Below are 115,343 nucleotides of genomic sequence, written 5' to 3' on the forward strand. Positions count from 1 at the left end.
ATCGCCGCGGGCCCCGCAGTGGAGCAGCCTCCCACACGTTCGCATACATGGGGCGATCCACCAACATCAACACATCGCATGCAGTCTCTGTTCACGAAAAATCCGCAAGTCGGGTGATGTCGGGGCGTGTTCATGGCGTGACACCCGGTCAGACGGACCGAAAGGAGGAAGGATCGGGAAAAGCGCACATCCTGAGGAATTCTGACAGATACTCACAACCATCTCGTAACCGGATATGTGGCGTGCTGTCATCCGGAAACAGGTGCTCCCCGTGTATCCCGGACCGGGCCGGTCTTCAGGGGATCCCCGGCCGTTGACTGCGTCCGGCGCCTTACTACACTGACCCCGCCATGGGGCTGCGGGTTGCTCCTCCTCCCCACCATCCACTGCAGGCAGATCCGTACGAATTCTCCTGCCCGAAACTCCCGGGAGAGGGCCATGACGAAAGCGGTGCGGCCTCCCGCGCCCATTTCATCCGAGCGGGCCACTGGACAGGGGTTCGCCGGCCGCGGCAACGAAAACGGCGAGCCCGACTTCGCCGCGATCCAGCAGAGCCTGGAATTCGACCGGCTTCGCAAGAGGCTGCGCCGGTTCGTCTTCCCCATGAGCGCGCTCTTCTTCTGCTGGTACATGACCTTCGCGCTCTTTTCGGCGTATGGTCATGGCTTCATGAGCCGTAAGGTGTTCGGCTCGGTCAATATGGGGACTCTCTTCGGTCTGCTGCAGTTCGTGTCGACGATCACGATCGTCCTGCTGTACCGGAGTTTCGCCGACAGGAAAATCGACCCGCAGGTGGACAAGGTGCGCGAGTTGGCGGGGGCCGACAAGGAATGACATTGCAGATCGCGGGTGAGGCGACCGGTAGCCCGGTCATCAACGTCAGCGTATTCGTCGTCTTCGTCCTGATTACGCTGTTCATCGTCTACAAGGCCACCACCAGGAACCAGACGGCCTCCGACTACTACGCCGCGGGAAGCGCCTTCACCGGCGTCCAGAACGGCATCGCCCTCTCCGGCGACTTCCTCTCGGCGGCGTCCTTCCTCGGGATCTCCGGGGCCATCGCCGTCCACGGCTACGACGGCTTCCTGTACTCCGTGGGATGGCTCGTCGCCTGGCTGGTCGCCCTCCTGCTCGTCGGCGAACGGCTGCGCAACACCGGCCGGTTCACCGTGGGCGACGTGATGGCCTACCGGATGAAGCAGCGCCCGGTGCGCGCGGCGGCGGCCAACGCCACCTTGGTGATCACGTTCTTCTACATGCTCGCCCAGATGGCCGGCGCCGGCGGACTGATCGCCCTCCTGCTGAACGTGCACAGCAAGGGCGGGCAGGCCCTCGTCATCACGGCCGTCGGACTCGTGATGGTCTTCTACGTCCTGGTGGGCGGCATGAAGGGCACCACCTGGGTGCAGATCATCAAGGCCGGTCTGCTCCTGACCTGCGTGACCTTCATCAGCGTGTTCATCATCGGCAAGTTCGGCTTCAGCTTCTCGGCGCTCCTCGACCAGGCGGCGGCACGCAGCCCGCTGGGGCAGAGCCTGCTCGAACCGGGCGGCTGGTACGGCGACGGGGCGATGGACAAGCTCGACTTCGTCTCGCTGTCCCTGGCGCTGGTCCTCGGCATCTCCAGCCTGCCGCACGTGCTGATGCGCTTCTACACCGTGCCGAACGCCAAGGAGGCACGCCGGTCGGTGGTGTGGTGCTCCTGGACGATGTTCGTGTTCTACCTGGGCATCCTGGTCGTGGGCTACGGCGCCACCGCGCTGGTCGGCCCGGACACGATCCTGGCGGCCCCCGGCGGGGAGAACTCGGCGGCGCCGCTGCTCGCGTTCAAGATCGGCGGCGCGGTGCTCCTCGGCATCGTCTCCGCGGTGGCCTTCGCCACGATCCTCGCGGTGGTGGCCGGTCTGACCCTGACCGCGTCGGCCTCGTTCGCCCATGACGTGTACGCCAACGTCGTGAAGGAGGGGAAGGCCGACGCGGAGTCCGAGATCCGGGTCGCCCGGCTGACGGCCCTCGCGGTCGGCGTCCTGGCCATCGTCGGCGGCATCGTCACCAACGGCCAGAACGTCGCCTTCCTGGTGTCGCTGGCCCTGGCGCTCGCCGCGTCCGCCAACCTGTCGACCATCCTCTACACCCTGTACTGGAAGCGGTTCAACACGATGGGCACGCTGTGGAGCATCTACGGCGGCCTGGGGTCGGGGCTCATCCTCATCATCTTCTCCCCGGCCATCTCGGGCGCCTCGACGTCCATCTTCAAGGGCGTCGACTTCCACTGGTTCCCCCTCACCAACCCCGGCATCGTGTCGATCCCGTTCTCCTTCCTCTGCGGGTTCCTCGGCACGCTCCTCAGCAGGGAGCCCGCGGACCCCGCCAAGCAGGCGGAGATGGAAGTGCGGTCGCTGACCGGAATCGGCAGCAAGGTGTAGCCGACGGGCGTGAGTCGCCACCGCGGCCGGTACGGGGAGCAGACGTCTCCCCGTACCGGCCGCGCCCGTTGTGCCGCGAGCGCGGCTACCGCGAAGGCGGCGGCGCGGTGCTGTGGCGCACCACGAGCCGGGTGGGGACGAGCGTGGTGCCACGGCGCGGGGCGCTCGGCCGCATCTGGCGCAGGACGCCCTCGACGCAGCGCCGTCCGACCTCGGCGAAGTCCTGGTGCACGGTGGTCAGCGGGGGCAGGAACGACCCGGCCTCGGGGATGTCGTCGAAGCCGATGACGCTGACGTCGTCCGGCACCGTCCGGCCCTTCTCGTGCAGCGCCCGCAGCAGGCCGAGCGCCATCTGGTCGTTGGCGGCGAACACCGCCGTGCAGTCCTCCTCGGCGGCGAGGGCCAGCCCGGCCCGGTAGCCGGACTCGGCCGACCAGTCGCCCCGTACGAGCGGCGGCGGGACGCGCCCGGCCTCGGTGAGCGCCGTCCGCCAGGCGTCGGCGCGGCGCTGTGCCGCGAAGGAACCCTCGGGCCCGGCGAGATGCCACACGGTCCGATGGCCGAGGCCGAGCAGATGGTCCACCGCGTCGCGGGTGCCGCCCGCCTGGTCGGTGTCGACCACCGTATAGCGGTCCCCGGCGTCGGAGTCGGCCACGACGACCTGGACGTGGGGCGGCAGGGAGAGCGCCGCCGCGTCGAGGAGGTGGACCTCCATGATGACGATGACGGCGTCGACGGCGAGTTCGCCCAGCCGGGAGAAGGCTCCGCGCACCTCGTCCTGGGTGGGGACGGCGACGGGGAGCAGGGTGACGGCGTAGCCCTCGTGTGCCGCGGAGGTGGCGATCGCTTCGAGCGTGCGCACATTGCCCGTGGTGGAGAGGGTGAAGGTGATGACGCCGATGGTGCGGAACTCGCCGCGTTTGAGCGCCCGCGCCGCGCTGTTGGGCCGGTAGCCGAGCTGCTTCATGGCGGCCAGCACCTCCCGCCGCGTCTCCTCGGTGACCCCGGTGTAGCCGTTGGAGACCCGGGAGACGGTCTGCGCGGAGACACCGGCGAGCCGGGCCACGTCCGCCATCGACGCGCGCTGCGCCCGCCCGGGGGTCCGCGTCCGGGTGCCGCCGCCTGCCGGGGGGCCGTCCGCCGAGGGGGTGTCCGCTGCTTCCACTTTCTCCCTCGCCATGTCGCGTCCCGGTTTTGCCAGATGGCTCTTGACCACCTTCATTGGGGCAGTGTAGACATTCCGCCATCAGATGTTTACGTAAACATAACATCTCCACGCTCCCTTGAGCACCGAAATGTTTACGCAAACATCGCGACGGCGCATGGCGCCGGTTCCGAGATGGACGAGCGAGGAACGACATGACGACGCTGCAACCCCCCGCCGCCGTGAAACGGCGCCCGGCCCGGCCTCCGGCGAAGGGGGACCGCCGCTCCTGGACGGGGTGGGGGTTCATCGGGCCCTTTGTGGTGGTCTTCGCCTTCGTCTTCCTGGCCCCCATCGCCTACTCGGTCTACCTCAGCCTCTTCCGCGACCAGCTCATCGGCGGCACCACCTTCGTCGGCCTGGACAACTACCAGCAGGCCCTGCAGGACGACCGGTTCTGGACGTCCCTGACCCGGGTGTCGCTGTTCCTGCTCGTGCAGGTGCCGATCATGCTGGGCATCGCCCTGCTCGTGGCCCTCGCCCTGGACAGCGGGCGGCTCTACGGGCGGGACTTCTTCCGGATCTCGATCTTCCTGCCGTACGCGGTGCCCGCCGTGGTCGCCACCCTCATGTGGGGGTTCATGTACGGCACCCGCTTCGGGCTGGTGAGCGACATCAACGACGCCCTCGGGGTGTCGCTGCCGAACCCGCTGTCGCCCGATCTGGTGCTGACGTCCATCGGCAACATCGTCACCTGGGAGTTCGTCGGCTACAACATGCTGATCTTCTACTCCGCGCTCCGCGTCATCCCGCACTCCCTGTACGAGGCCGCTCAGATCGACGGCGCCGGGCAGATCCGCGTCATCACCGCCATCAAGCTCCCCGCGATCCGCGGCGCCCTGGTCATCGCCACCATCTTCTCGATCATCGGCACGTTCCAGCTGTTCAACGAGCCGAACATCCTGCAGAAGCTGGCACCGAACTCCATCACCACCGACTACACCCCGAACTTCTACACGTACTCGCTGTCCTTCTCGGGCCAGCAGCACAACTACTCCGCGACGGTCGCCATCATCATGGGGCTCATCACCATGGTCATCGCCTATGTCGTCCAGCTGCGCGGCATGCGCAAGGGAGCGTGAAGCGATGTCCACCCCCGCCACCCCCGCCTCCCGGCCCGCCCCCGCCACGGCCGGCTCCTCCGGCTCCGCGCCCCGGCTGCGCGCGCCCCGGAAGCGCACCGCGCAGCGCCGCCCGCGCCGCAGCGTGCTGCTGACCGTCATCACCGGGCTGGTCCTGCTGTACTCGCTGGTGCCGCTCGCCTGGCTGGTCATCAGCGCCACCAAGACCCAGGAGGGGCTGGCCCGGTCGTTCGGGCTGTGGTTCAGCGGCGACTTCGCCCTGTGGGACAACATCCGCGAGACGTTCACCTACAACGACGGCGTCTTCACCCGCTGGCTGCTGAACACCCTGCTGTACGTGGTGGTCGGGGCCGGTGGTGCCACCCTGCTGGCGGTCCTGGGCGGCTACGCCCTGGCCAAGTTCGCCTTCCCCGGCAAGCGCGCCGTCTTCGCCGTCGTCATCGGCGCCGTCGCGGTGCCCGGCACCGCGCTGGCCGTGCCCACCTTCCTGATGTTCAGCAAGATGGGGCTGACCGACACCCCCTGGGCGGTGATCATCCCATCCCTCATCTCGCCGTTCGGTCTGTACCTGATGTGGGTCTTCGCCACCGAGGCCGTGCCCACCGAACTGCTGGAGGCCGCCCGCATCGACGGCGCCGGTGAGGTGCGTACGTTCTTCAAGGTGGTGCTGCCGCTGCTCACCCCCGGCATCGTGACCGTCCTGCTGTTCACGATGGTCGCCACCTGGAACAACTACTTCCTGCCGCTGATCATGCTCAAGGACCCGGACTGGTATCCGCTGACCCTGGGCCTCAACAGCTGGAACGCCCAGGCCGCCACCGCGGGTGGCGAGGCTGTCTTCAACCTCGTCATCACCGGCTCCCTGATCACCATCCTGCCGCTGATCGCCGTGTTCCTCCTGCTCCAGAAGTACTGGCAGTCCGGGCTCGCCGCCGGAAGCGTCAAGGAGTAGCCCCGCAGCCCCGCCCCCTCCGCACCGCACCCGAAGAAGTGGAAAGCACGCCCATGCGCAAGAACACCCGCCGCCTGCTGCGCGGCATAGCCCTGGTCTCCGCCCTCACCCTGGGGGCCACCGCCTGCGGCGGCTCCGACGACAGCGCCGCCGAGAGCAAGCCGGTGTCCGCCAAGGACATCGACGCGGCCCTGAAGAAGGGCGGCACCCTGACGGTGTGGGCCTGGGAGCCCACGCTCACGAAGGTCGCCGAGGACTTCGAGAAGGAACACCCCAAGGTCAAGGTCAACCTCGTCAACGCGGGCACCAACAAGGACCAGTACAAGGCCCTGCAGAACGCCATCGCCGCGAAGAAGGGCGTCCCCGACGTCGCGCAGATCGAGTACTACGCGCTCGGCGAGTACGCGCTGACCAAGGCCCTCGACAAGCTGGGCCCGTACGGCGCCGACAAGCTCGCCGACACGTACTCCCCGGGCCCGTGGCACTCCGTGCAGTCCGGCAAGGACGTCTACGCCCTGCCCATGGACTCCGGGCCCATGGCGATGTTCTACAACAAGAAGGTCTTCGACAAGTACAAGCTCACGGTGCCGACCACCTGGGACGAGTACGTCAAGACCGCCCGCGCCCTGCACAAGACCGACCCCAAGGCGTACATCACCGCCGACACGGGTGAGGGCGGCACCGCCACCAGCATGCTGTGGCAGGCCGGTTCCCGCCCGTACAAGGTCGACGGCACCAAGGTGAAGATCGACTTCTCCGACACGGGCGCCAAGAAGTACACCGACACCTGGCAGAAGCTGCTCGACGACAAGCTGGTCGCGCCCATCACCGGCTGGACCGACGACTGGTACAAGGGCCTCGGCGACGGCACCATCGCCACCCTGACCGCCGGTGCCTGGATGCCCGCCAACTTCGCCTCCGGCGTGAAGGACGCCTCCGGCGACTGGCGCGTGGCACCGATGCCGCAGTGGAAGGCGGGCGACAAGACCACCGCGGAGAACGGCGGCAGCTCGCTGGCCCTGCCCACCCTGGGCAAGCACAAGGAACTCGCCTACGCCTTCACCGAGTACGCAGCCGCCGGAAAGGGCGTGCAGACCCGGATCAAGGAGGGCGCCTTCCCGGCGACCACCGCGGACCTGGAGTCCAAGGCGTTCCAGGACACCGCGTTCCCGTACTTCGGCGGCCAGAAGGCCAACAAGATCTTCGCCGAGTCGGCCGCGAATGTCGGCCGCGGCTGGTCCTACCTGCCCTACCAGGTCTACGCCAACAACATCTTCAACGACACCGTCGGCAAGGCCTACGTCTCGAACACCAAGCTGGCCGCCGGTCTGAAGGCCTGGCAGGACGCCTCCGTCAAGTACGGAGAAGAGCAGGGCTTCACCGTCCAGAAGTAACCAGCCCCGCGCCGCCCCGTACGGTTCACCGGAAGGACCACCATGATCTCCACCCTCCAGTCCCAGCCTCCGCACGGGACGGACGGTGACCCCACCCCACGCCTCGGCTACGGCGCGGACTACAACCCCGAGCAGTGGCCCCGCGAGGTGTGGGAGGACGACATCCGGCTGATGCGCGAGGCCGGTGTCACCATCGTCTCCGTGGGGATCTTCTCCTGGGCCCGCATCCAGCCGGCCGAGGACGAGTGGGACTTCGGCTGGCTCGACGAGATCATGGACCTGCTGCACACCGGTGGCATCGGGGTCGACCTGGCCACCGCCACCGCGTCCCCGCCACCCTGGCTCACCACGGCGCACCCGGAGATCCTCCCGGTGACCGCCTCCGGTGAGACGGTGTGGCCGGGGGCGCGGCAGCACTGGCGCCCCACCTCGCCCGTCTTCCGCACCCACGCGCTGCGCCTGGTCGGCAAGATGGCCGAGCGGTACGCGGGCCATCCCGCCCTGGTGGCCTGGCACGTCTCCAACGAGCTGGGCTGCCACAACATCTACGACTACTCCGACGACGCCGCCCGCGCCTTCCGCGACTGGCTGCGCGTCCGCTACACCACCCTCGACGCCCTCAACCACGCCTGGGGCACCGCGTTCTGGTCGCAGCGGTACAGCGACTGGGAGCAGATCCTGCCGCCCCGGCTGGCCGCCTCCCACCCGAACCCCACCCAGCAGCTGGACTTCAAGCGCTTCTCCTCCGACGCGCTGAAGGAGTACCTGCGCGCGGAGCGGGACATCCTGCGCGAGCTGACCCCCGGTATCCCCGTCACCACCAACTTCATGGTGATGGGCGAGACCAAGGGCATGAACTACGCCGACTGGGCCGGCGAGATCGACTTCGTCTCCAACGACCACTACGTCCGGCCCGGCCCGCAGGACCGCGACGAGCTGTCCTTCTCCGCGAACCTCGTCAGCGGCATCTCCGGCGGCCGCCCCTGGTTCCTGATGGAGCACTCCACCAGCGCCGTGAACTGGCAGCCGGTCAACGTGGCCAAGCGGCCGGGCGAGCTGGCACGTGACGCGCTGCTGCACGTCGCGCACGGCGCCGACGCCGTGTGCTTCTTCCAGTGGCGGCAGTCGGCGGCCGGAGCCGAGAAGTACCACTCGGCGATGGTGCCGCACGCCGGACCCGACAGCGAGGTGTTCCGCGCGGTGGCCGCGCTCGGCCGGACCCTGGAGACCCTGGCCCCGGTGGCGGGCACGACACGCGAACCGGCCCGGGTCGGGATCGTCTTCGACTGGGAGTCGTGGTGGGCGAGCGAACAGGACTCCCACCCGACCTCCCGACTCGACTACCGCCAGGAGGCGCTGGACTGGTACTCCGCCCTCCTCGCCCTCGGCATCCGGGCCGACGTCGTCACCGCGCAGACCGGCCTCGACCGCTACGAGGTGCTGATCGCGCCCGTGCTGCACATGGTCCCCGCGGCGCTCGCCAAGGACCTCACCCGGTACGCCGAGCAGGGCGGCCACCTCATCGCCACCTACTTCTCCGGCATCGTGGACGAGAACGACCACATCTGGCTCGGCGGCTACCCGGGGGCCCTGAGCGAGCTGCTCGGCATCCGCATCGAGGAGTTCGGCCCGCTGCTCGACGGCGAGACGGCTCTGATCGAGGCCCGGTCCGTATCCGACGGCACGGCCACCGGCACCCTGTGGGCCGACCGGATCACCGTCACCGACCCCGAGGTGGAGGTCCTGGCCCACTACCGCAGCGGGACGTACACGGGCCGCCCCGCCGTCACCCGCCGCGCCGTGGGCGGGGGATCGGCCGCGTACGTGTCCACCCGGCTGGGCCCGGACGGGCTCACCGGGCTGCTGCCGGGGCTGCTCGCGCCCGCCGGTGTGGGCAGCGAACTGCCGGACGCCGCGCGGGGAAGCGTCGAGCTGGCCGTGCGCCACGGCGGCGGCAGCCGCTATCTGTTCCTGGTCAACCGCACCGACGCCACGGTGCCGCTGACCGGGCTCGCCGGGGAACCCCTGATCGGCGGCGGCGCGGACGACGGCGCGCTCATCCTGGCCCCCAGGGGTGTCGCCGTGCTGCGGCAGCCCGCGGCCTGACGGCGGGACCGCCACGTCCGTCACCGCCTCCCCAAGCCTCCTGGCCTCCTGAAAACTCCGTCGTCGCCCGCGCGGGCACGGCGGCCGGTCCACCGAAGCGTCCGCACACGAGTTGGGAGCACACGTTGGCACGCCGTACCCGCACACGACGACTCCTGGGAACCCTCTCAGTCACCGCCCTGGCCACCGGGGCCGCCCTGATCACCGCCCCGCCGGTGACCGCGCAGGCCCCGGCACCGGCGGCCGGCGCCGTCACCGTCTCACCCGATCCCTCGTACAAGGCGGAGAGCTTCGAGGGCTGGGGCACCAGCCTGGTCTGGTTCGCCAACGCCACCGGCGACTACCCCGAGGAGATCCGCGAGAAGCTGGCCAAGCTGCTCTTCGGGGACGACGGACTCGCCCTCAACATCGCCCGCTACAACATCGGCGGCGGCAACGCCCCCGACGTCAAGGACTACCTCCGCGCCGGGGGAGCGGTCGAGGGCTGGTGGAAGGCCCCGGCGGGCACCACGCGCGAGGACACCGACTGGTGGAACGCGGACGACAAGGCCGACTGGAACCCCGATGCCGACGCCACCCAGCGCTGGTGGGTCGACCGCATCAGAGGCGACATCGACCACTGGGAGACGTTCAGCAACTCGCCGCCCTGGTTCATGACGAAGAGCGGCTATGTCTCCGGCGGCTTCAACGCCACCGACGACCAGCTGAGGCCGGACTCCGTCGACGACTTCGCCGCCTATCTGGCGGGCGCCACCAAGCGGCTGGAGAAGGCGCACGGCATCAAGGTCGACACCCTCGACCCGTTCAACGAACCCAACACCACCTACTGGAGCACCCGTCTGGGCGCCGACGGCGAACCGGTCGGCGGACGGCAGGAGGGGGCCCACATCGGCCCCGAACTCCAGCAGAAGGTGATCAAGGCCCTGGCCCCCGCGCTGAAGAAGGCGCGGACCGGCACCAAGATCTCCGCGATGGACGAGACCAACCCCACCATCTTCACGCAGAACTGGAACACCTACCCGCAAGCGGTGCGCGATCTCGTCGGCCAGATGAACGTCCACACCTATGGCACCGGCGGCCGCACCAGCGTGCGCGACCTGGCCAAGGCGGCGGACAAGCCGCTGTGGATGAGCGAGGTCGAGGGCGACTGGGGCGACGGCCAGAGCTTCACGGACATGCGGCCCGGCCTCGGACTGGCCCAGCAGATGGTCGACGACCTGCGCGAACTGGAGCCCCGCGGCTGGGTGTTCTGGCAGCCCGTCGAGGACTACGACAACATGAAGCCCGGCGGGGAGTCGGCCAAGGGCGGGAACTGGGGCAGCATCCAGCTCCCGTTCAGCTGCACCTCCAAGGACACGCTCGACACCTGCCCCATCCGGACGAACACCAAGTTCGACACGGCCCGCAACTTCACCCACTACATCAAGCCCGGCGACCGGCTCATCAAGACCGACGACACCTCCAGCGCCGCCGCCGTCTCCCGGAAGGGCGACGCGGCCACCGTCGTCCACGTCAACAGCGGCGCGGGGGAGCGCGACGTCACCCTCGACCTGTCCAAGTTCGGCACGATCAGCCGCCACGCGACCGTCACCCCCGTGGTGACCAGCGCCGACGGCAAGCTGGAGCGCCAGGACACCATCAAGGTGACCGACCGGAAGGCCACCTTCACCGCGCCCGCCCAGTCCGTGACGACCTTCCTCGTCAAGGGCGTGTACGGGGTGGCCGAGGACGCCGCGCCGCTGCGCAAGGGCCACACGTACGAGCTGACCGGTGTCCAGAGCGGCAAGGCGCTCACCGTCGCGGACGACGGCACCAAGCTCGTCATCAAGGACGCCGAGGCGGCCACCCCCGGCCAGCGGTGGCAGCCGCGCCGGATCGGCGGCGACACCGGCAACCGGCAGCGGTATGTGTTCACCAACCCCGTGGCCGGCAAGCGGCTGGCCGTCCGCGACGGCGCCCCGGTGCTGGAGGCGGACCACGGGAAGCGGGACAAGGCCACCCAGTGGATCATGTCGACCACCGGTGACGGCACCTGGACCCTGGTCAACGCGGCCACCGGACGGCTGCTGGAGGTCGGCGGCCAGGCCACCCACGACGGCGCCGCCGTCGACACCTGGACCCCGAATTCCGGAGCGAACCAGCGCTGGAAGGTCTCCGAGGTGAGCTGACCCCTCACCGAGTCCCGGCTACCTCGATTGAGGTAGCCGGGACTCGGTCGATGTGCGGAGACAGATTTCGGCTAAGCGTACGAAGCCGCAGGTCAGGCCGTCTTCCTAGGCTCTGGGGCATGGCTGTACACGTCGCACGACACCCGCGCGTGCTGGGCGCGGCCGTCGCCGCGAGCCTGGCGCTCGGCGCCCTGGCCGCCCCCGCCGCCAAAGCCGCGGACCACCGGGCCCGGCCGGCCGCCGAGAAGCCCGGCCCCACGGCCCGCACCGGCTCGCCGGTGCGGGTGAACCAGGTCGGCTATCCGACGTACGGCCCCAAGAAGGGCACCGTCGTCACCAGCGCCACCAGGCCCCTGACGTGGACGCTACGGACCGCCGACGGCACGAAGCGGGCCGGCGGCGTCACCACCCCCGCGGGCATCGACCCCAGCTCCCGCCGGCGCGTCCAGACCTTCGACTTCAGCAAGGTCACCGACGGGGGCGAGGGCTACACCGTCACCATCGGCGGGAAGAGGAGCGAGCCGTTCACCATCGGTGACCACGTCTACGACACACTGCGCACCGACTCGCTGGCGTACTTCTACCACAACCGCAGCGGCATCAAGATCGACAAGAACCTGGTCGGGGCCCGGTACGCCCGCCCCGCGGGCCACGACAGGTCCGCCCCGCACCGTGGCGACACCGACGTCCGGTTCCGATGGCATGGGTCCGACTACCGGCGCAATGTCTCCGGCGGCTGGTACGACGCCGGTGACCAGGGCAAATACGTCGTCAACGGCGGCATCTCCGTGGCCCAGCTGATGTCCGCGTACGAGCGCGCCCGCACCACTGCGGGGGTAAGCGGCGACGCGCTGGGTGACGGCAAACTGCGGGTGCCCGAGCGCGGCAACGGCGTCCCCGACATCCTCGACGAGGCGCGCTGGGAGATGGACTTCCTGCTGCGCATGCAGGTGCCCCGGGGCAAGCCGTACGCCGGTATGGCCTTCCATAAGGTGCACGACAAGCACTGGACCGGTTTGCCGACCCGGCCGGACCAGGACCAGCAGCCACGGGTGCTGCGCCCGCCGTCCACCGCGGCCACCCTCAACCTCGCCGCCACCGCGGCGCAGTGCGCCCGCCTCTTCAAGCCCTACGATCCGCACTTCGCCGCCCGGTGCCTGCACACGGCCCGGACCGCCTGGGCCGCGGCCGAGAAGCATCCGAGGATGTTCGCCGGCGACAAGGACTCCATCGGGGGCGGCGCGTACGGCGACCGGCACGTCGGCGACGAGTTCTACTGGGCCGCCGCCGAGCTGTTCCTCACCACCGGTGAGAACACCTACCGCACGGCCGTCCTCGGCTCACCGCTGCACGGCGACACAGGCGCGCTCTTCCCGCGCGGCGGCGCCCTGTCCTGGTCGGCGACCGCGGGCCTGGGCGCGCTGGACCTGGCCACAGTGCCGAGCAAACTCACCCACCAGCAGCGCGCCGCCGTGCGCGCGACGGTGATCAAGGCCGCCGACCGCTACGCCTCGGACTCCGCGAAGTCCGCGTACGGCGTCCCGTACGCACCCAAGGGCGGCAGATACGAGTGGGGCTCCAACAGCCAGGTGCTGAACAACATGGTCGTGCTCGCCACCGCGCACGAGCTGACCGGGAAGACCCGCTACCGCGACGCGGTGCTGCGCGGCATGGACTATCTGCTGGGCGGCAATCCGCTCGACCAGTCCTATGTCACGGGCTACGGCGAACGGAACTCCCACCACCAGCACCACCGCTTCTGGGCGCACCAGCTCGACCCCGGGCTGCCGGGCCCGGCGCGCGGTTCCCTGGCCGGTGGCCCGAACTCCGGACTGCAGGACCCGGTGGCGAAGAAGCGGCTGAAGGGCTGCGCCCCGGCGATGTGCTACGTGGACGACATCATGGCGTTCTCCACCAACGAGATCACCATCAACTGGAACGCGCCGCTGGCGTGGGTGGCCTCCTACCTCGGCGACGTTGAGCATATGTCTGACCAGCGGCGCTGACCGTGTGGCCGCCGACTGGGCGACGTCTAGGGCGGGCTTCCCGCCGTCCCCGGTGTCCGGCGCCAGCTCCAGCGTGGCACCGCCGGGCCACGACGAGACCGCGCCGCGCCCGTACGCCACCGGGCGTCGCGAGTCGCAGGGTGCCGCCGTCCACCCGGACGTCTCCCGCGCCCAGGGCTTCCGGCGACCCCGCGACCAGGGTGCCCGCCTCGACACGGGTGCCGCCGGTGTAGCGGTTGCGGCCGGTGATGTCGTTGCGCCAGGCGTCGGCCGCGCCGAAGCCGCCGTCGTGCGCGTCCATCTCGACGCGTACGTCGCGGTGCCTCTGGGCAGGATGCAGGTCAGCCGTGCGGTGATCGCGAGCGCGTTGGCGGCGCGATCGGCGTACGGATCGGTGTCCGTGCCCGCCGAGTGGGCGTAGGCCCAGAGGGTGTCGGCGGTGGTGCCGGTCCGGGAGCGGAGGTAGTCGGCGGTCTTGAGCCCGGCGTTGGCCGGGTGGAGCGCGTTGGTGTGACCGCTCGGGAAACCGCCGTCCCCGGCCGGGGTGCCGCCGCGCTGACGCAGCAGCTGAGGGGTGACGGCCACCTCGGACGCGTAGACGGGGAAGCCGAAGGGGGTCCGTGGCGCCGGTGTCCACGAGCTCGCTGTGCTCCGTCATCCGCCACGGCCGGGGGGGGGGGGGGGGGGGGTACTGGTAGCCGTACTTGGCGGGGTTGCTCGACGCGTACGGTCCGCGCAGCGTCTGCACGAGCCGGACGACCTCGCCGAGGTCGGAGTCGGTGGCCCCGGCCCCGATGGCGGAACCGGCGGGCGCGCACGGCGGTACGGCGTCGCCGACCGTGCCGGCCGGGGTGGTGTCCCGGCCGAGGCCGGCGGTGGCCGCGTAACTCTGGTCCTGCCGGTCGTAGAGGAAGGATCCCCGGGCCTGCGCGTCGGTGCGCCGCCCGGTGAGGGGGTGTCGCACACCGCTCAGGATGCGCGGGGCCGTGTTGGTCTCGGGGGTGAGGTTGGCGGTGGTGTTGGCCCGGTAGTCGTCGACGAAGGAGGCGAGGGTCCGCCCGGCCGTTTCCTCCGCCGCCCGGGCCGGAGGGCCGGACAGAATGGCCGATGCCGTCGCACGGGGGCGCCGGGAGGCGGCAGTTGCCAGGAGGGCGTACGACGCGGGGTCAGGTGCCGGGGGTGCGGATGGCGGCGATGTCGAACTGCAGGCGGACCTTCTCGCTCACCATGGCGCCGCCCTGGGCCAGTTTGGCGCTGTAGGTCAGGCCCCACTCGGAACGGTTGATGGTGGTGGTGCCGTCGAAGCCGACCCGCTCGTCGCCGAAGGGATCGGTGACGTGCCCGATGTAGGTCAGCTCCAGAACCACCGGACGGGTGGTGTCCCGCAGGGTGAGGTCACCGGACATGCGGTACACGTCCTGACCGGCGAGCCGCACCTCGGTGCTGCGGAAGCTGATGCGCGGGTAGGTCCGGGCGTCCAGGAAGTCACGGCTCATCAGATGGGCGTCGCGCTGCTCGACACCGGTGTCGACGCTGCCGCTGGCCAGCACGATCTCGGCCCGGGAGCGGGACGGATCGTGGCCGTCGAAGTAGAGACGGCTCTCATATTCGGTGAAGGCGCCGCGCACCGTGGTCACCATGGCGTGCCGGACGGAGAAACCGATCCTGCTGTGCGCCGCGTCGATAATCCATTCCCCGGTGAGGGCCGAAAGCCCGGGACCCTGCCGGATGTCGCGACCGGAAGAGGCCGGGGCGTCCTGGGTCACCGCGGAGCGGGGCGAAAAGTTGCGAGTGAAAAGTTTCATGGGGCATCTGGTTACTGCAAGAGTGAGGAGCACTGCAAGTGCTGTTCTGGGCCGGCCCGGGACTGCGACGTCACCCTACCGCCCGGTCTGCGGTTTCCCTCGCGAGTCCGGTCCCGTTGCCGTGGGACCGGCACCGGGTCTTCACATGTAAACGGCGGGCGCAGACTGCCGGATGACGGACAATCGGCGGACGAAACGCTCTTTGGGCGCCGGGCCTCGTGTCACGTTCGGACGCCGGTGCTTTAATTTTGACCTACCTGTCGTCACCTTCTCTTTTATTTCTTCAAGGAATCTCCACGATCAGGTGCGGCTGTGGTGGATCGTGTGGCCCCCGCTCGGCGGGGCGAGTCGTCGCCGTGCTCCTCGCGGGCGGCGGCGGCCTCGGCGACAAGGAACGCTTATGCCCGCCCGCCCAGCCCCGACCGGGTCACGGCGCGCAGGACGTCGACGAGGGCCACCACGGTGGGCCTGCGCTCCGCGGCGCAGCGGAACACCACGACGATGTGCCGCTCGATCGTCTCGCGCAGCCGCACCACATCGAAGCGGGAGGGCCGCAGCCGCAGCATCAGATCCGTCACCGTGCTCACCCCCACCCCCGCCTCGATCAGCGCCAGGGTCGCCGCGGTGTCCGTCACCTCGTGCAGCACCTCGGGCTCGACGCCCGCCCGGCGGAAGGCGGTGCGCACGGCGCGCCCGTAGTAGCTCTCGGGGGACGGCAGGATCCACTTCAGGTTCCGGGTCTGCGCCATGGAGACGGTCTCCCGGCTGCCCAACGAACCGGTCGGCACCGCGAGCGAGAAGCGCTCCCGGTGCAGCCGGGTCACCCGCAGTGCCGGGTCGCGCGGGATCGGCACGTCCGGGTAGTCGAGGCCGATCGCGAGGTCCACGGCCCCGGAGGCCACCGCGTCGTACACCTCGTCCACGTCCATGTCGCGGCTGTGGACCGCAAGCCCCGGATGGTCCTCGCGCGCCTTGCGCAGCGCGGGCGGCAGGATCTCGGCGGCGGCCGTGGTGAACAGGCCGACCAGCAGCGTGCCCGAGGCGTCGTTGCGGGTGCGCTCCAGTGCCTCCACCGCCTCGGCCTCGGTGGTCAGGATCCGCTCGGCGTGCCGGGCCAGCGTCATCCCCGCGTCGGTCAGCTCCACCCTGCGTCCGGTCCGCCGCAGCAGCTCCATGCCGGTGGCCTTCTCCAGCGCGGCGATCTGCTGCGAGACTCCGCCGGGGGTGTACCCCAGCGACTCCGCCACCGCGGTGATGGTGCCGCGCCGGGTCAGTTCGACGAGGGAACGCAGCTGGGCACTCGTCCAGTCCATATAGAGACCCTAATAGATAACGAGCAATAACTGTTCATGGACGTCAACGGTTCGGGTGCTGCACGATGACCGGCAGACAGCTGATCGGCATCATCCCGCACCGCGACAGCCGTGCCGCGCCCGGGGCCGGAGATCGTTCCGGCCCCGGGCGCCCGCCCCGGGAAGGGATCGGCCACTTGTCCTCCTCGCCCTCCTCACCCGCTGCGTCTCCCTCGTCCTCCTCCTTCCGCACCGTTCCGCCGGCCGCCGACGTCGTGATCATCGGTGGTGGCGTCATGGGCACCAGCACCGCCTTCCACCTGGCCGAGGCCGGAGTGGCGAACATCGTCGTCGTCGAGCGCGGAGAGCTGGGCTGCGGCAGTTCGGGCAAGCCCATCGGCGGCGTCCGGGCCCAGTTCTCCGACCCGCTGAACATCCAGCTGGGCAGCCGCAGCCTGCGCGCGTACCAGGACTTCCCGCGACGTCCCGGCGCCGGCATCCGGCTCGACAGCGTCGGCTACCTCTTCCTGCTCACCGGCGAGCAGCAGGCCACGGACTTCGAGGTCTGCGTGCGCACCCAGAACGGCCTCGGCGTGCCCAGCCGCATGATCGGCCCGCGGGAGGCACAGCGTTTGTGCCCCTACGTCAGCACCGACGGGCTCGTGGCCGCCGTGCATTCGCCCACCGACGGCCACGCCCGCCCCGGGCTGGTCATCCAGGGCTACGCGCGCGCCGCCGCCCGGGCCGGCGCCACGTTCGCCACGCACACCGCCGTCACCGCCATCGACACCGCCGGGGACCGGGTCACCACCGTGCACACCGACCACGGGCCGATCTCCTGCGCCACCGTCATCTGCACCGCGGGCGCCTGGTCGGCGCGGATCGGGGACATGCTCGGCATCGACCTCCCGGTGCGCCCGGTGCGCCGTCAGGTGGCATTCACCGCCCCGCTCGGCCCGCCCGCCCCGCGCATCCCCTTCACCATCGACTTCTCCTCCACGGCCTACTTCCACAACAGCGACGACGGGCTGCTGTTCGGCCTCGCCGACCCCGGCCAGGCCGACGGCTACGACACCACCTGGACCCCGGAGTGGCTGGAGCTGTTCCGCGCCGCCGCACGCCGTCGGGCCCCGGCCCTGGCCGACATGGAGACGGTCGGCGGCTGGGCCGGGCTCTACGAGATCACACCCGACCACAACGCGCTGATCGGCCGCTCCGGCGAATGGGGCAACGTGCTTTACGCGACCGGGTTTTCCGGGCATGGCTTCCTGCAGGCCCCGGCGGTCGGCGAGATCGTCCGGGACCTGTATCTGGACCGCACACCGTTCCTCGACGTCACGCCGTTCAGCGCCGACCGCTTCACCACCGGAGCGGAGGCCCGCCCCGAAGCCCATGTGGTGTGAACCGCCCATGTGGTGTGAACCGCCAACCGAAAGGCAGCACTTACGATGACCAGCCGGACACATCGCCAGTGGCAGCTGCGCGCCGCGTTCGCCGCCCGGCTCTCGGACATGTACGGGCGGGAGGTCCCCGCCTACACCACCCTTGTGGACGTCTCCCGCGAGGTCAACGACGAGGTGCTGCGCGCCCGGGGAGCCGACGCCGAGCGGCTGGGCTCCATCAGCCGGGTCACCGCGGAGCGCCACGGCGCGATCCGGGTCGGCACCCCGCAGGAGATGAGCCAGGTGGCGCGCGTCTTCGGCGCCCTCGGCATGCACCCGACCGGCTTCTACGACCTGCGCGAGGCCGCCGCCAGCGCGGTGCCCGTCGTCTCCACCGCCTTCCGCCCCACCGACGGCGAGGAGCTGGCGCGCAACCCGTTCCGCGTCTTCACCTCCCTGCTCACCCCCGCCGACCCGCGCTTCTTCGACGACGAACTGCGCGCCCGGCTGGAAACCTTCCTCGCCACCCGCGCGTTGTTCCCGCCGGAACTGCTCGCCCTCGCCGACCGGGCCGAGGCGACGGGCGAACTGCCCGAAGCGGAGGCGGAACGCTTCCTCCAACTGGCCGTGCGGGCATTCGAGTTGTCGACCGAGCCGATCGACCAGGGCTGGTACGCGACCCTGGAGCGGGTCTCCGCCGTCGCCGCGGACATCGGCGGCGTCCGCTCCACCCACATCAACCACCTCACCCCGCGCGTCCTGGACATCGACGAGCTGTACCGGCGCATGACCGACCGCGGCATCGAAATGATCGACACCATCCAGGGTCCCCCGCGCTGGGACGGCCCCGATCTGCTGCTGCGCCAGACCTCCTTCCGGGCCCTCGCCGAACCCCGCGCCATGCGCACCGCCGACGGCGGCGTGACCAGCGGGGCGCTGCGGGTGCGGTTCGGCGAGGTCGAGGCGCGCGGCATCGCCCTCACCCGCGAGGGCCGCGCCCTCTACGACCGGCTGCTGACCCGTATCGACGAGGAGGCCGCCGCCCGCCCCGAGGCGGACCGCGGCGACATCGCCCGCGCGCTGTGGGCCGCGCACGTCCCCGCCACCGAACAGCAGCTCGCCGACCGGAAACTGGGCTACTTCACCTACCACGCCGTGCCCGACCGGCCACGGGACGGCAGCCGCCCGCCCGCCGACCTCGGCGACCTGGTGGCCCAGGGCTGGCTGCGCGCCGAACCCATCGTCTACGAGGACTTCCTGCCCCGCTCCGCCGCCGGGATCTTCCAGTCCAACCTCACCGGCGAAGGCGCCCGCAACAACGACCACGCGGGCACCGCCTACGACAGCGCCTGGCTGTCCGGCGCCATCGGCCGCGACGTCCTCGACCCCTTCGCCCTCTACGAGCAGCAGCAGAACCGCTCCATCGCCGAGGCCGCCCGAGCGCTGGACCTCGACGGCGCGCTCGGCTGACACCGCGACGCACCCCGCCCACCCCCGACCTCCCCAGGGAGCGCCCATGACCAGCACCGCCCTTCCCACCACCGAGGACCTGCGCGGCCGGGCCCGCACCGCCCTGGAGCGCGTCGGCGTCGGCGTCCCGGAGGGCAGTGGCCTCACCGCCCGCACCCCGATCACCGGCGAGGACCTGTTCGGCCTGGCCGCCGCGACCCCGGCCGGAACCGAGGAGGCCATCGCCGCCTCCCGTGCGGCCTTCCTCACCTGGCGCACCACCCCCGCGCCCCGGCGCGGCGAACTACCGCGCCGCCTGGGCGAGTTGCTGCGCGCCCACAAGGGCGAGCTGGCCGACCTCATCACCATCGAGGCGGGCAAGATCCGCTCCGAGGCGCTGGGCGAGGTCCAGGAAATGATCGACATCTGTGACTTCGCCGTCGGTCTGTCCCGCCAGCTCTACGGACGCACCATCGCCTCCGAACGCCCCGGCCACCGGCTCGCCGAGACCTGGCATCCGCTCGGCGTCGTCGGCGTCATCTCCGCGTTCAACTTCCCCGCCGCCGTCTGGTCCTGGAACACCGCCGTCGCCCTGGCCTGCGGCGACACCGTGATCTGGAAGCCGTCCGACCTCACCCCGCTGATCTCCCTGGCCTGCGACCGGCTTCTCGCCCGGGCCGCCGAGGACGTCGGCGCGCCCCGCGACGTCCACCGGCTGCTGCTCGGCGACCGTGCCATCGGCGAGAAGCTCGTGGACGACCCCCGGGTCGCCCTCGTCAGCGCCACCGGCTCCACCCGCATGGGCCGTGAGGTCGGCCCCCGCGTCGCCGCCCGCTTCGGCCGCAGCCTGCTCGAACTCGGCGGCAACAACGCCGCCATCGTCGCCCCCTCCGCCGACCTCGACCTCGCCGTCCAGGGCATCGTGTTCGCCGCGGCCGGCACCGCCGGGCAGCGCTGCACGACGCTGCGCCGCCTCATCGTCCACCGGGACATCGCCGACACCCTCATCGCGCGGCTGACCGCCGCCTACACCAAACTCCCCATCGGCAACCCCTTCGACGAGGACACCCTCGTCGGCCCGCTCATCTCCACCACCGCCCTCGACGGCATGCGACACGCCCTCACCCGGGTCCAGGCCGAGGGCGGCACGATCCTGGCGGGCGGCAACCGCCGCCTGGCCGAGGCGCTGCCGCTGGCCGCCTACGCCGAACCCGTCATCGTCCGCGTGGACGAACAGAGCGAGGTCGTACGGGAGGAGACCTTCGCCCCGATCCTGTACGTCATGACCTACGACACCCTCCAGGAGGCCATCGCCCTGCACAACGACGTGCCGCAGGGCCTGTCCTCCAGCATCTTCACCCGCGACCAGCAGGAAGCCGAACTCTTCCTCTCCGCCGAGGGCTCCGACTGCGGCATCGCCAACGTCAACATCGGCACCTCCGGCGCCGAGATCGGCGGCGCCTTCGGGGGCGAGAAGGAAACCGGTGGCGGCCGCGAGTCCGGCTCCGACTCCTGGCGCGCCTACATGCGCCCGGCCACCAACACCATCAACTACTCCAGCCAACTCGCCCTCGCTCAGAACGTCAGCTTTCTGTGACGTCAGTTTCGTTCGGCGGCTGGTGTGAAGAAGTTGACGAGATTGCCGTCCGGGTCACGGAACAGCAGCGACCGGTTGCCCCAGGGCATCGTGGTGGGCTCCTTGACGACGTCCTCCACGAAGCCGGTCAGGTTCCGGTACACCTCGTCCACGTCGTCCACCCGGAACTCCAGGATGACGCTGCGGTTGCCGGCCGGGCGGGACGAGCCGGGCGCGAACAGCGGGACGGTGCGGGTGCTGCCGATCGCCAGGGTGGCCGAGGCGGTCCTCAGCTCGGCGAAGTCCTCGGTGGACCAGTGCGCCCGCACACCGGTGGCGCGTTCGTAGAAGCCGACGAGACGGGTGATGTCGCCCGTGATGACGCGGATCGAGACGAAGTCCATGGGTGCTCTCCTGGCATGGGTTCCGGTGCTTCGGAGCGCACGCTACGGCGGATACCGGGCAGAACCCGCCCGGTATCCGCGGCACACTTGACCGTATGCCGCGCCCCATCGCCCGTGTGCTCACCCTGCTGGAGCTTCTGCAGTCGGGCGGCCTCCGCACCGTCGCCGAACTCGCCGACCGGCTCGGCGTGGACGAGCGCACGGTGCGGAGGTACGCCGACCACCTCATCGACCTCGACGTGCCCGTCGAGTCGGTGCGCGGCCGCTACGGCGGCTACCGGCTCGCCCCCGGATACCGCCTGCCCCCGCTCATGCTGACCGACGACGAGGCGCTCGCCGTGCTGCTCGGCCTGGCCGCCGGCCGGCGCGGCGGCCTGACGGCGGCCACGGACACCGCGGCCGAGACCGCGGCGGCCAAGATCCGGCGCGTGCTGCCCGAACGGCTCCGCCGCCGGCTCGACGCCGTGCTCGGCTCCCTCGCCTTCACGGCCCCGCCGCCCGGTGCGCCGGCCGCCCCGCGGGCCCCGGTCCTGCTGGCGATCGCCGACGCGGTGCGCCATCACCGGCCGGTGTGGATCCGGTACACCGCCGCCGACGGCCGCGGCGGCGACCGCACGCTGCACCCGTACGGGCTCGTCGCCCACGCGGGCAAGTGGTACGTGACCGGCGTGGACCCCGCGATCGGCGAGGACCGTATGTTCCGGCTGGACCGCGTCGCCGAGGCGCGGACCCTGCCCGGCTCCTTCGAACCGCCCGCCGGGGCCGACCCGGTGCGGCGCGTCCTGGAAGGGCTCGCCACCGCGCCGTACCGGCACCGGGTGACCCTGCGGATCCAGGGGACGGCCGAACAGATCCACACCCGGCTGCCGGCCGACGTCGCGATCGTGACGGAGATCCCGTCCCGGCCCCCGTCCCCGCCCTGGTCCCGCGTCGAACTGCGCGTGGAACGGCTCGGCTGGCTGCCCGGTGTGCTCGCGTCGCTGGACCTGCCGTTCGTCATCGAACGCCCCGATGAGCTGCGCGATCTCGTCGCGGCGCTCGCCGACCGGCTCGCCCGCGCGGCCCGCGCATGAGGCGTTTCAGGTCGCCGATGCGGCCCGGGCCGCCGCGAGTGCCCGCTCGGCGTAGCCGCGTCCGAACAGCACCGCGTGCACCAGCAGCGGGAAGAGCTGGTGCAGCCCGATGCGGTCCGGCCAGCCCTCGGAGAGCGGCGCCGCCTCCTGGTAGCCCTCCAGCACCCGGTCCAGATGCGGGCAGCCGAACAGGTGCAGCATCGCCAGATCGGTTTCCCGGTGGCCGCCGTGCGCGGCCGGATCGATCAGCCAGGCCTGCCCGTCGGCGTCCCACAGCACATTGCCGTTCCACAGATCGCCGTGCAGCCGGGCGGGCGGCTCGGCGGGGCCCGCCAGATCCGGCAGACGCTCGCAGACACGCTCGATCGCGGGCGCCTCGGAGGCCCGCACCGTGCCGTCGTCCACGGCGCGGCGCAGATAGGGCAGCACCCGGTGCTCGGCGTACCAGCGCGGCCAGTCCTCGCCGGTGACGTTGCGCATCGGGGCCGCCCCGATGTACGCGTCCTTCGGACCGCCCGGCGGCGGGGCGCCGAACGCGGGCGCGCCGGAGGCGTGCAGCGCGGCCAGCTCGCGCCCGAACCGGACCGCCGCCCCGGCACCCGGCCGACCGGACGGCACCCGGTCCGTCACCAGCCAGCGCGGGTCGAAGCCGTGTACGGCCGGAACGCGGACCGTGCCGCTGTCGGCCAGCCAGCGCAGCCCGGCCGCCTCGGCCTCCACCGCGCCGGGGTCGTCACCGCGCTTGACCATCACCACCTGCCCGCCGTCGAGGGTGACTTCGGCGAGCGCCCCGGACATCGCGCGCTCACCGGTCACCGGGCGGCCGGTGAGACGGCCTGCCGCCGCTCCCGGGCCTTCGCCGGTCATGCGCCCACGCGCTCGCGCGCCCAGGCGAGCAGGCGGGGTGTCGCGGCTTCGATCATGTCCAGCACCGTGTCGAATCCCTCCGGGCCGCCGTAGTACGGATCGGGCACATCCAGGTCGCCCGTCGCGTCCGGGTCGAAGGACCGCAGCATCCGGACCCGGGACGGATCGTCGACCAGCCGGCGCAGCGCCCGCGCGTGGCCGCCGTCCATCGCCACGAACAGATCGGCGCCCAGATGCTCGGCGCCGACCTGGGCCGCGACGTGCCCGACCGGATAGCCCCGCCGGGCCAGCACCTCACCGGCCCGCTCGTCGACGGCCTCGCCGACGTGCCAGGGGCCGATACCGGCACTGGTGACCCGTACCGCACCGTCGAGTCCCGCGCGGCGCAGATGCTCGGCGAAGACCAGCGCGGCGGACGGCGAGCGGCAGATGTTCCCGCTGCAGACAAAGCAGATGTGCACGGCCCCCAGCGTACGGCCGCCCGCGGTGCCCGGACGGCACCGGGAGCGCCCGGACCCGCGGCCTGCGCCACGCGGCCATGTCCACGCCCGCCGCCGGGCGGCAGCGTCGCGATCACGCATCCGTTACGCAACGGCCCCACCGACCAGGCCCCGGCCGATGCCGTGGCAGGCGCCCATGGCGCCGCCGCCCGCCGGGGCGGGCCAGGTCAGCTCGTACAGGTGGGCGCGGCCGCCCCGGCCACCTGGGCTTCGGCCGGCCGCAGCGAGGGCATGGGGAACAGCCAGTCGGACTGGACCCGTTCGTGGAGTTCGGCGGGCGAGGCCTCGGGGAAGGCGGCGCGGTAGGACCGTTCGCCGTCCGGCCCCGGCCCGAACGCGCGCAGGGCCGCCGCCGCTTCCTCCTCACCGGCCTGGCCGAGCTGCCCGCCGAGGGCGAGGAACAGCCGGTACTCGTCCCGGTTGTGCCCGGCGATCAGCTCCACGTCGCGTGCCGTGCCGGTCGCCGGCGCCTGCCACGGAGTGGTGGGCAGCACCTCGCCGTCCACGACGGGCGCGAAGGGGGTCAGGGTGGCGTGGAGGGCGGAAGAGGAAGATAGTGGAGGTGGAGCACTCCCCGCGAGAATGGAGGACTTGCCATGATTGTCCTCGGGGTCATTCTCCTCATCATCGGTCTGCTGACCGGTATCGCCATTCTGTGGACCATCGGAATCGTCCTCCTCGTCATCGGGGCGGTCCTGTGGGGCCTGGGCGCCGCCGGACACGCGGTCGCCGGGCGCCGGCACTTCTACTAGGAGACCGGATGGTCACCCCGTGCGGTACAGCGCGGTGATCAGCTCGATCACCGCCTGCCCCGCGGGATGCGGATCGTCGCGCCACCAGCCCAGCCGCACCGCGATCGGCTCGGCGTCGCGCACCGGCCGGTAGACGACGCCGGGCCGCGGATACTGGTGTGCGGTGGACTCGGCCGTCATCCCCACACAGCGGCCCGTGGAGATCAGGTTGAGCCAGTCCTCGATGTCCTGGGTCTCCTCGGTGGCCGGGCGGGAGCCGGGTGGCCACAGCTCGGGCGTGGTGGTGCCGGTGCGCCGGTCGACCAGCAGCGTGCGGTCGCCGATGTCGGCGAGCCTGAGGGAGCGGCGCGAGGCCAGCGGGTCGTCCGCCGCCATCGCGCACAGCCGCCGTTCGAGACCCACGATGGCGGAGTCGAAGCGGCGGTCCTCCAGGGGCCTGCGCAGCACGGCCAGATCGCAGGCGCCTTCCGCCAGACCGGCCGTGGTGGCGTTGACCCGCACCAGGTGCAGATCGGTCTCCGGATGCGCGGCGGCCCAGCGGCGCTGGAAGGCGGGGGTGTGGCTGCCCAGCGCCGACCAGGCGTAGCCGATCCGCAGCCGGGTGTGGCCCGACCTGGCCTCCCGCACCAGACCGTCCACCTCCCCGAGCACCCGCCGGGCGTGCGCCACCACCCGCAGTCCGGTGGCGGTCGGGGCCACGGTCCGGGAGGTCCGCCGCAACAGCCGCACCCCGAGGGCGCGTTCGAGCGAGGCCAGGGTGCGGGACACGGCCGCCTGGGAGACCCCGAGCGCGATCGCGGCATCGGTGAACGTGCCCTCGTCCACGATCGCGACGAGACAGCGCAACTGCCGCAGCTCCACATCCATAACTCAAGCGTATAGGTGCGTCGTCCGACGCATTTTGCGCAACGGTCCCGCGACCGCACGATCGGGGTATGGACGCAGCCCACGCCCCCGTCTCCGCCCCCGCCCAGCGGATCGCCTCCTCACACCACACCGCCCCGGACGTACCGCACCCAGCGGGCCGGAAACCGGTCGAACGGCCGCTGGCCGGTGTGCTCACCATGGCCGGCAGCGGCCTGTCCAACCAGACCGGCGCCGCGATCGGCTCCCTCGCCTTCCCCGTGCTCGGAGCCACCGGCGTCGTCGCGGTGCGCCAGTACGTCGCCGCCATCGTCCTGCTGGCCGTCGGCCGCCCCCGCTGGCGGACCTTCACCAAGGAACAGTGGGGCCCGGTGCTGCTGCTGGCCCTGGTCTTCGGCGCCATGAACCTGTCCCTGTACAGCGCCATCGACCGCATCGGCCTCGGGCTGGCGGTGACCTTGGAATTCCTCGGCCCGCTCACCATCGCCCTGTCCGCCTCCCACCGCCGCACGGACGCGTGCTGTGCGCTGGTCGCCCTGGCGGGCGTCGTCACCCTGATGCGCCCCCGGCCCTCCACCGACTACCTGGGCCTGGGTCTCGGGCTGCTGGCCGCCGCCTGCTGGGCGTCGTACATCCTGCTCAACCGCACCGTCGGCCGCCGCGTCCCCGGAGCGCAGGGGTCGGCGGCCGCCGCCGCGCTCTCCGCCCTGCTGTTCCTGCCCGTCGGAATCGTCATCGCCGTGCGGCACCCGCCGACCCCGGGGGCGGCCGGGTACGCCATCGTCGCCGGTGTCCTCTCCTCCGCCGTGCCCTACCTCGCCGACCTGTTCACCCTGCGCCGCGTGCCCGCCCAGACCTTCGGGCTCTTCATGAGCGTCAACCCGGTCCTCGCCGCCGTCGTAGGATGGATGCTCCTCGGCCAGAACCTGGGCTGGACGGAGTGGGCGAGCATCGGTGCCATCGTCGCGGCCAACGCGCTCAGCATCCTCACCTCGCGCGCCTGACGGCCCCGGCGCGGCCACGCGGCCGGGGCGCCCGTCCGGGTGACTGTGCGGGGGCGGGCCCCGTAGGGCGGCCGCGGGAGGGGAACCCGCATGGTGGCGCCCCGGACGGTCCGGCCGCGCCGCACCGGGAAGGCGGTACCGCTATGGGTCTGCCCCATGGCCACGCACACGGCACCGTGACGCAGCGGCTGATCGGCGACCACCTCGTGTCCGGCCGCATGGTGCCGGGTGAGGAGATCGCGCTGCGCGTGGACCAGACGCTCACCCAGGACGCCACCGGCACCCTGGTGATGCAGGAACTGGAGGCGCTGGCGCTGGACCGGGTCCGGACACAGGTCAGCGTCCAGTACGTCGACCACAACATCCTGCAGGCCGATGAGCGCAACGCCGAGGACCATGAGTTCCTGCGCTCGGCCGCCCGCCGCTTCGGCCTGTGGTTCTCCAAACCCGGCAACGGGGTCTCCCACCCCACCCATATGCAGCACTTCGGCGCTCCCGGCAGAACACTCGCCGGGTCCGACTCGCACACCTGCGCGGGCGGCTCCCTGGGCATGCTGGCGATCGGCACCGGCGGCCTGGAAGTCGCCCTCGCCATGGCCGGACGGCCGCTCCACCTCACCATGCCGAAGATCTGGGGCATCCGGCTGACCGGGGAACTGCCGCCATGGGTCAGCGCCAAGGACGTGATCCTGGAGCTGCTGCGCCGTCACGGGGTGCAGGGCGGCGTCCACCGCGTGCTGGAATACCACGGGCCGGGGCTGGCCTCCCTCACCGCCATGGACCGGCACGTCATCGCGAACATGGGGGCGGAACTCGGCGCCACCACCACCGTCTTCCCCTCCGACGACGCGGTGCGCCGCTTCCTGGAGGGGGTGGGGCGCGGCGAGGACTTCGTCCCGATCACCGCCGACGAGGACGCCTCGTACGACCTCGACGAGGAGATCGACCTGTCGTCCCTGGAGCCCCTGATCGCCCGGCCCACCTCCCCGGGAAACATCGTGCCGGTCCGGGAGGCCGCCGGGGAGCCCATCGGGCAGGCGGTCATCGGCTCCTCCGCCAACCCCGGGTTCCGGGACTTCGCCGTACCGGCGGCCATGGTGGCGGGGCGGCAGACGGCGCCGGGGGTGAGTCTGGACATCAACCCGACGTCCCGCGAGATGCTTCAGGACCTGACACGTTCGGGCGCCACGTTCGATCTGATCGCCGCCGGTGGCCGCATCCACCAGTCGGGCTGTCTCGGCTGCATCGGCATGGGCCAGGCGCCCGCGGCGGGGCGCAATTCGCTGCGGACCTTCCCGCGCAACTTCCCCGGCCGCTCGGGCACCGAGGACGACGCGGTGTGGCTGTGTTCACCGGAGACCGCCACCGCCTCCGCGCTGACCGGCGTCATCACCGATCCGCGCGACTGGGCCGACCGGCTGTCGGCGGCCCCTCCCACCCCGCACGCCCCCGAACCGCCATCGGTCAACGACGCCATGCTGGAGCCACCGCTGCCGCCGGACGAGGCCCGCCGCGTCCGGCTGCGGCGCGGCCCCAACATCTCCGCCCTGCCCGACCTCGATCCGCTGCCGGACACGATCGAAGGCCCGGTCCTGCTGAAGGCCGGTGACGATGTCTCGACCGACGAGATCTCCCCGGCCGGGGCGAAGGCCCTGCCCTACCGGTCCAACATCCCGAAGCTGGCCGAGTTCACCCTCACCCGGCTGGACCCCGACTACCCCCGGCGCGCCGCGTCGGTCCGGGACGACACCGGGCACCTCATCGTGGCCGGGGAGAACTACGGCCAGGGTTCGTCGCGCGAACACGCCGCCATCACCCCGCGCTACCTCGGGCTACGAGCGGTCATCGCCAAGTCGTACGCCCGCATCCACTGGCAGAACCTCGCCAACTTCGGCGTCCTCGCCCTCGAATTCGACGCCCCCGGCGACTACGAGCGCGTCGAGGCCGGCGACCGGCTGCGGCTGTCCGGTCTGCACGAGGCCCTGGCCCGGCCGGACGACCCCACGCTCCGCGTACGCAACACCACCCGGGACGAGGAATACCCGCTGCGCCACCGGCTCTCGCCCCGGCAGTGCGAGGCGGTCCTCGCGGGCGGGACCATCGCGGCGCTCGCCCGCTGACCGGCACACGAGCCGACCGGCACACGAGCCGACCGGCACACGAGCCGACCGGCACACGAGCCGACCGGCACACCGGCCGACAGGGCCGCCCGCCGACCGGCCATCATCCGGCCCGGCGCGCGTGCATACCGGGCCGGGCGTCGGGTACCCGCGCGCCACGCCGTCGGCTGATCCCCCGGGGGAACGCGATGGCCAGGCTCTTCCGGTCCAGAATGCGGGCCGGTGGAGCCGCCCCTCGGCGGCTCGGCGGTCAGTCGAGACCGCCGCTCTCACAGATCTGCCGGGCGATGTCCCGCAGCTTGATGTTGCGCTCCTGGGACACGCGCCGCAGCACGCTGAAGGCATCGTCCTCACCGATCTTGAGGCGTTCCATGAGGATGCCCATGGCCTCACCGATGGTGTGCCGGGTGGAGAGTGCCTGCTGGAGCTGGTCGGCGGTGCGGGCGCTGGAGAACGCGACCGCGGCGTGCGAGGCCAGCAGCCAGCCGGCGGTCTCGCTGCCCTTGGTGAAGGTGCCCGTGCTCCGTGAATACAGGTTCAGCGAACCCAGTTCCTCTTCCCTCGTGTAGAGCAGGAATCCCATCATGCTGCCGATGCCCAGTTCGTGGGCCCGGCGCCCGTACTCGGGCCACTTCTCCTGCGGCTCGGCGAGGTCCTTGATCCGGTAGACGGGCTCGCTGCGGAGCGCGGCGTCGAAGCACGGCCCCTCGCCGGTCTTCTCCTGCAACTGATCGGAGCGGACCACCAGACCGTCGGTGGGGGCCAGGGTCTCCACCCGTCGGCCGTGGAGGATCAGGATCCCGGCCGCGTCGCACCCTTCGACGATCTCCACGGCGCATTCGGTGATCCGGTCCAGCGTCGAGTCCACCGACTCCTGCGCCAGCAGGTCCCGCGCCATCACGGCCATCTGCTCCGCGAAGCTCTCCCAGTCCATGTGCACCGTCTCTCTCGCCAACATCCCCGCACGACCATCATGGGCCCTGGAGGGAGCGGCGGACCACGTACGCCAGGATGCCGGGCCTTTGGCCGCCCAGCCGCGGCTGGAGCCGGCGCCGTCGTCGCGGCCCGCGTCGATGACCAGGGCGCAACCCGCGTCGCGGTAGGCGGGCTGCTGCCGACCGCCTGACCGCGTTCCGTCGATGTCCCCCGCGTCTCACAAGGGGTCGGCCGGGTTCGGCCGAGGCGGTTGACACTCCCGCGGGGCTCGCTGACCACGCGCAAGGTAGGGGCGCTCCCAACTCCCGGCTCCCGCCGTCCTGTCCCTGCCCCGGCCGGCCACGCGCCCGGCGCGGCGGCGGCGCCGAACCGGAGGAGAGCGCGGTGACCGTGTACCGGCCCGGGCGCGCACACACGCTCACGGCCGCACGACGCGGGGCGGGCCACGAGTGATCGCACACATGCTCGATTACCTGGGTACACTCCCGGTATGGGCGCGTATCTCCAGGGCTCGCTCTTCGACCAGTCCGACGACGCCGTGCTCGGCCCGCTGCGCGGGGTGCGCAGGACCGAGCTGGGAGACGGGGCCTGGATCGATCTGCTGACCGGATGGCTGCGGGGAGCCGACGACCTGTTCGTGCGGCTCGCCGCCGACGTCCCCTGGAAGGCCGAGCGGCGGCGGATGTACGACCGCACCGTGGACGTCCCGCGGCTGCTCGCCTTCTACGGCGCCGACGACACCCTGCCCCACCGCGTCCTCACCGAGGCCCGGGCCGCGCTCTGCGCGTACTACGCCGCCGAGCTGGGGGAGGCGTTCACCACGGCCGGGCTGTGCTACTACCGCGACGGCCACGACAGCGTGGCCTGGCACGGCGACCGGACCGGCCGCGGCAGAAGCGAGGACACCATGGTCGCCATCCTGTCCGTGGGCGCGCCACGTGATCTGCTGCTCCGCCCCCGTGGCGGCGGCGCCACCGTGCGGCGGCCGCTCGGACACGGCGATCTCATCGTGATGGGCGGCTCCTGCCAGCGGACCTGGGAACACGCCGTCCCCAAGACCTCGCGGACGACCGGCCCGCGGATCAGCGTCCAGTTCCGGCCCACCGGTGTGGGGTGACACCCCCGCTACGGGGCGGGCTTGAGGTTCTTCATCGTGAAGTGCGAGGTGACGTTCTCGACCCGGGGGATGGTCATGGCGTGCCGGCCCAGGAAGGCCTCGTAGGCGGCCGGACCGGCCACGGCCACCCGCACGAAGTAGTCCGCCCTGGGGGGCGACCCTGCCCGGGCCGATCAAGGTCCTGGACGCGCTGTGCGCCCTGTTCACCGCGCTGCTGCTGTTCGTCGCCCTGCTGCCGACCCGCCGGCCTGCACCGCCCGCCGCCCCGCCGAGGAGGCCGCCGATGCCTGGTACGCCGTACGCGCTGCTCGCCGTGGCCGTCACGGCGGGCGTTCACCTCGCCCTCGGCCGCCGCACGATCCTGAGCGTCGGCATCGGCACCGCCGTCTACGTGGCGCTCGTCGACGCCCTCTGAACGCGCCGCCGGCTGAGGCCCGTTCGGAACCGGTGGCGGCCACGCCGCCGCCACCGCCACCCACCGCCTCTCGTTCGACGACGCGCCCTGGGCCCGGCCGCCGGGAAGCTGAGCGGTCGCGTCCGCGGGCTGATTCCGGCCGCACTTTCCGGCGGCACACCGCCTGTGCGGGGAATTCGGAATCCGGAATGTGCTCCGCCGAATGAACTGGAGTCACCTGCTCCAGCGGTTTACCCAGTGGGACTCCCGCTGGGTAAATGGTGTATTCGAGGGGCACAAGGGGCGCCGGTGACACGCTCTCTTCCGCCGTGGCTTACGAAAGGTACATCAATATTTAACAAAGGAAGAGAGGTGTGCCTATGGCGAGATCCAGCCCGTCATGGCAGGTACGGCGCCCGCAACTTGTTGACGGCTCAGTAACCGGATCGCTAATTTCGCCTCCGCGTCGTTCTGTGTAAAAGGCGCAAGCCGTACGTTAGACGTGCATGTCAGAATTATCTCCCTTTCGCGGCTCCAGCGATTTATCCGGAGAAAACATGTCATCCGTTGCGTATCCTGGCGATCTTGTTATAGGCATTACTCCGTTCGGGGAACCGGACCCCCGCCTCGCCGCGGCGGTCAGCCACGCGGGCGGTCTCGGCGTCCTCGACCTGGGAACGACGCGCCGCACAGCACTGGACGCGTGGGAACGCGTCGACGACTGGGTGCCCGACGGACGCTACGGGGTGCGCGTGACGGCGGGCTGCCCCCTCACGCCCGCGGATCTGCGGTACGCCGCACCACCGGACACCGGGCCCCCGGGGAACGGCGCCGGACCCGGGCCGCACACCGTGGTCCTCGGCGCCGGCGCGCCCTGGCCGCTCGCCGCCGTCGCCGCCCGCCACCGTGTCCTGGCCGAGGTCACCGACCCGGACCAGGCCCTGGAGGCGGTCCGGGCCGGGGCACACGGCCTGATCGCCCGGGGCGGTGAATGCGGCGGCCCGGTCGGCGAACTGAGCACCTTCGTCCTGCTCCAGCGGCTCCTGGCCGAGCCCGGGGTGTCCGTACCGGTGTGGGCCTGGGGCGGCATCGGCCCGCGCACCGCCGCCGCTGCGGTGATCGGCGGCGCGGCCGGGGTCGTCCTGGACACCCAGCTGGCACTGCTCGCCGAATCGGGGCTCACCGAAGACCGCGCCGCGATGCTCCGGCCGATGGACGGTTCGGAGACCACCGTCGTCGACGGGCACCGCGCGCTGCGCTCGCGGGCCCGCTCCCCGCACACCGGGCGGCCCCTGCCGGTGGGTCAGGACGGGTTCCTCGCCGCGCGCTTCGCGGAGCGCTGGCAGGACGTCGGCCGCGCCGTCCGGGGCATGTCCGACGCCATCCGCGGCGCCGTGGAGGACACCGTACGGGATGCGGCACACGACCGCGCGATCCCACTACCCACCGCGCAGGGCCCGATGACGCGGGTCAGCGACCAGGCGGGGTTCGCCTCCGCCGTCGCGGCGGACGGCGCGCTGCCGTTCATCGCGCTCGCCCTGGCCGGACGCGACCAGGCACGCACCCTGCTGGAGGAGGCCGCGGCCGCCCTGACCGGCCGCCCGTGGGGGGTGGGCGTGCTCGGCTTCGCCCCGGAGGAGATCAGAAGCGCCCAGCTGGATGCCGTACGGGAGATCCGCCCGAGCCACGCCATCATCGCGGGCGGGCGGCCGTCCCAGGCCGCGGCGCTGGAGCGGGACGGCATCACCACCTATCTGCACGTGCCCTCGCCCGGACTGCTGCGCCAGTTCCTGGAGGGCGGGGCGCGGCGGTTCGTCTTCGAGGGCTCCGAATGCGGCGGCCATGTGGGACCACGTGCGAGCTTCCCGCTGTGGGAGGCACAGCTCGCGGTCATCGAGGACTTCCTCGACGACCCCGCGCACTCCTCCGGCGGCGCAGGTCTGGAGGTCTACTTCGCCGGCGGGGTGCACGACGAACGGTCCGCCGCGATGGTGGCCGCGCTCGCCGCCCCGCTGACCCGGCGCGGCGTCGCCGTGGGGCTGCTGATGGGTACCGCGTACCTGTTCACCGAGGAGGCCGTCGCCCACGGCGCCGTGCGACCCCTCTTCCAGCGCCAGGTGCTGGCCGCCGAGCGCACCGCGCTGCTGGAGACCGCCCCCGGCCATGCCACGCGCTGCGTGCCGAGCCCCTTCACCGAGAGCTATCACGCCCTCAAGCAGCGGCTGCGGGAGGAGGGCGTCCCCGACCGGGAGCTGTGGGAGCGGCTGGAGCGGCTGAACGTCGGGCGGCTGCGCACCGCCAGCAAGGGCCTGGAGCGCGGCCCCGACGGTCATCTGACCGAGGCCGACGAGCGACGCCAGCTCTCCGAGGGCATGTTCATGGCCGGGCAGGTCGCGGTGCTGCGCTCGGCCACCACCACCATCGCCGCGCTGCACCACGCGGTGGGCCCGGCCGCGACGGACTTCCTCGCCGCGCGGGCCGAGGCGCTGCGCGCACGGCTGGGCGTGGACGCGGCCCCCGCGACGGCACCGGCGCCCGCGCCGCTGGACGTGGCCGTGGTCGGCATGGCCTGCATGTTCCCGCAGGCGCCCGACCTCGCCTCGTTCTGGGCCAATGTGGTGGGCGGCGTGGACGCCGTCACCGAGGTGCCCGCCGAGCGCTGGGACCCCGCCGTCCACCACACCGGCGACGGGGACGGCGCCTCCGCCTCCCGGTGGGGCGGCTTCCTGCCGCGCATCCCCTTCGACCCGCTGCGCTACGGCATCCCCCCGGCCTCCCTCGGCAGCATCGAACCCGTCCAGCTGCTGGCCCTGGAGGCCGCCCGCCGGGCGCTGGACGACGCCGGGTACGGCGACCCCGGGGACGGGCGCCGGGAATTCGACCGGTCGCGCACGTCCGTGGTGTTCGGCGCCGAGGCGGGGAGTGACCTGTCCAACGCGCAGACGCTGCGCGCCGTCCTGCCGTCGTACTTCCGCGAGGTGCCCGAGACTCTGGCCGAACAGCTGCCCCGGCTCACCGAGGACTCGTTCCCCGGCATGCTCGCCAACGTCATCTCCGGGCGGATCGCCAACCGGCTCGACCTCGGCGGCGCCAACTACACCGTGGACGCGGCGTGCGCGTCCTCGCTGGCCGCCGTCGACGTCGCCTGCAAGGAGCTGACCGCCGGCACCAGCGACCTCGTCCTGTGCGGCGGCGCCGACCTGCACAACGGCATCAACGACTATGTGCTCTTCTCCTCCGTCCACGCCCTGTCCCCGACCGGCCGTTCCCGGGCGTTCGACGCGTCGGCCGACGGCATCGCGCTCGGCGAGGGCGTCGCGTGCGTCGTCCTCAAGCGGCTGGCCGACGCCGAACGCGACGGCGACCGGATCTACGGCGTCATCAAGGGCGTCGGCTCCTCCAGCGACGGCCGCTCGCTCGGGCTGACCGCCCCGCGCCCCGAGGGCCAGCGGGCCGCGCTGGAGCGCGCCTACGCGAGCGCCGGGGTCTCCCCGGCCGAGGTCGGCCTGGTCGAGGCGCACGGCACCGGTACGGTCGTGGGGGACCGCACCGAACTCACCGTCCTCACCGAGGTGTTCGCCGAGGCCGGGGCGGCCCCCGGCGGCTGCGCGCTCGGCTCCGTCAAGTCCCAGATCGGGCACACCAAATGCGCCGCCGGGCTGGCCGGGCTGGTGAAGACCACGCTGGCGCTGTACACGGGCGTCAAGCCGCCGACCCTGCACCTGACGCGGCCGGGCCCGGCGTGGGACGCGGAGCGCGGCCCCTTCGTCTTCCACACCGAGGCGCGGCCCTGGGCCACGGCGCCCGCGGACCGGGTCGCCGGGGTCAGCGCGTTCGGCTTCGGCGGGACCAACTTCCACGTGGTGCTCGCGGCACACGGCAAGGGAGCCCCACCCCCCGCGCACACGCTCGACGCCTGGCCCTGCGAACTCTTCCTCTTCCGCGGGGCCGACCGGGCGGCGGCGCTGCGCGCGGTCGAGGAGACACTGCGGCAGATCGAGGCCAACGACGCGGCGGGGCGGCCCTGGCGGCTGCGCGACCTCGCGCTGGCCGCCTCCCGGCGGGCCGACACCGGCCACGAACCGGTGCGGGTGGCGGTGGTGGCCGCGGACCTGGACGACCTGGCCGAGCGGTTACGGCGGGTGGCGGCGGGCGATGTATCGCCCGCCGGGCCGCCGCCGAGACCGGGCGGGCGGGACGACGGGCTGTACATGGCCCCGGACACCGAGCCCGACGAGCCGGTGGGGAAGGTGGCGTTCCTCTTCCCCGGGCAGGGCAGCCAGCGGCCCGGGATGTTCGCGGACGTGTTCGTGGCCTTCCCCGAACTGCGGCGGCACCTCCTCCACGAGCCCGGCCACGCCGGTGCGCTGTACCCCCCGGCCGCCTTCGACGACGCCGGGAAGGCCGCGCAACACGCCGCCCTCACCGACACCCGGGTGGCCCAGCCCGCCCTGGGCATCGTGGGACTCGCCGCCCACACCCTGCTCACCTCGGCCGGAGTACGGCCCGACATGGCGGCCGGGCACAGCTACGGCGAGCTGGTCGCGCTGTGCGCCGCGGGCGCCCTCGACCCGCGCACCCTGCCCCGGCTCAGCGCCGAGCGGGCGGCCGCCATCCTGGACGCCGCCGAGGCCGCCGGACACGAACCGGGCACCATGGCCGCCGTGACCGCTCCGGCCGACACCGTCGAGCGGTTGCTACGGGAGGCCGGGCTCGCCGGCCAGGTGGTGGCCGCCAACCACAACGCGCCACGGCAGACCGCGATCTCCGGCCCCGAGCGGGAAGTGGCGGACGCGATCAAGCTGCTGCGGGAGGCCGGGCACACCGTCCGGCGGCTTTCGGTGGCCTGTGCCTTCCACAGCCCGCTGGTCGCCGGGGCCGGGCCGCGCTTCGCCGAGGCGCTGGCCGAACACGCGGTGGCAACACCGGAGTTCCCGGTCTGGGCCAACCGCACCGCCGCACCGCACGGCGCGGAGCCGGACGCCATCCGCGCCGAACTCGCCGCCCAGATCGGCGCCCCGGTCCGCTTCCAGGAACAGATCGAGGCCATGTACGCGGCGGGCGCCCGGATCTTCGTCGAGGCCGGTCCTGGCACCGTGCTGACCCGGCTGGTGGCGGAGATCCTGGGCGACCGGCCGCACCGTACCGTCGCCTGCGACGCGCGACGGGCCCGCACCGAGGCGCGGCGGGGCGGCTTCGAGGGGCCGCGTGGCTTCCTCGACGCCCTCGCCCGGCTGGCCGTCGCCGGGGTCCCGGTGCGCACGGGCTGGCTGTTCCGCGGGCGGGACGCCGTGGACGCGGCGTCCACCGCGCCGCCGAAGCGGCCCGGATGGACGGTCGACGGACAACTGGTCCGCACCGCGGACGGTGACCTTCTCCCCGGTGCGCTGGCACCGGCCCGACGTGTCGTGGAGGCGACGGTGAGCCAGACGGAGCGCAAGGGCGACGGCGGATACGGGGACCGGGACGCCCTGATCGCCGAATACCTGAGAACCAGCCGGGAGATGATCGCCGCCCAGCGCGACGTCCTGCTCACCTACTTCGGCGGGGCGCCGGGCGAGCGGCCCGCGGCGCCACCCCCGGCCGCCACCGCCCCGCTGCCCGTGGCCGCACCGGCCACCGCGCTGCCCATGCCCGCCGAGCCCGTGGCCGCTGCCGCGCCCGCCACCGTCGCGCCCGCCACCGTCGTACCGGCACCGGAAGAACCGGCCGCGGCGCCCGCCACCGGGGCCGATGTCCTGCGCGCGGTCTCCGAGATCATCAGCGAACGCACCGGCTACCCCGTCGACATGATCGAACCCGATCTCGACCTCGAAGCCGACCTCAGCATCGACTCCATCAAACGCGCCGAGATCGCCGGTGAGTTGGCCCGGCGCCTCGGCATCGCGGGCGCCGGAACCGCCGCGCTGGCCGACGAGGAGCTGGAGGAGCTGGCCAAGGCCCGCACGACGGCGGCCGTCACCGACTGGCTCACGGCACGCCTCGCCCCCGCCACCGCGCCTCTTGCCGAGCCCGCCCCCGCGCCCGCGGCCGAACCCGTGGCCGGGCCCGCCGCCGTGCCGGGCGTGGCGCCCCGGCGGATGCGGCTGGTGCCCGTACCCCTGGACGAGCCGGAGGGCGCCGGGCCCCTCGACCTCACCGGCAGGCGTTTCGCCCTGCTCGGCGGGGACGCGGGAGGCGTGGCCGACGCGGTCGCCGCCCGGCTCGCCGGGCACGGCGCCCGGACCATGACCCTCGCCGCGGGCCACCTGCTCGCCGAGGAGGACGGCCCGGTGGACGGCGTGCTGCTGCTCGACCCGCTGGCCGGGTCCGGCGGGCCCCTGCTGCCCGAGGCGTTCGCCGTGATCCAGGCGGCGCTGCGCCGCGCGCCGCGCCGGCTGCTCGCCGTGCGTACCGCCGATCCGCTCGACCCGCGCCCGGCCGGGCTGCGCGGGGTGTTCCGTACGGTGGCCAGGGAATACCCGGACACGGCCGCCACCTTGGTGGAGCTGGCCGCCGACACGCCCGTGTCCGCCGACGACGTGGCCGCTGCGCTGCTCGACGAGCTGTCCGCCACCGGCCGTACGCCCGTCGTCCTGCGTGCCGCCGACGGACGCCGCCACCGGCTGGATCTGACGCACGCCCCGCTCGGGCCGCTCGCCGCCTCGGGCGCCGGGCCCGCCGGGGACGGCGCGGCGGAGGCCGCCGCGCTCGGCCTGGACCGCGACTCCGTGGTGGTCCTGGTCGGCGGGGCGCGCGGCATCACCGCCCGGTGCGCGATCGCCCTCGCGTCCGCCGCCCGCTGCCGGATCGAACTCCTCGGCCGCACGCCCGAGCCCACCGGCCCGGAGGACCCGGACACCGCGGCGGCGCGCGACGAGACGGCGCTGCGCGCGGCGCTCGCCGCCCGGGGCGGCGCCACACCGGCCGGGATCGAGCGGGAGGCCGCCCGGATCCTCGCGGGCCGCGAAGTCGCCGCCACCCTGGCCGAGTTGGACGCGCTGGGCAGCCGGGTGCGCTACCGCTCGGTGGACGTCCTGGACGACGCGGCGGTCCTCCAGGCCGTGAAGCAGATCCACGCCGACCACGGGCGGCTGGACGGCGCCGTCTACGCGGCCGGTGTCATCGAGGACCGGCTGATCGCGGAGAAGTCCGCCGAGTCCTTCGGGCGGGTCTTCGGCACCAAGGCGGACGGCGCCCGGACCCTGCTGGACGCGCTCGCGGAACTGCCCGAACCGCCGGCGTTCACGGTGCTGTTCGGCAGCGTCTCCGCCGCCCTCGGCAACCGCGGCCAGGTGGACTACGCCGCGGCCAACGACGCCCTGGAAACCCTCGGCGCGCGGTGGCGGGCCCGCACCGGCCGCCGGGCGCTGACCGTGCACTGGGGGCCGTGGGCCCCGGCCGGCGCCCACGGCGGCATGGTCACCCCGGAGCTGGGCCGGGAGTACGCCCGGCGCGGCATCTCCCTCATCGACCCCGAAGAGGGCGCGCTGGCGCTGCTGCGCGAGCTGGCCTGGGGCGATGAGCCGGACCAGGCCGTCGTCTACACCGCCTCGGGCTGGTGACCGTGACCGCACGTCAGAGTTTGCCCCCGGTGGCCGTCGTCGGGATGTCGGTCCTGCTGCCCGGCTCCCCGGACCTGGACACCTACTGGCGCAACCTGTCCGGTGGCGTGGACGCCATCACCGACGTCCCGGCCGGGCGGTGGGACGCGGGGTTCTACGACCCGCGGGGCGGCGGCAACGGCACACCGGCCGCGCCCGACCGGGTGTACTGCCGCCGGGGCGGCTTCGTCGACACGTACGCGCACGTGGACGCCGCCCGCTTCGGCATCATGCCGAACTCGGTGTCCGGTACCGAGCCCGACCAGCTGATCGCCCTCGGCGTCGCGGCGGCCGCCATCGCCGACGCGGGCGGCGACGACCACCTGCCCGACCGGGAGCGGGTGGGCGTCGTCCTGGGCCGGGGCGGCTACCTCACCCCCGGGCTGGCCCGGCTCGACCAGCGGGTCCGCACCGCGCATCAGCTCGTACGGACCCTCGGCGAGCTGCTGCCCGGCCTCGGCCCCGGCCACCTGGACCGGATCCGGGACGCCTTCACCGAACAGCTCGGTCCTGACCGCCCCGAGACGGCCATCGGGCTGGTGCCCAACCTCGCCGCCTCACGCATCGCCAACCGGCTCGACCTGCGCGGACCCGCCTACACCGTGGACGCCGCCTGCGCGTCCTCCCTCGTCGCCGTCGACCAGGCGGTGGGCGAGCTGGCCTCCGGGCGATGTGACGTGATGCTCGCGGGCGGTGTCCACCACTGCCACGACATCACCCTGTGGAGCGTCTTCTCGCAGCTGCGCGCCCTGTCGCCGAGCCAGCGCATCCGGCCCTTCGACCGCGCCGCCGACGGCCTGCTGATCGGCGAGGGCACCGGCGTGGTCGTCCTCAAACGGCTCGCCGACGCGCGGCGCGACGGCGACCGCGTCTACGCCGTCATCCGCGGCACCGGCGTGGCCTCGGACGGCCGCGCCACCGGCCTGGTCAACCCGGACCCGGGCGGCCAGACCCGCGCCGTACGGCAGGCCTGGCGCGCCGCGGGCCTCGACCCGCGCGAAGCGGACTCGATCGGGCTGCTGGAGGCGCACGGCACGGCCACCCCCGCCGGGGACGCGGCCGAACTCACCACGCTGGCCGAGGTGTTCGGGCCCGGCGGCGAGTCGGACGGGTCCGCCGTCATCGGCTCGGTGAAGTCGATGATCGGCCACACCATGCCGGCCGCCGGTGTCGCGGGGCTGGTCAAGGCCGCCCTCGCCGTCCACCACGGGTGGCTGCTGCCCACCCTGCACTGCGACGACCCGCACCCGGGGCTGGCGTCCACCCGCTTCCGTACCCTCGACGCGGCCACCCCCTGGGAGGCCCCCGTGCGGCGCGCGGCGGTCAACGCCTTCGGGTTCGGCGGGATCAACGCGCATGTGGTGCTGGAGCAGGAGCCGGCCGCGGTGGTGAAGCGGCGCCCGGCGGCCGTCGTGACCGAACCCGAGCGGGTGCTGGCCCTGGCCGTGGACACCCCGGAGCGGCTGGCCGAACTGCTCGCCGCCGACGACGCGACCGTACGGGCCACCGCGCCCGCCCCCGTTTCCGGGCGGGGCGCCCTTACCCGGCTGGGCATCGTCGAACCCACCGCCAAGCGGCTCGCCCTGGCGCGGCGCGTGGTCGCCAAGGGCCGCCCGTGGCGCGGCCGCAACGACGTCTGGTTCACCCCCGGCCCCCTGCTGAGCGGCCCCGCCGGGAAACTGGCCTTCGTCTTCCCCGGACTGGAAGCCGAGTTCGAGCCCCGCACGGACGGGATCGCCGAGTACTTCGGGCTGTCCCGGCACACCGGCGGCCACCCGGGCGAGCGCTACGGCGAGGCGGCCCGAGCGGGCGACATCGGCCGCCACGGCGTCGGTGTCTTCGGTGTCGGACGCCTGCTGAACGCCGCGCTCGGGCGGATGGGAATCGTGCCGGACGCGGTGGCCGGACACAGCGTCGGCGAGTGGTCCGCGATGGCCGCGGGCGGGCTCTACGCGGGCGAGGCCGTCGACGCCTTCCTCGACTCCTTCGACCCCGACGCCCTGCGCGTCCCCGGTGTGACCTTCGCCGTCCTCGGCACGGGCGCGGAACGCGTCCTCACCGCGCTCGCCGAGCGGCCGGACAGCCGGATCGTCCTCTCGCACGACAACGCGCCCAGCCAGTCCATGGTGTGCGGACCCAGGGACGACGTCGAGGAGTTCGTCCGGGCGATGCGCGCGACGGGCGTGATCGCCCAGGTCCTGCCCTTCCAATCCGGCTTCCACACGCCCATGCTGGCCCCCTTCCTGGACCCCATCAGAACCCTGGCGGAACGCTTCGAACTGCTCCTGCCACCCCGCGTCCCGGTCTGGTCCGGAACCACCGCCGCGCCGTATCCGGACACCGAGGCCGAGGTGCGGCGGCTGTTCGTGCGGCACCTCCTGGAACCGGTGCGGTTCCGGCTGCTGATCCAGGCCCTGCACGACGCGGGCTTCCGCGCGTTCGTACAGATGGGCACCGGCCAGCTGGCCTCGCTCATCGGCGACACGCTGCAGGGCCGCGACCACCTCGTGGTGGCCGCCAACTCCCCTCACCGCGACGGCGTCGCCCAGCTGCGCCGCGTCGCCACCGCGCTGTGGACGGAGGGCGTGCCCGTGGACCCCGCCCTCCCGCGCCCCGGCGCGAGGGCGCGTGCGGCGCGGCCTCCGGCCCCGGTGCGGCTGAACCTGGACGGTGCGCTGATCTCGCTCGGCGAGCGGCGGCTGGGTGAGCTGCGGGATGCGCTGAGGTCGGTGGGGGAGGGGGCTTTCCCCACCCCGCCCCTTCCCGGAACCGAGGGGCTCCGCCCCCCGGCCCCCCACCAAGCCTGGCCACCCCCGGGCCCGGTCGGGGCGAGTACGGACGGGGCGGCGCCGCCACTCCCGGCGACGGACGCGCCGTGCCACCCCGCGCGGCCGTCTGCGGCGTCGGGTTCGCCGTACGCCGCGTCGCCGTACGCCGCGTCGCCGCACGCGGCGACGGCGAGCGCCGCCCAGGCGACCCCGCCGTACGCGGCGGTGGCGGGCCGGGACCATGCCGCGCCGCCGCTTCCAGCGGCGGGCGAGGGCCCGCCCGAGGCGCCGCACGCCGCGACGGCGGGCGCGGGTCCGGCCGCGCCGCCGTACCCGGCGATGGCGGGATCAGGTCATGTCGCACCGGACCAGGTCCAAGCTTCGCCGTACCCGGCGTCGGCGGGCACCGCCCGGGTCACACCGCAGCGTCCCGCGACGGCGGGCACCGCCCGGGTCACACCGCAGCGTCCCGCGACGGCGAGCACGGCCCAGGCCACCCCGCCGCACGCGGCGTCGGCGGGCGCGCCGCGCCACCCCGTGCCGCCGCGCCCACACCCCGGCAGCCCCCATCACCCCGCCCGTCCCACTCAACCTCCCCCCGCCGCGCCCTGGGCCGCCGAGCTTGACGCGCTCCTTCGGGAGACGGCCGATGTGGCGGTCGAGGTGGTCGCGGCGGGGCGGGCCGGGCGGGTTTCGGCTCGTGCGCGTCGCTACGACGTGCGGGTCTCCACCGAGGCCATGCCCTACCTCCGCGATCACTGCTTCTTCCCGCAGCGTCCCGGCTGGCCCGATGAATCCGACCGGTGGCCCGTGGTTCCGGCCACCACGATCGTCCAGCACCTCATCGACGCGGCGGCACACGCGGCGGACGGCGGCGGGGTGGCCGTGGCCGTGCACGGCGCGCGCTTCGATCAGTGGGTGACCGCGACGCCGCCCAGCACCGTCGCGGTCACCGTGACACCGTCCGCCACCAACCCCGCCCACTACACCGCCACGTTCGGCCGCAGCGCCCGTGGCACCGTCCAGCTCGCGCCCCACTACCCGGCCGACCGCCCCGCGCCGTGGCGTGTCGACCCCGCCACCGAGCGGGTGCCCGAGCACACCGCGGCGCAGATCTACGGCGAGCGCTGGATGTTCCACGGCCCGGCGTTCCAGGGGCTCACCCGGCTCACCGCGATCGGCGAGAGGCATATGCGCGGCACGATCACCACACCGGCCGCGCCCGGGGCGCTCCTGGACAACGTCGGGCAGCTCCTCGGGTACTGGATCATGGCGACGCACACCGAGCGCTCCGTCGTCTTCCCCGTCGGGATGCGCCTGATGCGCTTCTACGGTCCGCATCCCCGCCCGGGCACCGAGGTGGAGTGCCTGGTCAGGATCGTCGCGCTGACCGACGCGGCGCTTGAGGCCGATGTCCAGCTGCTGGCCGACGGGCAGGTGTGGGCGGAGCTGCGCGGCTGGCACGACCGCCGGTTCGACAACCATCCGCAGACCCGCCCGGTGGAGCGCTTCCCGCAGCGCAACACGCTGTCGCAGGCCCAGCCGGGTGGCTGGTCACTGGTGTACGAGCGCTGGCCGGACCTGGCCTCGCGGGATCTGATCATGCGCAATCATCTGGGCGGCGTCGAGCGCGCCGAGTACGCGCGGCAGCCGCCGCTCGGCCGCAGGCAGTGGCTGCTGGGCCGGATCGCGGCCAAGGACGCGGTACGGCGGTGGCTGTGGGAGCGGGGGGAGGGGCCGGTCTTCCCGGCCGAGATCCGGGTGTGCGACGACGAACACGGCCGCCCGTACGCCGTCGGCGTCCACGGCCGGACCCTGCCCCCGCTGGAACTGACGCTGGCGGCCCGGGCCGAGGCCGGGGTCGCCCTGGTGGTGCCGCGCCACCCGGACAAGCAACACGGCATCGGCATCGGCATCGAGGAAGTCGCCGACGGTGGCGAGCCGTTCGGCCCGGCCGAGCGCGAACTCCTCGCCTCCGTCACCGCCTCCGTCACCGACTCGGGCAGCAGCGACACGGTCCGGTGGGCCACGGCCTTCCGCGCCGCCAAGGCGGCGGTGGCGAAGGCGGACGGCACCGGCCGGGACGCCACCGTGGTCGGTGTGGAGCCGGAGGGCGCGGACCACGCGCGGCTCACCGTCGAGGTGGCCACCGCCACCGGACACCGGCCGCGCCGCTACCGGGTGTGCTGCACGACGACCGCCAACCCGTCCGGGTTGCCGGACAGGGAGTACGCCGTGGCCTGGACGACCGGTCCGGGCCACCGGGATCAGGACGAGGAGACCGATCAGTGACCACCGTCGAACCCACCGCCCCGGCGCCCGCGCCCGACGCACCGGCCGCACCGGCCGTGCTCGCGGACGTCGCCGGAATGCTCCGGGACATGCTCGACGAGGACGGCCTCGACGACATCGAGGTCACCATGGACACCCGCTTCACCGATGACCTGGAGCTGGAGAGCATCGATCTGGTGACCCTGGCGGGCACCCTTCAGGACCGGTACGGGCAGGAGGTCAACTTCGCCGAGTTCGTGGCGGACCTGGAGCTGGACGAGATCATCGGCCTCACTGTCGGGCAGCTCGTGGAGTACATCGTGCGGTGCCTCAGAGTGGCCGAGGGGAGCTGACCCATGGCGATGATCCACCTCGGTGGCCCGCCCGGCACCGGCGACGGGCCGGACGGTATCCGTCTGCACGTACAGCGGCTGTCCCCGCCGGGCGGCCGGCCGCCCACCGCCACCGTCGTGCTCGTCCACGGCCTGCTCACCGACTCCCTGGCCAGCTGGTACTTCACGGTGGCTTCGGACCTGGCCGCCGCCGGGCTGGACGTGGTGATGTACGACCAGCGGGGGCACGGCCGCAGCGAGCGCCCCGGATCCGGTTACCGGCTGGAGACGTTCGTCAGCGATCTGGAACGGCTGCTGGACCAGCTGGACATCACCACGCCCGTCCACCTCGTGGGCAACTGCTTCGGCGGCACGGTGGCGTACGGCTACGCCCTGCGCCACCCGGAACGGATAGCCGGTATCGCGACGATCGAGGCGAAACCCGCCACCGAGAGCTGGCTGACGGACATCAGCGGCATCATGCGGCGCATCGTCGTCGAACTCGTCGCACACGAGGCCGAGTCGCTGGCCTGGGTCACCGCCCACCGGGGCGCGCACACCGCGCGGCTGGCCAAGTCGGCGGCCCGGCTGGTGCGTACGACCACGATCGCCGAGGACGTGGCCGCGAGCCGGACGGTGAGCGAGGAGCAGGTCCGCTCCCTGCGCTGCCCGACGCTCGCCGTGTACGGCGCGGACTCCGAACTCGCCGCCGAGGACGGATGGCTGAAGACGCTGCCGCCGGGCACCCGCACGGTCATGCTGCCGGGGGAGGGGCATTCGGTGCTGGCCGAGGCGCCCGCGCGGATACGCGCACTGCTGCTGTCCTGGATCCGCGAACAGGGGACCGCCGTCCCGGTGGCGGCCGGGGCCGAGGGGGCTGATGTCTCATGACCGTGACGTCTCCGGGCCGCCGGTTTCTCTTCGTCGTGCCGCCGCTCGTCGGCCACGTCAACCCGACCGTCGGCGTCGCGGCCGAACTGACCGCCCGTGGCCACCAGGTGGCCTGGGCCGGGCTGCCGGAGGTCGTCCAGCGGCTGGTCGGCCCCGGTGCCACGGTCCACCGCTGCGCCGGGCCGGTGATCGGCGAGGGCGGGGCGGAGCGCCCGCCCGAGGTGCGCGGCCCGGGCGCGCTGAAGTTCCTGTGGGAGGACTTCCTGGTGCCGCTCGCCGAGGCCATGGCTCCCGACGTGGCCCGGGCCATCGAGGAGTTCCGCCCGGATGTGGTGGTGGCCGACCAGCAGACCGTGGCGGGCCCCCTGGTGGCCGAGCGGCTGGGCGTACGGTGGGCCACCTCGGCCACCACCTCGGCGGAGTTCACCGGCGCGCTGGACGGCATGCCCAAGATCGACGCCTGGCTGGACGGGCTGCTGGCCGGGGTGCGGGACCGGATCGGCGATCCGCGCGGCACGGCCGACCCCCGCTTCTCGCCCGATCTGGTGCTGGCGTTCACCACCGAGGAACTGGCCGGGCGGCCCGTCCGGGCGGCCGACCACATCCGGTACGTGGGCCCGTCCATCGCCGGGCGCCCGGACGAACCCGACTTCCCGTGGCAGTGGCTGGACCCCGCCCGCCCCGCCGTCCTGGTCACCCTCGGCACCGCGAACACCGACGCGGGCGCCCGCTTCCTCGCCGCGGCCCGGGAGGCCGTACGCACCCGGGCCGACCGCTTCCAGACGGTCATCGTCGATCCGGCGGGCACCCTCGGCCCCGTGGCCGAGGAGAGCGACAAGAACCTGCTGACGGTCCCGCGGATCCCTCAGTTGCGCCTGCTGGAGCGGGTGGCGGCGGTCGTGTGCCACGCGGGACACAACACCGTGTGCGAGGCCCTGTGGCACGGTGTCCCGCTCGTGGTGGCCCCGATCCGGGACGACCAGCCCGTGGTGGCCGCCCAGGTGGTGGCCGCCGGCGCGGGCGTCCGGGTCAGGTTCGGCAGGGTGCGGGCGGCGGCGCTCGGCGAGGCCGTCGACGCCGTACTGCACGAACCGGGCCACCGCGCCGCCGCCGAGCGTGTCGGCGCGTCCTTCCGCGCGGCGGGCGGCGCCCGCGCCGCCGCCGCCCACCTGGAACGACTGGCCACCACCCATCCCACCACCACCCCCGAGGGGGAACGATGAGCCAGGACAACGCCACCTCCAGCAGACCCGGGGCGCAAGCCCCGCGACCGTCCCGCGCCGAGGCCGTTGCCGCCCTCCGGCCGCGCTACCAGGCCGACCTGGCCCAGGGCACCGAGCGGTTCTTCGAGCCGCGCCGCACGGACTGCCCCTGGTGCGGCTCGCCCCGGCTGAAGCGCCGCCTGCGCACCAGGGACCGGTTCCAGAACAAGCCGGGCGGCTTCCGGCTGGACACCTGCCGGGACTGCCGTCTGGTGTTCCAGAACCCCCGGCTGGGCGCCGACGGGCTGGAGTTCTACTACCGCGACTTCTACGACGGGCTGGGGGAGGAGGGCATGGGCAACGTCTTCTCCGGCCGGCGGAAGATGTACCTCGGCCGCGCCGAGGCCCTGAAGCCCTCCGCCGACTCCCCGGCGAAGTGGCTCGACGTCGGCACCGGCCACGGTCACTTCCCCGAAGCGGCCCGCACCGTCTTCCCTCATACGGTCTTCGACGGGCTCGACTTCACCGAGGGCGTCGAACTGGCCGAGCGGGAGGGGCGGATCGACCACGGGATCCGGGGCAGCTTCCCGGAGCTGGCCGGGGAGCGGCTGGCCGGGCGCTACGACGTGGTGAGCATGTTCCACTACCTGGAGCACAGTACGGACCCCCGTGCGGAACTCCGCGCGGCCCACCGAGCCCTCGGCCCCGGCGGCCATCTGCTCATCGAGGTGCCGGACCCCGAGTGCTGGTTCGCCCGCCTCCTCGGCCGCTTCTGGCTGCCCTGGCTCCAGCCCCAGCACCTGTACTTCCTCCCCGTTGCGGCGTTGCGGAAGGAACTGGAAGCGCTCGGCTTCACCGTGGTCCTGGAACAGCACCGCGAGCCATCGGACACCGTCGACCTGCTGGGCGCGGTGTGGCTGGGTGCCAACGCGGTCCTGCCTCCCGACGACGCCCCCTGGCTGGCCAGGCCGACCGGTCGCGCGCGCTGGTTGCTGCGCTGCGCGGGCCTGCTGGTGGCCATTCCCCCGCTCGTCGTGGCCACCACAGTGGACCGGCTGTTACTCAAGCCACTGGCCGGGCTGGGGAAGGTGTCCAACGCCTACCGTCTGGTAGCCCGGCGCAATGGGTGAATTCGTTCGCCACTTTGCATTTCGCAACGTCAGTCCACACTTCGGTGGCCCTTCGTAGCGCCCGAACCCGAAAAATGTGAACTCCCTTGTTCCGCATCGGTTCCGTGTGCAAAGGTGCAGGTGTCGCCAGCTGGGCCAGGTGTTTTCGGCGCCGCCAACAGGGCCGACACTCCCCATTGGTACGGACTTTTCTCCCTGTCCCGTGAAAGGGAAAAGACGTGAACGACGCCGCCCTGGCGCACTCTTTAACCCCCACCCCCCTCTTCGGCGTGACGGACGAACAGCTCACGGCCGAAATGAAGAAGTGTTCGGGGAAACCGTCCGAACAACAGCCCGCCGGGGAGCTGCTGGGCCGTCACTGGGAGGCGGCCTTCTCCTACGCGAGCGTGTGCACCACGGGCTCCCACCCGGCGGGGATCCTCACCTCCGCCGCGTTCACCAGGCTGTTCGCGGAGGCGCTGCGGCGCAACACACCGGCCATCGCGTGGCGGCCACGGGTGCTGGCCACCGTGCGGGGCATAGCGGAGGAGTGGAACGCGGGCCCGCGCGCCGCGTTGCTCCACCCCGGCCTGCGGGCCGTCCCCAGGGAACGGGGGCGCGCGGACGGGCGGTTCCGTCCGCCGGAGAACAGACGCCTGGTGTTCCGCGCGTTCCAGAAGCTCCCCGAGGCGGCCCGCTGTCTGCTGTGGCACACGGAGGTCGAGGCGGAGCGACTGGCCGTACCGGCCGGGCTGCTGGGGTTGTCCGACGACGCCCCCGCCGAGCTGGAGCGGGCCCGGCTGCGCTGGCGTCAGGCCTGCCTGGAGGCCCACCGCGACACGGCCCCCGAGGAGGAGTGCCGCCAGTACAGCCGGCTGCTGGACGTTTCGCTCCGCCGCGGTGACACCCGGCTCGACCCCGATCTGCGGCAGCATCTGGTCCGGTGCGAGCACTGCCGTCATGCCGCCGACCAATTGGACCACTCCACCGGCCGGGTGGCCCTCCTGCTCGCCGAAGCGGTCCTGGGGTGGGGCGCGCGGGACTATCTCGACTCCCGGCCGGGCCGCCGCATCCCCGAACCGGGCCCCGTCGCGGCTCCCCCACCCATGCCCTCCGTCCCGCCACGTGGCGCAGGGCCTCGCCACTCCGCGGGGAAGAACCCCTGGTGGAAGGCGCGCCCGGCGGCGCGCAGAAGACGGCCGGGGCTCACCCGCGGCCGGCTCCTCGTGATGACGGCGGCCACCGTGAGCGGCTGCGTCCTGGTGTCGGTGGCGGTTGCCTCGGTCCTCCCCTCCGGCGCTGGCGAGAACGCCGCGTACGACCGCGACACCCCCTCCTCGCAGCCGGCCGCCGGGGCGGGCGACACGACGGCCCCCGGCTCGGATCCCTCCTGGATCGGCGCCGACGGCCGCCCGGACGACACACTGCGCGGACGGCTGCGCAACGCCGCGAACGGACTGTGCCTCGACATCGTCGGCGGCAAGCCCGAGGCGGGCGCGGAGACCGAGGCCACGCCGTGCACCTCCGCGGCCACCCAGCAGTGGTCGTACGAGGCCGACGGCCTGCTGCGCAGCCGCGCCGACCCCGACCTCTGCCTCAACTCCCGCCTGAGCTTCGCCGTTCAGTTGGGCTCCTGCGCCACCACCTCACAGCGGGCCGCGGCGAACGTGCGGTACGACTTCACCCTCCAGGGCACCCTGGTGCCGCGCTGGAACCAGGAGCTGGCCCTGACCCCGGACTCCACGGAGAAGGGAGCCGGGATGGTCCTGAAGACACGTGACGACTCCGCGAGGTCACAGCGCTGGCTGGCGGGTGGCGCGGCGAACGACAACCGGTACCGGACCGAGACGGGCCGCCCGGACCGGGAGGCGGCGCCCCGTCAGGTGTCCGCCGTCCGCCCGAAGCCCGCCCGCACCGCGCCACCGGCGCGCGCCCCCGAACCCTCGGCGCCCCCGAAGTCCGCGCCATCGTCGCGCCCCTCGTCCCCGGCGCCGCACCGCTCCAAGCCCCCGGCGGCGGATCCGCCCCCGCCGCGGCAGGCGGGCTCCTGGTACGGCCGGCAGGGGCCGTACGGAGAGTACGGACAGAGCGGATGGCAGGGACAGTACGGATACGGCGGGTACGGGCAGTACGGGCAGGCGCCCTGGGCCTCGGGCTGGGCCGGACACGACGGCGGCCGGGGAGGAGCGGGCTACCGGGGCTACCGCTGACGGCGCGAACCGGGGCGCGCGGCAGGTGCGGTGTCGAGGTGGCGTAGGAAAACGCGCACACACCCCAGGTGTCGAGCGCGGCGCCCTCGCCCCACCTGGCCGGCATGCCCGGCACGGTGTGCCGCGGGGCGCCCCGGGTCCCGCAGCAACCGCGCCGGCGGGACCCGGGGCGCCGACCGCCGCTGGCGCGAGGGGAAGGACGGCGCTGCGATGTGAACGCCCCACGGGCGCACACGTGAAACGGCGCTACGGGGGCCGGAGGCGTGACGGGGACGGGCGCGGGCCCGGTGTCCGCTCAGCCGTGGCTGATGACCTTGCCGGGGTTCAGGATCCCCCGCGGGTCCAGGGCCGCCTTGACGGCGCGGTGCATCTCCAGCACGGCGGGCGCGAGTTCCCGCTCCAGTCCGTCCCGCTTGAGCAGTCCGACACCGTGCTCGCCGGTGACCGTGCCGCCCAGGTCGATGGCGTCGGCGATGATGTCGCGGAACGCGGCCTGGGCCCGCTCCCGGGCCGCGGTGTCGCCCGGCTGGGTGGTCAGCAGCGGATGGAGGTTGCCGTCACCGGCATGGGCGATGTTGGCGATGAGCGTGTCGTGCCGGGTGGCCGCGCGCTCGATCCGCGCCAGCATCTCCGGCACGGCCGCCCGGGGCACGCACACGTCCTCGGTGAGCACCGGGCCCAGCCGCTCCAGCGCCGGGTAGGCGAGCCGCCGCGCCGCGAACAGCGCGTCGGCCTCCTCCTGGTCCGTGGACTGCGCCGCCCAGGTCGCCCCCGCCTCCTCGAAGCAGGCGAGCATGCGCTCGGCCTCCCGCGCCCCGGCCGGGCCGGGCGCGTCCGTACGCCCCAGGAGCACCACGTCCGCGTCGACGGACAGGCCCATGTTCTTCCACCGGTCGACCGCGGCCAGGCAGTGCCGGTCGATCAGTTCCAGCGCGGACGGGGTGAGCCCCGCGGCCCCGACCGCGGTGACGGCGCGGCCCGCGGCCACCACCGACGAGAAGTATCCGGCGACGGTGCGCTCCGCCTCCCGCTGGGGACGCAGCCGCACCGTGACCTCGGTGATCACCCCGAGGGTGCCCTCGGAGCCGACCATCAGCCCCGCCAGGTCGTACCCGGCGACACCCTTCGCCGTCCTGCGGCCGAGCCGCACCAGCTCACCGGTTCCGGTCACCGCCTCCAGGCCGAGGACGTAGTCGCGGGTGACGCCGTACTTCACGCAGCACAGCCCGCCCGCGTTGGTGGCCACGTTGCCGCCGATGGTGGACCAGGGCGCGCTGGCCGGGTCCGGCGGATACCAGAGCCCGTGTTCGGCGCACGCGGCCCGCAGATCGTCGTTGACCACACCGGGCCCGACGACCGCGAGCCGCTCCACGGGGTCGATCTCGTGGACGGTGTTCATGTGCTCCGTGGAGAGCACGACGCAGCCCTCGACGGCGTTGGCGCCGCCGGAGAGGCCGGTTCCGGCGCCCCGGGTGACGAGCGGAACGCCGTGCCGCAGACAGGCGCGCACCACGGACCGCACCTCCCGCGCCGTACGCGGCCGTACGACCACGCGCGGCGTGCCGTACGGCGCCCACTCCGCCTCGTCGTGCGCGAACCCGGCCGCGATCCGCTCGTCCTCGATCAGCCGCCCGTCCGGCAGCTCCCGCCGCAGCTCCTCGATCAGCACGCCCGGCCCCCAACCTTGTCGTCGTCCCCGTACCGCGTCCCCGCCACGGTACCCACCGCGACGGCCGGCGATGATCAGCGCCCTGGCCTGACCGCGCGGGCCCCCGCCGGAGGGAAACCGTGCATGCGGTGGTGGGGCCGGCCGCAGTCGCATTGCTCGACGCGCCGCACATGCTGCTGCCACAGCGCGCGGTGGGCCGGTGTCGCGGGGAAGGACTCTACCGAGCGCCACCGGCCGGGCTCGCGCTACCCCGCGATCAGATGGGCGAGGAAGAGCAGGACGACCGCGGCGGGCAGCAGCCCGACGAGGGTGCCCGGCCGGAGCAAGAGGGGTTTGCCCAGGGGGAGCGGGCTGTGGAAGGGGTCAGGGCCCGGTTCCGGCAGACGCTCGATATTCGACTGGACCCGCAGATTCAGGATGATGGTGACGGGGTTGAACAGGGTCGCGGACAGCGGATGCCGCCACCCCTGACACATCGTCATGGCGGTGTGCTTCCGGTAGAGCGCCGTGCCGCAGGTCCGGCAGAACTGGCCCTTCGGTTTCCGGAACAGCATGATGAAGAACAGCCCTTGGCGGTGCCGGAGGGCCATCGTGGCCGCGGGCGACCCGCCGCGCATCTGGCACGCCAGCTGCCACGGAGCGGCATACGGGGCCTCCGGCCCGGCCGGGCGCTCCGACGGAGCGGGGCGAAGGGGATACCCCGGCAGCGGCGGCCGATGGGCCACGGGCCGCACCGTTGCGTACCCCGTACCGGGACCGCGCCGTACGGGTTGCCGGGCAGTGTCGGCAGCGCGATGGACTTCCTCACCCCGCGTGATCCAGTTGTGCGACACCCTATGCGACGTGGCGTCGGCACGGCCGCCGTGGCCTCACGGGGCCGGACCAGCGGCCCCGTGAGGCATCGCTTCACCGGGGAGCGGCGTCCGCGCGCATCATGACGCAGTCGAACTCCACCACGCGGCCCGTCGTGTCCTCGCGGGTCACCGGGTACATGCCCGTGATGCCGAAGCCGCTCTTCTCATACGTGGCGATGGCCTCGCTCATCCCGGGGCTGCCCTCGTAGAGCCGCAGGGGCGCGACCTCCGACTGCATCCCCACGAACTCCTCGATCCGTTCCCCGGCGCCGGCGAACACCTCCAGGTCGTACCCCTGGGTGTCCATCTTCAGATAGGGGCGGGGGCCGGCGAGACCGGCCAGCGCCTTGTCCATCACGCTGTCCAGCCTGCGGACCTCGATCTCCTCCGTACGGTCCTTCGCGAACCGCCGGTAGCGGTCCTTGCCGTAGTCGCTGGCCGGGAGCAGCGAGTTCATGGTGGCCCAGCCCACGTGCATGGACCGGGTCGCCTCCTCGCGGCCGAGGGCGAAGGGGAACACCCACCACTCGGGATCGTCCTCGGCGGCCTTCTCCAGCTTCGCGAACGCCTCCTCGGTGGGCTCGAAGGAAACGATTCTGCCCGTATAGCCGAGCCCGCGCAGCCGTCTGCCGTACTGACCGGCGTTGGCCCCCACGTCGAAGACGCAGTTCACCTCGTACTTCTCCAGCAGCCCGGCCACATGGTGGCCGCACAGATAGGTGGCGGCCGCCAGCTGGAGCGACCGCTCGTCGGAGGCCTTCGCGTCGAAGAGCAGATGGGCACCGGTGTCACCGAGCCGTACGTTCGTCCACGCCTCGGACGGAGGGTCGCCCCGGCCGCGGGCCACCACCCAGGTGTCCGGCCGCACCCGGGTCACCGCGAAACGGCTGCCGCCGCGCGTCACGAGGTCGGCCTCCCGGCCCACGGGGACGCGGTTCCGCTTGCCGCGCCGGGAGAGCACCGCCGTACCCGAGCCGAGGTCGAGCACCTGCACTCCGAGCCGGGGAAGCACACTCAGCAGTCTTCTGTAAAGGGTTTGCATCAAGACAGCCTCGCAGGTCTCGGCCGTCTCGGCTCCCCCTTACGGCCAATGGGTGCGCTTCTCTGTCACCTCTCGGCCGCGACCTCCTCCTTCTTCAAGAAAAGTGTGCCAAGCGGCCCGACCGCCCAAGACGATCGGGCCGTACGCGGGGAAACAGGAGATGGCCGAAAGGGGGCGGTACCGGATAGACGTGACCGCTGGTGAATGTCAGGGCGCCGGGGCCACCCGGATCAGGCCCTTGCCCGGCTTGAGCGGATGCGGTGTGCTCCACGGGCCGCGCGGGTCGGTGGCGGTCACCGTGAAGATCCCGAAGTCGGGGTCCGGGTAGAAGATCCAGAACTTGCCGTCGTGGTGGCGCAGGGCCGGGGCCCACACCCCTTGGCCGTGTCGCGGCTCGCTGAAGTGGTCCTTGGGCAGCAGCTCGGTCAGGGCGTGTCCGATGACGGTCCAGTTGACCAGGTCGGTGGAGCGCAGGACGGGCAGTCCGGGGACGCGGTTGAAGGTGGAGGCGACCAGATAGAAGTGGTCGCCCACCCGGATCGCGTCGGGGTCGGACCAGTCGGCGTTGAGCACGGGATTTTGATAGCGGCCGTCTCCCAGGTCGGCCACCCACGGCAGCCGCCCCCGCCCCGGGGCGGCCTGGACGCCCGCGGCCTTCGGGCCTGTGGTGGCCGCCGCCCGGGCGGCAGCCTCGGCGCGCGCGGTGCCACCGGCCGCGCCCTGGACCGCCGACGCGGCCGCCGCGCCGAGGCCGGTCCGTATCACGTGCCTGCGACTGGGTCGGCTCACTGTCTTCTCTGTATCTCGAACGGGGATGAGTGCAGGTAATCGACCCAGTAAGCGCTTACCGCGCATGAGTGTGGCAGTGGCGGACTTCATGGGCAAGGACCCCGGACCTTCTGATTCGGCGTCAGATTCGCCTGGTTGACGGGCACATGATGCTCACCGGGAACAATGGGGGGTGAACGGTCCGCCGCAGCCTCCGTCGAAGGAAATCGGATGAACACTTACGACTACGTCATCGTCGGCGCCGGATCCGCGGGATGTGTGCTGGCGGCCCGGCTGTCGGAGGACCCCGAGGTCCGGGTGGCGCTGATCGAGGCGGGTGGTCCCGACACGGCGGAGGAGATCCATGTCCCCGCCGCCTTCGCCCAGTTGTTCAAGAGCGAGGTCGACTGGGATCTCCACTCGGGCCCGGAACCGGGGCTCGGCGGCAGGCGGACCTATCTGCCCCGCGGCAAGGTGCTGGGCGGCTCCAGCTCGATCAACGCGATGATCTACATGCGGGGCAACCGCGCCGACTACGACGGCTGGGCCGCCGCCGGGGCCACCGGCTGGGGTTACGCCGATGTGCTGCCGTACTTCCGGCGCGCGGAGGACAACGAGCGCGGCGAGGACGCGTACCACTCGGTGGGCGGGCCGCTCACCGTCAGCGACAGCAGGTCCCGCCACCCGCTCGCCACCGCATACCTCGAGGCCGCCGAGCAGGCCGGGCACCCGCGCAACGACGACTTCAACGGCGCCACGCAGTTCGGGGTCGGACGGTTTCAGCTGACCCAGCGCGGTGGCATGCGCTGCAGCGCGGCCGTCGCCTATCTGCACCCCGTCCTGGGGCGGCCGAACCTCACCCTGCTCTCCTCCGCCCTGGCCCACCGCGTGCTGATCGAGGGCGGCCGGGCGAGAGGCGTGGAGGTGGAGCGCGACGGCACGGTGGAGGCGATCCGCGCCGAGCGTGAGGTGATCCTCTCCGCGGGCGCGTACGCATCCCCGAAGCTGCTGATGCTCTCCGGGGTCGGGCCCGCCGCCACCCTGTCGGCCTTCGGCGTCGATGTGGTGTGCGACCTCCCGGTGGGGGAGGGTCTGCAGGACCACTACATGGCGCTGCTGAACTTCCGTACCGATGTCGAATCGCTGATGACCGCGGCGAGCCCGGAGAACGCCGCGCTGCTGGCGAACGAGGGGCGCGGCCCGCTGACCTGCAACATCGGTGAGGCCGGTGGGTTCTTCCGCAGCCGGGCCGGACTGGACGCCCCGGACGTGCAGTACCACATGGCCCCGGTGCTGTTCCACCAGGAGGGGCTGGGCCCCGCCACCGAGCACGGTTTCGCGCTGGGCCCGTGCGTGCTCGCCCCCACCAGCCGCGGCCGGGTGACGCTCGGCTCCGCGCGCCCGGACGCCGCACCCCGGATCACGCACAACTACCTGATGACGGCCGAGGACCAGTACTGCATGGTCCAGGGGGTCCGCATCGCCCTGCGGATCGCGGCACAGGACGCGCTGGCCGGGATCACCACCGGGCCGTTCGACGTGCCGGACTCCGACTCCGACGCGGACCTGCTCGCCTTCTCCCAGCGGGCCGGGCAGACGCTCTACCACCCGACGTCGACCTGCGCCATCGGCTCCGTGGTCGACCCCGAGCTGCGGGTGTTCGACGTGGCGGGGCTGCGGGTCGTCGACGCGTCGGTGTTCCCGACGGTGCCGAGGGGGAACACCAACGCCCCCGTCATCATGGCCGCGGAGAAGGCCGCCGACCTCATCCGCGGCTATCCCTCGGCCATCCGCTGACGGCTCTCCCGCGAGGGGTGCGGGCCGGGCCTGTCACGGTGATCCTTGCGGCTGGTGTCCGGGGCCGAGCGGTGCCTGCTCGGCCCAGATCACCTTTCCCCGCGCGGTGTAGCGGGTGCCCCAGTGCCGGGCGAGCTGGGAGACCAGGAACAGCCCCCGGCCGCCCTCGTCGCTCACCCCGGCCCGCCGCAGATGGGGCGAGGTGTTGCTGCCGTCGGACACCTCGCAGATCAGGCTGCGGCCGCGCAGCAGCCGTATCCGCACGGGAGGGGCGCCGTACCGCAGCGCGTTGGTGACCAGTTCGCTGATGACCAGCTCGGCGGCGTAGGCGGTGTCGCCCAGCCCCCAGTCGCGGATCCGCTGGACGCAGGCGGCGCGGAGCGGGGCCACCGCCGCCGGGTCGGAGGGCACCTCCCAGTGGGCCACGTTCTCCGGGGCGAGCAGGCGGGTGCGGGCCACCAGCAGGGCGGCGTCATCGGTCGGACGGGAGGGGAGAACGGTCGCGAACAGCTCCTGGCAGGTGGCGCCGGGGCCGAGCTCCGGGGCGGCGGCGAGGGTGCGGCACAGCAGGTCCAGGCCGGTGTCGTGGTCCCGGTCGTGGCTTGCGACGAGTCCGTTGGTGTAAAGGATCAGCCGGCTGCCCTCGGGCACCGAAAGATCGGCCGCCTCGAACGGTTCCCCTCCCAGGCCCAGCGGCGGGGAGGCCGGCACCTCGGGGGTGTGTACGGTGCCGTCCGGGCACGCCAGGACGGGTCCCGGGTGACCGGCCCGGGCCACGCTGCACCGGCCGGAGACCGGGTCGTAGATCGCGTACAGGCAGGTGGCGCCCGTGATGCGGGCGCTGTCGGCGTCCGTCTCGCGCTCCAGGTCGAGCCGGGCGACCAGCTCGTCCAGGAGTGCCAGCACCTCGTCGGGGGGCAGGTCCAGGGCGGAGAAGTTCTGGACCGCGGTGCGCAGCCGGCCCATGGTGGCCGCCGCGTGCAGGCCCTGTCCGGCCACGTCGCCGACGACCAGGGCGACCCGGGCCCCGGGGAGCGGGAGCACGTCGAACCAGTCCCCGCCCACCCCGGCCCGCGCGGGCAGATAGCGGGAGGCCACCTCTACGGCGTCCTGGTCGGGCAGCGCGCCGGGCAGCAGATTGCGCTGCAGGGTGGTGACCATGGTGTGTTCGCGGGTGTAGCGGCGGGCGTTGTCGACACACACCGCGGTGCGCGCGGCCAGCTCCCCGGCGATCACCAGATCCTCGTCGTCGAACGGCCCGCTCGGTCGGGTCCGGCAGAAGGTGGCCACGCCCAGGGGGACGCCGCGGAACCGCAACGGCACGGCGAGCAGCGAGCGGATCTCCTGGTCGAGCAGGCGCCCGGCCTCCGCCTCGTACCCGGCGGGCCACGCGGAGGTGTCGCTCAGATCGGCGCGCAGGACGGCCTGCCCGCTCTCCAGCGCCTGCCGCTGCGGCGAGGACGGCGGATGGACGGCCCTCTCGCCCGAGCGGAAGAGGGGGTGTCCGGGCGGTACGCCACCGACCGCCGTGCGGTGCAGTACGCCGTGCGGCGCCGTCGGCTCCTCGCCCCGCAGCACCGGCTCCAGCAGTTCGACGGTGGCGATGTCGGCGAACCGGGGGACGGTCGCGGCCATCAGCTCCTCGGCGGTGCTGGTCAGCTCCAGGGTCGAACCGATCCGTACCCCCGCGTCGTACAGCAGCCGCAGCCGCTCGCTCGCCGCCTCGGCCCGGCCGGACAGGGCGCGCAGCTCGGTGGTGTCCCGCAGCGTCGCCACGCTCCCGGCGGGGCCGCCCGCCCGGTCGGTGGGCCGGATGTTGACGGCCAGCAGCCGGTGCCCGGCGGCGTGCACCTCGTCGGTGACGGGCTGTCCGGCGGCCAGCAGCCGGGCCAGCGGCGGTTCGATGCCGAGTTCGGTGACCTGTCGCCCCTCGGCGTCGGAGGCCAGCTGGAGCAGCCGCCTGGCCTCGTCGTTGACCAGCAGCAGTCGCCCGTCGCCGGCCATGATCAGCACGCCTTCCCGGACCGAGTGCAGCACCGCGTCGTGGTGGGCGTACATGCGGGTCATCTCGGCGGGCCCCAAACCGTGCGTCTGCCGCCGCAGCCGCCTGCTGGTCAGCGCCGTCCCGGCCGTCGCCAGGGCGAGGGCGCTGCCGCCGGACCCGAACAGCAGCGGCAGCTCGCGGTCCACCGTGTTGTTCACGCTCGCGATCCGGACCCCGACCGACACCCCGCCGGCCAGGGCGCCGTCGGCCGTGGTGACGGGCACCGCCGAGATCACGGAGGGGCCCTGGCTCGCGCGGAAGGTCCGCGAGATCGTCTTCCCGGCCAGTTCCTGCCGTACCACCGATTCGGGGCCGATGATCCGCTTGCCGATCAGCGCCGTCTCGGGGTGGGTGAGGCGCAACCCGCGCCGGTCGAAGACCACGATGCTGTCGACGCCGGTGCGCTTCCTCGTATCCTCGGCGCGGGGCTGGAGCAGCGACGTCGGATGAGCGCCGGTCATGGTCCGGGCGAGCCCGGGCGCCTCCGCGAACGTCCTGGCGACGGTCAGGGACCGCTGTCGGGCCTCGTCCGTGGCGTCGGTGCGGGCCTCCAGAGCAAGCGCCGCCACCGCCATGGCGACCAGGGCGAGCGTCAGGAGGACCTGCAGGATGAAAACCTGCCCGGCGACACTCGGCACGGGGGACAGCGCCCGTATTCGGCTCCGGGCCATACGAGCAAAATTGCTCATGTCGGCATTTATAACATCTCCTTTCGGTTGGCCGACAGGGCTGGCCGCCGCGCTCGCGGGATCATGTTCCGGCCGATCCGGGGTCGAGCGCGATCCGCCTGGTCATCCGGCGGATCGCCGACGGGGCCCACGGCCGCCGCGCAGGGCTCCGGGTGTCGTGCGCGGGCCGGGTCTGGCTTGTTAACGACGCGTTCCAGGGCGGTGCCGCAGCGTAGCCGTACGAAGCGCTTAGGATCACCGCATGATCACGGCCCGGTCGCGTTTCGGCATCCGGTGGGCTCGCGGGGTGGCGAGCCCGCTGCGTCTGCTGTGCCTGGCCGCGCTGCTGCTGGGCTTCGTGTCCCTGCACGCGGTGAGCGCCGAAGCCGTGTCCGGCCATGTGACCGGCTGCTCGTCCTCCCCGGTGGCCTCCGCCGCGCACGGCGGGAACCCGGAAGAAAAGGGATCCGGGCATCACGGCGACGAGTCGGCCCACTCCGCGCACGAATGCGTCCTCGCCCAGCCCGAGCACGGGCCCGAGCCGGCGGCCCCGTGCCCGGCTCTCCCGGCCGGGGACGCGCCCGGTGCCGAGGGGCACGCGCCGTCCTCGCGCGCGGCCGCGACCACGGCGGCCGGATCCGCGCCGCCGGATCTCCAGCGGATCGCGGTGCTGCGCATCTAGTACGGACCGGTATCGGACCCGTCCTTGCCGATTCCTGTCCGCCATCTCCCGCGCCACGCGGCGGGAGGGCGGCCGCCGTGCGGAGAAACCGTGCCGTTCCCTGCCTCACACCCTCTTGGCCGGGCCGCTCGCCACCCAGGGTGGCCACGTCGGCTCCTGGCCTTCGTCCTGTGCGCACTGCTGCTGACCGCGCCCGGCTGTCTCGGCCACGCGGCCGGTGCGGAACACGCCCAGGGTCTGCGGATCGCGGACGACTCCCGGCAGCTCCCGGTTGCCGGCACCGCCCGGCAGTTCCCGGTTGCCGGCACCGCCGGGCAGCCGTCCACCGACGGCCCGGCGGGCGCCGAGCACTGCGCCCCGGCGCCCCGGGAGACATCCGGCCGGGCCGCCCATCCGTCGGTGCGCGACCTGCCCGTCTCCGCCGCGGCCGAGGCATGCCGGGCCGTCGTCTCCGCGGCGGGTCCGGACCGTCCGCGCACGCTCTGCCCGCGCGCGCCGACGGTCAGATCCACCCTCTGCTCGACCAGCCGGTGGCGCATATAGGGGCGGCCGTCGTGGCCCGCGCCCCGGCCGCCGCCCCTCGGCGACCGGACGCGGATCGGTGCCCGCCCAACCCGGGCGGCACCGTGCCCGAGATGAGCATCCGACGAGCCATCAACCACCGAAAGCGGACAGATGCGATCTCTGATCCTCAACGACGCCACCCCCACGGCCCCCGGCCTGTCCGGGCTGGTCGGCAACACGCCCGTCCTGCGGGTGTCCGAGCCCCTGACCCCGGCCGACCGCGGCTTCTGGGCCAAGCTGGAGGGCTTCAACCCCGGCGGCATCAAGGACCGGCCCGGTCTGCACATGGTCCAACGGGCCCGCGCCCGAGGCGACCTGCGCCCCGGCGGCGCGATCGTCGAGTCGACCAGCGGCACGCTGGGCCTCGGCCTCGCCCTGGCCGGACTGGTGTACGGCCATCCCGTCACCCTCGTCACCGACCCCGGCCTGGAGCCGTCGATGACCCGGCTGCTGACCGCCTACGGAGCCTGGGTCGACATGGTCACCGAACCGCATCCGGAGGGCGGGTGGCAGCAGGCCCGCCGCGACCGGGTGACCGAACTCCTCGCCCGGCAGGCCGGTTCCTGGTGCCCCGACCAGTACAACAACCCCGACAACACCGCCGCCTACACCCCGCTCGCCCTCGAACTGGCCTCCCGGTTCGGCCACATCGACATCCTGGTGTGCAGCGTCGGCACCGGCGGCCACTCCGCGGGCATCTCCCGAGTGCTGCGCCAGCTCTACCCCGAGATCACGGTGGTGGGGGTGGACACGATCGGATCGACCATCTTCGGGCAGCCCGCCCGCACCCGCCTGATGCGCGGCCTGGGGTCGAGCATCTACCCCCGCAACGTCGCCTACGAGAACTTCAGCGAGGTGCACTGGGTCGCCCCGCACGAGGCGGTGTGGACCTGCCGCCGGCTGGCCTCGTCGCACTACGCCACCGGCGGCTGGAGCGTGGGCGCGGTCGCGCTGGTCGCCGGGTGGCTGGCCCGTACCCACCCCGCGGACGCCCGGATCGTCGCGGTGTTCCCGGACGGCCCGCAGCGCTATCTGGACACCGTGTACAACGACGACTACTGCGCCGCCAACGGCCTGCTGGACCAGCCGCCCGCGCCCGAACCGGACACGATGGGACACCCCGGCGAGCGGGAAGTGGACCGCTGGACCCGCTGCACCGCCGTGGTCGACCCGCTCGCCGCGCGCGAGCCGGGCACCCCCGCCGGGCCGTCGCGGACCGCCGCCCCGGCCGCGCCGGAGGCCGCCCGATGAGGGCGACACTCACCCAGGTGCGGTCGTACGAGCGCAGCGTCCAGCTGTTGATGGTGAACCAGTTCACCATCAACCTCGGCTTCTACATGCTCATGCCCTATCTGGCCGCGCATCTGTCCGGGACGCTCGGGCTCGCCGGATGGCTGGTCGGACTCGTCCTGGGCGTACGGAACTTCAGCCAGCAGGGCATGTTCCTGGTCGGCGGCGCCCTGGCCGACCGGTTCGGCTACAAGCCGCTGATCGTGGCGGGGTGTGTGCTGCGCACCGCCGGTTTCGCGACGCTCGGGCTCGTGGAGTCGCTGCCCGCGCTGCTGGCCGCCTCCGCGGCCACCGGACTCGCCGGGGCCCTGTTCAACCCGGCGGTCAGGGCCTATCTGGCCGCGGACGCGGGGGAGCGCCGGGTGGAGGCGTTCGCCCTGTTCAACATCTTCTACCAGGCCGGGATCCTGCTCGGCCCGCTGGTGGGCATGGTGCTGACGGGCGTCGACTTCCAGGTCACCTGCCTGGTCTCGGCCGGGATCTTCGCGGTGCTGAGCGTCGTGCAGATCCGGTCGCTGCCGCCCCGCCGCGCCGACGACGGCGCGGCCCCGGGGCAGGAGGGCCATGAGCGGGTGCTGGCCCAGTGGCGCGGGATCGTGACCAACCGGCCGTTCCTGCTGTTCTCCGTCGCCATGATCGGCTCGTATGTGCTGTCCTTCCAGGTCTATCTGGCCCTGCCGCTGGAGGTACGACGGCTCGGCGGCGAAGGGGAGTTCGGCACCGCGGCGGTGGCGCTGCTCTTCGCCGTCTCCGGGCTGAGCACCATCGTCGGGCAGACCCGGGTGACCGCGTGGTGCAAGGCGCGCATGGCGCCCGGCCGGGCGCTGGGCTGGGGGCTGGCCCTCATGGGAGTGGCGTTCCTGCCGCTGCTGGTGGCGACCGCGCTGCCAGTACCGGACGGCGGGCCCGGCCGATGGCTCCTCGCGGCCGTGCCGCCCGCGCTCGCCGCGTTCCTGCTGGCGCTGGGCACGATGATCGCCTACCCGTTCGAGATGGACACCATCGTCCGGCTCTCGGGGGAGCGGCTCGTCGCCACCCATTACGGGCTGTACAACACCATCTGCGGGGTCGGTATCACCCTCGGGAACCTGCTCACCGGCGCGGCGCTGGACGCGGCGCGTGAAGCGGGCATGCCCGCCGTCCCGTGGATCGTGCTGCTCGCGCTCGGCCTGGCCTGCGCCGCGGCGCTCTTCGGACTGCACCGCACGGGCCGCCTGGCACCGGTGGTGCCCGAACCCCGCCCCGCGGCGGCCTGACCCGCCGAGGGCCGACCGCGCGACACCCGACGGCGCCCCCGCCGGTGGCCACGACCGGCCACGGGCGGGGGCCGCCTGCGGGGACCACGGGCGGGGGACGGGCCACCGCCGAACAGGTGCCGCCGCCCGGCGGCCACGGCGCTGGTCCGGCCGGGGCAAGGGCCGGGCCTGTACGGTCGGCTGAGCCCCGTCTCGACGACCAGCTGCCCCGGAGCGCGCCGTGCGGAACCGCAGCCCCCTGACCGGACGTCTCGCCGTCGTGACCGGTGCCGCCCGCGGACTGGGCGCGGCCATGGCCCGGGAACTGGCCGGGCGCGGCGCACGCGTCGTCCTCCTCGGCCGGGAAGAGGAAACCCTGGAGCGGGTGGCCCGCTCGCTGCCCACGGAAACCCACTGCTACGCGGCGGACGTGGCCGACGACGCGGCGATGACCCGGGTGGCCGGGCAGATCCACGACCGGGTCGGCACACCGTCGGTCGTCGTCGCCAACGCGGGCGTGGCCGAGGGCGGGCCCTTCGGGGAGTCACCGCCGGCCACCTGGCGGCGCGTCATCGAGGTGAACCTCATCGGCAGCGCCAACACCGCCCGGGCCTTTCTGCCCGGTCTGCTCGGCACCCGCGGCTACTTCCTCCAGATCGCCTCCACGGCCGCCTTCGGCTCCGCGCCCATGATGAGCGCGTACTGCGCCTCGAAAGCGGGCGCCGAGTCCTTCGCCCAGTCCCTGCGCGCCGAACTCGCCCACCAGGGGGTCGCGGTGGGCATCGGCTATCTGAGCTGGACCGCCACCGACATGATCCGCGACGCGGACCGGTACGGGGTGCTGAGGGAACTGCGCGCCCATATGCCGCCACCGGCCCGGCGCGTCCACCCCGCCGCCACGGTGGCCGCCCGCATGGTGACCGCCATCGAGCGCCGCGCCGCCACCGTCTACGCACCGCCCTGGCTGCGCCTCGCCCAGCCGGTCCGCCCGCTGCTGCCGCCGCTGGTCACCTGGTTCTCCGCGCGGGAGCTGCCCCGGCTGGCCGAGCGGACCCGCTTCGAGGCGACCGGGCTCCTCGGGGCCGGGGGCCGCGCGGACCAGGCGGCCGCCGAAGGGTGAAACGCGGGCGGGTTCAGCCGTTGTCGAGGATGGTGCCGTGCTCGTCCATGGTCGGGTGCATCTTCATGGGCCCGTAGGTGTCCAGGTCCGAGGGGCGCGGCGGTTCCGGCCCGTCGGGGCCGCTGCGCACCATCCGCTCGATGCGGCAGATCCGGAACAGGCGGCCCTCCACCCGGGCTTCGTCGGCCCGCCGGGCGCGCCGGTACTCCTCGGCGGCCCGCGCGTACACCGCCCGCTTGGCCTCGCCGTACTCGTAGAGCAGCGGCCACACTTCGGCCATGCCCTGGTAGAGCAGCCGCCGCGCGTCGTGCGGGGTGGGCATCAGGGCGCCCTGCGGCCGCCACCGCTGCCCGGAGCGCTCGGCCACGCCGAAGCCGACGGGCAGCAGGATGATGTCCGGATGGGTGGTGACCGCCCGCTCGGAGTGCTTGCGCACGACGGCGGGGAACCGCGGGCCGGTGTAGGCGAAGGTGGCCAGCGCCAGCTTCATGGCGCTCGCCATCAGCCCCGCCCCGTCCCGCTCGGGATCCAGGACGAACCCGGTGTCGGGCGACCGCGCCTCGTGCCGTCCGTCCCAGGAGATGAGGGACGGTTCCGGGTCGGTGGGCCGCGGTGGCTCCAGATTGTGCTCGCCGGTGCGGGCGAACTCGTCCCCGCGCACGATCCGGTAGCGGACGCCGAGCACGGTCATCTCGTTGACCGGCTCCGTCTCGAGCCGGGCGACCGCCGCCAGCAGCTCGCGACGGGTGGCGGCGTCGTCGGTGTCGTCCTTGGCCCTGAACCACAGGAGCGAGTTCAGTTCGTCCCGGACCTCCTGGGGCGCGCCGCTGGTCACGGGCTTCACCAGCCGCCAGTGCGCCCCGGCGGCGGGGTCCTGTATGGCCAGGCCGAAGACGGGACCGCGGAGTGCGAGATGCGGATAGCGGGAGGACGCGTCCACGGCGTCGGCTTCGGTCACCCATTCGGCGGGGTCGTCGCGCCGCACCAGATCCGCGTGGAGCCGGTCCAGCTTTCGCTTCCAGTGTTCGGCCATGGGCACATTGTCGAGGCTGCCGGGCAGCGTTCGGGCGGGAACGCCTCAAGTGATCAAAAGCCTTAAATCCCATGTCACTACCGTCTGTCCGCCGGTCGCCGGGCGGTCGGCGGCGTGGTGGGGCGCGTCGTTGGGCGGGCGGGACGGCCGCGGCACATAGCCTGACACACCGGTGTCCGCGGAGAGGTGTGCGAACGATGGCGGCACGTCAGCACTGGCTCTTCGGCGATCAGCTCGGCCCGCACTTCGCCGACCACCGCCACCACGGCCCCGACGCCCAGGCCCCACTGATCATGATCGAGGCGCGGTCGGTGCTGAGCCGCCGCCGCTTCCACCGGGCCAAGGCGCATCTGCTGCTGTCGGCGATGCGGCACCGGGCGGCCGAACTCGGTGACCGGGTGCGGTACGTCCGGGCCCGGACCTACCGCGAGGGGCTGGCCGAGGCCGCGGGCCGGGACCGGGTGACGGTGTGCCATCCGACCTCCCGGCGGGCGCTGGAACTGGTCGGATCGCTCGACCGGGTCGAGGTGTTGCCGGCGAAGGGCTTCCTGGTGACCATGGCGGACTTCGCCTCATGGGCCGGGGAGCACGCCCGGGGGCGGCTGCTGATGGAGGACTTCTACCGCTGGGTGCGCCGCGGACACGAGCTGCTGATGGAGGGCGACGAGCCGGCCGGGGGCCGGTGGAACTTCGACGACCGGAACCGCGAACCGCCGCCGCGCGGGGCGCGGACCCTCGACGCCCCCGGGCCCTGGCGCCCCGAGGAGGACGAGATCGACGACCGGGTGCGGCATGACCTGGACCGCTGGGAACGCGAGGGCACGGTCTCCTTCGTCGGCCGGGACGGTCCGCGGCACTTTCCCGCGACCCGGCGCGAGGCGCTGGCCTCGCTGCGCCACTTCGTCGCCCACCGGCTGCCCTGCTTCGGGCCGTACGAGGACGCGATGCTCGCGGCCGACCCGGCCATGTGCCACAGCCGGCTGTCGGCTCCGCTGAACCTCGGGCTGCTGCATCCGGCCGAGTGCGTGGACCGCGCGGAGCGCGCGTGGCGCGAGGGCACCGCGCCGCTGGCCGGGGTCGAGGGATTCGTACGGCAGATCGCCGGCTGGCGGGAGTACGTGTGGCATCTGTACTGGCACTTCGGTGAGGACTACCGCGGCCGCAACGCCCTGGGGCACACCGCCCCGCTGCCCGGCTGGTTCCTGGAGCTGGACGCCGACGCGGTGACCGCGCGCTGCCTTTCCACGGTGCTGACCCAGGTCCGGGACACCGGCTGGACCCATCACATCCCCCGGCTGATGGTGCTCGGCAGCCGCGCGCTGCAGGACGGCTGGGACCCGGCGGCGGTCACCGACTGGTTCCACCGCTGCTTCGTCGACGGATACGACTGGGTGATGCTGCCCAACGTCGTCGGCATGTCGCAGTACGCCGACGGCGGGCTCATGACCACCAAGCCGTACACCTCGGGCGGGGCGTACATCAACAGGATGAGCGACCTGTGCGGGCGCTGCGCCTACCGCCCGGGCGACCGGGCCGGTGAGCGGGCCTGCCCGTACACCACCGGCTACTGGTCCTTCCTGCACCGCCACCGGGGGCGCCTGGCCGGGAACCACCGCATGGCCCAGGCCGTCCGGGGGCTTGACCGGCTGGGCGATCTGCCGGAGGTGCTCGCGCGGGCCACGGAGCGGGGCGACGCCGCGCCCTGAGCGCGGGGGCACGATGCCCACCCCTGCGGCGTCGCGGGGCGGACCGCGGCGTCGCGGTGGCCGGCACTCAGGCGCCGGGTGTCGTGCCGTTCAGGAAGCGCAGGAGGAGGTTGCGGCCGACCGCGCCGGCGATGCTGTGGTACGTGTCGTCGAAGGCGTGGTCGCTGTAGGGGATGGCGTTGAACCGGGCGTCGTCATGGGCCCGGCGCAGCCGGTCGGCGAGCCCGCGGACCCGGGACTGCCGGATGAGATGGTCGGAGGCGCCGGTGACCAGGAGGGACGGCATCAGGCCGGGGCGGACACGGCTGGTGGCGGAGGCGTAGCGGTAGCGTTCGGGGCGCTGGGCCGGGGTACCGCCGGTGTAGGCCTCGGTGATCTCGCGGCCGAAGCCCATGAGCCCGTTGTCCTGCCAGGTGCCCTTGAGGTCCGAGGCCGGGTAGAACCCGGCGACGGCGACCGGCGGGGCGGGCAGCCGCGCGGTGCAGCTGCTGGCGATATGGCCGCCTTTCAGCCCGTACGCGACGTTCAGCGCGAGGCTTCCGCCCGCGGAGCCGCCCACCAGCACGGTGCGGGAGGTGTCGACGCCGTACGGGCGGGCCATCCTGGCCAGCCGGGACATGGCGCAGACGACGTCGTCGGAGGCGTCCTTCCAGCGCGGTGGCGGTGTGAGCCGGTAGTCGATGGACAGGACGGGGTAGCCGTGGTTCGCGAGCCAGCGGTAGTCGCCCGCCCGCTGGTCCCTGCTGCCGGTGGCGAATCCGCCGCCGTGGATCCATATCACCATGGGCTTGTTCCCCTGGCGGTTGGATGCGCGCGGCGCCCACAGCCCGGCCTTGAGCGTGCGGCCCTCGACCCGGTCGTAGGCGATCACCTGGTCCGGCGGCGCCGTGGGCTGGTCGACGGCCAGCACGTCGGCGGCGGACAGCGGCACGTTCTGGGAGTGGGCGTAGAGCAGCTGGGTGATCAGCACGGTGGCCGCGCCGATGGCGGTGACCGCCGCGGTGACGGTGGTCCACACCGCCGTGCCGCGCTTCCCGCGCCGCCACGCCACCACCGCGCCCGCGGCGATGACCAGGCCGAAGACCACGTACCACAGCGGCCGGGGCCCGACCCAGGTGGTCGCGTAGTACCCGAGCACGGGCACGGCAGGGATGATCGCACCGAGGGTGACGAGCGCCGCCAGCCCCGAAGCCACCAGCCCCAGGGCGAGCGCCGCGCGGCGCGCCCAGCGGGGCAGGGCCCCGGGGGAGGGAATGCGGACACGGGCGTTCATGTCGGGCCGTTCTCCTGTTCGCTGTCGTCGGTGTGGCTCAGGCGCCGTCAGCAGTGAGGAGGGCCCAGCTCGGGGATTCAGGGTAGCCACGAGGTGACCCGGACCGGCCACGAGGGTGGCCGGTCCGGGGCTCGGCGCGGATGGCTATCTGGCATACAGCAGGTGCCGAAGCCGGTCTGGTCGAAGCCGCCACTGGTCGAGCCGTAGTCGCCGCCGCCCTCGGGGCGGACGCTCTCGGCGATGGCCTTGATGTACGGCACGTCCAGGCTCAGCCTGCGGCCGTAGTGGTAGTACAGCAGGTCCCAGACCGGCCGGACCTGGCCCCGGCTCGCGGCGGAGATCACGGTGTGCGACCGCTGGGCGCAGTTCTGGCCGGTGCCCCAGGTGCAGGCCCCGGTGTCCTGGCTCAGACATCAGCCGCAGAGCAGCCACGAGTGAAGCTCGGGCCGCAGGTTGGCCAGGTGTCACTCACTCGAGGGTGTTGACGCGGTTCTCGTACTCGCGGCGGGCCTTGCGCTGAGCCGAAATCGCCGCGGTGCTGTCGAGGGTTTGGCAGCGGTCGAGGAGTTGGCGGTGGATCGCGGGGGTGGCGCTGATGCGCAGGGTGTAGCCCTGGCCGCGCCGTACGGCCTGGCCGTGGTCGAGCGCGGCACGCCCGGCGTCGTCCGGCTCGGCCGCGTGGAGGAAGTCGGCGACCTCGCCCGGCATGTCGAGGACGACCGGCAGTTCCGGGGCCGGGCTCATCGGCGGTGTCGGGTTGCCAGCGCTTGGTCAGGCTTTCCTGGGGGCTGGCTTCGCCGTCGCGGCCGGCTTCATGTGGTGAGGTCTGCGTCGCGGGCCACGAGGGCGGCTTGGACGCGGTTGCTGACGTCCAGTGCGGTCAGGATGCGGCTGACGTGGGCTTTGACGGTGCTCTCGCGCATGGCGAGGCGGGTGGCGATCTCGGCGTTGGTCTCGCCGTGGGCGAGGAGGGCGAGTACGTCGGACCGGGCACATCAGCCCGCCCCTGATCATCGCCGTGGCGGCCGGCGCCGTCGTGGCCGGAGACTTCCTCGCCCACCGCACCGGCCGGTTCCTCGCCGACCGGCTGCGCACCGGCCGGGCGGGCCGCCGCATTCCGCCTGCTGTCTGGGCACGGGCGGAGACGCTGATGGCCCGCCACGGCGGCCGCGCCGTCTTCCTTGCCCGTTTCATCCCCGTGGTCCGCACCCTTGCCCCCCACTGTGCGGGCGCCGCCCATCCGCCCTACTACCGCATCGCGCCGTACAGCGTCACCGCGGCCTGCGTCTGGGCGACCGCAGAGGCATCCGCCGGATATGCGGCCGCCTCCTCCCTCCAGCACGTGCTCACCCTGGCGGGCCCCGCCGCGGCCGTACTCGTCCTGACCGCGACCGCAGCCGTGCTCGCGGTGCGGCGAAGCGGACCGCACCAGGAGGAAGGAGCGGCCTGACCGTCCACGCATGGTGCCGGCCGGCCCGCAACCTTGTCGTTGACGGCGTTGAGCCAGGTGATGCCCCGCTTGAACCCGAAGTACTTCGGCGACAGCGCCGCGCTGACCGTACGGAGCGGCACCACGAACCGCAGCCCGTTCACCGAGGCGAGCGGGTCTCGCCCCGGAACTGCACGATGGGCACCGCGGCCTGGGCCTCGCTGAGCCGTGCGTTCGCCGAGGCGAGGGTGTCCGCACGTAGTACTGGTCGACGCCTCCGAGACGAGCAGCGCGACCATGGAGGTGGGCAGGTCCTTCATCCGGGTGGTGCCGTCCTCGAGGTGGACGAAGGCGTCGAGGAGGCCGGTCCAGCGTTCACATCCGGCAGGTCGAGCGGTCGGCGGACATCTCGTGGACGCGCTTGGCCAGGAACTCCGTGTCCTGGGCGAGTTTTCAGGGGGCGGGCGAGCAGATGCAGGCAGTCGAAGATCTCGTCGTCGCCCCGGACGATGAGGTTGCGCGGTTCGGTGAGCCGGAACCGGGCCGTGTTGCCGGCTCCCGCCGGCACCGGATAGGTGACGAGCCGTGCGCCGCGCCGCCGGCCTCACCGGCCCGGGCGGCCGTGGCGGTGGTGCCGGTCAGGCCCGCGGCGAGCACGCCGGCAGCTGCCGCCTGAAGGGTGGCGCGACGGGACAAGGGTGGATTCATGGCTGACTCCCTGCGCAGTGGAATACGGAAACCGGTTACTGCGGCCATGTGGCCAGAGCTTCGGCCCTGTCCGGAAACGGAGGCAAGGGTCTGGGTGCACTTTTGAAAGGATCGGTCGCCTCGGCGACGTACGGCCTGCCGATTGACCCGTCTTCCCGTCAGATCTACGTTAGAAGGCGCTTTCTGAAATCGTTTCCCCGGCTCCTCAGGAGAGTCATGCCCACTGCCCAGCCGCCGAGAGCCGTGTTCGCCATGGACCCGGTGCACCTGCCCCTGCTCTTCCCGCCACCGCTCATGGAGCGGCTGCGGCAGATGGCCGACATCGACACCGCGCTCGTCGTACGGGACCTCACCGACCCCGCCGCCGCTCCCGCGCTGGCCCGGGCCGATGTACTGATCACCGGCTGGGGCTGCCCCCGTCTCGACGCGGGTACCCTCACCGCGGCGCCCCGGCTGCGCACCGTCCTGCACGCCGCGGGCTCGGTCCGCTCACTGATCGGGGACGCCCTGTGGGACCGCGGGATCACCGTGTCCAGCGCGGTCACCGGCAACGCCCTGCCGGTCGCGGAATACACCCTCGCCATGATCCTGCTCGCGGGCAAGGACGCCTTCGCACACCGTGAACGCTTCCGGGACACCCACACCCACCCGGCCCCCGCCGACACCGCGGCCATCGGCAACCTCGGCCGCCGGGTCGGTGTCATCGGCGCCTCACGCGTGGGCCGCCGACTGCTGGAACTGCTGCGGCCCTTCGACTTCGCCGTCTCGCTGTACGACCCCTACGTGGACGCCGCCGAGGCCGCAGCCCTCGGCGCCGAACCGCTGCCGCTGGAGGACCTGCTGCGCCGCAGCGACATCGTGAGCCTGCACGCCCCCGACATCCCCGCGACCCGCCACATGCTCGACCGCAAGCGGCTCGCCCTCATCCGGGACGGCGGCGTGCTGATCAACACTTCCCGGGGCGCGCTGGTCGACACCGACGCCCTCACCGACGAGCTGGTCGCGGGCCGCCTCAGCGCGGTGCTGGACGTCACCGACCCCGAGCCGCCGCCCGCCGGATCCCCGCTGTACACGCTCCCCAACGTCTTCCTCACCCCGCACATCGCCGGTTCGCTCGGCAACGAGCTGGCCCGCCTCGGCCGTGTCGTCGCCGACGAGCTGGAACGCGTGGCGGCGGGGCTGCCGTTGGCCCACCAGGTGCGGCGTGAGGATCTGGCCCGCGTCGCCTGAGGGCCGCCCCGGCGGCCCACCGGAGAGGGGAGTAACGATGGGATACGGTTTCCCGCACCGGCGTTGGGCCGCGGGACCCGGCCCGGCCGGTGGGGAAGTCGCTACGGTGAAGGAGCCGCTACGGTGAGCGAGCGCAAGGCGTCGGGCGGCGCCGGACGGGCCACCATCCGCGACGTCGCGGAGCGCGCGGGCGTCTCCGTCGCCAGCGTCTCGCGCGTCCTGTCCGGCAACTATCCGGTGTCGGACGAGCTGCGCCGCCGGGTGATGAAGGTCGTACGGGACCTGGACTACGTCACCAACGCCCACGCCCGCTCACTGGCCGGCGGCGGCACGCCCACCGTGGCCATCCTCATCAACAACATCACCGGCGCCGCCTTCGCCCACGTGGCCAAGGGAGTCGAGGGCGCGGCCACGCTGCGCGGCTGGCTCTCGCTGGTCGGCACCACCGGTGACGACCCGGAGCGGGAACTCGCGCTGGTCAGCCTCATGCGGCAGCAGGGCGTCGCCGCGGTGGTCCTGCTCGGCGGCGCGTACGACTTCGACGAGTACCAGCTGAGGATGGCCCGGTTCGCCCGCTCCCTCGACGCCGCCGGATCCCACCTGGTCCTGGTCGGCAGGCCGCCCCTGGAGGGCGACGTGGCGGCCACCACGGTCGACTACGACAACGAGGGCGGCGCCTACGCCATGGCCAGCCACCTGCTGTCCGCCGGGCACCGCAGGGTCCTCGTACTGCCGGGACCCGCCGAACTCACCACGGCCCAGGGCCGGTTGCGGGGCGCCCGGCGGGCCTTCGAGGCGTACGGCCTCCCGTTCGATCCGGGCATGGTGCTCCACGGCCCGTACGACTACGGCCACGGGTATCAGGCGGTCGAGGAGGGCCTGCGGCGCGAGCTGGACTTCACGGCGGTGCTGGCGGGGACCGATGTGGTCGCCGCGGGCGCCATGCAGGCATTGCGCGCCGCGGGATTGAGGGTCCCCGAGGACGTCTCGATCGTCGGCTACGACGACATTCCGCTGGCCTCCCAGCTCACCCCGCAGCTGACGACCGTTCATGTGCCGTACGAGGAGATGGGGCGGGCCGCGCTGCGCGCGGTGGCCGACCGGCGCGAGGGCGGCACGGGCCGCCGCGCGGGCGGCGACGGTGCCCATCTGGTGCTGGGTACGCATGTCGTCGTACGGAACTCCGTCCAGCCGCCGGTCCGCCGTTCCTGACGACCGCGACGTACCACTGTCGTAAACGGTTTCTCCAACTCACCGCGTCCGGCCTCTTGTCGAGTGCGGACCCATACCGGCCTACCGTCCGCAGCAACTGGTTACTACCGCTTTCCCCCGTTCGGCCTCCGTCCGCCGATCCCGGCCATCACCGAGCCGCCGTCGCGGGTCTCGCGCTGACAGGTCTGCTCGCCGCCTGCGGCGGATCCGGCTCCGGCGGCCCCGGGCCCTCCCTCCGGGGACTCCGGACCGGTCACCCTGCCCTTCTGGGGCTGGGCCAACGGCCAGGAGGCCGTCGTCAAGGCGTTCAACGTCGGCCACCGGAAGATCAAGCTCGAATACACCAAGGTCACCGCCAGCTGACGATGCAGAAGCAGCTGACCCGCGCCGTCAAGGCGGGCAACGCCCCCTGCCAGGTGCAGAACACCGCCGCATACGTGACGACCCTGGTCTCGAGTGCAGGGCAAGGTCTACGGCGTTCCCACCAGCTCCGCGCCCGCCTTCACCATCTACCGCGACCTGACCGGCCTCGTGCTGACCGGCGCGCTGCTGTCGATCGTGCCGCTGGCCGTCATGATGACCGCCTCGGCGACCGGGACCGGGAGGCGTCCGTCATCCACGGCCTCGGCGAGCAGTTCGTGGACGGTCTGGTGGTCAGCCCGCTCGCCCTGCACGGCACCACCCTCGCGAGCCATCTCGGCGCGGTGCCGCTCGTGCTCATCGGCGAACGCCCCAGCGGCGGCCTCACCGACCAGGTGGTCATCGACGATGTGGCCGCCGCCCGGGAGGCGGTGACCCATCTGATCCGCGGCGGCCGCCGCCGGATCGCCGCCGTCGGCCCGTGTCCCGAGCCGTACCTCGGCACCCCCTGCTGCGCAGGACCGGCTACCGCCAGGCGCTGGAGGCGGCGGGGCTGCCGCTGGACCCCCTGCAGGAGCGCAAGGCACCCCGCTACCACTTGCGGGAGGGCGCGCTGGCTATGGAGGCCTGCTGGACGAGCCCGGACCACCGGACGCCGTGTTCTGCTTCGACGACGCGCTGGCCCTCGGCGCGCTGCGCGCCCTGTACGAGCGCGGGCTGCGGGTCCCCGAGGACGTGGCCCTGATGGGCTTCGACGACATCGAGGCCACCCGTTACAGCACGCCCAGCCTGAGCACCTGACGCGGCACTAGGGGGGCCTACTGGCCTCCCAGTCCGGTGGTGGCCACCGACTTCACGATGCGGCGCTGGAACAGCATGAAGACGACCAGCAGGGGCAGGGAGCCGAGGACCGAGGCGGCGGACTCCTGGGCGTTGCGCAGGCCGGTGGAGTCCTTCACGGTCGACAGCCCCACCGGAAGCGTCATCAGCTGGGGATCGCTGGTGCTGATGAACGGCCAGAGGAAGTTGTTCCAGGTGTTGATGAAGACGAAAATGGCCACCGCGGCCAGGATGGGCCGGGACAGCGGCATGACCACGTTCCAGAACACCCGGAAGCTGCCCGCCCCGTCGATCCGGGCCGCCTCCTCCAGCTCGCGCGGAACGCCGTCGAAGAACTTCTTCAGGATGAACACCATCGCGGGCGCCACCACCTGCGGCAGGATCACCGCCGCGTAGGTGTCGACGAGGTTCATGGCGAGCATCTGCCGGAACAGCGGCACGATCAGGATCTGCGGCGGCACCATGATCGAGGCCACGGTGACGGCGAAGAGCACCCGGCGGCCACGGAAGAGGGTGCGCGAGAAGGCGTACGCCGCCATCGCCGAGACGGCCACGGTGAGCGCCGTGACGCACACGGCGATCACCACGCTGTTCACCGCCCACACCGGGAGATTGCCCTGGCCGAAGATGGTCCGGTAGGCGTCGAGGGTGAAGCCCGCGTCGGGGAGCCAGTCGACGCCCGACGCGCTCGCGTCGACCTCCGACTTGAACGACGTGTCCACGCCCCAGCCGAACGGCACCAGCCAGGCCACCGCCATCAGCGCCAGCGCCAGCAGGGTCACCACGCGGGGGAGCGGCCCGGTCCCGAGCGTGGGGTGCCAGGCCCGGCCGACGCCGTGGCGGCGGCGCCGGGCCACCTCCCGGGGCATGGTCGAGCGCGTCTTTCCCGGCGTACGGGGTGAGAGTGTGTCGGGGGCCATGGCGTGATCAGTCCTCCCTGCGCGAGAAGATCTTCAACTGGGCGAGCGAGAGGATGATGACGACGGCGAAGAACACGTACGAGATCGCCGAGGCGTAGCCCAGCCGGTAGTTGGTGAAGCCGGTGTCGTAGATGTACTCCAGGATCGGCCGGGTGGTCCCGTCCGGGCCGCCCCTGGTCAGCAGGTAGATCTGGTCGAACACCTTCAGCGACGCCATCACCTGCAACACCGCGATCATCCCGGTGGTCCGGCGCAGCTGCGGCAGCGTGACCGACCACAGCCGGCGCCACGCCCCGGCGCCGTCGAGCGCGGCCGCCTCGTAGAGGTGGTCGGGGATGGCCTGCAGCGCGGCCAGGTAGAGCAGGAAGTTGAAGCCCACCGTCCACCACAGGGTGACCAGCGCCATGGACCACATCGCGTACTTCTCGTCCGTCAGCCAGCCGATGCCATCGAGTCCGACCGCGTTCAGGAGGCCGTTGAGCATCCCCCGGTCCGGCTGGTACAGCATGTTCCAGATCTGGTAGACCACCGCGACCGGCAGCAGATGTGAGGCGAAGAAGGACAGCCGCCACAGCCACTGCCCCGGCATCCCCGTGTACACCAGCAGAGCCATCACCAGGGCGATGAGTACGAGGGGGACGGTGGACAGGATGGTGAACCAGACCGTGTTGCCGAGGGTCCGCCACACCTGGCTGTCGCCGAGCGCCTCGGTGTAGTTGTCCAGGCCGGCGAAGGTGCCGCCACCGGACCCGGTCAGGCTCGCGTCGGTGAGGCTCATCCACAGGCCGATGCCGAGCGGCACGACGAGGAAGAGCCCGAAGAACACCAGGAAGGGGGTGGCGAACAGCCACCCGGACCCGGAGGCGGCCCGCCGCGAGGGGGTGGGGGCGGACGTCATGACGATGCTCCTTGTCCGTTGCGGTGCCGTCGCCATCAGGCCGGATTCGGCTGGGCCAGCAGGGCGTTGATCTGGGAGACCATCGTGCGTACCGCTTTCGCCGCCGACGAGCCGCCGATCGCGGGGTCGAGGGCCTGGGACATCCGCGTCTGGAAGTCCGAGCCGGAGCCCGCGAACCACACGGGCGGGTCGAGCGCGAGCTGCTTCGCGGCGTCCGCGTACTCCGACTGCGGCCGCAGCTTGGCGTACGCGGCGGACGAGACCGCCGGGAGGTACGCCGGGATATGGCCGGCCGCCGCCCACGTCAGCCCGGACCGGACCAGCTCCGCCACGAACTGGTGGGTGCGCCGCCGGCGCTCCGGGTCCGGGTCGTCCTGGTGCGGCAGCACCAGTGCGTGGCTGTCGGCCGCGCCCGCGGGGCGGTCGTAGACGGTGGGGAGGGGGGCTCCGCCCAGCCTGTCCTTCAGGGTGGTCCGGTAGGTGGCCATGTCCCACTCGCCGGAGAAGATCATCGGCGACCGGCCGCCCGCGAAGGCGGCGATCGCCGTCGGGACGTCCATCGTGCGGCTGTCACGCGCCAGTTCGGCCATGAAGCCCACCACCTCCACGGCGGTGTCCTCGTCGATCTCCGCCCGCTCGCCCGAGAGGTCGAAGGTGGCGCCGGTCTGGCTGTACAGCGACCAGAACATCCGCCAGCTCATCGCCGGGTCGTTGGCATGGCCGAAGACGGGCCCGAGCTTGCCACCGGACCGGCGCAGCTTGTCCATCAGCTCCAGGGCGTGCTCGGGCGATTCGAAGGGCACCAGCCGCCCCTCGCCCGTGAGCAGCCCCGCCTTGTCCAGGACGTCCCGGTCGAAGAAGACGACGAACGGGTGGGTGTCCAGCGGGATGGCGTACGGAGTGCCCTGGTACAGGCTCCGCTCGACGAGCGTCTGGTTGAGGTCGTCCCGCTTCAGGCCGAACTCGGCCATCAGGTCCATGTCCCAGGGGTCGAGCAGACCGCCGGGGGCGTAGCCCGCCAGCCGGGCGAGGTGCAGGACGGCCACATCCGGTGAGCGGCCGCCGGCCGAGGCCATCGCCAGCTTGGTGTAGTACGGCGGGCCCCACTCCAGCACCGTCGTCCTGACCTTGAGACCCGGTACGCGCTTCTCCACGCTGCGCGTCATGTCCTTCATCAGCCCGCCGTCGGGGCCGGTGAACAAGTTCCAGTAACGGATCTCGTCCCCGCTCGTCACGCTCCCGGCGAGCGAACCGCAGCCGCTGAGCGCGGACCCGGTGGCGGCCGCGCCCGCGCCGTACACCGCCCCTCTCAGCAGGCCGCGCCGGGTGGGACCGGTCATCGTCGCTCCTCGCCGGACGGGCAGGGGTATTCGGGGAGTAGAACGTTGTTCGGGATATCGGGCGGCGATGTGGCGGGACGCGGCATGGACAACTCCGGTGCGGGGAAGAGCGGTTCGGCGGGCAGGGGTATGCCATCACCCGCTTACATCGCTGTAAAGACCTGGTACACCTCGGAACGTCCGCTCTTCGGCCCATGCTGCGGGGTTCATTGGACAGGCGGCACGCGCCGACGCAGACTGACCCCACGTTTCAGGATCACCCCGCACCCCCGGGGCTCGCCCCGGCCGACCCGCTGGAGGCGTCGTGGCCGTGCAGATCTGTTCCTTGGCCGTCGCTGAACCGCAGGTGATCCCGCCCGGCGGGTACCGCGTGGTGCGGTTCCCCTTCGGCACCGCCGAGTCCTACGACGCCCTGGGCATGCATCAGGTGGTCCAGCCCGACGGCTACACGATCAAGAACTGGCGTACCGATGACCGCGCGGGGCTGATATGGCCCTCGGCCGACGGGTGGGGTGCGCTGACGGCGATGATCCAGTGGGAGGCCGGGGGGTACGGCGAATTACGGGACCGGTTCGTACGGGATCCGCTCGGGCTGTCGACGGGCGCGGACTCGACCGCCACCGACCACCGGCCCCCGAGCCCCGGCATGCAGTGCTTCACCAAGCACCACGAGATGTTCGTCCATCCGCGGACACCGCTGGCGCTGATGGTCTCTCACAACGGCGGCTCCCCGGCGAGGCTGGTGCTCGCCGAGTTCAAGCTGGCCATCCACCCGGTCTGAACACCGCACCGGGCGGCGGGCGTCAGACCTCGCCCTTCTTCGTCTTGTACAGCTCTACGTCCTTGTTCGCGAAGAGATGGACATAGCCGCAGTCCCAGCAGATCAGCCCCGTCGCGGATTCGTTCGCCCAGGCGAGGTTGAGGAACTCCGCCCCCGAGCTGTTGAGCTTCACCTCGCGGTCGCGGAAGAAGCTCCCCTCGCAGAACATGCATGTGATCCATCGGTCCCCGAGCGCCGCACGCACAGGCTTGGACACGTCCCCACCTTCCCGCCACCGAAGTGGCCTGCCGCATCGCACGCATCAGCGCGTGATCAGCATAGTCGGAGCGATCACCCGCCCAGCGGCTGGTGGCGAACGAACTCGCCGAGCGGAGCAGCTGGCCGAACTGGCCGGCCTCGGCGCGGCGATGTCACGAACTGCACGCCCGGATCAGGGAGATCTCCGGCCAGCAGGTGGCCGTGGAGCTGCTGGAACGGCTCAACGCACAGCTGGTACGCCACCGTTTCCAGCTCGCTCTGCGGCCGGGGCGCTCCCAGCGATCCCTGAGCGAGCAACTGGCCATGATCGAAGCGATCAGGGCCCGGGACCCGCGGGCGGCCGAGGCGGCCGTCCGCACCCACCTCGAGGGCGTGATCGACGCGCTGCGTGCGTGACGCGCCGCACGCGGGACGCGGCCGGACCGGGGGTCGACATGGCCGACCGGGCGCTAAGAATTCGACAGGGCGCCGCATGACCCTCGATCGTGCCGCGAACACACCTTAGGGTATATACCGATATGTCAATGGATCCGGTGGGTCGCGCGCATACCTGGTGCGACGAGCGGCTTCCCTTGCTCTCGGCGGTCGGCGCGCAGCTCACGGACCGCGAGGTGATGGAGTACGCCCTGACGCAGGCGGTCTCCGAGCTGGGCGGCATCGCGGGAGCGGTGCACTGGTCGTGCGGGCCCGCGGGCAGCCATGAGCTGCGCCTGGTGCTCGCCGGGGGGCTCCCCCGGTCCGTCCTCCGGGAGTGGGAGGAGATCCGGGAGGGCGACCCCGCGCTCGCCCCCGCCCGGGCCGTACAGGACGGCGCGTTCGTCTGGATGCCCGCCCTCGACGGCCATGGCCCGGATACCGGGGGTGCCCGGCCGTACGCGTACGGGAGGCTTCCCCGGGCGACCATGGTGGCGGCCGTCCCGCTCTTCGCCGATGGCGCCCCCGTCGGCGCGCTGTCCGTGTTCACCGGGCCCGGCGCGCCCACCGCCGAGCAGCGCGGATTCCTGGTGAAAATGGCCGACTGGGCCTCCGGGCGGCTCTCGGCTTTCTCCCCCGTGGCGGGCCGGGCCCACCCGTGGTGGCAGCAGCAGCCGGTCGCCTCCGGGTTCCGCCAGGCCCTGGTGGCGGCCAGGGTCGGTTCCTGGGAGTGGGACATCCGTACGGGCGAGATGGTCTGGGACGCGGCGGGGCTCACCCTCCTGGGCATACCGGAGGACTACGAACACCGCATCGAAAGCTGGGTCGGCCTGATCCACCCCGAGGACGTGCCACGGGTCATGGCCGCCACGCAGGAGGCGCTGGACGGGCACGGTCTGTACGAGGCCGAATACCGGGTGTGCCGCCCCGACGGCACCACCGGCTGGGTCCAGAGCCGCGCCCATCTGGTGCTCGACGGGCGCGGAGAACCCATCCGCATGATCGGCCGGGTGTGGGACACCACCGAGAGCCGCATCGCGCGGGAGTCCGTGGGGCAGGCGCTGCGCTTCATGAGCGACGCGTTCCTGGCGGTGGACCGGGAGTGGCGGATCACCTTCCTCAACGTCGAGGCCGAGCGCCTCGTCGGCCCGTCCGTGGACGTGCTGGGCGGGCCGCTGTGGGACGGTCCCGCGGGCCTGGTCCCCGGCCTGGAGGCCCGCTGCCGGCACGCCGCGCTCGACGGCACACCGACCGGATTCGACCTCCGGTGGCCCACCGACGGCCGCTGGTACCACATACGGCTGGTCCCGGGGCCCGACGGGCTGACGGCCTACCTCACCGATGTCACCGACACCCGCAACCGGGCCGCGCGGCGCGAGGCGGCCGAACGGTCCGCCGCCGAGCAGGCGGCCAGGATCCGCGGGCTGACGAGCGCGCTCGCCGAGGCGGTGACCACCGACGACGTCGTCCGCGTGGCCGCCACCCACATGCTGTCCCCGTTCGCCGCCTCCGGCCTGCTGATCCAGGTGCTGGAGGCCGAGCGGCTGCACGTGGTCGGGGCCGTGGGGTATCCGCAGGCGTTCCTGCACAAGATCGACGGGATCGCGGCGGCCGACAGCCACCCGCTGCTCCACGATGTGCTCGCCTCGCGCCAGCCCCGCTTCATCTCCTCGGCCGAGGAGTACGTCGAGCTGGCGCCCGGTCTCGCCGGCTATCCGGCACTCGCGGAGAAGAACGCCTGGGCCCTGCTGCCCCTGATCGCCTCCGGCGAGCCGAACGGCGTGTGCGTCGTCGCCTTCACCGAGCCCCACGGCTTCTCCGGCGACGAGCGCACCTTGCTGACCACTCTCAGCGGCATGGTCGCCCACGCCCTGGCCCGGGCCCGTCTCTACGACGCCGAGCACGCCCGCGCCCAGGCGCTGCAGCGCGGTCTGCTGCCCCAGGACCTGCCCACGCCGTCCGCCGTCACCGCGGCCGTACGGTATCTGCCGGCCAGCAGCGGCACCGAGGTCGGCGGCGACTGGTACGACATCATCCCGCTGTCCGCGGAGCGGGTGGCGCTCGTCATCGGCGATGTGATGGGCCACGGGCTGGCCGAGGCCGCCACCATGGGACGCCTGCGCACCGCCGTGCACACACTGGCCAACCTGGAGCTGCCGCCCGAAGAGGTCCTCGCCCACCTCAACGACATCGTCGGCGACCTCGGCGACGACTCCTTCGCCACCTGCCTGTACGCCGTCTACGACCCGGTCTCCGGGGTCTGCTCCATGGCGCGCGCCGGACATCCCCCGCCGCTCCTGGTGCGCCCGGACGGAACCGTGGAGTGCCTGGACATCGAGCCCGACCCGCCCCTGGGCGCGGCCGAACCCCCGTTCACCACCGCCGAACTGCGGCTGCCGGGACACAGCCTGCTGGTGCTGTACACCGATGGCCTGGTCGAGTCGGCCACCCGCGACATCGACGTGGGCATCGCCGAGTGCTCCCGGGTGTTCGCCACCGACCTCGGCCACCGCCTCGCCGTACCCGGCCATCCGCCCCCGGCCCGCGGGCCGGGCGAGAACCACCGCGAGGAGCGCGGACGGCTCGACCGCCTCTGCGACACCCTCATCGACACCATGCTGCCCGTCCAGCAGCTGACCGCGGACGACACCGCCGTGCTCGTCGCCCGGCTGCACCGCACCGCCCCCGAGAACATCGCCGTCTGGCGGCTCCCCGACGAGCCGGTGGCGGCCTCCCTCGCGCGCGACCACGTCCGCGGACTGCTGCGGGAGTGGCATCTCGACGAACTGGTCATGACCACCGAACTCCTCGCCAGCGAGCTGGTCGGCAACGTCGTGAGGCATGCGAAGGGACCCGTCCACCTGCGCCTGCTCCGTGGCCGGTCGCTCATCTGCGAGGTCTCGGACGGCAGCGCCACGACACCCCGGATCCGCCGCGCCGCCGAGATGGACGAGGGAGGACGCGGCCTGCAGCTGGTCGCCGCGCTCTCCCAGCGCTGGGGGACGCGCTACACCGCCGACGGCAAGTGCATCTGGACGGAACAGCCCATCCCGCCCAGCGATCCTGAACGCGCCCTGGACGAAGGGCAGTCGACGTAGTCTCCTGGTTGGCATTCTCGCCCGTGTGGTACGAGGTCAACCAGGAGGACGCAGTGCCCGGAAGCTCGCGCATCCGCAAGGTCTCGTTCGTCTTCGGCAGCGCCATCGCCCTGGTCGTCGCCTTACCCGGAAGTGCTCTCGCGGACCCGCCGAAGGCCCTGCCGGGCAACGCGGACGCGCTGGAGCAGACGTTCCAGCCCGCCTACGACTACGACACCGACGGCTGCTACCCCACCCCCGCCATCGGCCCCCGACGGAACGCTGAACGGCGGGCTCAACCCGTCCGGGTCACCGAGCGGGCAGTGCCACGACGCCCCGGACCTCGACAACACCAACGGATACGCGCGCTCGAAGTGCGACAACGGATGGTGCGCCGTCATGTACGGCCTCTACTTCGAGAAGGACCAGGCGTCGATCGGCGGACACCGCCACGACTGGGAACACGTCGTGGTGTGGGTGCAGAACAACCAGGCCCAGTACGTCTCCACCTCCGCCCACGGCGGGTTCACCACCTACAGCCGCGACAAGATCCGGTGGGACGGAAACCACCCGAAGGTCGTCTACCACAAGGACGGGCTGAGCACGCACGCGTTCCGCCCCGCGAACACGGGCGACGAACCGCCCGAGAACGACCACCACACCTGGCAGTTCCCCACCCTGGTCGGCTGGAACGGCTACCCCGCGGGCCTGCGCGACAAGCTGAGCCAGGCCGACTTCGGCAGCGCCAACTTCGGCCTGAAGGACGGCAACTTCGCCGCCCACCTCCAGAAGGCCAAGCCGTCGGGCATCCCCTTCGACCCGGGTGCCTGACCACCACGCGTCGCCTGACCGCCCCCGGGTCAGCCCAGGGCACGGTCGAGATTGAACGCGGCACTGATGAGCGCGAGATGGGTGAACGCCTGCGGGAAGTTGCCGATCTGCTCACCGGTGCGGCCGATCTCCTCCGCGTACAGCCCGCAGTGGTTGGCGTACGTCAGCATCTTCTCGAACGCGAGCCGCGCCTCGTCCAGCCGTCCGGCCCGGGACAGCGCCTCGACGTACCAGAACGAGCAGATCGAGAAGGTGCCCTCCTCACCGCGCAGCCCGTCCGGGCTGGCCTGGGGGTCATAGCGGTAGACCAGCGAATCGGACACCAGCTCTTCGCCCAGCGCGTCCAGGGTGGAAAGCCACTTGGGGTCGGCGGGGGAGATGAACTTGGCCAGCGGCATCATCAGCACGGAGGCGTCGAGCACGTCGTCGCCCTCGTGCTGCACGAACGCGTGCCGCCGCGGGGACCAGCCGTGCCGCATGATCCGGCGGTAGATCTGGTCGCGGGTCCGCGACCAGCGGGGCATGTTCGCCGGCAGGCCGCGGTGGGTGGCGATGCGCATCGCCCGCTCGATCGCGACCCAGCACATCAGCCGTGAGTACAGGAAGCACTGCGGGCCGGCGCGGGTCTCCCAGACGCTCATGTCCGGCTGGTCCCAGTGCTCGCAGACCCAGTCGACCATCTCGCACACGGTGTCCCAGTGGTCGCTGGCCAGGGGCTTCCCCCACTTGTCGTAGAGGTAGAGGGAGTCCACCAGCGCGCCGTAGATGTCCAGCTGGAGCTGGTCGACGGCCCCGTTGCCGGACCGGACCGGGGACGAGCCCAGATGGCCCTCCAGATGGGAGAGGTTCTGCTCGGTGAGTTCGCTGCGCCCGTCGATGCCGTACATGATCTGCAGCGGCCCGCCGGGGCCGTCCCGCAGCCGGATGTCCTCGGACAGGAAGCGCACGAACGCCTCGGCCTCGTCGGTGAACCCCAGCCGCAGCAGCGCGTAGACGCAGAACGCGGCGTCGCGGATCCAGACGTAGCGGTAGTCCCAGTTGCGCTCCCCGCCGATCTGCTCGGGCAGACTGGCCGTCGGAGCCGCCACGATGGCGCCGGTCGGCGCGTAGGTGAGGAGCTTGAGGGTGAGCGCGGAGCGGTGCACCATCTCGCGCCAGCGGCCGCGGTAGCGGGACTGGGAGAGCCAGCGGCGCCAGTACCGCACCGTGGCGTTGAACAGGTGCTCCGCCTCGGCCAGCGGACACGACCGTGGCCGCACCGCGCCGCCGATCCGGTCGAGCGCGAATACCGCGGCCTCGCCCTCGGCCAGCTTGAACGAGGACACCGCGTCGACGCCGTCGGTCTCCACGGTGACGCTGGAGGTCAGCGCGAGGGACAGGTCCGGGGAGTCGAAGACCGTGAGGTGGCCCTGCCGGTCGCTCACCGTGTGCGGCTGCCGCCCGTAGTCGAAGCGGGGCGCCACCCGCGCGGTGAACGGCAGCGAACCGCGCACGCACAGCACCCGGCGGATCAGCCGGTGCCGGTCGGCCTCCCGGGAGTCGTCCTCGACCGGCATGAAGTCCTGGACCTCGGCGACCCCGTCGTCCGCGAAGAAGCGGGTGATGAGGATGTTGGTGTCGGGGAAGTAGAACTGCTTCGTCCGGGCGGGGGCGTCCGGGGCCAGCTCGAACGCGCCGCCGCGGTCGGCGTCCAGGATCGAGGCGAAGACGCTGGGCGCGTCGAACCGGGTGGGGCAGTACCAGTCGATCGTGCCGTTCGTGCCGACGAGCGCGGCGGTCCGCAGATCGCCGATCAGGCCGTGCTCCGCGATGGGCAGATAGCGGGGTGTGTCCGTCCTGCGGGGACGAAGGCTCCGGGCGACGGTCATCGCAACCTCCCGCGCTCACCGGTCGCGGTACCTCGGATTTCAGGATACGTCCGTACGCTCCACGAAGCGTCCGTGGCGATGGCCGGCAGCATCGGCACCCGCGCGGCCTGGCCTCCCGCAGGCCGGTGACCTGCGGGCGGCCTGGCCTCCCGCAGGCCCGTGACCTGCGCCCGCATCCTCGCGCGGAGGGCCCCCACCGCCGCGGCCCCGCCCCCTCCGAGGCCCGGCCGGACCGCGCCCCGGGGAGCGGACCGGAGGAGCCGATCGAGCCGCTCGGACCAGCGCGTCCGTCAGGTGCGGGCGAGCGCCTGCGCGGGCGGGACGCGCAGCGCCTGACGGGTGGGCAGCTCGATGGTGAGGAACGCGATGCCCGCCACCACGACCGCGACGGCCGGCGCCAGCCACGCCGGGCCCGCGGGCCACGGGCGGTGCAGGAAACCGGCGGACAGCAGCACCAGGGGGACGACGGACAGCGCCAGCCCGGTGATGAGCGCCAGGCCGGAGATCAGCGCCGCCTCGCGCCGCATCATGGCCCGGATCTGATGCGGTGCGGCGCCGATCAGCCGGAGCGCGGCGAGTTCCGTGCGCCGCTGGGTGGTGGTGGCGATCAGCTTGTTGGCGATCCCCAGCAGCAGATAGCCGAGCAGCACGGCGAGCACCGCGATGTTGATCCACAGCTCCGGCGCGGTGCCGCCCACACCTGGGAGCCCCGGCCCGGAACGGTCGTCGTCCAGCGCCAGCCCCGGCCGGGACGCGACCAGCGCGGCCACCTGGTGGCGGGCCTCCTCGGTGCCGTCCGTACGGACCAGAACGCTCTGGTCGAGGCCCGCCGTGGTGTGTCCGGCGGCCAGGTCCCCGGAGAGCACCACGGGGCCGAAACCGAGGCCGCGCGCGTACGTGGCCACCACCCGGGCGGTGACCCGGGCGCCGTCGCCGAGCACCAGGTCCACCCGGCTGCCCACGTGTGCGTCGCGCGACCCGGCGACATCGGTGGAGACGGCGACGGTGGCGCCGGTGAGCCCCGCCAGGCTGCCGTCGCGCACCTCCAGGTCGAGGACGCCCGAGGCCTCCGGGGTCAGCACCAGCGCGGAACCGCTCTCGGCCTCGGGTTCGCCCAGCAGCCGGTACGTCCACACGGCGGTGGTCGAGGTGACCGGGGCCGCCGCCCGTACGCCGGGAGTGTCCCGCAGCGCGGGGAGCACATCGGCGGGCACGCCCCCGAGCGCGGGCGCGCTCACCCCGAGTTGCGCCCGGGTGGCGTCGCGGAGGTCACTGGAGGTGGCCGCTCTCACCGTGGTCTGGGTCAGGGTGTAGGTGAGCGTGAACACCACGGCCATCGCGAGGGTGCTGATGGCCGCCGCGGAGCGCAGCGCGTATCCATGGCTGTTGGCCACGGCCAGCCAGGTCGGCGCCGAGGCCTTCTCGGGAAGCTTCCGCGCCAGCAGCCGGCCCACGCCGCCGACCAGGGCGGGACCGGCCAGGGCGAGCCCGATCGCCGCGAGGAGACCGGCCATGGCGGTGGCCGCCGCCCCGGCCTGCGAACGGACCAGCAGCGGGGTGACCGACGCGCCGGTGCCGACGGCGATCAGCGCCAGACCGGCGTGGGCGCGCGCCTTCGAGGGGGCGCGGGGTTCGCTGCGCGACTCGGCGACCGCCTCGGTGGCCGGCCGGCGCGAGGTGCGCCACGCGGCGCCCCGGGCCGCCACCCATACGACGGCGATCAGCAGCAGCACGGCCGCGACCGCCGGAAGCGGGCTGAAGGTCAGCGGCAGCACGTCCGGGAGCATGCCGTGGGAGACCAGCAGCCGCCGGAACCGCTCGGCCAGCGGATAGCCGAGGGCGGCACCTGGCACGGCCGCGACGACCGCGATGATGGCGGCCTGGGCCCCGGCGAGGCGGCGGATCTGCTTCGGTGTCGCGCCGACGGCGCGCATCAGGGCGAGTTCCCGTCGCTGGGCCGCGATCGACACCGACAGCGCGCCGCCCACGATGAACCCGACGACCAGCAGGGTGATCCCGGCCAGCGACCCCGCGAGGGCGGGCAGCAGGGAGCGGGCGGCGGCCGTGCCGGGCGCCTCGGCGTCACCGCGGTCCGCCCCGGTGGACACCGTCAGCTCACTGCCCCGCAGGGCGCGGCGGACCTCGGCGGCGACCGAGCCGGCGGCGCCCGGTTCGGCACGCACCGCGATCAGATCGACGGAGCCGGAGCCGGAGCCGGAGCCGGAGCCGTGGCCGGTCAGCCGCGCCGCCGTGGCGTCGGCGAACCACAGACCGCTTGCCGAGGTGTCCACCACGGCCGACACCCGGTAGCGGGCCGGGCGCCCGACGGCGGTCACCGTGACGCGGTCGCCGGGCGCGACGTCCGCGGCCTCGGCGGTGCGGCGGTCCAGGGCCACGTCGTGCGGACCGGCCGGGGGCGTACCGGTGATACGGGGGCGCTCCAGCAGAGCGGTCGAGGACCATCCGTGGCCGGTGGCCCCCGGATCGTCCGCCGGTACGGCCTCGCCACCCCGGGTGACGACCGAGGCCGGGAAGCTCCGATCGCCCACCGCCGCGGCCACGCCGGGCAGCTTCGCCACCCGGCCCACGAGACCGCCCGGCACCCTGGCCCGTTCCGGCAGCGCGATCGGCAGATCACCCTCCGGGCGGAGGGTCTGGCGGCCGGACACGACGACATCGGCAGTGGCCAGCCGGTCGACCGGCGCGTGCGAACGCCACCCCGACTCGGCCAGCACACCGATACCGGTGACCATCGCCGCGCCGCCCAGCGTCGCGCACATGACGGCCAGCAGCACGGCGATCCTGCGGCGCGTCATGTGCCATGCGAGGTACAGCATCGTCACTCCGTTTCCAGCGTGGTCACGCAGTGCGCCAACTCGGCGGCGGTGGGCGCCTTCAGCGTCTCCACCACCCGCCCGTCCGCCATGACCATCGCGAGGTCCGCCCGCGCGGCGGCGGCCGGGTCGTGGGTGACCATCACCACCGTCTGGCCGAGGCCGTCCACCAGGTCGCGCAGCAGCCCCAGCACCTCACGGGCGGTCCGCAGATCCAGCGCGCCCGTCGGCTCGTCGGCGAACACCACCGCGGGCCGGGACACCAACGCCCGTGCGATCGCCGCGCGTTGCTGCTGCCCGCCGGACAGCTCGGCCGGGCGGTGGGCGAGCCGCCCCGCCATCCCGACCCGCTCGATCAGCCCGCTCACCCACGCCCGGTCGGGTTTCTCACCGGCCAGCCGCAGCGGCAGCAGGATGTTGTCCTCGACGGTGAGCGACGGCACCAGGTTGTAGGACTGGAAGACGAAACCCACGGAGCGCCGGCGCAGCGCGGTGCGGCGGGCCTCGTCCAGCCCGCCGATCTCCGTACCGTCGATGAAGGCGCGTCCCTCCGTCGGCGAGTCCAGACCGGCGGCGCAGTGCATCAGGGTGCTCTTGCCGGAGCCGGACGGCCCCATCACGGCGAGGAACGTGCCGCGCTCCACGGCCAGCGACACCTCGTCCAGGGCGCGGACCCCGCCGGGATACGTCTTGCTGACGCCGTCCAGCTCCACCGCCAGGGTGCGGCGGGCCGTCAGGGTCTGGTGGTCCTGGGTGCGGAAGAGCCTCATGACCGCCGCTGCCCGCGGTGGTGGACGACGAGCGCGATGCCGCACGCCAGGGTGGCCAGGCCGAAGCCGATGCCGATGAACACGTTCAGGCCCCCGACGGACGACGTCACCATGTTGGCGACCGCGAAGACCACCAGCAGCAGCCACAGCACGGGGCGGACGAACCCGGTCCCGTCCTCGGCGGGCCGGTCGGGTCGTGGTTCCCGCGGGGCCGCGAATCCACGGTAGGGATCGTCCGTCACGTCAAGCTCCTCGTACGTCGGTGCGTTGGGTGCACACCGACGCTACGAAGCGGCGCCGCCACCGGCGATCCGGCCAGCGGGAGACCCGGGGTACAGCAGGCTGTACCCCGCCCCGGGGCGGGGTGACGGCGTCTCACGCGGTGCCCTATTGTCACGCTCCAGGAGGTGGGGATGGACACGCGAGACACCACTTCGGCGACCCCCGGACCCACCCGGCCGTGGGACGCGTTCGCCCGCGCCCGGACCGCCCTGGACGCCTTCGAACACCTCGTCGGCGGGCTCGGCACGGCGATCCTGGCCCTGGTCATGCTGGTGTGGCTGACCGCCACCGCGCTCGCCTGCCTCGTCGGGGTGGGGCTGCTGCTGGTGCCCACCGCCCTGCGCGGGGTGCGGGCCGTCGCCGACCGGGAGCGCGCCCGGCTGTCCCGCTGGGGCCCGGAGATCATCGGCCCGGACCCGGTGCCCCTCCGGCTGCGGGCCGCCGTCGCGGATCGCGCCACCCGGCGGGAGCTGCGCTGGCTGGTCTGCCACGCCACCCTCGGGCTCCTCCTCGCGCTGACCGGCCTGACGCTGCCGCTCAGCGCGGCGACCGACGCCGCGTTCCCGGTGTGGTGGCGGCTGGTGCCACCGGAGGCGGCCACCCCCTCCCCCCTGCCGCTGTGGACCGTGGAGGACTGGCCCGGGGCCTTTGGGGTCTGCCTGCTGGGCCTGGGCTGGATGGCCGTCGCCGGGGGCGTGGCACCGAGCCTGGCGTGGCTCCAGGCGTGGCCCGGGCGGAGACTGCTCACCCCCGCCTCGGGGACCGACCTGGCCCTGCGCGTCGCCCAGCTCACCGCGACCCGGGCCGCCGCGCTGGACGCCCACGCCACCGAGCTGCGGCGGATCGAGCGGTCGCTGCACGACGGGACGCAGAACCGCATGGTCGCCGTCACCGTCCTGCTCGGCGCGGCCCGCCGCGCCGTGGCCCGCGACCCGTCCCGCGCCGACGCCATCCTCGAACAGGCCCAGAGCGCCGCCGAGCAGGCGCTCGCCGAACTCCGCGGCGTCGTCCGGAGCATCCTGCCGCCCGTGCTGGCCGACCGGAGCCTGACCGACGCGCTCACCGGCCTGGCCGCCGACTCCCCGGTGCCCTGCCGTATCGACGCCGACGTACCCGGCCGGTGTGCCGCGTCCGTCGAGGCCACCGCCTACTTCGTGGTGGCCGAGGCGCTGACCAACGTGGCCCGGCACAGCCACGCCCGGAACGTCAACGTCACCGTCCGCCGCCACGACGGACGACTGCGGCTGCACGTCACCGACGACGGCCGCGGGGGAGCGGACGAAGACGGCGGATCCGGGCTCCTCGGCATCCGCCGCCGCGTCGGAGCACACGACGGGACACTCGCCCTGACCAGCCCACCCGGTGGGCCCACCACCCTGGAGGTAAGCCTGCCATGCGGATTGTGATCGCCGAGGACGATCCGCTGCTGCGCGAAGGGCTCGCGCTGCTGCTGCGCGCCGAATCGCTCGACGTCGTGGCCACCACCGGCACCCCCGGCGACTTCCTGGACGCCGTCGCGGCCCACACGCCCGACGTCGCCATCGTCGACGTCCGGATGCCCCCGACCCACACCGACGAGGGGATCGCCGCGGCCGTGGAGGCCCGGCGCCGCCGCCCGGACCTGGCCGTCCTCGTGCTGTCCGCCTACGTCGAGCAGGCCTTCGCCACCGACCTCCTCGCCGAGGGCAGCGCCCGGCTCGGCTATCTGCTCAAGGAACGGGTCGGCCGGGTCGAGGAGTTCCTGACCGCGCTGCACCGGGTGGCCGACGGCGGCACCGCCATCGACCCCGAGGTCGTCGCGCAGCTCTTCGCCCGCACCCGGCCCGACACTCGGCTGGAGCGGCTCAGCCCGCGCGAACGCGATGTCCTGGAGTTGATGGCCGAAGGGCTCGGCAACACCGCCATCGCCGAACGGCTCGTCGTCACCGAGGGCGCCGTCCACAAGCACATCCGCAGCATCTTCGCCAAGCTCCAGCTGGCCCCCACCGACCGGACCGACCGGCGCGTGGCCGCCGTGCTGCACTACCTGGAGGATGCCCACCGCCGGGCCTGACCGGTGCCCCGGGGCCTGAACGGCGCCTTTGTGGGCAGCGTTCCCCCGCACGGATCGTCGACAGCTGGGAAGGCTCGTATGAGTGGCACACAGCGGTCGCGGCAGTGGTACGAGGGCGAGTCCCGCGACGCGTTCATCCACCGTGCCTGGATGCGGCGCGGCCTGCCCGACCACGCCTTCGACGGACGCCCACAGATCGTCATCTGCAACACCTGGTCCGAACTCACGCCCTGCAACAGCCACTTCCGCGAGATCGCCGACCATGTGAAACGGGGGGTGTGGGAATCCGGCGGGGTGCCGCTGGAGCTTCCGGTGCCGTCGCTGGGGGAGACCCTGCTGCGCCCGACGCTGGTCGCGGCCGCCGCCCTGCGGCCCGGCGCGGCCCCCCCCGGGAGCTGACCGCCACCGCCCGGCAGCTCGCGACCCACGCCGACCGTGGCGCCCCGCGCAGGCCCTCGGCGGGGTCGCAGGTCTCCGCCACCTACGGGGCGGCGGGCGCGCGCGGCGAGGCGCGGGCCGCCTTCCCGCACGTACGCCGCGCCCTGGACGCCCTGTCCACGGCGCGGGCCGCGGGCGCCACCGAGACCCAGGCCCGCCTCGACGCGCTGCTCACCGTGATGAGCACCCTCCAGGACACCGGCCCGCTGTACCAGGCGGGGCCGCCCGCCCTCCGGCGGGTGCAGGACGGGGCGCGCGGTGTGCTGGAGGCGGGCGGCACCGCGATGGCCCCGGGCGCCGCCGCCCTCGCCGCCTTCGACGCCGGGCTGCGCGAGACGGGCGTGGCGCCCCGGGGAAGCGCCGCGGTGTTGGCCGGGGCGCTGTTCCTGGACACGCTCCCGGCCACGGCCCGGCCCGCGGATCGCCCCCGGGGCCGGGGCCACGGGGGCGAGAGGATAGCCTTGAGGGCGCTCCACCGGACACGGGGTGCCCCCACGCGGGGGCTGAGATCACACCCGTCGAACCTGAACCAGTTCATACTGGCGGAGGGATGTCATCGATGCCACGGCCGCATGCTGCCACCGACCCGGCGCTCACCGGCGCGGAATCCGTCTTCGACGGGCGGATGCCCACCGCGCCCGGGGATCTGCGCGTCGAGGCGCGCGGGATCGCACCGGTCCCGGAAAGCCACCGCTACGGCGGGCCGGGGCGCCTGTTCACCGTGTGGTTCGCCCCCAACCTGACCATGACCGGCGTGTTCACCGGCACCGTCGGCATCTCCCTCGGCCTGGACTTCGCCACCGCGCTGGCCGCCGTCGTCCTGGGCACCCTCATCGGCGCCGTACCCACCGCGTATCTGGGCACCTGGGGCAGCCAGACCGGGGCCGGGCAGCTGCCCCTGGCGCGGTTGGCGTTCGGCCGGGGCGTGGCGGTGCCCGGCGTCCTGCAGTGGCTGTCCTCGGTCGCCTGGGACGCGCTCATCGGCCTGTTCGGCGGTGACGCGCTGGCCCGGCTGTGCGGGCTGCCGTTCTGGTTGGGGGTGCTGATCATGATGGCCGCCCAGGGGGCGCTCGGGGTGCTGGGCTACGAGGCCATCCACCGGATGCAGAAGCTGATGACCTTCGTCCTCGCCGCCGCCTTCGCCACCCTGGCCGTCCGGCTGCTCGACGGTGTCCACCCCGCCGCCACCGGGTCGGCCCACGGCGCCGACCGCGCCGGCGCGTTCGTCCTGACCAGCACGATCGCCCTGAGCCTGGCGCTGTCGTGGGCGCCGTACGCCAGCGACTTCAGCCGCTATCTGCCCCGCGCCACCTCCCGGCCGCGCATGTTCTGGTGCACGCTGCTCGGCGTCACCGTGTCCTTCGTGGCCGTCCAGGCGCTCGGGCTGTGGGGAGCCTCCGTCTTCACCGACCAGACCGCCCGCGGCGTCGACGAGGCCCTGGGCGGCGGGGCGCTCGGCGCGTTCGGCCTGCTGGCCGTGGCGCTCGCCGCGCTGTGCAGCAACGCCATGAACGACTACAGCGGCTCGCTGGCCCTGCAGACCGCCGGTGTCCGCATCCCCCGCCCGCCGGCCGCGGCCCTCGCCGCCGCCCTCGGCTTCCCGCTGGTGCTGTGGATGCACGCCGCCGACACCACCGCCCGCTTCCAGAACGTGCTGCTGTTCGTCGGCTACTGGATCCCCGGCTTCGTCGCCGTCGTGGCCGTCGACTGGTTCGCCCGCGCCCGGGCCCGGGGCGGTGCGCCGGTCGACCTGGCCGCCGAGAGCGCCCGCCCGCAGCCGTGGTGGCCCGCGCTCCTGGCGTTCGGCGCCGCCTTCGCCGCCGCGGTGCCGTTCATGGACACCAGCCTGTACACGGGCCCGGTGGCCGCCGCGCTGCACGGCGCCGACCTCGCCTACTACGCCGCGTTCCTCGCGGCGCTCATCGTCTACGTCCCGCTCAGGACCCGGCGCGGCGCGGCTCGGTGAGTCACGGCCCTCGCGGCCGCATTCGCACCTCACCCGGCATCCGGCGACCGGGCCCGGCGGCAGGCGTGGCACCCTGGGCTCCTGTTGAATTCCGCACCCCCCGAGGAGACATGCCACGTGCCGCAGAACCAGTCGGTGGAGACCATCGCCGCCCCGGCGGTGCTCGCCGAGGAACGCAGACTCCACAAGGACCTCGGCTTCTGGGGCCTGACCGCGATCGGGTTCTCCAACATCCTCGGGTCCGGCTGGCTGTTCGCGGCCCTGTACGCCGCCCAGACCGCCGGGCCCGCCGCGCTGCTGTCCTGGGTCGCGGCGGGGGTGCTGTGCGCCCTGATCGCCCTGGTCATGGTGGAGCTGGGCGCCACCCGCCCGGAGGGCGGAGGCACCGTGCGGTGGCCGCTGTACGCCAGCGGGCGGCTGGTCGGCACGATGGTCGGCTGGTCCGTCGTGCTGTCCGTCGGCGGTACGGCCGCGGAGATCAGCGCGATCATGCAGTACGCCGCGCACTATCTGCCGTGGCTCTACGACGGCGGCAGGCTCACCCTGCCGGGCCTCGGCGTGGCCGTCGCGCTGAGCGGCGTCCTCACCGCGCTCAACTGGTTCGCCGTGCGGATATTCGCCCGGCTCAACAACCTGGTGTCGGTGTTCAAGGTCGTCGTCCCCCTCGTCACCGTCGCCGCGCTGTTCCTGTCGGGCACCCACTCCGGGCGCCTCACCGAACACGGCGGCTTCGCCCCGTACGGCTACGTGGCCTGCCTCACCGCTCTCGCCGGCGGCGGCATCGTGTACTCCGTCAACGGGTTCCAGGCCCCGCTGGACTTCTCCGGCGAGGCCCGCAATCCGCGGCGTACCGTACCGGCCGCGGTGCTCACCGGCATCGGCCTCGCCGTGCTGGTCTACCTCGGGCTCCAGCTGGCGTTCCTGTACACGGTGCCGGACTCGGCGCTCGCCAACGGCTGGCAGGGGGTCAACTTCGAGTCGCCGTTCGGCCAACTCGCCCTCATCCTCAATCTGCACTGGCTGGCCACGCTGCTGTACGCGGACGCCGTGATCTCCCCGGGCGGTTCCGCCTACGTCGGGGTGGCGATCAACGCCCGGCACACCTACGCCCTGGCCAAGAACGGCCTGCTGCCCCGCTTCTTCATGCGCATCGACCCCCGCTCCGGCACGGCACGCCGGGCGCTGCTGCTCAACCTCGCGGTCATCGTCATCTTCATGCTGCCGTTCGGTGGCTGGCAGGACATCGTGAGCGTGATGGGCGACATGTATCTGCTCATCTACGCCGCCTCGGCGGTGGCCGTCGCGGTGTTCCGGGCACACGACCGGGAGCGCGGAGTGACCCGGGCGGACGGGCAGGTGCCGGGGGTGCGCTGGATCGCGCCCCTCAGCTTCGTCGTGGCCAGCGAGTTCGTGTTCTGGTCCGGCTGGCACGACTTGCGGCTCGCCCTGCCCCTCGTCCTGGTCGGGGTGCCGCTGTTCCTGCTCCAGCGGCGTGGCGCCGACGGGCTCCCCGCCCTCGGCGAGCTGCGGCACGGCGCCTGGCTGGTCTTCCACCTGGCCGCGCTGACCCTGCTGTCGTGGCTGGGCACCTTCGGCGGTTCCGGCCGCCTTCCGGCGCCGTACGACACGATCGCGGTGGGTGCCCTCGCGTTCGGCGTGTTCGCGTGGGCGGTGCGCTCGGGCGCCGCGCACCTCAGGACGGGACCGGCCGACGCGGCGCCCGCGGCCCCGCCGGTCTGAGCACCCGCCGGTCTGAGCACCCGCTGCCCGGAAATCCCCTGGCGCGGCGCCGCTCCTTTCGCCGATGATCGAAAGCCGACCGGCCGTACACGGCCCACCGCATACGGAGGATGAGGCGCGATGAGTGCCCGGAGTGTTCGCCCCCTGCCCGAGAGCACGCCCGCCGCGAAGGGAGTGGACGCCCGGGGCGTCGGCGCGTTCCTCGACGCGCTGGAGGCGGCGCCCGGTCTCGAACCGCACAGCCTGATGATCGTGCGCCACGGCCATGTGGTCGCCTCCGGCTGGTGGGCGCCGTACACTGCGGACCGGCCGCATCTGCTGTACTCCATCAGCAAGAGCTTCACCTCCACGGCGGCCGGATTCGCGGTGGCCGAGGGGCTGATGAGTCTCGACGACCCGGTGATCTCCTACTTCCCGGAGTTCGACGGCGACATCACCGACCCCCGCAGCCGGGCCATGCTCGTCCGGCACGTCGCGGCCATGTCCAGCGGGCATCTGACCGACGCCCGGGAGCAGGCGTTCACCCGCGACCCGGCCGAGCCCGTGCGCGGGTTCCTGCTGACCCCGCCCGACCGCGACCCCGGCACCGTCTTCGCCTACAACAACGCCGCCACGTACAGCCTCGCCGCGATCGTCCAGCGGGTGACCGGGCAGTCGCTCACCGACTATCTGCGGCCCCGGCTGTTCGACCCGCTGGGCATCGGCGAGACGGCCTGGATCCAGCGCCCGCCCGGCCGTGACCTCGGCTTCAGCGGCATGTACGCCACCACGGACGCCCTCGCCCGGCTGGGCCTGCTGTACCTGGGCGACGGGGTCTGGGAGGGCCGCCGACTGCTGCCCGCCGCCTGGGTGGCCGAGGCGACCCGGGCGCAGATCAGCAACGCGGACGGCACCGCGGCAGGGGCGGTGTCCGACTGGCAGCAGGGATACGGGTTCCAGTTCTGGCGGTCCCGCCACGGCTACCGGGGCGACGGGGCCTACGGGCAGTTCTGCCTGGTGCTGCCCGAACACGACGCGGTGGTCGCGATGACCACGGACACCGAGAACATGCAGGCGGTGCTGGACAAGGTCTGGCGGCATCTGCTCCCGGCGTTCGGCCCCGCGCCCCTCGACCACCGCCAGGACGACGACGCGGCCCTGCGCCGGCGGCTCGATGCCCTCGAACTCCCCACTTCGCACGAGAAGTTCACGTCACCGGGTACCGGGAGCGGGGCCACCACCTTCACCCCGGCCGGCGGTACCTGCGCGGACCAGTCCAGGCTGACGGAGGTGACGGTCGCCGCCGGTGGCGACGGCGTGTGGACCGTCTCCCTGGCGGAGGGCGCGTCCCGGCTCGATGTGCGGCTCGGCGCCCCGGGGTGGACGGTCGAGGAGGGGGCGGACGGGCGGGTGCCGACGGCGGCGAGCGGCGGCTGGACGGATCCGGACACGTTCGTGGCCGACATCGCCTTCCTGGAGACCCCGCACCACTTCGAGGTGACCTGTTCGCGGGCCGACCGGACCTTCACCGCGCGCTGGCGCACGATGCCGCTGCACCGGTCGCCGCTGACCGCGATGGGGGTTCCCCGCCGCACCGTGGGGTGAACACCCCACGGTCCACCGGCAACCATTGCCCGCTCGGCGGCGACAGTCGCATGGACGGTTCCACCGAGCTGAGGAGTGGATGTGGTCATGGCGGCCCAGAGGCGGCGCATACGAGACAACGGCGGGCGCGGACCGGGCGTGGCGATCCGGGGTGTGCCCCTCGCCCTGGCCCTGACGGTCGGCCTCGCCCCGCAGGGGCACGGCGCCGAGGCGGGCGCGGCACGGAGCGAAGTGGCCGCGACCGCCTGGGCCGACGGGTTCGCGTCGGTCAACGCGCTCGGCCAGAACGGCACGTACGGAGGCCGCGACGGCAAGACCGTGACGGTGCGGACACTGGCCGACCTGGAGAAGTACGCGACGGCCGCCGAGCCGTACGTCATCGTGGTGGCCGGGGCGATCACCATGGACCCCAAGGGCAAGGAGATCAAGGTCGCCTCGGACAAGACGATCGTGGGCCAGGGGTCCTCGGGCGAGATCGTCGGCGGCGGCTTCTTCCTCGGGCAGGGCGTGCACAACGTCATCATCCGCAATCTGACGATCCGCGACTCCTACATGGGCACGTGGAACGACAAGGAGCACGACTACGACGGCATCCAGATGGACGGCGCCCACCATGTGTGGATCGATCACAACGATCTGAAGCACATGGCCGACGGCCTGATCGACAGCCGCAAGGACACCACGTATCTCACGGTCTCGTGGAACCGGCTGGAGACGCACAACAAGGCGTTCGGCATCGGCTGGACGGAGAACACCACGGCCGACATCACCATCCATCACAACTGGTTCCGGGACACGGAGCAGCGCAACCCGTCCGCCGACAACATCGCGCACGCGCACCTGTACAACAACTACCTGCAGGACCTCCCGGGCACGGACATCGCCTCCTCCTACGGCAACTACTCGCGCGGCAACACCAAGATGGTGCTGGAGAACAGCTACTTCGAGGGGATGAAGAACCCCGTCATCAAGGACGCCACCGCCTCGATCGTCCAGCGGGGCAACACGTATCTGAACACCAGCGGCCGCAACGAGAGCGGCGGTACGGCCTTCGACCCCAAGGCGTACTACCCCTACACCCTCGACCCCGCGGCCAAGGTGCCGTCGGTCGTGCAGTCCGGCTCCGGACCCGGCGGCACCCCGGCGCGGTAGCGGACCGGGCGGACCGGGGAAGCGCGTCAGCCCCGGCGGCGCTCCCGCGTGGCGATCAGTGGCGGACGCGGGTAACGATGGAATCACCAGTTCGGGCGAACGAGAGGGCCGTGCGGGCGTACGGGGTGCCACCGGGCGCTGAGTCCCGGCCCGGCAACTCGTGCGAGGGAGGATCTCATGGATCCGTCCGACGCCTCCGGCGCCGCCGAGCCACCGCCGCTGAGCGCGCACGAGCGCCAGGAGTACGCCCGGCTGCGCGCGGCGGCGGCCGTACGCCACCGGCGCCTGCGCCACGCGGGCGCGTGCGTCCTCCTCGTCCTGGCGCTCCTGCTCGCCCCGCTCGCCGTCGTCGCCACCTGGCTGCACGAGGAGGTCACCGACCCCCAGCGGTACGTGGAGACCGTCGCCCCGATCGCCAGGGAGCCCTCCGTCCAGACCGCTGTGACCAACCGCCTCACCCATCGCGTGGTCCATCAGGTGGACGTCCCCGCCATCACGGCCCAGCTCTCCCGGAACCTGGACACCTCAGGGGCCCCGCCCGTCGTCGTGAACGGCGTCCGGGTCCTCACCGGACCGCTGGAAACCGTCCTCGGCGACGCCGTCCACCGCACCGTGCACACAGTGATCACCAGCGAGCAGTTCCCGGTGGTGTGGGACGCCGCCAACCGCCGCGCCCACGCGGCCGTCGTCAAGGTGCTCACCGGCGAGGGCAGCAGCGCCGTCCGGCCCCGGGACGACGCGATCGTCCTGGACATCGGCACCGCCGTCGACAACGTGAAGCAGCGCCTCGTCCGGGCGGGCTACGGCAACGCCGCCAAGATCCCCCACATCGACCGCCAGATCGTCCTGCTGCGGACGGACAAGCTCGACAAGGCGCAGGCCGCGATGCGTCTGCTCGACGTCGTCGGCATCTGGCTGCCGGTGGTGACGGTCGTCCTCGCCGCCTTGGCCGTATGGACCTCACCCGCGCACCGGGCCATGCTGATGGCGGCCGGGATCGGCACGGCGGTGATGATGGCCGCGCTGCTGGTCGGGCTGGCCGTGCTGCGCGGCGTCTACCTGGACTCCGTACCGCCCGCCGCGCTGCCCCGCGACGCGGCGGCCGACATCTTCGACACGCTCGTACGCTTCCTGCGCGAGAGCACCCGCACCCTCCTCGTCGTGGCGGTCGTCACCGCGCTCGCCGCCTATCTGTACGGGCCCGGCCGCGGCGCCCGGGCCGTACGCTCCGGGGCGGCCCGTGGCATCGGCGCCATCGGCCGGGCCCTGGCCCGCACCGGCGGCCGCGGCGGTGCCCGCGGCGGCCGCCCCTGACCCGCCCGGGGCTCAGCGGAACCGTTCGGCGAGAGCGGCCATGGTGTCGAGGTGGGCGAGCGTTTCCCCCTCCGGTCTCGTCGGCAGGTACAGCAGCACCCGGTCCACCCCGAGCCGTTGGTACCCCTCCAGCGCCTCGGCGGTGTCCGGCACCGCGTACACCGTCACCGGCACGTCCCGGCCCGCCACCTTGCGCAGCCGCTCGATCTGCGGGGCCAGCTTCTCGGGCGGCACGCTGTTGGCCAGCCACGCGTCGCCATGGGCGGCGATCCGGGGGAACGCGCGCTCGCCGCCGCCCACGTAGACCGGCGGATGCGGACGCTGTACGGGCTTGGGCCACTGGTAGACGGGGTCGAAGTCCACGAACTCGCCGTGGTACTCCGCCTTCTCCTTCGTCCACAGCTCGCGGATCGCCGCCAGCCGCTCGTCCACCAGACGGCCGCGGGTGGACGGGTCGGTCCCGTGGTTCTCCATCTCCTCGCGGTTCCATCCGACCCCGACGCCGAACACGGCCCGCCCGCCGGAGACCAGATCGAGGGAGGCCACCTCCTGCGCCGTGATGATGGGATCCCGCTGCGCCACCAGGGCGACACCGGTCCCCAGCAGCAGCCGCGTGGTGACCGGGGCGATGGCGCTCAGCGTGACGAACGGATCGAGCGTCCGGTAGTAGATCTCCGGCAGTTCGCCACCGCCCGGATAGGGCGAGCGGCGCTCCACCGGGATGTGGCTGTGCTCGGCGATGAAGAGCGAGTCGAACCCCCGCTCGTCGAGGGCGCGCCCCAGGGGCGCGGGCGCGATGCCCTGGTCGGTCACGAAGGTCGATACGCCAATCTTCACAGCGACTCCTCGGTCGGCGACTCCACGGTTCGGCGTGTGCGTGGGCACAGGGGTTTTCGACGGGTACCCGCGTGACCGCCCGCCACACCTGATCCGTCAGCGAGCCGTCGTCGGCCGCGACATGCGACCGGAGGTCGGCAGTTCTTCAACTGATCGGCACATCCATTCCACAGAAGTCGCGTGTACGGCGTGCTGCCGGCGGCGAGCGGCCCCGGGGCGCGGCGGCTGCGCCCGGGTATGCGCGGTTTCCGCGCGGAGACGGAGCGACGGTGCGGCGCGAGTTGTGACGTTCGCGTGCGGGGCCGGTGCCGGTCACGTGGGCGCGCGTGCACGCCATGTGATCGGAAAGTTGGCGGAATGCGTAGTTCCGGATGCCCCGTGATTCGAAGGCGGCCGGCACGCGTGGTTACATCCTTCCGCGCCGAGACGTTCCCGGAGCCCGGCATCCAGCGGGATGGGAACGTGCCGCGGTGGCCGGTGGCGAAGCCGCACGCGTGGCGGCGACCATCGGCTGTGGAAGCTCGTTTAGAGATACGTATCCAAGGGAGACGCAGTAATGAACAACGCACCCAAGGTCGCGACCCAGGAGATCTCCGACGCTGAGCTGGACAACGTGGCCGGCGGTCTGGGCGCTGTGGGCGACGCCCTGGGCACCGTGCACTCCGTCACCGGTCCCATCACCGGCCCGGTCACCGGCGCCGTGGGCACCGTCACCGGCACCGTCGACGGCCTGACCGGCCTGAACACCTCCGGCATCGTCGGCACGGTCGCCGGTCTCTGAGGCCACCGCGTCACCCCATGCCCCGGGCCTGACTGGCCCGGGGCATGCGCGGTCCCCGGCACCCGCCACTCCCGGACCGCCCCCCCCGACCCGTTCCCCCGCGCCCCGGCCGGTTGAGGAAAGACTCCCGTGCAGTTCCGCCAGCAGGCCCTTTCCAAGCTCCAGTCGGCAGACGACATCGACCTGCCGGTCCGTTACGCCCGCCCCCAGGGCTGGCTCGCGCTGACGGTCACCCTCGTCGTCATGGCCGCGGCCGCCGTCTGGGCTGTGACCGGCAGCGTGGCGGACACCCTGAACGCCTCCGGCATCCTCACCCACGGCCAGGGCAGCTATGTGCTGCAGAGCCCGGTCGGGGGACAGGTCACCGCCGTGCTCGCCGAGGAGGGCGGCACGGTGCGCGCGGGCGCCCCGCTGGTGAAGGTCCGTAAGCCCGACGGTGGCAGCACGGTCGTGCGCGCCCTCGCCGCGGGCCGCCTCACCACCCTCTCCGCATCGATCGGTTCGGTCCTGAACACCGGCGCGGACGTCGCCTCCGTGGAGCGCGTCCGCCACTCCCGCGACCCGCTGACCGCGACCCTCTACGTCCCGGCGGAGCGGGCGGCATCGGTGCCCGCGGGCGCGGACGTCGACCTCAGCGTGCAGTCGGCGCCCTCCCGGACGTACGGCGTGCTGCGCGGCCAGGTGCAGGCGGTCGGCCGGACCGCCCAGTCGCGCCAGCAGATCGGTGCCTTCCTCGGCAGCGCACAACTCGGCGAGGAATTCTCCAAGGACGGCCCGCCGGTCGCGGTGGCGGTACGCCTCGACCGGTCCTCCGCCACCCGCTCCGGCTACCGCTGGTCCTCGCCCAAGGGCCCGCCGTTCGCCCTCGGCTCCATGACCCTGACCGACGGAACCATCCACCTGGCCGCCCGTCACCCCGTCGATTGGCTGCTCCCGTGACCACGACGAACTCCACGCACGACGGCGGCGGGCCGCCCCGCCCCGCGCCCGCCGGGACCAGCGGGCGCCGCCGCCCCGAACCGGCCCGTGGACGGCGGCGCGCCCCGCGCCGGGGGAGCGGCCCGAAGAAGTCGCGGCGACGGACCGTACGCACCCCCACCGTGCTCCAGATGGAGGCGCTGGAGTGCGGCGCCGCGTCGCTCGCCATGGTGCTCGCCCACTACGGCCGCCACGTACCGCTGGAGGAGCTGCGGATCGCCTGCGGCGTCTCCCGCGACGGATCCCGGGCCAGCAACCTGCTGAAGGCCGCCCGCGGCTACGGGCTGCGCGCCAAGGGCATGCAGATGGAACCGGAGGCGCTGGCCGAGGTCCAGGCCCCGGCGATCCTGTTCTGGGAGTTCAACCACTACGTCGTCTACGACGGCATGGGACGGCGGTTCGGCAAGCGCGGCGTCCACATCAACGACCCCGACAAGGGGCGCCGCTTCGTCACCACCGAGGAGTTCGGCTCGAGCTTCACCGGGGTCTGCCTGGTCTTCGAACCCGAGGACGACTTCCGCCGCGGCGGACGCCGCCCCGGCGTCCTGGACGCCCTGCCCGCGCGGCTGCGCGGCACCGGCGGCACCCTGCTGGCCTCGCTGCTGGCCAGCCTGCTGCTGGTGGTGGTGGGCGCCACGGTGCCCGCGCTCAGCCGCACCTTCATCGACACCTTCATCGTCGGCGGCCAGACCTCGATGCTGCCACCGCTGTTCGCGTCCATGGCCGTGGCGGTGGTGCTGACCGCGGTGCTGACCGGCGTCCAGCAGGCGAACCTGCTGCGCGGACGCATCATCTCCTCCACCCTCGGCAGCGCACGGTTCCTGCGCCATCTGCTGCGGCTGCCCGTCACGTTCTTCGCCCAGCGCAGCCCCGCCGACCTGGTGCAGCGCCTGCGGTCCAACGACACCGTCGCCGAAACCCTCGCCCGCGACCTGGCCGCGGCGGCGGTCGACGGGATCGTGGTGGTCCTGTACGCCGTGCTGCTGTGGACCTACGACCCCCAGCTCACCATGGTGGGCGTCGGGCTCGCGCTGCTCAACGTGGTCGCGATGCGCGTCGTGATACGGCTGCGCGCCACCAGGACCCAGAAGCTGCGCGCCGACACCGCGCGGCTGACCACCACCGCGTACACCGGGCTCCAGCTCATCGAGACGATGAAGGCCACCGGCGGTGAGAGCGGCTACTTCCGCCGCTGGGCCGGTCAGCACGCCATCACCCTGGAGGAACAGCAGCGCCTCGGCGTACCGAGCGCGGCGCTGGGCGTGGTGGCGCCCACCCTCGCCACCCTCAACAGCGCGCTCATCCTGTGGATCGGCGGGCTGCGGGCCGTCGAGGGCCATCTCTCGATCGGGCTGCTGGTCGCCTTCCAGGCGCTGGTCACCCGCTTCACCGCGCCCATCACCCGGCTGAACGGCGTGGCGGGGCGCATCCAGGACTTCTCCGCCGACGTGGCACGGCTCAAGGACGTGGAGCGCTTCCCCGCGGACACCCTCCACACCCGCGACGAGGGGCAGCCGGACGCCGACGGCGCCCGCCGCCTCACCGGCCATGTGACGCTGGAAAACATCACCTTCGGCTACAACCCGCTGGACGAGCCGCTGCTGCGCGGCTTCTCGCTGTCCGTCGGCCCCGGCCGCCAGGTGGCGCTGGTCGGCGGCTCCGGCAGCGGCAAGTCCACCGTGTCCCGGCTGGTCTCCGGCCTCTACAGCCCCTGGGAGGGGGCCATCCGCATCGACGGGCAGCGGCTGGAGGACATCCCCCGCGGCCGGCTCGCCGCCTCCGTGTCCTTCGTCGACCAGGACGTGTTCCTGTTCGAGGGGACGGTGCGGGACAACGTGGCGCTGTGGGATCCGTCGATCCCGGACGACGCGGTGGTGGCCGCCCTGCGGGACGCGGCCCTCTACGACGACGTCATCGCCCGCCGCCCCGGCGGCATCCACTGCCGGGTCGAGCAGGACGGCCGCAACTTCTCGGGCGGACAGCGGCAGCGGCTGGAGATCGCCCGGGCCCTGGTCCGCCGCCCCAGTGTGCTGGTCCTGGACGAGGTGACCAGCGCCCTGGACGCGCGGACCGAGCAGACCGTCATGGACAGCCTGCGCCGCCGCGGCTGCGCGTGCGTGGTGATCGCCCACCGGCTCAGCACCGTCCGGGACAGCGACGAGATCCTCGTCCTGGACCGCGGCACGGTCGTGGAGCGCGGACGGCACGAGGACCTCGCGGTCGCCGGGGGCCCGTACGCCGAGCTGATGAAGGAGCACTGACATGGCGTCCGCACACCCGCCGGCGGCCGAGGCCATGGACACGGGCGGCGGCGACGCGGTGGTGCGGGCGCTGGGCGCCCTCGGCACCCCCGTCGACGGCGCCGGACTGCGCAGCCTCCCGCTGGAGGGCCCGCAGGTGCTCTGGCTCGTCGTCGAAGGCGCCCTGGACCTCTTCGCGGTCGACGCCGCCGAGGAGGGGCAGTGGCACTTCCTCGGCCGCCTGGAGACGGGCGCCGCGCTGCCCGGCCCCGTCGAGGGCCCGCGCCACACCCTGGTGGGGCGGCCCTCGCAGGACTGCGCGGTGCGCCGCATCCCGCTGCGCGAGCTGTACCGGCCGGAGCGGTACGACGCGTACGGCGCCCCCGAGGACACCGCGTACGACACCGCGTACGACACCGCGTACGACAACGTGGCGCCGACACCGCTGGAACACGCCGTGGCGCTCGGCATCAGCCGCAGCCTCGGCGTGCTGTTCCAGGCCCCGCTGGACGGGGGAGCGCCACCCGGCGAGGAGGCGGCCGACGAGAACCTGCTGTGGCTCCCGGTGCCGCCCGGCAGCGTGCGCTACGGCGCCGAGTACAGCGCCCAGGCCGCCGGCGACCTGCTCATCGACGGCGCGCTGTGGCAGCGGATGGTCAACCAGCAGTACCGGCTCGGCACCGCCGTGGACCGCTGGATCGACACCCTGGAGCGGGCCCACGCGGACCGCACGGCCGCCGGGATCCGGGCCGGTGAGGCCGTCCGCTCACGCGCCGACGAGGCGCTGATCGCGTCCATCGGAGGCCCCCGGCACTCGGCCGGGGCCGCCGACAGCACCGACGACGCCGTGTACGCCGTCTGCCGGGCCGTGGCGGACGCCGCCGGGATCACCCTCGCCGAACCGCAGAAGGGCCCCGTCGCCGACGACCGTACGGACCCGGTGGAGCGCATCGCGGCCCACGCGCGCGTCCGCACCCGGGCCGTCCGGCTGGAGGGCCGCTGGTGGCGCGAGGACGCGGGCCCCCTGGTGGGCTATCGCGCCCTGTCCGGGGCGCCGGTGGCGCTGCTGTGGCGGCGCGGCCGGTACGAGGCCGTCAACCCCGCCTCGGGCCTGCGGATACGCATCGGCCGCGGCACCGCGGAGGAGTTCGAGCCGCGCGCCGTGATGTTCTACCGGCCGCTGCCCGAGCGGCCGATGACGATGTGGCGGCTGCTGCGCTTCACCGCCCGGGGCTCCGCCCCGGACCTGCGCGGTCTGTGCGCCGCCGGGCTGGTGACGGTGGCGCTCGGCGCGCTGGTGCCGGTCGCCACCGGCCAGGTGCTCGGTACGTTCGTGCCGCGCGCCGAGAAGGACCCGATCGTCCAGATCGCCCTGGCGCTGATCGTCTCCAGTGTCGTCGCCGCGTCCTTCCTGCTGCTCCAGAACCTGACCCTGCTGCGGCTGGAGGGACGGCTGGAGAGCACGCTGCAGCCCGCCGTCTGGGACCGGCTGCTGCGGCTGCCCACCACGTTCTTCGCCGAGCGCTCCACCGGCGAACTGGCCAGCGCCGCCATGGGCATCAGCACCATGCGCCGGGTGCTGTCCGGCACCGCCCCGGTGGTCCTCCAGGCCGGGACCGTCGGCGCGATGAACTTCGCCCTGCTGCTGTTCTTCAGCGTGCGACTCGCGCTCGCCGTGCTGGCCATGCTGCTGGTCATCTGCGGCATCTTCCTCGCCATGGGCCTGTGGCAGGTGCGCTGGCAGCGGCGGCTGGTGGAGACCGAGAACAAGCTCAACAACCAGGCGTTCCAGACCCTGCGCGGACTGCCCAAACTGCGGGTCGCCGCGGCCGAGAACTACGCCTACGCGGCCTGGGCCCGCGGCTTCGCCCGCTCCCGCGACCTGCACCAGCGCACCGGGCGCATCAAGAACCTCACCCAGGTCCTCGACGCGGTCTATCTTCCGCTGTGCTCGCTCATCGTGTTCCTGCTGCTGGCCGGTCCGGCCCGGGGCAGCATGTCGGCGGGCGGCTTCCTGACGTTCAACACCTCCGTCACCATGCTGCTGACCTCCGTCACCCAGCTCACCAACTCCCTGGTGTCCGTGGTCGCCGTGCTGCCCATGTTCGAGGAGGTCAAGCCGATCCTGGACGAGCCGCCCGAGGTGCGCGGCGGCAGCGCGCAGCCCGGCCCCCTCTCCGGTGCCCTCCAGGCCAGGAACCTCACCTTCCGGTACGGCGCCGACGGCCCGCTGGTCCTCGACGATGTGTCCCTGGAGATCCGGCCCGGCGAGTTCGTGGCCGTCGTCGGCCCCAGCGGCTGCGGCAAGTCCACGCTGCTGCGGCTCCTCATCGGCTTCGAGCGGCCGGTGTCCGGCAGCGTGCTCTACGACGGCCAGGACCTCGCCGCCCTCGACCAGGCCGCGGTGCGCCGCCAGTGCGGGGTGGTGCTCCAGAACGCGCAGCCGCTGGGCGGCACCGTCCTCGACTGCATCCGCGGCGCCGAGCCGTTCACCCCCGAGGAGGCCATGGCGGCCGCCGAACTCGCCGGCCTGGCCGAGGACATCCGCCAGATGCCCATGGGGCTCCACACGATGATCTCCGGCAGCGGCGCCATCTCCGGCGGCCAGCGCCAGCGCCTGATGATCGCCCAGGCGCTCATCCGCCGGCCGCGCGTCCTGTTCTTCGACGAGGCCACCAGCGCCCTCGACAACGAGACCCAGCGCATCGTCATCGACAGCACCCGCCGCCTCAACGCCAGCCGACTGGTGATCGCCCACCGGCTGTCGACCGTCATGGACGCCGACCGTGTGCTCGTCATGGAGGAGGGCCGGGTCGTCGAACAGGGCGCCCCGGCCGAGCTGATGGCCAGGCCCGGCGGAAAGCTCCACGAGTTGGTGCGGCGCCAGCTGACCTAGGGGTGCCCTGTGGTAGCCGAGCCATTCGTACAGCAGGCCGCTGCCACCACCGACGACGAGGGCGAAGCAGCGCAGATCCGTCACGGCCGCCGGCGGCGGCCTCGGGGGAGTGGAGGTCATGGCCCGACCGTAGGCGGGCGCCGAAGGGCGCGGGATCGGGCCGAGGTCGGCCGGGCGGTGACCGAAGTCGGCGGTGAGCCGCCCCGGGTCGTACGTGAGTATCCGGCCGGCGCACGGCGGGCCGCTCGCGGGCCGGGCCCGCGTACATGGCCGGGATACGCGCCGTATCCACCGCACCCGCCGGGACCGGGCCGCCGAACAGGTGGCCCGGGGACCCGGTGCTCGCACCCGCCGTCACCCGCCGCCTCGTCGAGCAGGTGACGGGTGGCGGCGGGCAGGAGGAGCGGGCGGCCACCGCCCGGGCCCGGCCGGCGCTCCCGGGCGACCGGGAGCGGGACGTGGCCCGGTCGGACGGGGCCGCTCCAACGCGGAGATCGCACGCGAACTGCGTCTCGCGCTGCCGACGGTGAAAGCGCACGTGTCGCGGATCCTGACCCGGCTGGGCCCCAACAACCGCGTCCAGATCGCGCTGCTCGTCCACGACGCCGGGGACTGAACCCCACGACGGCCCGGCTACGGCTTGCGGGCGACCGCCCCGTACATGGCGATGTCCTCGTCCTTGATGCCCTCGGTGCTCCTGGCGTCCGGATGCCACTTGTGCACCTGGGCGACACCGGGCTCGACCAGTTCGAGCCCGTCGAAGAACCGCGCGGCCTCGGCCTCGGTACGCAGCCGCATGGGCATGTCGCGCGCCGCGTACTCGCGGGCGACGCGGCCCACCTCCTCGGGGGCGAAGTCCGCGGTGCCGACGGACATCGCCAGATAGCTGCCCGACGGCAGCGGTTCCAGAAGCCGGTTGACGATCCCGTAGGCGTCGTCCTCGTCGAGGACGAAGTGCACGATGGCGATGACCGTCAGGGCGACCGGCTTGCCGAGGTCGAGGGTGTCGCGCAGCTCCGGCGCGCCCAGGATGGCGGCGGGGTCGCGCATGTCCGCCTCGACGTAGGTGGTCTTCCCCTCGGGCGTGCTGGACAGCAGGCCCTGGGACAGGGTGAGGACGATCGGGTCGTTGTCCACGTACACGACCCGGGAGTCCGGGGCGACCGCCTGGGCTATCTCGTGGAGGTTGGGGGAGGTGGGGATGCCGGTCCCGATGTCGAGGAACTGCCGGACGCCCGCCTCCTCCGCCAGATAGCGCACGGCCCGGTTCATGAAGTCGCGGTTGGCCCGCATGTGGATCGGCAGGGCGGGCCACTCCCGTGCCATGGCGTCGCCCGCCTCCTTGTCGGCGGGGTAGTAGTCCTTGCCACCGATGATGTAGTCGTAGATCCGCGCAGAATGTGCGCTCTCGGTGTCAATCCGTTCGGCCGGCCATCCGTTGTCGCGCAACGCCCGCCCCTCCCATCGAAACGTCGGTCACATGTCCAGGGCCCGTCACAGCTCCTCGCGGATCTCACTGAGCAGGGCCTCGGTCTTCTGCGCGGGCGCCGACTGGGCGCTCACCCGGTCCAGAGCCTCGCGGTACACCACCACGTCGTCCGCCTTGTCCAGGTAGACCGCCCCGATGAGCCCGCCCAGGTAGACGATGTCAGGCAACTCGGCGGCCTGGAACCGGAAGATGTGGAACGCGCCGGCCGGCATCGCCGGATGCGGTCCGTTGCTGAACGGCATGATCTGCAGGGTCACATGCGGCAGCGCGTTCACCGCGATCAGATGGTCGATCTGGGCGCGCATCACGGCCGCGCCGCCGACCGGCCAGCGCAGCACGGTCTCGTCCATCACCACCCACAGCCGGGGCGGGGACTCACGGGACAGCAGCTCCTGGCGCCGCATGCGCAGGGCGATCCTGCGCTCGGTGGCGCCGGCGGGGACGTGCGGATTGCCCGAGGCCAGCAGGGCGCGGGCGTAGTCCTCGGTCTGCAGCAGGCCATGGACGAACTGCGGCTCGTACGCGCGGATCTGCAGCGCCGCCTGCTCCAGGCTCAGATACGCGGCGAACCAGTCCGGCATCACATCGCGGTAGACGTGCCACCAGCCGCGCTTGTTGGCCTCGCGGACCGACTTCAGAAAGGTGTCGATCTCGCGCTGGTCCGTGACGCCGTACGTCTGGAGCAGCTTCTCGACGTCCGCGAGCCGCAGCCGGGCCACCTTCGCGGCTTCCATCCTGCGGATCGTCGAGTGGCTGACGCCGATCGCCGCGCCCGCCTCGTCGTAGCTGAGCCCGGACCGGGTCCGCAGCTCCTCGAGCTGCTTGCCGAGGATCATGCGGAGGACGGAGGGAGCGCCGCCCCATGCGGATTCCGCCGCCACTCCCTGCCTCCTCACGCCGTGTTCCACGGCCGCAGTCTGTCACGATCACCCATCGTCGCCGCATCTGCATCCAACGACTTGCAAATTTCAAGTTACCTCTTGCAACTCGTTCATGGCAGATGACACAGTGGACAAGCCGTCACCGACTGTGTGACTCCGCGGGAGTTGACCCGCGGTGCCGGGGGAAACGTCGGACGGGTCGGACCGATTCGAGCCCCGGCGACGGCGGAACGTTCGCGTGTGTACGTCGGTAGGCACCGGGCAGTGCAGGACCGGCGCTGCCCACAGTGCGCAGGCAGACGAAAGGCGACCGATCGTGGTTCCCCCCACCCTCCCCCTGCCTTCGGCCCACATGCCGCGGAAGAAGTCCGCGCATTCCACGAGCGGCCCGCCGGGGCTTCCGCGCGGCGCGCGCCGTGGACGGCTGGCCCTCCCCGCCGACCTGTCCGCCGGGCTGGGCTACGACGCGGTCGGGATGTCCGCGGAGCACGGGAAGCGGGTCATGGACCGGCTGCCCCGCATCGGCTGCGTCTTCGCCTGCGACGAGTACTGGTGGTGGATCGTGCCCGCCGGATCGCACATCGGGCTGGTGTGGCCGAGCGTCACCAGCTATTCGGTCGGGGCGTACGTGGGCCCGCCGAGCGGTCCGCGCACCGCCAGGACGTCCCGTAACCTCCGCCTCGTGCACCGGCCGGAGGGCGGCTCGCCGTACACGCCCCCCATTCCCCTCTACTTCCTGGCCTGCCACATCGCCGGTGTCATGCCGCGCTGGTCGGTCGCCGAGTAGCGGCCCGTGGCTCCGGCGGTCAGCGGGAGCGGTAGTGCGCCACCGCGTCCTGGGCGAGCTTCTGCGAGATCCGCAGGGCCGTGCGCACCGACTTCTCGCCGGCGATGGCCGCGCTGATCTGCGCGGAGACCTTGTTCCCCAGGTCGGCGAACTGCGGGATGCCGACGAACGAGATGCCCTGGTAGGGGCGCGGGCCGACGCCCGGGTTCCTGGGGTCGGCGGAGTCCTTCACCGCCGCGTACTCCTGCCGGTACCAGGCGGCGGCCGCCTTCTGATAGTTGGGGTTGGTGTAGAGCGACTTCCGGCTGCCGGCGGGGGCCTCGTTCCAGCCGAGGGTGTTGCCGATCTGCGCCTGGTACTGCTTCGAGGAGGCCCAGGAGATGAACTTCCAGGCGGCGTCCTTCTTCTTGGAGGCGGTCTCGACACCCCAGGCCCAGGTCCACAGCCACCCCGCCCTGCGGGTGAGTTCGTGCGGGGCGGGGGCGTAGCCGACCTTGCCCTTGACCGTGGAGCCGTCGGCCTCGATCGACGTGGCCAGCGAGCTGGCGTCGTACATCATGGCGCATTTGCCCTGGGAGAAGTCGGCGAGGATTTCCAGGACGCCGCTGCGCGCGGCGCCGGGCTCGCCGTACTTGCGGACCAGGCCGACGTAGAACTGGATCGCCTTGGTGAACTCCGGTGAGGTGAGCCGGGCGTTCCACTGCATGTCGTACCAGGAGCCGCCGAAGGTGTTGACCACGGTGTTGATGGGGGCGAGATTCTGGCCCCAGCCGGGCAGTCCGCGCAGGCAGATGCCGCTCGCGCCGTCGGTGCCGTCGATCTTGGCCGCGAGCGAGGCGACCTGCCTCCAGGTCGGATCGCGCGGCATGGCCAGCCCGCTCTTGCGGAAGAGGTCCTTGCGGTACATCAGGAAGGAGCCCTCACCGTAGAAGGGCTCGGCGTAGATCTTGCCGTCGGCGCCGGTCACGGCCGTGAGCAGGCTGGGGAAGATGTCCTTCTGGTCGAAGCTCTTGTCGGCCTTCTCGTAGGAATCCAGCGGGGCGAGCCAGTGGTTCCTGGAGTAGGTCGGCACCTCGTACGCGCTCACGCTCGCCACGTCGTACTTCGCGTCCTGCCGCGCGAACTCCTGGTTCATCCTGTTCCGCGCCTCGTTCTCCGGAAGCAGCGTGTAGTCGACGGTGATGCCGGTCCGCGAGGTGAAGTACTTCTTCGTGTACTGCTTCAGGGTCACCATCTGGGGATTCTTGGTGGCGAGCACGTGGATGGTCTGCTTTCCGCCGCCGGAGGACCGCACGCCGGTGCCCTGGCAGCCGGAGATCGCCAGAGCCGCGGCGAGCGTGGTCGCGGTGGCCGCGCGGGTGAGGAGAAGACGTTTCATCGCACTCCGATGGTCACGGTGAGCGCATCGGATCCTTCCAGAACACCCGACAGGATGTCCGCCTTGTCCGAGAATGGGAAGCTCATGTGCAGCATAGCGTCACGCCCGGACCGTGACGAACGTCAGGTGGGGCCGCGCGTCCGCGCGGACCGGGTGAGCGAGTCCACGACCACGGCGGCCAGCAGCACCCCGCCGGTGACCATGAACTGCACGGCGTCCTGGATGCCCAGCAGCGCCATGCCCGAGGCGATCGACTGGATGACCAGCGCGCCGAGCAGCGCCGACCAGGCCGAGCCGCGCCCGCCGAACATGCTCGTACCGCCGATGACCGCCGCGGCGACCGCATTGATCAGCAGCATGCCGGACCCCGCCGCGCGAGCCGTCGTCGGGCTCGCCGAGGTCAGCCCCGAGGCCACGAACAGGCCACCGACCGCCGCCAGCGTTCCCGACACCATGAACATCGCGATCCGCACCCGCACCACGTCCACCCCGGCCCGGCGGGCCGCCTCCACACCGCCGCCCACCGCGAACACCTTCCGCCCGAAGCGGGTGCGGCGCAGCACCAGATCCGAGCCGAGGACCACGCCCAGGAAGATCAGCAGGGCGAGCGGCACGCCCTGGAACAGGTTGAGCACCTGGGCGGTGGCGAACGTGAGCACCGCCAGGACGCCCGTGCGCACCCCGATCTCGGCCATCGGCCGGTACGGCATCCCGGCGGCCCTGCGCCGCCGCCGGGTCCGCCGCGCGGCCAGGAAGTATCCGGCGGTGCCGACCGCGGCCAGACCGTAGGCGATGATGCCGTCACTGAAATAGAGGCTGGTCAGCGCGGCGACCAGACCGCTCTCATCGATGTTGATCGTGCCGCTCGCGCCCAGCAGGTAGAGGGTCAGCCCGTTCCAGGCCAGCAGCCCCGCGAGGGTCACCACGAACGCGGGCACCCCCACCCGGGCGAAGAAGAACCCGTGCACGGCGCCCACGGCCGTCCCCGCGACCACCGCCACGACGACGGCGAGCCATTCCGGCATGCCGAGGTCCACGTTCAGCACGGCGAACGCGGCCCCCGCCAGCCCGCTGACCGAGCCCACCGACAGGTCGATCTCGCCGATCAGCAGCACGAACACGATGCCCACCGCGACCAGTCCGGTGGCGGCGATGTCCACGCTGAGGCCGGACAGATTGCGCGGCGAGAGGAAGTTGTCGTTCAGGCCCTGGAAGACGAGCCAGATCACGACGAGCCCGAGGACCACCAGCAGCGGGCCGCGCTCACCGACCCGCAGCCCGCGCCGGGCGGCCTCGCCGCCGCGCAGCCGGTGCCGCACCGCGTCCGCGTACCCCCGGATGTTCTGTCCTACGGCCATGCCCCCTCCTCACCCGTCGTGCGGTGGGCCACGGCGTTGTCGGCGGCGCCGGTGATGGAGGAGATGATGCGTTCCTGGGTGGTGGTGGGCACCTCGAAGAGCCCGTTGTTACGGCCCAGGCGCAGCACCGCGACCTGGTCCGCGACCGCCTTGATGTCCCCCATGTTGTGGCTGATGAGGAGCACACCGAGACCCTGGTCGCGCAGCTCCTCGATGAGGTCCAGCAGCTGGCTGGTCTGCTCCACGCCCAGCGCGGCGGTGGGCTCGTCGAGCAGGAGGACCTTGGGCTCGCCCAGCAGCGAGCGGGAGATCGCCACGGCCTGCCGCTGACCGCCGGACAGGATGGCGACGGGCGCCCGCACATCCGGGATGCGGATGGACAGCGTGCGCATCAGCTCACGGGCGCGCCGCTCCATCTCCACCTCGTCGAGGATCCCGGCGCGGTGGACCTCGCGGCCGAGGAAGAGATTGCCGACGACGTCGAGGCTCTCGCACATCGCGAGGTCCTGGTAGACGGCCGCGATGCCCAGCGCCTGCGCGTCATGCGGCTGCTTGATCTGCACGGTGCGGCCCTCCCACTCGATGACCCCCTGGTCGGCGGGGCCGGCCCCGGAGATCACCTTGACCAGGGTGGACTTACCGGCGCCGTTGTCGCCCACCAGGGCGACGACCTCACCGGCCCGGATCTGCAGGTCGACGTCGACCAGCGCCTGGACGCCGCCGAAGCGCTTGGAGACGCCGCGCAGCGCCAGCAGGGGCGGAACCGACACGGGTCAATCACCTCCGTCAGCGGGTGAGCCCGGCCTTCTCGCAGGCGGGCCGTAGCTTGGGCGTGCAGATCTGCCCGATCGTGTACACGCCGTCCTTGACCAGGGTCCTCCTGATGTCGGCTGCCCTCACGGCGACCGGGGTGAGCAGGGAGGCCGGGATGTTCCGGGTGGTGGTGTTGTCGACCGTCGTCCGGGCGATGGAGCGCAGGCTCCGGCCCCGCCCCAGGGCGACGGCCATGGCGGCGGCGGCGTGCGCCTCGGCCTTGAAGGGCTTGTAGACGGTCATGTACTGGTCGCCGCTGACGATGCGCTGCACGGCGTCGAGGTCGGCGTCCTGGCCGGTGACCGGCGGCACCGGCCTGACCCGGGCCGCCTTGAGGGCCGAGATGGCACCGGAGGCGACGCTGTCGTTGACCGCCAGGACGCCGCCGATCCGGTGCGGCCCGAGCGCGGTGATGGCGGCTTGCATGTCGTCGTACGCGTCGTCCGGGCGGTACTCGACGACGTCGTACGACTTGCCGATCCTCACCTCGCCCCGGAGGACGGACAGCGAGCCCTTCTTGAACCAGGCCGCGTTGGGGCTGCTCGGATCGCCGTTCATCATGACGATCCCGCGCCTGTCCCCCTTGGCCCGCAGGGCGTGCAGGAGCGCCTCGGCCTGGAGCCTGCCGACCTGCCCGCCGTTGAACGAGGCGTAGCCCGAGACCGGGCCCTCGGCGAGCCGGTCGTAGGCGACGACCGGGATGCCCGCCTTGTGCGCCGCCTGGACCGAGGAGCGCAGCGACTTGGCGTCGACGGCGTCGAGGATCAGCGCCCCCACCCCTCTGGTGATCATGGAGTTCATCTGCCGCTGCTGGTTCGCCACGTCGTCCCCGGCGTTGGCGTGCTCCACGGTGCAGCCGGGGCACAACTCCTTCACCCGCTTCTCGATCAGCGGCCGGTCGGACTTCTCGTACCGGGGGATCTGCTGGCTCGGCAGCAGCAGGCCGACGGTGAAGCCGCTCCCGTGCGCCCCGCCGTTTCCTCCGCAGCTCGCCAGGGACGCGGCCAGCAGCCCGGCGGCCACGGCGGCGACGGCGCTTCGTGCGCGGGGCGTCCTCATGTCACGCACCCCCTTGCCGGACGCGGGGCCCGGGTTCGGTGTTGCCGGATTCGGACTCACCGGGCTGGGCTTCACCGGGTTGGGCTTCACCGGGCTGGGTTTCACCGGGTTCAGCGTCCCCGGGCTCGCGGCGGGGTACGACGATCTCGCTCCACACCTGCTTGCCGCCGCCGACCGGCACCGAGCCCCAGGACGCCGACATCGCCTCGACCAGCAGCAGCCCCCGGCCACCGGTCGCCTCCCAGTCCGTGACCACCGGCTTGGCGGGCGCCCGCGGGGAGGAGTCGGTCACCGCGACCCGCAGCCGGTCCACGGCGTACGTGAGGTCGAGGCGGACCGCGCCGTGCGTGTGCATCAGCGCGTTGGTGACCAGTTCGGAGACGACCAGCAGCGTCACATCGGCCTGGTCCGTCAGGTCCCACGAGCGCAGCGTGCGCGCGGTGAAGCGGCGGGCGTGCATCACCGCGTCGGGCAGCCGCCACACCAGCCACCCGGCCCGGATGGGCCGGACCCGCATGCCGTCGTACCGCAGGAGCAGCAGCGCCACGTCGTCGTCCCGCCGGTCGGCCACGGCGAGCAGCGCGTCCGCCATCCGGCCGACATCCGTGGACGCGGCGGCCAGCGCGCCGCGCATCCGGCGCATCCCCTCGTCCAGGTGCAGCGTCGAGGACTCGACCAGACCGTCCGTGAACAGCGCGAGGACCGTGCCCGGGGCCAGCGGCTCCGCCGTCATGGGGAACTCCGCGTCCGCGAGCACCCCCAGCGGCAGCCCGCCCTCGACCACCACCTCCTCGGTGGTGCCGTCCGGGCGGCGCACCAGCGGAGCCAGATGCCCGGCCCGGACGAACCAGGCGTTGCCCTCCTCCATGTCCAGCTCGACATAGGCGACGGTGGCGAACAGATCCGCCTCCATGCCCACCAGCAGCCGGTTGGCGTGGGAGACCACCACATCCGGCGGATGCCCCTCCACGGCGTACGCGCGGACCGCCGTCCGCATCTGCCCCATGATCGTCGCGGCGGCGGCGCTGTGCCCCTGCACATCGCCGATGACCAGCGCCACCCGGCTCTCGGAGAGCGCGATGACGTCGTACCAGTCGCCACCCACCTGGAGTCCCCGCGTCGCGGGCAGATAGCGGGCCACGGCCACTCCGCCGGGCAGCTTCGGCAGGCTGCGCGGCAGCAGCGAGCGCTGGAGCATCGTGGCCAGCTCCTGCTCGGCGTCGTAGGTGTGCGCCCGCATCAGGGTCTGGCCGACCAGCCCCGCGGTCGCGGTGAGCAGCGACCGCTCCTCGGGGCCGAACGGATGCGGGGCGTCCCAGCCGATCAGGCACACCCCCGCCACCTGCCCATGGGCCGGGAGCGGCAGCACGGCCAGCCCGCCCGGGCCGATGCCCGCGAGCCCCGGCTCCAGTGCCGCACCCGCCGGCCACAGCCGAGGACGGCCCTCCCGCAGCGCGGCCCGCAGGCTCGGCAGGGCGTGCAGGGATGTGTCGGGCCACTCGGAATGCCACTCCGCACGCCACAGCTCCGGCCACGCGTCGGCCTGCGGCGGATCGAGCCCCACCACCACCAGCCGGTCCGCCTGCAGCTCGGCGAGCGCCACCCGGTCCGCGCCCAGCGGCTCGCCCAGGGCGGCGACCACCACCCGGCTCACGTCCCGCACCGTCATGGCGTCGTCGAGCGCGGTCGTCAGCCACTGCACCCTGGACACGTCGTCGGCGCAGGGGCGCAGCGCGGCGGCGCTGGTGACCACGCCCACCACGCGCTCCGGCCGCCCCGCCGCGTCGGTCCCCACCCGGCAGCTCAGCCGGAGCCAGCGCACTTCGCCGGTCGAACGGCGGATCCGGAACTCCAGCTCGCGGTCCCCGGCCACCTGCGCGGACGGCTCGACGATCGACAGCAGCGCGGGCAGATCCTCCGGCACGGTGTGCGCGAGCAGTGTGTCCACCGTGCCGTCGAAGTCGTCCGGGGCGATACCGACCAGGTCGAGCAGGGTCGCGTCCGCCTCGATCAGGCCGGTGCCGGGCAGCAGGACGAACGAGCCGACGCGCAGGCTCCGCAGTGCGGGGCCCAGCAGCGTGGCCGCCCCGGTGGGGGCCGTGGGACGGGCCGCACCGGCCCCCCGGAGCCGGGTGGTGATCGCGTCGGCGTACCGCAGCAGCAGGGCCCGCTGCTCCGCCTCGAAGCCGTCCGTGGCGCTGCCCACGATGAGCAGACACCCCAGCCGGCTGCCCTCGGTCCCCAGCGGCAGCGCGCCCAGCGACGCACCGGGCCACCGCGCCGCCGACCCGTCCCGCTGGTACGCGGTGAGCGCCGCGGAGTCCAGCCACAGGGGGCGACCGGTGCACAGGGCGTCGGCGGCGGGCGAGCGGTCGGACAGCGCGTAGTGCTCGGGCAGCGCATGCGCAGCCGTGGTGGCGCCGGCCGCCTTCGCGGTCTCGACCAGCCGCAGGCCGTCGCTCCCCTCGCCCAGCACATAGACGGCCGCCAGCGACACCCCGGCGAACGCCAGGACCCGCTCCCTCCCGGTGGGTTCCGGCGCCGGCGACACCGCACCGGCGTT

Annotated in this window: 82 protein-coding genes, 12 pseudogenes and 1 riboswitch (1 of these 95 only partly in view); of the genes and pseudogenes, 55 read left to right on the forward strand and 39 right to left on the reverse strand. The window is 72.8% G+C overall.

The annotated features are described in order from the left end of the window. The first annotated feature begins 438 nt into the window (after positions 1–438). Positions 439–834 carry a DUF485 domain-containing protein gene (locus ASC60_RS17500; protein ID WP_055551934.1) on the forward strand — a complete coding sequence of 132 codons (396 nt, stop codon included), beginning with the start codon at positions 439–441 and terminating at the stop codon, positions 832–834. Further along, positions 831–2,426 carry a cation acetate symporter gene (locus ASC60_RS17505; RefSeq protein WP_055551935.1) on the forward strand — a complete coding sequence of 532 codons (1,596 nt, stop codon included), beginning with the start codon at positions 831–833 and terminating at the stop codon, positions 2,424–2,426. The genes ASC60_RS17500 and ASC60_RS17505 overlap by 4 nt, the downstream gene beginning before the upstream one ends. Before the next feature lie 85 nt (positions 2,427–2,511). Here the strand turns inward: ASC60_RS17505 and ASC60_RS17510 are convergent, their stop codons facing one another. Continuing rightward, positions 2,512–3,606, reverse strand: coding sequence for a LacI family DNA-binding transcriptional regulator (locus ASC60_RS17510; protein ID WP_107097108.1), 1,095 nt, complete (start codon positions 3,604–3,606; stop codon positions 2,512–2,514). A 179-nt stretch (positions 3,607–3,785) separates the two neighbouring features. Between ASC60_RS17510 and ASC60_RS17515 the strand changes: the two genes are divergently transcribed. The 6 genes and pseudogenes from ASC60_RS17515 to ASC60_RS17540 all read left to right on the forward strand — a co-directional run. Continuing rightward, the gene (locus tag ASC60_RS17515) at positions 3,786–4,712 is read left to right on the forward strand and encodes a carbohydrate ABC transporter permease (RefSeq protein ID WP_055551937.1); all 927 of its coding nucleotides are present in this window, start codon (positions 3,786–3,788) and stop codon (positions 4,710–4,712) included. Positions 4,713–4,716: 4 nt separating this feature from the next. Then, positions 4,717–5,664 (forward strand): carbohydrate ABC transporter permease, encoded by a 948-nt coding sequence (locus tag ASC60_RS17520; RefSeq protein ID WP_055551939.1) that lies wholly within the window; start codon positions 4,717–4,719, stop codon positions 5,662–5,664. A 53-nt stretch (positions 5,665–5,717) separates the two neighbouring features. After that, entirely contained in the window at positions 5,718–7,058 is a 1,341-nt protein-coding gene (locus ASC60_RS17525) for an ABC transporter substrate-binding protein (RefSeq protein ID WP_055551942.1), read from the forward strand. A gap of 42 nt (positions 7,059–7,100) precedes the next feature. Continuing rightward, positions 7,101–9,164, forward strand: a complete 2,064-nt coding sequence (locus ASC60_RS17530; RefSeq protein ID WP_055551944.1) for a beta-galactosidase — start codon at positions 7,101–7,103, stop codon at positions 9,162–9,164. Positions 9,165–9,289: 125 nt separating this feature from the next. Further along, positions 9,290–11,332 (forward strand): glycoside hydrolase, encoded by a 2,043-nt coding sequence (locus ASC60_RS17535; protein ID WP_055551946.1) that lies wholly within the window; start codon positions 9,290–9,292, stop codon positions 11,330–11,332. Between the two features lie 167 nt (positions 11,333–11,499). Then, positions 11,500–13,338, forward strand: a pseudogene (locus tag ASC60_RS17540) (glycoside hydrolase family 9 protein); the annotation flags it as partial. 9 nt (positions 13,339–13,347) lie between these two features. On the opposite strand, the pseudogene ASC60_RS41690 reads toward ASC60_RS17540, so the two are convergent. The 3 genes and pseudogenes from ASC60_RS41690 to ASC60_RS17555 form a co-directional block, all read right to left on the reverse strand. Beyond that, positions 13,348–14,440 (reverse strand): annotated as a pseudogene (locus tag ASC60_RS41690) (phosphoesterase); the annotation flags it as partial. 64 nt (positions 14,441–14,504) lie between these two features. Continuing rightward, positions 14,505–15,143: a YceI family protein gene (locus tag ASC60_RS17550; RefSeq protein ID WP_055551951.1), complete on the reverse strand. Its 639-nt coding sequence runs from the start codon at positions 15,141–15,143 to the stop codon at positions 14,505–14,507. Positions 15,144–15,541: 398 nt separating this feature from the next. Beyond that, on the reverse strand, positions 15,542–16,456 hold the full coding sequence (locus tag ASC60_RS17555) for a LysR family transcriptional regulator (protein ID WP_055551953.1): 915 nt from the start codon (positions 16,454–16,456) through the stop codon (positions 15,542–15,544). 176 nt (positions 16,457–16,632) lie between these two features. On the opposite strand from ASC60_RS17555, the gene ASC60_RS17560 reads away from it, so the two are divergent. Genes ASC60_RS17560 through ASC60_RS17570 form a run of 3 tightly spaced genes read left to right on the forward strand, consistent with a single transcriptional unit; the run spans position 16,633 to position 20,863 of the window. Then, positions 16,633–17,838: an FAD-binding oxidoreductase gene (locus ASC60_RS17560; protein WP_055552462.1), complete on the forward strand. Its 1,206-nt coding sequence runs from the start codon at positions 16,633–16,635 to the stop codon at positions 17,836–17,838. Positions 17,839–17,883: 45 nt separating this feature from the next. Beyond that, positions 17,884–19,287, forward strand: coding sequence for a VOC family protein (locus tag ASC60_RS17565; RefSeq protein ID WP_055551954.1), 1,404 nt, complete (start codon positions 17,884–17,886; stop codon positions 19,285–19,287). Positions 19,288–19,333: 46 nt separating this feature from the next. Next, positions 19,334–20,863: an aldehyde dehydrogenase family protein gene (locus ASC60_RS17570; protein ID WP_055551956.1), complete on the forward strand. Its 1,530-nt coding sequence runs from the start codon at positions 19,334–19,336 to the stop codon at positions 20,861–20,863. A gap of 2 nt (positions 20,864–20,865) precedes the next feature. On the opposite strand, the gene ASC60_RS17575 is transcribed toward ASC60_RS17570, so the two are convergent. Further along, a complete protein-coding gene (locus ASC60_RS17575; protein ID WP_055551958.1) occupies positions 20,866–21,246 on the reverse strand; it encodes a glyoxalase/bleomycin resistance/extradiol dioxygenase family protein in 381 nt (126 codons plus the stop codon). A 95-nt stretch (positions 21,247–21,341) separates the two neighbouring features. On the opposite strand from ASC60_RS17575, the gene ASC60_RS17580 reads away from it, so the two are divergent. Further along, positions 21,342–22,319, forward strand: coding sequence for a YafY family protein (locus ASC60_RS17580; RefSeq protein ID WP_055551960.1), 978 nt, complete (start codon positions 21,342–21,344; stop codon positions 22,317–22,319). Positions 22,320–22,325: 6 nt separating this feature from the next. Here the strand turns inward: ASC60_RS17580 and ASC60_RS17585 are convergent, their stop codons facing one another. From ASC60_RS17585 to ASC60_RS17595, 3 genes and pseudogenes are all read right to left on the reverse strand, one after another. Then, positions 22,326–23,186 (reverse strand): fructosamine kinase family protein, encoded by an 861-nt coding sequence (locus ASC60_RS17585; protein WP_055551962.1) that lies wholly within the window; start codon positions 23,184–23,186, stop codon positions 22,326–22,328. Beyond that, positions 23,183–23,647 (reverse strand): low molecular weight protein-tyrosine-phosphatase, encoded by a 465-nt coding sequence (locus tag ASC60_RS17590; RefSeq protein WP_055551964.1) that lies wholly within the window; start codon positions 23,645–23,647, stop codon positions 23,183–23,185. The genes ASC60_RS17585 and ASC60_RS17590 overlap by 4 nt, the downstream gene beginning before the upstream one ends. 135 nt (positions 23,648–23,782) lie before the next feature. Further along, positions 23,783–24,216 (reverse strand): annotated as a pseudogene (locus ASC60_RS17595) (carboxylesterase/lipase family protein); the annotation flags it as partial. Between the two features lie 66 nt (positions 24,217–24,282). Between ASC60_RS17595 and ASC60_RS42250 the strand changes: the two are divergent. Continuing rightward, on the forward strand, positions 24,283–24,438 hold the full coding sequence (locus ASC60_RS42250) for a DUF6131 family protein (protein WP_199830981.1): 156 nt from the start codon (positions 24,283–24,285) through the stop codon (positions 24,436–24,438). A gap of 12 nt (positions 24,439–24,450) precedes the next feature. Here the strand turns inward: ASC60_RS42250 and ASC60_RS17600 are convergent, their stop codons facing one another. Beyond that, positions 24,451–25,305: a LysR family transcriptional regulator gene (locus ASC60_RS17600; protein ID WP_055551968.1), complete on the reverse strand. Its 855-nt coding sequence runs from the start codon at positions 25,303–25,305 to the stop codon at positions 24,451–24,453. A gap of 68 nt (positions 25,306–25,373) precedes the next feature. On the opposite strand from ASC60_RS17600, the gene ASC60_RS17605 reads away from it, so the two are divergent. Both ASC60_RS17605 and ASC60_RS17610 read left to right on the forward strand, forming a co-directional pair. Beyond that, positions 25,374–26,306, forward strand: coding sequence for a DMT family transporter (locus ASC60_RS17605; protein WP_055551970.1), 933 nt, complete (start codon positions 25,374–25,376; stop codon positions 26,304–26,306). A 143-nt stretch (positions 26,307–26,449) separates the two neighbouring features. After that, positions 26,450–28,426: an aconitate hydratase gene (locus ASC60_RS17610; protein ID WP_055551974.1), complete on the forward strand. Its 1,977-nt coding sequence runs from the start codon at positions 26,450–26,452 to the stop codon at positions 28,424–28,426. A 250-nt stretch (positions 28,427–28,676) separates the two neighbouring features. Here ASC60_RS17610 and ASC60_RS17615 read toward each other — a convergent pair whose 3' ends face one another. Continuing rightward, positions 28,677–29,360 (reverse strand): GAF and ANTAR domain-containing protein, encoded by a 684-nt coding sequence (locus ASC60_RS17615; protein ID WP_055551976.1) that lies wholly within the window; start codon positions 29,358–29,360, stop codon positions 28,677–28,679. Positions 29,361–29,852: 492 nt separating this feature from the next. Here ASC60_RS17615 and ASC60_RS17620 point away from each other — a divergent pair, with 492 nt between their 5' ends. Beyond that, on the forward strand, positions 29,853–30,479 hold the full coding sequence (locus ASC60_RS17620) for an alpha-ketoglutarate-dependent dioxygenase AlkB (RefSeq protein WP_055551977.1): 627 nt from the start codon (positions 29,853–29,855) through the stop codon (positions 30,477–30,479). A gap of 8 nt (positions 30,480–30,487) precedes the next feature. On the opposite strand, the gene ASC60_RS39315 is transcribed toward ASC60_RS17620, so the two are convergent. Beyond that, a complete protein-coding gene (locus ASC60_RS39315; protein WP_079038453.1) occupies positions 30,488–30,613 on the reverse strand; it encodes a hypothetical protein in 126 nt (41 codons plus the stop codon). Between the two features lie 149 nt (positions 30,614–30,762). Between ASC60_RS39315 and ASC60_RS43745 the strand changes: the two genes are divergently transcribed. The 8 genes from ASC60_RS43745 to ASC60_RS17665 all read left to right on the forward strand — a co-directional run bounded on the left by ASC60_RS43745 (position 30,763) and on the right by ASC60_RS17665 (position 49,239). Beyond that, positions 30,763–30,894 carry a hypothetical protein gene (locus tag ASC60_RS43745; protein ID WP_267892804.1) on the forward strand — a complete coding sequence of 44 codons (132 nt, stop codon included), beginning with the start codon at positions 30,763–30,765 and terminating at the stop codon, positions 30,892–30,894. A 536-nt stretch (positions 30,895–31,430) separates the two neighbouring features. Beyond that, complete coding sequence (locus ASC60_RS17630) at positions 31,431–38,417, forward strand: type I polyketide synthase (RefSeq protein WP_055551979.1); 6,987 nt, start codon at positions 31,431–31,433, stop codon at positions 38,415–38,417. Between the two features lie 2 nt (positions 38,418–38,419). Continuing rightward, positions 38,420–43,516 carry a beta-ketoacyl synthase N-terminal-like domain-containing protein gene (locus ASC60_RS39320; protein ID WP_370592929.1) on the forward strand — a complete coding sequence of 1,699 codons (5,097 nt, stop codon included), beginning with the start codon at positions 38,420–38,422 and terminating at the stop codon, positions 43,514–43,516. Continuing rightward, positions 43,513–43,848 (forward strand): phosphopantetheine-binding protein, encoded by a 336-nt coding sequence (locus ASC60_RS17645; protein WP_055551981.1) that lies wholly within the window; start codon positions 43,513–43,515, stop codon positions 43,846–43,848. The genes ASC60_RS39320 and ASC60_RS17645 overlap by 4 nt, the downstream gene beginning before the upstream one ends. Positions 43,849–43,851: 3 nt before the next feature. Continuing rightward, a complete protein-coding gene (locus ASC60_RS17650) occupies positions 43,852–44,718 on the forward strand; it encodes an alpha/beta fold hydrolase (RefSeq protein ID WP_055551983.1) in 867 nt (288 codons plus the stop codon). Next, positions 44,715–45,941, forward strand: a complete 1,227-nt coding sequence (locus ASC60_RS17655; RefSeq protein ID WP_055551985.1) for a glycosyltransferase — start codon at positions 44,715–44,717, stop codon at positions 45,939–45,941. The genes ASC60_RS17650 and ASC60_RS17655 overlap by 4 nt, the downstream gene beginning before the upstream one ends. Next, positions 45,938–47,050: a class I SAM-dependent methyltransferase gene (locus ASC60_RS17660; protein ID WP_079038454.1), complete on the forward strand. Its 1,113-nt coding sequence runs from the start codon at positions 45,938–45,940 to the stop codon at positions 47,048–47,050. The genes ASC60_RS17655 and ASC60_RS17660 overlap by 4 nt, the downstream gene beginning before the upstream one ends. A gap of 218 nt (positions 47,051–47,268) precedes the next feature. Continuing rightward, entirely contained in the window at positions 47,269–49,239 is a 1,971-nt protein-coding gene (locus ASC60_RS17665; protein WP_055551986.1) for an RICIN domain-containing protein, read from the forward strand. Between the two features lie 295 nt (positions 49,240–49,534). Here ASC60_RS17665 and ASC60_RS17670 read toward each other — a convergent pair whose 3' ends face one another. The 4 genes and pseudogenes from ASC60_RS17670 to ASC60_RS17685 all read right to left on the reverse strand — a co-directional run. After that, a complete protein-coding gene (locus ASC60_RS17670) occupies positions 49,535–50,893 on the reverse strand; it encodes an FAD-binding oxidoreductase (protein ID WP_370592934.1) in 1,359 nt (452 codons plus the stop codon). 260 nt (positions 50,894–51,153) lie between these two features. Then, positions 51,154–51,633 (reverse strand): hypothetical protein, encoded by a 480-nt coding sequence (locus ASC60_RS17675; RefSeq protein WP_159043280.1) that lies wholly within the window; start codon positions 51,631–51,633, stop codon positions 51,154–51,156. 181 nt (positions 51,634–51,814) lie between these two features. Beyond that, positions 51,815–52,804 carry an FkbM family methyltransferase gene (locus tag ASC60_RS17680; RefSeq protein WP_055551991.1) on the reverse strand — a complete coding sequence of 330 codons (990 nt, stop codon included), beginning with the start codon at positions 52,802–52,804 and terminating at the stop codon, positions 51,815–51,817. Between the two features lie 216 nt (positions 52,805–53,020). Next, positions 53,021–53,404 (reverse strand): annotated as a pseudogene (locus ASC60_RS17685) (family 43 glycosylhydrolase); the annotation flags it as partial. Positions 53,405–53,803: 399 nt separating this feature from the next. On the opposite strand from ASC60_RS17685, the gene ASC60_RS17690 reads away from it, so the two are divergent. After that, positions 53,804–55,369, forward strand: a complete 1,566-nt coding sequence (locus ASC60_RS17690; protein ID WP_055551995.1) for a GMC family oxidoreductase — start codon at positions 53,804–53,806, stop codon at positions 55,367–55,369. Positions 55,370–55,402: 33 nt separating this feature from the next. Here ASC60_RS17690 and ASC60_RS17695 read toward each other — a convergent pair whose 3' ends face one another. Further along, positions 55,403–58,102: a SpoIIE family protein phosphatase gene (locus ASC60_RS17695; RefSeq protein WP_079038455.1), complete on the reverse strand. Its 2,700-nt coding sequence runs from the start codon at positions 58,100–58,102 to the stop codon at positions 55,403–55,405. Between the two features lie 241 nt (positions 58,103–58,343). Between ASC60_RS17695 and ASC60_RS17700 the strand changes: the two genes are divergently transcribed. The 5 genes from ASC60_RS17700 to ASC60_RS17720 all read left to right on the forward strand — a co-directional run bounded on the left by ASC60_RS17700 (position 58,344) and on the right by ASC60_RS17720 (position 62,972). Further along, a complete protein-coding gene (locus tag ASC60_RS17700; protein ID WP_055551998.1) occupies positions 58,344–58,763 on the forward strand; it encodes a DUF6153 family protein in 420 nt (139 codons plus the stop codon). A gap of 90 nt (positions 58,764–58,853) precedes the next feature. Next, positions 58,854–59,306 carry a hypothetical protein gene (locus ASC60_RS41695; RefSeq protein WP_159043281.1) on the forward strand — a complete coding sequence of 151 codons (453 nt, stop codon included), beginning with the start codon at positions 58,854–58,856 and terminating at the stop codon, positions 59,304–59,306. A gap of 132 nt (positions 59,307–59,438) precedes the next feature. Beyond that, entirely contained in the window at positions 59,439–60,578 is a 1,140-nt protein-coding gene (locus ASC60_RS17710) for a PLP-dependent cysteine synthase family protein (protein WP_055552002.1), read from the forward strand. Continuing rightward, positions 60,575–61,873, forward strand: coding sequence for an MFS transporter (locus ASC60_RS17715; RefSeq protein WP_055552004.1), 1,299 nt, complete (start codon positions 60,575–60,577; stop codon positions 61,871–61,873). The genes ASC60_RS17710 and ASC60_RS17715 overlap by 4 nt, the downstream gene beginning before the upstream one ends. 220 nt (positions 61,874–62,093) lie before the next feature. After that, positions 62,094–62,972, forward strand: coding sequence for an SDR family oxidoreductase (locus tag ASC60_RS17720; protein ID WP_055552006.1), 879 nt, complete (start codon positions 62,094–62,096; stop codon positions 62,970–62,972). A gap of 13 nt (positions 62,973–62,985) precedes the next feature. Here ASC60_RS17720 and ASC60_RS17725 read toward each other — a convergent pair whose 3' ends face one another. After that, on the reverse strand, positions 62,986–64,005 hold the full coding sequence (locus ASC60_RS17725) for a DUF5954 family protein (RefSeq protein ID WP_055552009.1): 1,020 nt from the start codon (positions 64,003–64,005) through the stop codon (positions 62,986–62,988). Positions 64,006–64,202: 197 nt separating this feature from the next. On the opposite strand from ASC60_RS17725, the gene ASC60_RS17730 reads away from it, so the two are divergent. Continuing rightward, entirely contained in the window at positions 64,203–65,711 is a 1,509-nt protein-coding gene (locus ASC60_RS17730; protein WP_055552011.1) for a cryptochrome/photolyase family protein, read from the forward strand. A gap of 67 nt (positions 65,712–65,778) precedes the next feature. On the opposite strand, the gene ASC60_RS17735 is transcribed toward ASC60_RS17730, so the two are convergent. From ASC60_RS17735 to ASC60_RS39325, 4 genes and pseudogenes are all read right to left on the reverse strand, one after another. Further along, positions 65,779–66,984, reverse strand: a complete 1,206-nt coding sequence (locus tag ASC60_RS17735; RefSeq protein ID WP_055552013.1) for an alpha/beta hydrolase — start codon at positions 66,982–66,984, stop codon at positions 65,779–65,781. A 161-nt stretch (positions 66,985–67,145) separates the two neighbouring features. Beyond that, positions 67,146–67,370: pseudogene (locus ASC60_RS17740) on the reverse strand (cell wall anchor protein); the annotation flags it as partial. A gap of 82 nt (positions 67,371–67,452) precedes the next feature. Continuing rightward, the gene (locus ASC60_RS17745) at positions 67,453–67,728 is read right to left on the reverse strand and encodes a hypothetical protein (RefSeq protein WP_055552016.1); all 276 of its coding nucleotides are present in this window, start codon (positions 67,726–67,728) and stop codon (positions 67,453–67,455) included. Between the two features lie 68 nt (positions 67,729–67,796). Then, positions 67,797–67,967 (reverse strand): annotated as a pseudogene (locus ASC60_RS39325) (response regulator transcription factor); the annotation flags it as partial. Positions 67,968–67,996: 29 nt separating this feature from the next. Here ASC60_RS39325 and ASC60_RS17750 point away from each other — a divergent pair. Beyond that, positions 67,997–68,434, forward strand: a complete 438-nt coding sequence (locus ASC60_RS17750; protein WP_370592935.1) for a DedA family protein — start codon at positions 67,997–67,999, stop codon at positions 68,432–68,434. A gap of 23 nt (positions 68,435–68,457) precedes the next feature. On the opposite strand, the pseudogene ASC60_RS42935 reads toward ASC60_RS17750, so the two are convergent. Continuing rightward, positions 68,458–68,784 (reverse strand): annotated as a pseudogene (locus ASC60_RS42935) (Tn3 family transposase); the annotation flags it as partial. 553 nt (positions 68,785–69,337) lie between these two features. Here ASC60_RS42935 and ASC60_RS17760 point away from each other — a divergent pair. The 3 genes and pseudogenes from ASC60_RS17760 to ASC60_RS42945 all read left to right on the forward strand — a co-directional run. Beyond that, the gene (locus tag ASC60_RS17760; protein WP_199830982.1) at positions 69,338–70,351 is read left to right on the forward strand and encodes a hydroxyacid dehydrogenase; all 1,014 of its coding nucleotides are present in this window, start codon (positions 69,338–69,340) and stop codon (positions 70,349–70,351) included. Between the two features lie 123 nt (positions 70,352–70,474). Then, positions 70,475–71,563, forward strand: a complete 1,089-nt coding sequence (locus ASC60_RS17765) for a LacI family DNA-binding transcriptional regulator (RefSeq protein WP_055552021.1) — start codon at positions 70,475–70,477, stop codon at positions 71,561–71,563. Between the two features lie 176 nt (positions 71,564–71,739). Continuing rightward, positions 71,740–72,079 (forward strand): annotated as a pseudogene (locus tag ASC60_RS42945) (ABC transporter substrate-binding protein); the annotation flags it as partial. On the opposite strand, the gene ASC60_RS42950 reads toward ASC60_RS42945, so the two are convergent. Then, positions 72,073–72,363 (reverse strand): hypothetical protein, encoded by a 291-nt coding sequence (locus tag ASC60_RS42950; RefSeq protein ID WP_055552023.1) that lies wholly within the window; start codon positions 72,361–72,363, stop codon positions 72,073–72,075. The pseudogene ASC60_RS42945 and the gene ASC60_RS42950 sit on opposite strands and share 7 nt — an antisense overlap. Before the next feature lie 217 nt (positions 72,364–72,580). Here ASC60_RS42950 and ASC60_RS42955 point away from each other — a divergent pair, with 217 nt between their 5' ends. Continuing rightward, positions 72,581–72,724 carry a substrate-binding domain-containing protein gene (locus ASC60_RS42955; RefSeq protein WP_234356996.1) on the forward strand — a complete coding sequence of 48 codons (144 nt, stop codon included), beginning with the start codon at positions 72,581–72,583 and terminating at the stop codon, positions 72,722–72,724. 17 nt (positions 72,725–72,741) lie between these two features. Here ASC60_RS42955 and ASC60_RS17775 read toward each other — a convergent pair whose 3' ends face one another. From ASC60_RS17775 to ASC60_RS17785, 3 genes are read right to left on the reverse strand one after another with little or no spacing between them, the layout of a single operon-like run. Next, positions 72,742–73,683 carry a carbohydrate ABC transporter permease gene (locus ASC60_RS17775; protein WP_370592930.1) on the reverse strand — a complete coding sequence of 314 codons (942 nt, stop codon included), beginning with the start codon at positions 73,681–73,683 and terminating at the stop codon, positions 72,742–72,744. Positions 73,684–73,690: 7 nt separating this feature from the next. Further along, positions 73,691–74,581 carry a carbohydrate ABC transporter permease gene (locus ASC60_RS17780; protein ID WP_199830983.1) on the reverse strand — a complete coding sequence of 297 codons (891 nt, stop codon included), beginning with the start codon at positions 74,579–74,581 and terminating at the stop codon, positions 73,691–73,693. Positions 74,582–74,616: 35 nt separating this feature from the next. Then, positions 74,617–75,921, reverse strand: a complete 1,305-nt coding sequence (locus ASC60_RS17785; RefSeq protein WP_055552028.1) for an extracellular solute-binding protein — start codon at positions 75,919–75,921, stop codon at positions 74,617–74,619. Positions 75,922–76,225: 304 nt separating this feature from the next. Here ASC60_RS17785 and ASC60_RS17790 point away from each other — a divergent pair, with 304 nt between their 5' ends. Further along, positions 76,226–76,702, forward strand: a complete 477-nt coding sequence (locus ASC60_RS17790; RefSeq protein ID WP_055552029.1) for a hypothetical protein — start codon at positions 76,226–76,228, stop codon at positions 76,700–76,702. Between the two features lie 22 nt (positions 76,703–76,724). Here ASC60_RS17790 and ASC60_RS17795 read toward each other — a convergent pair whose 3' ends face one another. Continuing rightward, on the reverse strand, positions 76,725–76,958 hold the full coding sequence (locus tag ASC60_RS17795) for a hypothetical protein (protein WP_055552031.1): 234 nt from the start codon (positions 76,956–76,958) through the stop codon (positions 76,725–76,727). Between the two features lie 89 nt (positions 76,959–77,047). Here ASC60_RS17795 and ASC60_RS40850 point away from each other — a divergent pair, with 89 nt between their 5' ends. From ASC60_RS40850 to ASC60_RS17810, 3 genes and pseudogenes are all read left to right on the forward strand, one after another. After that, a complete protein-coding gene (locus ASC60_RS40850) occupies positions 77,048–77,356 on the forward strand; it encodes an FCD domain-containing protein (protein WP_370592936.1) in 309 nt (102 codons plus the stop codon). Positions 77,357–77,484: 128 nt separating this feature from the next. Then, positions 77,485–80,472 carry a SpoIIE family protein phosphatase gene (locus tag ASC60_RS17805; protein WP_234356997.1) on the forward strand — a complete coding sequence of 996 codons (2,988 nt, stop codon included), beginning with the start codon at positions 77,485–77,487 and terminating at the stop codon, positions 80,470–80,472. 53 nt (positions 80,473–80,525) lie between these two features. Beyond that, positions 80,526–81,282 (forward strand): annotated as a pseudogene (locus ASC60_RS17810) (NPP1 family protein). Between the two features lie 29 nt (positions 81,283–81,311). Here the strand turns inward: ASC60_RS17810 and ASC60_RS17815 are convergent. The 4 genes from ASC60_RS17815 to ASC60_RS17830 form a co-directional block, all read right to left on the reverse strand. Then, positions 81,312–83,150 carry a glycoside hydrolase family 15 protein gene (locus tag ASC60_RS17815; protein ID WP_055552033.1) on the reverse strand — a complete coding sequence of 613 codons (1,839 nt, stop codon included), beginning with the start codon at positions 83,148–83,150 and terminating at the stop codon, positions 81,312–81,314. Positions 83,151–83,440: 290 nt separating this feature from the next. After that, a complete protein-coding gene (locus ASC60_RS17820; RefSeq protein ID WP_055552035.1) occupies positions 83,441–85,987 on the reverse strand; it encodes an ABC transporter permease in 2,547 nt (848 codons plus the stop codon). A gap of 2 nt (positions 85,988–85,989) precedes the next feature. Next, positions 85,990–86,754: an ABC transporter ATP-binding protein gene (locus ASC60_RS17825; protein WP_055552038.1), complete on the reverse strand. Its 765-nt coding sequence runs from the start codon at positions 86,752–86,754 to the stop codon at positions 85,990–85,992. Next, a complete protein-coding gene (locus ASC60_RS17830) occupies positions 86,751–86,996 on the reverse strand; it encodes a hypothetical protein (protein ID WP_055552040.1) in 246 nt (81 codons plus the stop codon). The genes ASC60_RS17825 and ASC60_RS17830 overlap by 4 nt, the downstream gene beginning before the upstream one ends. 171 nt (positions 86,997–87,167) lie before the next feature. On the opposite strand from ASC60_RS17830, the gene ASC60_RS17835 reads away from it, so the two are divergent. From ASC60_RS17835 to ASC60_RS17875, 9 genes and pseudogenes are all read left to right on the forward strand, one after another. Beyond that, positions 87,168–88,442, forward strand: coding sequence for a sensor histidine kinase (locus tag ASC60_RS17835; RefSeq protein ID WP_055552042.1), 1,275 nt, complete (start codon positions 87,168–87,170; stop codon positions 88,440–88,442). After that, positions 88,430–89,089, forward strand: coding sequence for a response regulator transcription factor (locus ASC60_RS17840; protein ID WP_055552044.1), 660 nt, complete (start codon positions 88,430–88,432; stop codon positions 89,087–89,089). Before ASC60_RS17835 ends, ASC60_RS17840 begins: the two co-directional genes overlap by 13 nt. A 78-nt stretch (positions 89,090–89,167) precedes the next feature. After that, positions 89,168–89,437, forward strand: a pseudogene (locus ASC60_RS17845) (dihydroxy-acid dehydratase); the annotation flags it as partial. Continuing rightward, positions 89,438–89,937 (forward strand): annotated as a pseudogene (locus ASC60_RS39355) (triphosphoribosyl-dephospho-CoA synthase); the annotation flags it as partial. A gap of 62 nt (positions 89,938–89,999) precedes the next feature. Then, a riboswitch (TPP riboswitch) is annotated at positions 90,000–90,095 on the forward strand. Further along, positions 90,087–91,493 carry a cytosine permease gene (locus ASC60_RS17855; RefSeq protein WP_055552049.1) on the forward strand — a complete coding sequence of 469 codons (1,407 nt, stop codon included), beginning with the start codon at positions 90,087–90,089 and terminating at the stop codon, positions 91,491–91,493. Its footprint overlaps the riboswitch before it by 9 nt. A 117-nt stretch (positions 91,494–91,610) precedes the next feature. Then, on the forward strand, positions 91,611–93,233 hold the full coding sequence (locus ASC60_RS17860) for an APC family permease (RefSeq protein ID WP_055552051.1): 1,623 nt from the start codon (positions 91,611–91,613) through the stop codon (positions 93,231–93,233). Between the two features lie 120 nt (positions 93,234–93,353). Continuing rightward, positions 93,354–94,817, forward strand: a complete 1,464-nt coding sequence (locus ASC60_RS17865; protein WP_055552053.1) for a serine hydrolase — start codon at positions 93,354–93,356, stop codon at positions 94,815–94,817. A gap of 87 nt (positions 94,818–94,904) precedes the next feature. Further along, the gene (locus tag ASC60_RS17870) at positions 94,905–95,969 is read left to right on the forward strand and encodes a pectinesterase (RefSeq protein ID WP_055552468.1); all 1,065 of its coding nucleotides are present in this window, start codon (positions 94,905–94,907) and stop codon (positions 95,967–95,969) included. A gap of 177 nt (positions 95,970–96,146) precedes the next feature. After that, on the forward strand, positions 96,147–97,283 hold the full coding sequence (locus tag ASC60_RS17875) for a hypothetical protein (RefSeq protein WP_199830984.1): 1,137 nt from the start codon (positions 96,147–96,149) through the stop codon (positions 97,281–97,283). Between the two features lie 12 nt (positions 97,284–97,295). Here the strand turns inward: ASC60_RS17875 and ASC60_RS17880 are convergent, their stop codons facing one another. Next, positions 97,296–98,120, reverse strand: coding sequence for an LLM class F420-dependent oxidoreductase (locus ASC60_RS17880; RefSeq protein ID WP_055552055.1), 825 nt, complete (start codon positions 98,118–98,120; stop codon positions 97,296–97,298). A gap of 556 nt (positions 98,121–98,676) precedes the next feature. On the opposite strand from ASC60_RS17880, the gene ASC60_RS17885 reads away from it, so the two are divergent. The 5 genes and pseudogenes from ASC60_RS17885 to ASC60_RS42255 form a co-directional block, all read left to right on the forward strand. After that, positions 98,677–98,901 (forward strand): hypothetical protein, encoded by a 225-nt coding sequence (locus ASC60_RS17885; protein WP_055552056.1) that lies wholly within the window; start codon positions 98,677–98,679, stop codon positions 98,899–98,901. Between the two features lie 129 nt (positions 98,902–99,030). Continuing rightward, positions 99,031–99,840, forward strand: a complete 810-nt coding sequence (locus tag ASC60_RS17890; RefSeq protein ID WP_055552058.1) for an HlyD family efflux transporter periplasmic adaptor subunit — start codon at positions 99,031–99,033, stop codon at positions 99,838–99,840. Then, positions 99,837–102,140 carry an NHLP family bacteriocin export ABC transporter peptidase/permease/ATPase subunit gene (locus tag ASC60_RS17895; protein ID WP_079038458.1) on the forward strand — a complete coding sequence of 768 codons (2,304 nt, stop codon included), beginning with the start codon at positions 99,837–99,839 and terminating at the stop codon, positions 102,138–102,140. Before ASC60_RS17890 ends, ASC60_RS17895 begins: the two co-directional genes overlap by 4 nt. 1 nt (position 102,141) lies before the next feature. Next, positions 102,142–105,015, forward strand: a complete 2,874-nt coding sequence (locus ASC60_RS17900) for an NHLP bacteriocin export ABC transporter permease/ATPase subunit (RefSeq protein WP_079038459.1) — start codon at positions 102,142–102,144, stop codon at positions 105,013–105,015. A gap of 329 nt (positions 105,016–105,344) precedes the next feature. Beyond that, positions 105,345–105,631, forward strand: a pseudogene (locus ASC60_RS42255) (response regulator transcription factor); the annotation flags it as partial. A 17-nt stretch (positions 105,632–105,648) separates the two neighbouring features. Here the strand turns inward: ASC60_RS42255 and ASC60_RS17905 are convergent. Together ASC60_RS17905 and ASC60_RS17910 are read right to left on the reverse strand one after the other, a co-directional pair. Beyond that, positions 105,649–106,464 (reverse strand): SAM-dependent methyltransferase, encoded by an 816-nt coding sequence (locus ASC60_RS17905; protein WP_055552061.1) that lies wholly within the window; start codon positions 106,462–106,464, stop codon positions 105,649–105,651. Positions 106,465–106,509: 45 nt separating this feature from the next. Next, on the reverse strand, positions 106,510–107,385 hold the full coding sequence (locus ASC60_RS17910; protein ID WP_055552063.1) for a helix-turn-helix transcriptional regulator: 876 nt from the start codon (positions 107,383–107,385) through the stop codon (positions 106,510–106,512). Positions 107,386–107,701: 316 nt separating this feature from the next. Between ASC60_RS17910 and ASC60_RS17915 the strand changes: the two genes are divergently transcribed. After that, the gene (locus tag ASC60_RS17915; RefSeq protein WP_055552064.1) at positions 107,702–108,172 is read left to right on the forward strand and encodes a hypothetical protein; all 471 of its coding nucleotides are present in this window, start codon (positions 107,702–107,704) and stop codon (positions 108,170–108,172) included. A gap of 19 nt (positions 108,173–108,191) precedes the next feature. Here the strand turns inward: ASC60_RS17915 and ASC60_RS17920 are convergent, their stop codons facing one another. The 5 genes from ASC60_RS17920 to ASC60_RS17940 form a co-directional block, all read right to left on the reverse strand. Then, positions 108,192–109,550, reverse strand: coding sequence for an ABC transporter substrate-binding protein (locus ASC60_RS17920; protein ID WP_055552066.1), 1,359 nt, complete (start codon positions 109,548–109,550; stop codon positions 108,192–108,194). Between the two features lie 122 nt (positions 109,551–109,672). Then, positions 109,673–110,908: a sugar ABC transporter permease gene (locus ASC60_RS17925; RefSeq protein WP_055552068.1), complete on the reverse strand. Its 1,236-nt coding sequence runs from the start codon at positions 110,906–110,908 to the stop codon at positions 109,673–109,675. Further along, complete coding sequence (locus ASC60_RS17930) at positions 110,899–111,678, reverse strand: ATP-binding cassette domain-containing protein (RefSeq protein WP_199830985.1); 780 nt, start codon at positions 111,676–111,678, stop codon at positions 110,899–110,901. The genes ASC60_RS17925 and ASC60_RS17930 overlap by 10 nt, the downstream gene beginning before the upstream one ends. A gap of 16 nt (positions 111,679–111,694) precedes the next feature. Then, entirely contained in the window at positions 111,695–112,780 is a 1,086-nt protein-coding gene (locus tag ASC60_RS17935; RefSeq protein WP_055552070.1) for a substrate-binding domain-containing protein, read from the reverse strand. Position 112,781: 1 nt separating this feature from the next. After that, positions 112,782–115,343 carry the 3' portion of a SpoIIE family protein phosphatase gene (locus tag ASC60_RS17940; RefSeq protein WP_234356998.1) on the reverse strand. 9 nt of this gene lie beyond the right edge of the window, so the window shows 2,562 of its 2,571 coding nt (coding positions 10–2,571); its start codon lies beyond the right edge, outside the window; the stop codon is at positions 112,782–112,784.

Source organism: Streptomyces sp. NBRC 110028 (assembly GCF_001417735.1).
GTDB lineage: Bacteria > Actinomycetota > Actinomycetes > Streptomycetales > Streptomycetaceae > Streptomyces.

Bases quoted from the DNA above. Each gene is read 5' to 3' on its own strand.
- ASC60_RS42950 (WP_055552023.1), bottom strand. From the start codon at position 72,363: ATGGGTCACCGCCTCCCGGGCGGCGGCCACATCGTCGATGACCACCTG.
- ASC60_RS17715 (WP_055552004.1), top strand. From the start codon at position 60,575: ATGAGGGCGACACTCACCCAGGTGCGGTCGTACGAGCGCAGCGTCCAG.
- ASC60_RS17510 (WP_107097108.1), bottom strand. From the start codon at position 3,606: ATGGCGAGGGAGAAAGTGGAAGCAGCGGACACCCCCTCGGCGGACGGC.
- ASC60_RS17515 (WP_055551937.1), top strand. From the start codon at position 3,786: ATGACGACGCTGCAACCCCCCGCCGCCGTGAAACGGCGCCCGGCCCGG.
- ASC60_RS17520 (WP_055551939.1), top strand. From the start codon at position 4,717: ATGTCCACCCCCGCCACCCCCGCCTCCCGGCCCGCCCCCGCCACGGCC.
- ASC60_RS42250 (WP_199830981.1), top strand. From the start codon at position 24,283: ATGATTGTCCTCGGGGTCATTCTCCTCATCATCGGTCTGCTGACCGGT.
- ASC60_RS17615 (WP_055551976.1), bottom strand. From the start codon at position 29,360: ATGGACTGGGAGAGCTTCGCGGAGCAGATGGCCGTGATGGCGCGGGAC.
- ASC60_RS17655 (WP_055551985.1), top strand. From the start codon at position 44,715: ATGACCGTGACGTCTCCGGGCCGCCGGTTTCTCTTCGTCGTGCCGCCG.
- ASC60_RS17855 (WP_055552049.1), top strand. From the start codon at position 90,087: ATGCCACGGCCGCATGCTGCCACCGACCCGGCGCTCACCGGCGCGGAA.
- ASC60_RS17690 (WP_055551995.1), top strand. From the start codon at position 53,804: ATGAACACTTACGACTACGTCATCGTCGGCGCCGGATCCGCGGGATGT.
- ASC60_RS17710 (WP_055552002.1), top strand. From the start codon at position 59,439: ATGCGATCTCTGATCCTCAACGACGCCACCCCCACGGCCCCCGGCCTG.
- ASC60_RS17565 (WP_055551954.1), top strand. From the start codon at position 17,884: ATGACCAGCCGGACACATCGCCAGTGGCAGCTGCGCGCCGCGTTCGCC.
- ASC60_RS17630 (WP_055551979.1), top strand. From the start codon at position 31,431: ATGTCATCCGTTGCGTATCCTGGCGATCTTGTTATAGGCATTACTCCG.
- ASC60_RS17650 (WP_055551983.1), top strand. From the start codon at position 43,852: ATGGCGATGATCCACCTCGGTGGCCCGCCCGGCACCGGCGACGGGCCG.
- ASC60_RS17935 (WP_055552070.1), bottom strand. From the start codon at position 112,780: ATGAGGACGCCCCGCGCACGAAGCGCCGTCGCCGCCGTGGCCGCCGGG.
- ASC60_RS17780 (WP_199830983.1), bottom strand. From the start codon at position 74,581: ATGACGTCCGCCCCCACCCCCTCGCGGCGGGCCGCCTCCGGGTCCGGG.
- ASC60_RS17925 (WP_055552068.1), bottom strand. From the start codon at position 110,908: ATGGCCGTAGGACAGAACATCCGGGGGTACGCGGACGCGGTGCGGCAC.
- ASC60_RS17775 (WP_370592930.1), bottom strand. From the start codon at position 73,683: ATGGCCCCCGACACACTCTCACCCCGTACGCCGGGAAAGACGCGCTCG.
- ASC60_RS17585 (WP_055551962.1), bottom strand. From the start codon at position 23,186: ATGACCGGCGAAGGCCCGGGAGCGGCGGCAGGCCGTCTCACCGGCCGC.
- ASC60_RS17885 (WP_055552056.1), top strand. From the start codon at position 98,677: ATGAACAACGCACCCAAGGTCGCGACCCAGGAGATCTCCGACGCTGAG.
- ASC60_RS17660 (WP_079038454.1), top strand. From the start codon at position 45,938: ATGAGCCAGGACAACGCCACCTCCAGCAGACCCGGGGCGCAAGCCCCG.
- ASC60_RS17805 (WP_234356997.1), top strand. From the start codon at position 77,485: ATGGATCCGGTGGGTCGCGCGCATACCTGGTGCGACGAGCGGCTTCCC.
- ASC60_RS17610 (WP_055551974.1), top strand. From the start codon at position 26,450: ATGGGTCTGCCCCATGGCCACGCACACGGCACCGTGACGCAGCGGCTG.
- ASC60_RS17600 (WP_055551968.1), bottom strand. From the start codon at position 25,305: ATGGATGTGGAGCTGCGGCAGTTGCGCTGTCTCGTCGCGATCGTGGAC.
- ASC60_RS17865 (WP_055552053.1), top strand. From the start codon at position 93,354: ATGAGTGCCCGGAGTGTTCGCCCCCTGCCCGAGAGCACGCCCGCCGCG.
- ASC60_RS17815 (WP_055552033.1), bottom strand. From the start codon at position 83,150: ATGACCGTCGCCCGGAGCCTTCGTCCCCGCAGGACGGACACACCCCGC.
- ASC60_RS17760 (WP_199830982.1), top strand. From the start codon at position 69,338: ATGCCCACTGCCCAGCCGCCGAGAGCCGTGTTCGCCATGGACCCGGTG.
- ASC60_RS17620 (WP_055551977.1), top strand. From the start codon at position 29,853: ATGGGCGCGTATCTCCAGGGCTCGCTCTTCGACCAGTCCGACGACGCC.
- ASC60_RS17550 (WP_055551951.1), bottom strand. From the start codon at position 15,143: ATGAAACTTTTCACTCGCAACTTTTCGCCCCGCTCCGCGGTGACCCAG.
- ASC60_RS17840 (WP_055552044.1), top strand. From the start codon at position 88,430: ATGCGGATTGTGATCGCCGAGGACGATCCGCTGCTGCGCGAAGGGCTC.
- ASC60_RS17785 (WP_055552028.1), bottom strand. From the start codon at position 75,921: ATGACCGGTCCCACCCGGCGCGGCCTGCTGAGAGGGGCGGTGTACGGC.
- ASC60_RS17735 (WP_055552013.1), bottom strand. From the start codon at position 66,984: ATGAACGCCCGTGTCCGCATTCCCTCCCCCGGGGCCCTGCCCCGCTGG.
- ASC60_RS17875 (WP_199830984.1), top strand. From the start codon at position 96,147: ATGGATCCGTCCGACGCCTCCGGCGCCGCCGAGCCACCGCCGCTGAGC.
- ASC60_RS17825 (WP_055552038.1), bottom strand. From the start codon at position 86,754: ATGAGGCTCTTCCGCACCCAGGACCACCAGACCCTGACGGCCCGCCGC.
- ASC60_RS17745 (WP_055552016.1), bottom strand. From the start codon at position 67,728: ATGAGCCCGGCCCCGGAACTGCCGGTCGTCCTCGACATGCCGGGCGAG.
- ASC60_RS17725 (WP_055552009.1), bottom strand. From the start codon at position 64,005: ATGGCCGAACACTGGAAGCGAAAGCTGGACCGGCTCCACGCGGATCTG.
- ASC60_RS17530 (WP_055551944.1), top strand. From the start codon at position 7,101: ATGATCTCCACCCTCCAGTCCCAGCCTCCGCACGGGACGGACGGTGAC.
- ASC60_RS17900 (WP_079038459.1), top strand. From the start codon at position 102,142: ATGGCGTCCGCACACCCGCCGGCGGCCGAGGCCATGGACACGGGCGGC.
- ASC60_RS17680 (WP_055551991.1), bottom strand. From the start codon at position 52,804: ATGCAAACCCTTTACAGAAGACTGCTGAGTGTGCTTCCCCGGCTCGGA.
- ASC60_RS17605 (WP_055551970.1), top strand. From the start codon at position 25,374: ATGGACGCAGCCCACGCCCCCGTCTCCGCCCCCGCCCAGCGGATCGCC.
- ASC60_RS17700 (WP_055551998.1), top strand. From the start codon at position 58,344: ATGATCACGGCCCGGTCGCGTTTCGGCATCCGGTGGGCTCGCGGGGTG.
- ASC60_RS17695 (WP_079038455.1), bottom strand. From the start codon at position 58,102: ATGAGCAATTTTGCTCGTATGGCCCGGAGCCGAATACGGGCGCTGTCC.
- ASC60_RS17500 (WP_055551934.1), top strand. From the start codon at position 439: ATGACGAAAGCGGTGCGGCCTCCCGCGCCCATTTCATCCGAGCGGGCC.
- ASC60_RS17570 (WP_055551956.1), top strand. From the start codon at position 19,334: ATGACCAGCACCGCCCTTCCCACCACCGAGGACCTGCGCGGCCGGGCC.
- ASC60_RS17580 (WP_055551960.1), top strand. From the start codon at position 21,342: ATGCCGCGCCCCATCGCCCGTGTGCTCACCCTGCTGGAGCTTCTGCAG.
- ASC60_RS17555 (WP_055551953.1), bottom strand. From the start codon at position 16,456: ATGGACTGGACGAGTGCCCAGCTGCGTTCCCTCGTCGAACTGACCCGG.
- ASC60_RS17730 (WP_055552011.1), top strand. From the start codon at position 64,203: ATGGCGGCACGTCAGCACTGGCTCTTCGGCGATCAGCTCGGCCCGCAC.
- ASC60_RS17820 (WP_055552035.1), bottom strand. From the start codon at position 85,987: ATGCTGTACCTCGCATGGCACATGACGCGCCGCAGGATCGCCGTGCTG.
- ASC60_RS17835 (WP_055552042.1), top strand. From the start codon at position 87,168: ATGGACACGCGAGACACCACTTCGGCGACCCCCGGACCCACCCGGCCG.
- ASC60_RS43745 (WP_267892804.1), top strand. From the start codon at position 30,763: ATGCCTGGTACGCCGTACGCGCTGCTCGCCGTGGCCGTCACGGCGGGC.
- ASC60_RS17575 (WP_055551958.1), bottom strand. From the start codon at position 21,246: ATGGACTTCGTCTCGATCCGCGTCATCACGGGCGACATCACCCGTCTC.
- ASC60_RS17920 (WP_055552066.1), bottom strand. From the start codon at position 109,550: ATGAAACGTCTTCTCCTCACCCGCGCGGCCACCGCGACCACGCTCGCC.
- ASC60_RS17870 (WP_055552468.1), top strand. From the start codon at position 94,905: ATGGCGGCCCAGAGGCGGCGCATACGAGACAACGGCGGGCGCGGACCG.
- ASC60_RS17525 (WP_055551942.1), top strand. From the start codon at position 5,718: ATGCGCAAGAACACCCGCCGCCTGCTGCGCGGCATAGCCCTGGTCTCC.
- ASC60_RS17505 (WP_055551935.1), top strand. From the start codon at position 831: ATGACATTGCAGATCGCGGGTGAGGCGACCGGTAGCCCGGTCATCAAC.